Annotated in this window: 111 protein-coding genes and 5 pseudogenes (1 of these 116 cut by a window edge); 74 read left to right on the top strand and 42 right to left on the bottom strand. The window is 62.3% G+C overall.

The genetic code is table 11. The features are described 5' to 3' along the window. The 3 genes from CIT26_RS32370 to fae all read left to right on the top strand — a co-directional run. A protein-coding gene (locus tag CIT26_RS32370; protein WP_095496343.1) for an ATP-grasp domain-containing protein crosses the window boundary here: on the top strand, positions 1-928 show its 3' portion. Its footprint begins 17 nt before the window's first position; 928 of the gene's 945 nt are visible here — the last part of the coding sequence; the start codon falls outside the window, past its left edge; it ends in the stop codon at positions 926-928. A gap of 12 nt (positions 929-940) precedes the next feature. Beyond that, a complete protein-coding gene (locus tag CIT26_RS32365) occupies positions 941-1,783 on the top strand; it encodes a triphosphoribosyl-dephospho-CoA synthase (RefSeq protein ID WP_143747967.1) in 843 nt (280 codons plus the stop codon). A gap of 168 nt (positions 1,784-1,951) precedes the next feature. Beyond that, positions 1,952-2,458 carry a formaldehyde-activating enzyme gene (gene fae, locus CIT26_RS32360; RefSeq protein ID WP_077373969.1) on the top strand — a complete coding sequence of 169 codons (507 nt, stop codon included), beginning with the start codon at positions 1,952-1,954 and terminating at the stop codon, positions 2,456-2,458. A 254-nt stretch (positions 2,459-2,712) separates the two neighbouring features. On the opposite strand, the gene CIT26_RS32355 is transcribed toward fae, so the two are convergent. Further along, complete coding sequence (locus CIT26_RS32355; RefSeq protein WP_245319637.1) at positions 2,713-3,411, bottom strand: HisA/HisF-related TIM barrel protein; 699 nt, start codon at positions 3,409-3,411, stop codon at positions 2,713-2,715. A 45-nt stretch (positions 3,412-3,456) separates the two neighbouring features. Here CIT26_RS32355 and CIT26_RS32350 point away from each other — a divergent pair, with 45 nt between their 5' ends. Next, positions 3,457-4,491 carry a hydantoinase/oxoprolinase family protein gene (locus CIT26_RS32350; protein WP_095496342.1) on the top strand — a complete coding sequence of 345 codons (1,035 nt, stop codon included), beginning with the start codon at positions 3,457-3,459 and terminating at the stop codon, positions 4,489-4,491. Between the two features lie 14 nt (positions 4,492-4,505). On the opposite strand, the gene CIT26_RS32345 is transcribed toward CIT26_RS32350, so the two are convergent. From CIT26_RS32345 to CIT26_RS38085, 4 genes are read right to left on the bottom strand one after another with little or no spacing between them, the layout of a single operon-like run. Continuing rightward, positions 4,506-5,096, bottom strand: coding sequence for a DUF447 domain-containing protein (locus CIT26_RS32345; RefSeq protein WP_095496341.1), 591 nt, complete (start codon positions 5,094-5,096; stop codon positions 4,506-4,508). A gap of 3 nt (positions 5,097-5,099) precedes the next feature. Then, positions 5,100-6,494, bottom strand: a complete 1,395-nt coding sequence (locus CIT26_RS32340; RefSeq protein ID WP_095496340.1) for a DUF6513 domain-containing protein — start codon at positions 6,492-6,494, stop codon at positions 5,100-5,102. After that, the gene (locus CIT26_RS32335) at positions 6,487-7,038 is read right to left on the bottom strand and encodes a flavoprotein (RefSeq protein ID WP_095496339.1); all 552 of its coding nucleotides are present in this window, start codon (positions 7,036-7,038) and stop codon (positions 6,487-6,489) included. Before CIT26_RS32335 ends, CIT26_RS32340 begins: the two co-directional genes overlap by 8 nt. Positions 7,039-7,041: 3 nt before the next feature. Then, complete coding sequence (locus CIT26_RS38085; protein ID WP_095496338.1) at positions 7,042-8,883, bottom strand: (5-formylfuran-3-yl)methyl phosphate synthase; 1,842 nt, start codon at positions 8,881-8,883, stop codon at positions 7,042-7,044. Between the two features lie 225 nt (positions 8,884-9,108). On the opposite strand from CIT26_RS38085, the gene CIT26_RS32325 reads away from it, so the two are divergent. The 6 genes from CIT26_RS32325 to CIT26_RS32300 all read left to right on the top strand — a co-directional run bounded on the left by CIT26_RS32325 (position 9,109) and on the right by CIT26_RS32300 (position 14,319). Then, entirely contained in the window at positions 9,109-10,359 is a 1,251-nt protein-coding gene (locus CIT26_RS32325; protein ID WP_095496337.1) for an ABC transporter substrate-binding protein, read from the top strand. Positions 10,360-10,380: 21 nt separating this feature from the next. Continuing rightward, positions 10,381-11,352 carry a YVTN family beta-propeller repeat protein gene (locus CIT26_RS32320; RefSeq protein WP_095496336.1) on the top strand — a complete coding sequence of 324 codons (972 nt, stop codon included), beginning with the start codon at positions 10,381-10,383 and terminating at the stop codon, positions 11,350-11,352. A 73-nt stretch (positions 11,353-11,425) separates the two neighbouring features. Beyond that, the gene (locus CIT26_RS32315; RefSeq protein ID WP_095496335.1) at positions 11,426-11,929 is read left to right on the top strand and encodes a cupredoxin domain-containing protein; all 504 of its coding nucleotides are present in this window, start codon (positions 11,426-11,428) and stop codon (positions 11,927-11,929) included. A 100-nt stretch (positions 11,930-12,029) separates the two neighbouring features. Then, on the top strand, positions 12,030-12,818 hold the full coding sequence (locus tag CIT26_RS32310) for an ATP-binding cassette domain-containing protein (protein WP_095496540.1): 789 nt from the start codon (positions 12,030-12,032) through the stop codon (positions 12,816-12,818). An 11-nt stretch (positions 12,819-12,829) separates the two neighbouring features. Continuing rightward, positions 12,830-13,690: an ABC transporter permease gene (locus CIT26_RS32305; protein ID WP_167391628.1), complete on the top strand. Its 861-nt coding sequence runs from the start codon at positions 12,830-12,832 to the stop codon at positions 13,688-13,690. Further along, the gene (locus tag CIT26_RS32300) at positions 13,690-14,319 is read left to right on the top strand and encodes a hypothetical protein (protein ID WP_095496333.1); all 630 of its coding nucleotides are present in this window, start codon (positions 13,690-13,692) and stop codon (positions 14,317-14,319) included. The genes CIT26_RS32305 and CIT26_RS32300 overlap by 1 nt, the downstream gene beginning before the upstream one ends. 27 nt (positions 14,320-14,346) lie before the next feature. Here the strand turns inward: CIT26_RS32300 and CIT26_RS32295 are convergent, their stop codons facing one another. The 4 genes and pseudogenes from CIT26_RS32295 to CIT26_RS32280 form a co-directional block, all read right to left on the bottom strand. Next, a complete protein-coding gene (locus CIT26_RS32295; protein WP_095496332.1) occupies positions 14,347-14,547 on the bottom strand; it encodes a hypothetical protein in 201 nt (66 codons plus the stop codon). Positions 14,548-14,776: 229 nt separating this feature from the next. Continuing rightward, a pseudogene (locus tag CIT26_RS32290) lies at positions 14,777-14,992 on the bottom strand (LysR family transcriptional regulator); the annotation flags it as partial. A 62-nt stretch (positions 14,993-15,054) separates the two neighbouring features. Beyond that, positions 15,055-16,356, bottom strand: a complete 1,302-nt coding sequence (fabF, locus tag CIT26_RS32285) for a beta-ketoacyl-ACP synthase II (RefSeq protein ID WP_095496331.1) — start codon at positions 16,354-16,356, stop codon at positions 15,055-15,057. Between the two features lie 47 nt (positions 16,357-16,403). Beyond that, positions 16,404-16,982 carry a TetR/AcrR family transcriptional regulator gene (locus tag CIT26_RS32280; protein WP_095496330.1) on the bottom strand — a complete coding sequence of 193 codons (579 nt, stop codon included), beginning with the start codon at positions 16,980-16,982 and terminating at the stop codon, positions 16,404-16,406. Between the two features lie 180 nt (positions 16,983-17,162). Here CIT26_RS32280 and CIT26_RS32275 point away from each other — a divergent pair, with 180 nt between their 5' ends. Continuing rightward, positions 17,163-17,591, top strand: a complete 429-nt coding sequence (locus CIT26_RS32275; RefSeq protein ID WP_095496329.1) for a nuclear transport factor 2 family protein — start codon at positions 17,163-17,165, stop codon at positions 17,589-17,591. 293 nt (positions 17,592-17,884) lie between these two features. Here the strand turns inward: CIT26_RS32275 and CIT26_RS32270 are convergent. Continuing rightward, positions 17,885-17,983, bottom strand: a pseudogene (locus CIT26_RS32270) (TetR family transcriptional regulator); the annotation flags it as partial. A gap of 114 nt (positions 17,984-18,097) precedes the next feature. Between CIT26_RS32270 and CIT26_RS32265 the strand changes: the two are divergent. Beyond that, the gene (locus tag CIT26_RS32265) at positions 18,098-18,523 is read left to right on the top strand and encodes a hypothetical protein (RefSeq protein WP_167391613.1); all 426 of its coding nucleotides are present in this window, start codon (positions 18,098-18,100) and stop codon (positions 18,521-18,523) included. 78 nt (positions 18,524-18,601) lie between these two features. Here CIT26_RS32265 and CIT26_RS32260 read toward each other — a convergent pair whose 3' ends face one another. After that, positions 18,602-19,561, bottom strand: coding sequence for a LysR family transcriptional regulator (locus tag CIT26_RS32260; protein ID WP_095496328.1), 960 nt, complete (start codon positions 19,559-19,561; stop codon positions 18,602-18,604). 123 nt (positions 19,562-19,684) lie between these two features. Here CIT26_RS32260 and CIT26_RS32255 point away from each other — a divergent pair, with 123 nt between their 5' ends. The 10 genes from CIT26_RS32255 to gph all read left to right on the top strand — a co-directional run bounded on the left by CIT26_RS32255 (position 19,685) and on the right by gph (position 29,712). Beyond that, complete coding sequence (locus CIT26_RS32255; RefSeq protein WP_095496327.1) at positions 19,685-20,731, top strand: class 1 fructose-bisphosphatase; 1,047 nt, start codon at positions 19,685-19,687, stop codon at positions 20,729-20,731. A gap of 5 nt (positions 20,732-20,736) precedes the next feature. Next, a complete protein-coding gene (locus CIT26_RS32250) occupies positions 20,737-21,609 on the top strand; it encodes a phosphoribulokinase (protein WP_095496326.1) in 873 nt (290 codons plus the stop codon). 10 nt (positions 21,610-21,619) lie between these two features. After that, complete coding sequence (gene tkt / locus CIT26_RS32245; RefSeq protein ID WP_095496325.1) at positions 21,620-23,641, top strand: transketolase; 2,022 nt, start codon at positions 21,620-21,622, stop codon at positions 23,639-23,641. 30 nt (positions 23,642-23,671) lie between these two features. Beyond that, positions 23,672-24,751: a class II fructose-bisphosphate aldolase gene (gene fba, locus CIT26_RS32240; protein ID WP_095496324.1), complete on the top strand. Its 1,080-nt coding sequence runs from the start codon at positions 23,672-23,674 to the stop codon at positions 24,749-24,751. Positions 24,752-24,772: 21 nt separating this feature from the next. Continuing rightward, positions 24,773-26,266: a ribulose-bisphosphate carboxylase large subunit gene (locus tag CIT26_RS32235; protein WP_095496323.1), complete on the top strand. Its 1,494-nt coding sequence runs from the start codon at positions 24,773-24,775 to the stop codon at positions 26,264-26,266. Between the two features lie 18 nt (positions 26,267-26,284). Then, positions 26,285-26,719: a ribulose bisphosphate carboxylase small subunit gene (locus CIT26_RS32230; RefSeq protein WP_095496322.1), complete on the top strand. Its 435-nt coding sequence runs from the start codon at positions 26,285-26,287 to the stop codon at positions 26,717-26,719. Positions 26,720-26,727: 8 nt separating this feature from the next. Beyond that, positions 26,728-27,666, top strand: coding sequence for a CbbX protein (gene cbbX, locus CIT26_RS32225; protein ID WP_095496321.1), 939 nt, complete (start codon positions 26,728-26,730; stop codon positions 27,664-27,666). A 63-nt stretch (positions 27,667-27,729) separates the two neighbouring features. Further along, on the top strand, positions 27,730-28,416 hold the full coding sequence (gene rpe, locus CIT26_RS32220) for a ribulose-phosphate 3-epimerase (protein WP_095496320.1): 687 nt from the start codon (positions 27,730-27,732) through the stop codon (positions 28,414-28,416). A 40-nt stretch (positions 28,417-28,456) separates the two neighbouring features. Beyond that, entirely contained in the window at positions 28,457-29,014 is a 558-nt protein-coding gene (locus CIT26_RS32215) for a thioredoxin family protein (RefSeq protein ID WP_095496319.1), read from the top strand. Next, positions 29,011-29,712, top strand: a complete 702-nt coding sequence (gph, locus tag CIT26_RS32210) for a phosphoglycolate phosphatase (protein ID WP_095496318.1) — start codon at positions 29,011-29,013, stop codon at positions 29,710-29,712. The genes CIT26_RS32215 and gph overlap by 4 nt, the downstream gene beginning before the upstream one ends. A 160-nt stretch (positions 29,713-29,872) precedes the next feature. Here the strand turns inward: gph and CIT26_RS32205 are convergent, their stop codons facing one another. After that, positions 29,873-30,253: a c-type cytochrome gene (locus tag CIT26_RS32205; RefSeq protein ID WP_095496317.1), complete on the bottom strand. Its 381-nt coding sequence runs from the start codon at positions 30,251-30,253 to the stop codon at positions 29,873-29,875. A 620-nt stretch (positions 30,254-30,873) separates the two neighbouring features. On the opposite strand from CIT26_RS32205, the gene CIT26_RS32200 reads away from it, so the two are divergent. The 6 genes from CIT26_RS32200 (at position 30,874) to CIT26_RS32175 (ending at position 35,648) form a co-directional block, all read left to right on the top strand. Continuing rightward, complete coding sequence (locus CIT26_RS32200) at positions 30,874-31,083, top strand: hypothetical protein (RefSeq protein WP_095496316.1); 210 nt, start codon at positions 30,874-30,876, stop codon at positions 31,081-31,083. A 39-nt stretch (positions 31,084-31,122) separates the two neighbouring features. Continuing rightward, the gene (locus tag CIT26_RS32195) at positions 31,123-32,127 is read left to right on the top strand and encodes an ABC transporter substrate-binding protein (RefSeq protein ID WP_095496315.1); all 1,005 of its coding nucleotides are present in this window, start codon (positions 31,123-31,125) and stop codon (positions 32,125-32,127) included. Continuing rightward, a complete protein-coding gene (locus CIT26_RS32190) occupies positions 32,124-32,951 on the top strand; it encodes an ABC transporter permease (protein ID WP_095496314.1) in 828 nt (275 codons plus the stop codon). Before CIT26_RS32195 ends, CIT26_RS32190 begins: the two co-directional genes overlap by 4 nt. Continuing rightward, positions 32,920-33,660 carry an ABC transporter ATP-binding protein gene (locus CIT26_RS32185; protein WP_095496313.1) on the top strand — a complete coding sequence of 247 codons (741 nt, stop codon included), beginning with the start codon at positions 32,920-32,922 and terminating at the stop codon, positions 33,658-33,660. The genes CIT26_RS32190 and CIT26_RS32185 overlap by 32 nt, the downstream gene beginning before the upstream one ends. Positions 33,661-33,696: 36 nt before the next feature. Then, entirely contained in the window at positions 33,697-34,668 is a 972-nt protein-coding gene (locus CIT26_RS32180) for a quinoprotein relay system zinc metallohydrolase 2 (RefSeq protein WP_095496312.1), read from the top strand. Positions 34,669-34,784: 116 nt separating this feature from the next. Continuing rightward, positions 34,785-35,648 carry a quinoprotein dehydrogenase-associated SoxYZ-like carrier gene (locus CIT26_RS32175; protein WP_095496311.1) on the top strand — a complete coding sequence of 288 codons (864 nt, stop codon included), beginning with the start codon at positions 34,785-34,787 and terminating at the stop codon, positions 35,646-35,648. 60 nt (positions 35,649-35,708) lie between these two features. Here the strand turns inward: CIT26_RS32175 and CIT26_RS32170 are convergent, their stop codons facing one another. Further along, positions 35,709-36,062, bottom strand: a complete 354-nt coding sequence (locus CIT26_RS32170) for a hypothetical protein (RefSeq protein WP_095496310.1) — start codon at positions 36,060-36,062, stop codon at positions 35,709-35,711. A 673-nt stretch (positions 36,063-36,735) separates the two neighbouring features. On the opposite strand from CIT26_RS32170, the gene CIT26_RS32165 reads away from it, so the two are divergent. The 4 genes from CIT26_RS32165 (at position 36,736) to CIT26_RS32150 (ending at position 40,772) form a co-directional block, all read left to right on the top strand. Next, complete coding sequence (locus CIT26_RS32165; RefSeq protein WP_095496309.1) at positions 36,736-38,634, top strand: methanol/ethanol family PQQ-dependent dehydrogenase; 1,899 nt, start codon at positions 36,736-36,738, stop codon at positions 38,632-38,634. A 180-nt stretch (positions 38,635-38,814) separates the two neighbouring features. After that, positions 38,815-39,339 carry a c-type cytochrome, methanol metabolism-related gene (locus CIT26_RS32160; protein ID WP_095496308.1) on the top strand — a complete coding sequence of 175 codons (525 nt, stop codon included), beginning with the start codon at positions 38,815-38,817 and terminating at the stop codon, positions 39,337-39,339. A gap of 1 nt (position 39,340) precedes the next feature. After that, positions 39,341-40,204: a quinoprotein dehydrogenase-associated putative ABC transporter substrate-binding protein gene (locus CIT26_RS32155; protein WP_245319636.1), complete on the top strand. Its 864-nt coding sequence runs from the start codon at positions 39,341-39,343 to the stop codon at positions 40,202-40,204. 10 nt (positions 40,205-40,214) lie between these two features. After that, positions 40,215-40,772 (top strand): PQQ-dependent catabolism-associated CXXCW motif protein, encoded by a 558-nt coding sequence (locus CIT26_RS32150; RefSeq protein ID WP_095496306.1) that lies wholly within the window; start codon positions 40,215-40,217, stop codon positions 40,770-40,772. A gap of 58 nt (positions 40,773-40,830) precedes the next feature. Here CIT26_RS32150 and CIT26_RS36915 read toward each other — a convergent pair whose 3' ends face one another. Next, positions 40,831-40,968 (bottom strand): hypothetical protein, encoded by a 138-nt coding sequence (locus CIT26_RS36915; RefSeq protein ID WP_164547143.1) that lies wholly within the window; start codon positions 40,966-40,968, stop codon positions 40,831-40,833. Positions 40,969-41,188: 220 nt separating this feature from the next. Between CIT26_RS36915 and pqqB the strand changes: the two genes are divergently transcribed. The 4 genes from pqqB to pqqE are packed head-to-tail and all read left to right on the top strand — an operon-like array spanning position 41,189 to position 44,293. Next, entirely contained in the window at positions 41,189-42,127 is a 939-nt protein-coding gene (gene pqqB / locus CIT26_RS32145) for a pyrroloquinoline quinone biosynthesis protein PqqB (protein WP_095496305.1), read from the top strand. Beyond that, positions 42,124-42,882 carry a pyrroloquinoline-quinone synthase PqqC gene (pqqC, locus tag CIT26_RS32140; RefSeq protein WP_095496304.1) on the top strand — a complete coding sequence of 253 codons (759 nt, stop codon included), beginning with the start codon at positions 42,124-42,126 and terminating at the stop codon, positions 42,880-42,882. The genes pqqB and pqqC overlap by 4 nt, the downstream gene beginning before the upstream one ends. After that, on the top strand, positions 42,879-43,175 hold the full coding sequence (pqqD, locus tag CIT26_RS32135) for a pyrroloquinoline quinone biosynthesis peptide chaperone PqqD (RefSeq protein ID WP_095496303.1): 297 nt from the start codon (positions 42,879-42,881) through the stop codon (positions 43,173-43,175). The genes pqqC and pqqD overlap by 4 nt, the downstream gene beginning before the upstream one ends. Continuing rightward, positions 43,172-44,293: a pyrroloquinoline quinone biosynthesis protein PqqE gene (gene pqqE / locus CIT26_RS32130; RefSeq protein ID WP_095496302.1), complete on the top strand. Its 1,122-nt coding sequence runs from the start codon at positions 43,172-43,174 to the stop codon at positions 44,291-44,293. The genes pqqD and pqqE overlap by 4 nt, the downstream gene beginning before the upstream one ends. Here pqqE and folP read toward each other — a convergent pair. Beyond that, the gene (folP, locus tag CIT26_RS32125; protein ID WP_095496301.1) at positions 44,277-45,128 is read right to left on the bottom strand and encodes a dihydropteroate synthase; all 852 of its coding nucleotides are present in this window, start codon (positions 45,126-45,128) and stop codon (positions 44,277-44,279) included. The genes pqqE and folP overlap by 17 nt on opposite strands. Before the next feature lie 105 nt (positions 45,129-45,233). Here folP and CIT26_RS32120 point away from each other — a divergent pair, with 105 nt between their 5' ends. Together CIT26_RS32120 and CIT26_RS32115 are read left to right on the top strand one after the other, a co-directional pair. After that, complete coding sequence (locus CIT26_RS32120) at positions 45,234-45,710, top strand: SRPBCC family protein (protein ID WP_095496300.1); 477 nt, start codon at positions 45,234-45,236, stop codon at positions 45,708-45,710. Positions 45,711-45,732: 22 nt separating this feature from the next. Next, complete coding sequence (locus CIT26_RS32115; protein WP_095496299.1) at positions 45,733-46,149, top strand: GFA family protein; 417 nt, start codon at positions 45,733-45,735, stop codon at positions 46,147-46,149. A gap of 840 nt (positions 46,150-46,989) precedes the next feature. On the opposite strand, the gene CIT26_RS36265 is transcribed toward CIT26_RS32115, so the two are convergent. The 4 genes from CIT26_RS36265 to CIT26_RS32095 all read right to left on the bottom strand — a co-directional run bounded on the left by CIT26_RS36265 (position 46,990) and on the right by CIT26_RS32095 (position 51,349). After that, a complete protein-coding gene (locus tag CIT26_RS36265; protein WP_143747966.1) occupies positions 46,990-47,898 on the bottom strand; it encodes a hypothetical protein in 909 nt (302 codons plus the stop codon). A gap of 52 nt (positions 47,899-47,950) precedes the next feature. Then, positions 47,951-49,408 carry a hypothetical protein gene (locus tag CIT26_RS32105; RefSeq protein WP_095496297.1) on the bottom strand — a complete coding sequence of 486 codons (1,458 nt, stop codon included), beginning with the start codon at positions 49,406-49,408 and terminating at the stop codon, positions 47,951-47,953. Positions 49,409-49,549: 141 nt separating this feature from the next. Continuing rightward, entirely contained in the window at positions 49,550-49,840 is a 291-nt protein-coding gene (locus CIT26_RS36260) for a hypothetical protein (RefSeq protein ID WP_143747965.1), read from the bottom strand. A 789-nt stretch (positions 49,841-50,629) separates the two neighbouring features. After that, the gene (locus CIT26_RS32095; RefSeq protein WP_095496296.1) at positions 50,630-51,349 is read right to left on the bottom strand and encodes a DUF899 domain-containing protein; all 720 of its coding nucleotides are present in this window, start codon (positions 51,347-51,349) and stop codon (positions 50,630-50,632) included. A 214-nt stretch (positions 51,350-51,563) separates the two neighbouring features. Between CIT26_RS32095 and CIT26_RS32090 the strand changes: the two genes are divergently transcribed. Continuing rightward, positions 51,564-52,148, top strand: coding sequence for a GNAT family N-acetyltransferase (locus CIT26_RS32090; RefSeq protein ID WP_095496539.1), 585 nt, complete (start codon positions 51,564-51,566; stop codon positions 52,146-52,148). 616 nt (positions 52,149-52,764) lie between these two features. On the opposite strand, the gene CIT26_RS32085 is transcribed toward CIT26_RS32090, so the two are convergent. Further along, on the bottom strand, positions 52,765-53,799 hold the full coding sequence (locus CIT26_RS32085; RefSeq protein WP_095496295.1) for an S-adenosylmethionine:tRNA ribosyltransferase-isomerase: 1,035 nt from the start codon (positions 53,797-53,799) through the stop codon (positions 52,765-52,767). Further along, a complete protein-coding gene (locus CIT26_RS32080; protein ID WP_245319635.1) occupies positions 53,796-54,485 on the bottom strand; it encodes an SDR family NAD(P)-dependent oxidoreductase in 690 nt (229 codons plus the stop codon). The genes CIT26_RS32085 and CIT26_RS32080 overlap by 4 nt, the downstream gene beginning before the upstream one ends. 118 nt (positions 54,486-54,603) lie before the next feature. On the opposite strand from CIT26_RS32080, the gene soxR reads away from it, so the two are divergent. Next, complete coding sequence (soxR, locus tag CIT26_RS32075; RefSeq protein WP_095496293.1) at positions 54,604-55,038, top strand: redox-sensitive transcriptional activator SoxR; 435 nt, start codon at positions 54,604-54,606, stop codon at positions 55,036-55,038. A gap of 404 nt (positions 55,039-55,442) precedes the next feature. Here the strand turns inward: soxR and CIT26_RS32070 are convergent, their stop codons facing one another. The 6 genes from CIT26_RS32070 to CIT26_RS32045 form a co-directional block, all read right to left on the bottom strand. Further along, a complete protein-coding gene (locus tag CIT26_RS32070; RefSeq protein WP_095496292.1) occupies positions 55,443-56,279 on the bottom strand; it encodes a 3-oxoadipate:acetyl-CoA acetyltransferase in 837 nt (278 codons plus the stop codon). A 9-nt stretch (positions 56,280-56,288) separates the two neighbouring features. Next, complete coding sequence (locus tag CIT26_RS32065) at positions 56,289-56,723, bottom strand: type II 3-dehydroquinate dehydratase (protein ID WP_095496291.1); 435 nt, start codon at positions 56,721-56,723, stop codon at positions 56,289-56,291. A 4-nt stretch (positions 56,724-56,727) separates the two neighbouring features. Beyond that, positions 56,728-58,029, bottom strand: a complete 1,302-nt coding sequence (locus CIT26_RS32060) for a TRAP transporter large permease (protein WP_095496290.1) — start codon at positions 58,027-58,029, stop codon at positions 56,728-56,730. After that, entirely contained in the window at positions 58,026-58,544 is a 519-nt protein-coding gene (locus tag CIT26_RS32055; protein ID WP_095496289.1) for a TRAP transporter small permease, read from the bottom strand. Before CIT26_RS32055 ends, CIT26_RS32060 begins: the two co-directional genes overlap by 4 nt. A gap of 73 nt (positions 58,545-58,617) precedes the next feature. Next, positions 58,618-59,604 carry a TRAP transporter substrate-binding protein DctP gene (gene dctP / locus CIT26_RS32050; RefSeq protein WP_095496288.1) on the bottom strand — a complete coding sequence of 329 codons (987 nt, stop codon included), beginning with the start codon at positions 59,602-59,604 and terminating at the stop codon, positions 58,618-58,620. A gap of 48 nt (positions 59,605-59,652) precedes the next feature. Further along, on the bottom strand, positions 59,653-60,561 hold the full coding sequence (locus CIT26_RS32045; RefSeq protein WP_095496287.1) for a shikimate dehydrogenase: 909 nt from the start codon (positions 60,559-60,561) through the stop codon (positions 59,653-59,655). A 176-nt stretch (positions 60,562-60,737) separates the two neighbouring features. Here CIT26_RS32045 and CIT26_RS32040 point away from each other — a divergent pair, with 176 nt between their 5' ends. From CIT26_RS32040 to CIT26_RS32010, 7 genes are all read left to right on the top strand, one after another. Next, positions 60,738-61,424 (top strand): TetR/AcrR family transcriptional regulator, encoded by a 687-nt coding sequence (locus tag CIT26_RS32040; RefSeq protein WP_095496286.1) that lies wholly within the window; start codon positions 60,738-60,740, stop codon positions 61,422-61,424. Positions 61,425-61,509: 85 nt separating this feature from the next. Beyond that, the gene (locus CIT26_RS32035; protein WP_095496285.1) at positions 61,510-63,402 is read left to right on the top strand and encodes a bifunctional sugar phosphate isomerase/epimerase/4-hydroxyphenylpyruvate dioxygenase family protein; all 1,893 of its coding nucleotides are present in this window, start codon (positions 61,510-61,512) and stop codon (positions 63,400-63,402) included. Positions 63,403-63,407: 5 nt separating this feature from the next. Then, positions 63,408-64,208 carry a 3-oxoadipate enol-lactonase gene (gene pcaD, locus CIT26_RS32030; protein ID WP_095496538.1) on the top strand — a complete coding sequence of 267 codons (801 nt, stop codon included), beginning with the start codon at positions 63,408-63,410 and terminating at the stop codon, positions 64,206-64,208. Next, positions 64,205-64,609, top strand: coding sequence for a 4-carboxymuconolactone decarboxylase (pcaC, locus tag CIT26_RS32025; RefSeq protein WP_095496284.1), 405 nt, complete (start codon positions 64,205-64,207; stop codon positions 64,607-64,609). Before pcaD ends, pcaC begins: the two co-directional genes overlap by 4 nt. Next, the gene (gene pcaH, locus CIT26_RS32020; RefSeq protein WP_095496283.1) at positions 64,606-65,364 is read left to right on the top strand and encodes a protocatechuate 3,4-dioxygenase subunit beta; all 759 of its coding nucleotides are present in this window, start codon (positions 64,606-64,608) and stop codon (positions 65,362-65,364) included. Before pcaC ends, pcaH begins: the two co-directional genes overlap by 4 nt. Then, positions 65,364-65,978, top strand: a complete 615-nt coding sequence (gene pcaG, locus CIT26_RS32015) for a protocatechuate 3,4-dioxygenase subunit alpha (protein WP_095496282.1) — start codon at positions 65,364-65,366, stop codon at positions 65,976-65,978. The genes pcaH and pcaG overlap by 1 nt, the downstream gene beginning before the upstream one ends. After that, positions 65,975-67,033, top strand: a complete 1,059-nt coding sequence (locus CIT26_RS32010) for a 3-carboxy-cis,cis-muconate cycloisomerase (RefSeq protein ID WP_095496281.1) — start codon at positions 65,975-65,977, stop codon at positions 67,031-67,033. Before pcaG ends, CIT26_RS32010 begins: the two co-directional genes overlap by 4 nt. A 191-nt stretch (positions 67,034-67,224) precedes the next feature. Here CIT26_RS32010 and CIT26_RS32005 read toward each other — a convergent pair whose 3' ends face one another. Continuing rightward, positions 67,225-68,349, bottom strand: coding sequence for a Gfo/Idh/MocA family protein (locus tag CIT26_RS32005; protein WP_095496280.1), 1,125 nt, complete (start codon positions 68,347-68,349; stop codon positions 67,225-67,227). A gap of 9 nt (positions 68,350-68,358) precedes the next feature. After that, the gene (locus CIT26_RS32000; RefSeq protein ID WP_095496537.1) at positions 68,359-69,036 is read right to left on the bottom strand and encodes a GntR family transcriptional regulator; all 678 of its coding nucleotides are present in this window, start codon (positions 69,034-69,036) and stop codon (positions 68,359-68,361) included. Between the two features lie 131 nt (positions 69,037-69,167). On the opposite strand from CIT26_RS32000, the gene CIT26_RS31995 reads away from it, so the two are divergent. Continuing rightward, positions 69,168-70,325: an LLM class flavin-dependent oxidoreductase gene (locus CIT26_RS31995; RefSeq protein ID WP_095496279.1), complete on the top strand. Its 1,158-nt coding sequence runs from the start codon at positions 69,168-69,170 to the stop codon at positions 70,323-70,325. A 64-nt stretch (positions 70,326-70,389) separates the two neighbouring features. Then, positions 70,390-70,935, top strand: a complete 546-nt coding sequence (locus CIT26_RS31990) for a flavin reductase family protein (RefSeq protein ID WP_095496278.1) — start codon at positions 70,390-70,392, stop codon at positions 70,933-70,935. Between the two features lie 38 nt (positions 70,936-70,973). On the opposite strand, the gene CIT26_RS31985 is transcribed toward CIT26_RS31990, so the two are convergent. Next, positions 70,974-72,017, bottom strand: coding sequence for a LacI family DNA-binding transcriptional regulator (locus tag CIT26_RS31985; RefSeq protein ID WP_095496277.1), 1,044 nt, complete (start codon positions 72,015-72,017; stop codon positions 70,974-70,976). 119 nt (positions 72,018-72,136) lie between these two features. Here CIT26_RS31985 and bglB point away from each other — a divergent pair, with 119 nt between their 5' ends. The 7 genes from bglB to CIT26_RS31950 all read left to right on the top strand — a co-directional run bounded on the left by bglB (position 72,137) and on the right by CIT26_RS31950 (position 81,106). Beyond that, positions 72,137-73,225 carry a beta-galactosidase BglB gene (bglB, locus tag CIT26_RS31980; protein ID WP_095496276.1) on the top strand — a complete coding sequence of 363 codons (1,089 nt, stop codon included), beginning with the start codon at positions 72,137-72,139 and terminating at the stop codon, positions 73,223-73,225. After that, a complete protein-coding gene (gene kduI, locus CIT26_RS31975; protein ID WP_095496275.1) occupies positions 73,222-74,058 on the top strand; it encodes a 5-dehydro-4-deoxy-D-glucuronate isomerase in 837 nt (278 codons plus the stop codon). The genes bglB and kduI overlap by 4 nt, the downstream gene beginning before the upstream one ends. After that, a complete protein-coding gene (locus CIT26_RS31970) occupies positions 74,055-76,580 on the top strand; it encodes a hypothetical protein (RefSeq protein WP_245319634.1) in 2,526 nt (841 codons plus the stop codon). Before kduI ends, CIT26_RS31970 begins: the two co-directional genes overlap by 4 nt. Positions 76,581-76,662: 82 nt before the next feature. Further along, entirely contained in the window at positions 76,663-77,925 is a 1,263-nt protein-coding gene (locus tag CIT26_RS31965) for an ABC transporter substrate-binding protein (protein ID WP_095496274.1), read from the top strand. Positions 77,926-77,940: 15 nt separating this feature from the next. Then, on the top strand, positions 77,941-78,966 hold the full coding sequence (locus CIT26_RS31960; RefSeq protein WP_095496273.1) for a carbohydrate ABC transporter permease: 1,026 nt from the start codon (positions 77,941-77,943) through the stop codon (positions 78,964-78,966). Next, on the top strand, positions 78,963-80,015 hold the full coding sequence (locus CIT26_RS31955) for a carbohydrate ABC transporter permease (RefSeq protein ID WP_095496272.1): 1,053 nt from the start codon (positions 78,963-78,965) through the stop codon (positions 80,013-80,015). Before CIT26_RS31960 ends, CIT26_RS31955 begins: the two co-directional genes overlap by 4 nt. A gap of 8 nt (positions 80,016-80,023) precedes the next feature. Further along, positions 80,024-81,106, top strand: coding sequence for an ABC transporter ATP-binding protein (locus CIT26_RS31950; RefSeq protein WP_095496271.1), 1,083 nt, complete (start codon positions 80,024-80,026; stop codon positions 81,104-81,106). A 552-nt stretch (positions 81,107-81,658) separates the two neighbouring features. Here CIT26_RS31950 and CIT26_RS36255 read toward each other — a convergent pair. Next, complete coding sequence (locus CIT26_RS36255; protein WP_143747964.1) at positions 81,659-81,814, bottom strand: YjiS-like domain-containing protein; 156 nt, start codon at positions 81,812-81,814, stop codon at positions 81,659-81,661. Between the two features lie 235 nt (positions 81,815-82,049). Here CIT26_RS36255 and CIT26_RS31935 point away from each other — a divergent pair, with 235 nt between their 5' ends. Then, positions 82,050-82,919, top strand: coding sequence for a LysR family transcriptional regulator (locus CIT26_RS31935; RefSeq protein WP_165848571.1), 870 nt, complete (start codon positions 82,050-82,052; stop codon positions 82,917-82,919). 193 nt (positions 82,920-83,112) lie between these two features. Here the strand turns inward: CIT26_RS31935 and CIT26_RS31930 are convergent, their stop codons facing one another. Next, a complete protein-coding gene (locus tag CIT26_RS31930) occupies positions 83,113-84,618 on the bottom strand; it encodes a calcium-binding protein (protein ID WP_095496268.1) in 1,506 nt (501 codons plus the stop codon). Between the two features lie 243 nt (positions 84,619-84,861). Next, positions 84,862-85,083, bottom strand: a complete 222-nt coding sequence (locus tag CIT26_RS31925) for a hypothetical protein (protein ID WP_206072841.1) — start codon at positions 85,081-85,083, stop codon at positions 84,862-84,864. 61 nt (positions 85,084-85,144) lie between these two features. Between CIT26_RS31925 and scpB the strand changes: the two are divergent. The 3 genes and pseudogenes from scpB to CIT26_RS31910 all read left to right on the top strand — a co-directional run. Continuing rightward, positions 85,145-85,489 (top strand): annotated as a pseudogene (gene scpB, locus CIT26_RS31920) (SMC-Scp complex subunit ScpB); the annotation flags it as partial. Between the two features lie 366 nt (positions 85,490-85,855). After that, a complete protein-coding gene (locus CIT26_RS31915; RefSeq protein ID WP_245319633.1) occupies positions 85,856-87,067 on the top strand; it encodes an efflux RND transporter periplasmic adaptor subunit in 1,212 nt (403 codons plus the stop codon). Beyond that, the gene (locus CIT26_RS31910) at positions 87,064-90,246 is read left to right on the top strand and encodes an efflux RND transporter permease subunit (RefSeq protein ID WP_095496267.1); all 3,183 of its coding nucleotides are present in this window, start codon (positions 87,064-87,066) and stop codon (positions 90,244-90,246) included. Before CIT26_RS31915 ends, CIT26_RS31910 begins: the two co-directional genes overlap by 4 nt. A gap of 747 nt (positions 90,247-90,993) precedes the next feature. On the opposite strand, the gene CIT26_RS31905 is transcribed toward CIT26_RS31910, so the two are convergent. After that, on the bottom strand, positions 90,994-91,731 hold the full coding sequence (locus tag CIT26_RS31905; protein ID WP_095496266.1) for a FadR/GntR family transcriptional regulator: 738 nt from the start codon (positions 91,729-91,731) through the stop codon (positions 90,994-90,996). Between the two features lie 216 nt (positions 91,732-91,947). Continuing rightward, complete coding sequence (locus CIT26_RS31900; protein WP_167391612.1) at positions 91,948-92,727, bottom strand: creatininase family protein; 780 nt, start codon at positions 92,725-92,727, stop codon at positions 91,948-91,950. A 199-nt stretch (positions 92,728-92,926) separates the two neighbouring features. Between CIT26_RS31900 and CIT26_RS31895 the strand changes: the two genes are divergently transcribed. The 5 genes from CIT26_RS31895 (at position 92,927) to CIT26_RS31875 (ending at position 97,557) form a co-directional block, all read left to right on the top strand. Next, on the top strand, positions 92,927-94,207 hold the full coding sequence (locus CIT26_RS31895; RefSeq protein WP_095496264.1) for an ABC transporter substrate-binding protein: 1,281 nt from the start codon (positions 92,927-92,929) through the stop codon (positions 94,205-94,207). Positions 94,208-94,275: 68 nt separating this feature from the next. Beyond that, positions 94,276-95,154 (top strand): carbohydrate ABC transporter permease, encoded by an 879-nt coding sequence (locus tag CIT26_RS31890; RefSeq protein ID WP_095496263.1) that lies wholly within the window; start codon positions 94,276-94,278, stop codon positions 95,152-95,154. A gap of 1 nt (position 95,155) precedes the next feature. Beyond that, complete coding sequence (locus CIT26_RS31885; RefSeq protein ID WP_095496262.1) at positions 95,156-96,043, top strand: carbohydrate ABC transporter permease; 888 nt, start codon at positions 95,156-95,158, stop codon at positions 96,041-96,043. Between the two features lie 4 nt (positions 96,044-96,047). Continuing rightward, positions 96,048-96,473: a RidA family protein gene (locus CIT26_RS31880; RefSeq protein ID WP_167391611.1), complete on the top strand. Its 426-nt coding sequence runs from the start codon at positions 96,048-96,050 to the stop codon at positions 96,471-96,473. Between the two features lies 1 nt (position 96,474). Further along, positions 96,475-97,557, top strand: coding sequence for an ABC transporter ATP-binding protein (locus CIT26_RS31875; protein ID WP_095496260.1), 1,083 nt, complete (start codon positions 96,475-96,477; stop codon positions 97,555-97,557). Positions 97,558-97,818: 261 nt separating this feature from the next. Here CIT26_RS31875 and CIT26_RS31870 read toward each other — a convergent pair whose 3' ends face one another. The 4 genes from CIT26_RS31870 to CIT26_RS31855 are packed head-to-tail and all read right to left on the bottom strand — an operon-like array spanning position 97,819 to position 102,007. Then, a complete protein-coding gene (locus CIT26_RS31870) occupies positions 97,819-98,817 on the bottom strand; it encodes a substrate-binding domain-containing protein (protein WP_095496259.1) in 999 nt (332 codons plus the stop codon). Between the two features lie 42 nt (positions 98,818-98,859). Next, the gene (locus tag CIT26_RS31865; protein WP_095496258.1) at positions 98,860-99,846 is read right to left on the bottom strand and encodes an ABC transporter permease; all 987 of its coding nucleotides are present in this window, start codon (positions 99,844-99,846) and stop codon (positions 98,860-98,862) included. Further along, entirely contained in the window at positions 99,843-101,357 is a 1,515-nt protein-coding gene (locus tag CIT26_RS31860) for a sugar ABC transporter ATP-binding protein (RefSeq protein ID WP_095496257.1), read from the bottom strand. Before CIT26_RS31860 ends, CIT26_RS31865 begins: the two co-directional genes overlap by 4 nt. Next, positions 101,357-102,007 (bottom strand): GntR family transcriptional regulator, encoded by a 651-nt coding sequence (locus CIT26_RS31855; RefSeq protein ID WP_245319654.1) that lies wholly within the window; start codon positions 102,005-102,007, stop codon positions 101,357-101,359. Before CIT26_RS31855 ends, CIT26_RS31860 begins: the two co-directional genes overlap by 1 nt. Here CIT26_RS31855 and CIT26_RS38080 point away from each other — a divergent pair. From CIT26_RS38080 to CIT26_RS31820, 8 genes are all read left to right on the top strand, one after another. Then, on the top strand, positions 101,975-102,139 hold the full coding sequence (locus CIT26_RS38080) for a hypothetical protein (RefSeq protein WP_245319661.1): 165 nt from the start codon (positions 101,975-101,977) through the stop codon (positions 102,137-102,139). The two genes, CIT26_RS31855 and CIT26_RS38080, sit on opposite strands and share 33 nt — an antisense overlap. A gap of 42 nt (positions 102,140-102,181) precedes the next feature. Beyond that, complete coding sequence (locus tag CIT26_RS31850; RefSeq protein ID WP_095496255.1) at positions 102,182-103,054, top strand: SMP-30/gluconolactonase/LRE family protein; 873 nt, start codon at positions 102,182-102,184, stop codon at positions 103,052-103,054. Between the two features lie 30 nt (positions 103,055-103,084). Continuing rightward, positions 103,085-104,134: a sugar ABC transporter substrate-binding protein gene (locus tag CIT26_RS31845; RefSeq protein ID WP_095496254.1), complete on the top strand. Its 1,050-nt coding sequence runs from the start codon at positions 103,085-103,087 to the stop codon at positions 104,132-104,134. A gap of 120 nt (positions 104,135-104,254) precedes the next feature. Further along, positions 104,255-105,721, top strand: a complete 1,467-nt coding sequence (locus CIT26_RS31840) for a sugar ABC transporter ATP-binding protein (protein WP_206072840.1) — start codon at positions 104,255-104,257, stop codon at positions 105,719-105,721. Continuing rightward, on the top strand, positions 105,718-106,716 hold the full coding sequence (locus tag CIT26_RS31835; protein ID WP_095496252.1) for an ABC transporter permease: 999 nt from the start codon (positions 105,718-105,720) through the stop codon (positions 106,714-106,716). Before CIT26_RS31840 ends, CIT26_RS31835 begins: the two co-directional genes overlap by 4 nt. Continuing rightward, complete coding sequence (locus CIT26_RS31830) at positions 106,713-107,207, top strand: VOC family protein (RefSeq protein ID WP_095496251.1); 495 nt, start codon at positions 106,713-106,715, stop codon at positions 107,205-107,207. Before CIT26_RS31835 ends, CIT26_RS31830 begins: the two co-directional genes overlap by 4 nt. A 19-nt stretch (positions 107,208-107,226) precedes the next feature. After that, the gene (locus CIT26_RS31825; RefSeq protein WP_095496250.1) at positions 107,227-108,237 is read left to right on the top strand and encodes a C-terminal binding protein; all 1,011 of its coding nucleotides are present in this window, start codon (positions 107,227-107,229) and stop codon (positions 108,235-108,237) included. Positions 108,238-108,250: 13 nt separating this feature from the next. Beyond that, complete coding sequence (locus CIT26_RS31820; RefSeq protein ID WP_095496249.1) at positions 108,251-108,922, top strand: RraA family protein; 672 nt, start codon at positions 108,251-108,253, stop codon at positions 108,920-108,922. Positions 108,923-109,325: 403 nt separating this feature from the next. Here CIT26_RS31820 and CIT26_RS31815 read toward each other — a convergent pair. Then, a pseudogene (locus tag CIT26_RS31815) lies at positions 109,326-109,451 on the bottom strand (NADH-quinone oxidoreductase subunit D-related protein); the annotation flags it as partial. A 159-nt stretch (positions 109,452-109,610) separates the two neighbouring features. Between CIT26_RS31815 and CIT26_RS31810 the strand changes: the two are divergent. Then, positions 109,611-110,033: a CBS domain-containing protein gene (locus tag CIT26_RS31810; RefSeq protein ID WP_095496248.1), complete on the top strand. Its 423-nt coding sequence runs from the start codon at positions 109,611-109,613 to the stop codon at positions 110,031-110,033. Between the two features lie 264 nt (positions 110,034-110,297). Here CIT26_RS31810 and CIT26_RS31805 read toward each other — a convergent pair. Together CIT26_RS31805 and CIT26_RS31800 are read right to left on the bottom strand one after the other, a co-directional pair. Continuing rightward, a pseudogene (locus CIT26_RS31805) lies at positions 110,298-110,435 on the bottom strand (IS3 family transposase); the annotation flags it as partial. Between the two features lie 117 nt (positions 110,436-110,552). After that, the coding region (locus CIT26_RS31800) for a complex I NDUFA9 subunit family protein (RefSeq protein ID WP_342587043.1) at positions 110,553-111,469 on the bottom strand (917 nt) is incomplete at its 5' end.

The following is a 111,469-nucleotide window of genomic DNA, read 5'->3' as shown; positions in this document are numbered from 1 at the left end:
GATCGTCAGCGACAATTCGGACGCCCGTTCCAAGGGCCTGGCAGCAAGGCTGGACCGGCGCGGCGCCGTGGTCGCAACCGTGCCGCTGGCGGCGATCGCGTTCGACACCGGCAGCCCGAGCGGACTGTCGATCCCCGGCTTCGATGGCGCGCTGCCCGACGCTGTGCTGGTCCGTTCGATCGCCGCCGGATCGTTCGAAGCGGTCACCCGGCGCCTCGGCGTGCTGCACGCATTCGGCAAGCTTTCCATTCCGGTGTGGAATTCCGCACAGGCGATAGAACGCTGCGTCGACAAGTCGATGACGACCTTCCTGCTGAAGAATGCCGGTCTGCCGACGCCGCCGACATTCGCGGTGGAAGGACGTGCCATGGCCGAAGCGACTGCCGAACGCGAACTGCCGTTCACGCCGCTGGTGCTGAAGCCGCTTTTCGGCGCACAGGGCCGCGGCATCAGGCTGATCGAAACACTGTCCGATCTCCCCGCCGATGACGAGGTGAACGGCGTCTATTATCTCCAGCACTACGTGCCGCGTCCCGGCCCTCCTTTCCGCGACTTTCGCGTTTTCGTCTGCGCCGGCGAAGTCCTGGCGATGATGGGCCGCCGCGGCGACGACTGGATCACCAACGTCAATCGCGGGGCGGTGCCCGAGCTGGTTTCGGGACATGGCGAAACCGAATTAGCGGCGCTGGCAGGAGCCGCCGCCGCCGCTATCGGCACGGATTTCGCCGGTGTCGATATCGTGCCGGCGGCCGACGGCAAGCTGTTCGTGCTGGAGGTCAACAGCATGCCCGCCTGGTCCGGGCTTCAATCGGTCGTCGCGGTGAACATCGCCGATGCGATTGCAGACGCCCTGCTGAAATTCCTGGCTGATCGCACCGAGGCGGCGGCAGCGCGACCCTACCGCCTCACCGCGCCGGCGAATTCGTGACGAGCCGGTAGCATGGCGCTTTCGCGAGAACGCCTCCGGGCTGCCTATAAGGACGCCTGCCGGATGGAGATCGAAGCGCTGAAACCGGGCAATGTCCATCTGTTCGCCGACGGGCACGGCATGTCCGCCGCCCAGTTCATGGCGAGCGCAGAGGTCTCGTCCGGGCCGCTGACCGATCCTCGCCTGCCGGTCGGACAGCGCATGCTGGAAGCGGTCCGCGCGACACGTCTGGCAGTCGCGACCAATACCAATCTCGGTATCATTCTTCTGGCAGGGCCTCTGCTATGCGCCGCCGAAATGGCGGGCGGCAGCCTCCACGACAATCTCGACGCGGTGCTGCGCGAAATGAGCATGGACGATACCAGGGCGGTGTTCGAGGCGATCGTCGCAGCCGCGCCAGGCGGGCTCGGAGAGGCCGCGAACGATGTGCGGCAGGAGCCGAAGGTTCATCTGCTCGAAGCAATGCGGGAGGCGGCCGACCGCGACATGATCGCCCGCCAGTATGTTACCTGTTTCGGCGACGTATTCGGCGTCGGGCTTGCGGCTCTGAAAGCGGCGTTGGCACGCGGCGAAGGCGGCATGTGGCCGACGGTGTTCGCCTATATGGCGTTTCTCGCCAACTTCCCCGACAGTCATGTGGTGCGCAACCATGGAACTGACGTCGCAGATCAGACGCAGCAAGAAGCCCTTGCCGTTCAGGCGGCGCTGCATGCCAACGATGACGAGACGTCACGCATTCGTCTGCTCATGGAGCTCGACCGCCGGCTGAAGGCGGACAACGTCAACCCCGGCACTTCGGCCGACCTGACCGTGGCTACTCTTTTAGTCCACACCCTCGGCGTTCAGCTTGCATAATCGCAACGTTGGTGGTTGACTTTCAGGAGCGGAAGCTGGGCTTCCGCGGCTATCCAGCCAACCGGTCCGGATGTCCGGGCGCTGCCAACAAGGATAGCTGTCCATCGAGCGCTCGCTCGGTTTGCGGCGTCTTTGGACACCATAACTGTGTCTTGGAGGAAAATTGGCATGGCAAAGATCTCGAAAGTAATGGTCGGTGAATCGCTGGTAGGAGACGGCAACGAAGTGGCGCATGTCGACCTGCTCATCGGCCCGCGGGGGAGCGCGGTCGAAACGGCATTTTGCAACGCGCTTACCAACAACAAGGACGGCTTTACCTCCCTTTTGGCGGTGATCGCGCCCAATCTTCAGTGCAAGCCCAACACCGTGATGTTCAATAAGGTCACGATCAAGGGCGCCAAGCAGGCCGTGCAGATGTTCGGCCCGGCCCAGCATGCGGTTGCAAAGGCCGTGCAGGACAGCGTCGCCGAGGGGATCATTCCTGCCAACGAGGCGGACGATCTGTTCATCTGCGTCGGCGTTTTCATCCATTGGGACGCGGCGGACGACGCCAAGATCCAGAAGTACAATTACGAAGCGACAAAGGAAGCCATCCAACGCGCGGTCGCAGGAACGCCGACGGCCGCCGAAGCCACGGATAAGCGGGACCAGGTGAAGCATCCGTTCGCGGCTTAGACAAGAGACAGCCCCGCACAGGCAAAACCCTCCGCTGAGCCGGATGGTCTGTTGCGCCGCCTGAAAAAACTTCTGGGCCTTTAGAGCATCGGACCCCAAAACCTGCCTTCGGAATTGACCCGAGGGTTGGGAACCGGTTTTGGGAAATCCGATGCTCCAGCAAAGAGATAGAGCGGCGAGACGATCGACTTGAGAGTTCGCCGCTCTAGATCCAAGGCGCAGTTTCCGAGGCCGAAGTTCTAGGTACGCGAATGTCAGGCGCCAAGCGTTGCGAGGTGCTCGGGCGTGAGCGTGCCGTCATGCAGCGAAGTTGCGACCAGCACCGCGGCGATACCAAGTGACGAAAGGGCGCGAATGTCGGCCTCGTTGCGCACCCCGCCTGCCGCGATCACGGCGCGGCTTCCAGCCTTCGCCTTGATCGCCTCGAGCCGCGTGAAATCGGGACCGGAGGCGGAGCCGACCTTGGCCAGTGTCATGACGATCACCTTTTGCGGCCAAATCGTCGGCTCGTCGAGAAATGATGCCGGACCGCGAAACCCATCGTCGAAGAAATCCAGCGACAGGATAAGGTCCGGATGATCGCGAAAACGCCGGAACAGCGCGTCGTCTTGCTGCGATTCGGAACCCAGAACCGGGTAAAGCCAGGGTTCGGCAAGCGCTGCCGAAAGTGTTTTCTCGTCGGCAATGCCGGCATCGACCCAGAGCTCCGGCGGCTGCGCCATCGCCTTCAGCCGGGCAAGCGCTCTACTGTTTGGGGTTCCGCCTTCGATGGCATCCAGATCGGCGATATAGAAGGTCGGAAAAGGGTAAAGCCCGCGCAGGCCTTCGGCGACCGCGACGACATCGGAACTTTGGCTGAGCGGCGTAACGATCGGCCTGTAGCGATCGCGTTTTCCTTGCTGGGCGCGGACCACCTCGCCGCCTTTCAGGTCGAGAACCGGAATGATACGCAACGCTGTCCTCGCTGACCAACTGTCCCTGTCATGAAAGCTTGAAGAGTGGAAAAAAGAAAGAGCATCGTTGCCGGCTTCGATATTGGCGGCGCGCATCTGAAGGTGACGCGTGCGGAAGACGGCCGCATCGTTGAGGCTGTAACGGTCGCCACGCCGCTTTGGCTAGGGCTCGACAATCTGACCTCGGCATTCGAGGAAACGGCCCCGATTTATGCGGGCGCCGATCGCAACGCTTTCACCATGACCGGCGAACTGGCGGACATCTTTCCGTCTCGCGATGCCGGCGTCGCGACTCTGCTGGATGAGACTTCGACCCGTTTCCCAGGCGAAAAATTGATCTATGCCGGGCGGTCCGGCTTTGTCGGGGTCGAGCAGGCAGCGCGGCTGAGCGCCGATGTCGCCTCCGCCAACTGGCATGCGACAGCGTCGTTGGTGGCAAAACTCGCCGGCGATGCCCTGTTCGTCGACATGGGCTCCACCACCACCGACATTATCGCCATCACGAATGGCGCCGTCGCCCATGACGGCTACACCGATGCCGGACGGCTTCTGAGCGGCGAACTGGTCTATACCGGCTTCACCAGGACGTTCCTGTTCGGTGTGGCCTCGTCGGCCCCCGTCCGCGGCAGGCTGACACCACTGATGAACGAGTATTTCGCCTCGATCGCCGACGCGCACCGGATCCTGGGGGTGCTCGACGAGAAGGACGACAGGCACGCTTCGGCCGACGGCAAGGAAAAGACGATCGACGGTTCGATAGCGCGGCTGGCGCGCATGATCGGGCGCGACGCAGCCGAGCTGACGTTGCCGGAATGGCGTGAAGTCGCGCGCTGGTTCAGCGAACAGCAGTTGCGCAAGATCCACGACGCAGCGTCCCTGGTTGCCGGGCCTATGGCTCGGGATGTACCGATCGTCGGCGCCGGAACCGGTCGCTGGCAGATCAGGCGGCTGGCCGAACGCATGGAACGCCGCTTCGTCGATTTCGCCGAGATCATCCCCGCAGATGACGCCGTTCGCCGCGAAGCGAGTAGCGCGGCACCTGCGTCAGCGGTGGCGCTGCTGGCGGGATCTCAATTTTAGGCGCTCTATGTGGTTCAACTCCGCACCTCGTCGCCGTGGGACTCCTGAACCGACAGGTGATCGCCGACACGCTGCATCAGCCAGTCCCAGGCTTCCTTTTCGCCCTCGCCCGCGGTCTTTTCGATGGCAATCGAAAGATAGGCGATTTCCGCCTCGATCTTGTCGCGCGGCAGCATGCCGAGCCGGCTGACCAGGATGGCCAGTTCCAGCACCGCCGCCTTGGCGCGATTGAAGCCGGTGAACGGCGCATGCGTTTCCTCCTGCACCACGCGGCAGAAATGGCGGGGTCGCATAGCATCGTCATCGACACTTTCGACTTCGAGGACCGAATGCGCGAGCGCCGCCTCGAGCCGCGGCACTGGAAACCCGTCGACCGCAACGGTTGGCCAATGCTTGCGCCCGGTCAGGCAGCCGGCAAAAATACGCACGTCATCGGTGTAATTGGCGATGGCGAACGGCACTTCCGCGAGATTGTCGAGCGTCGCCGACGGGCGGAACGGCGCGATGACCCAGCCGTCCTTCTCGGCAATGATGCCGATCGGCGCGATGTGGACATCGCCGGCCTTGTCGACGGTGGTGATGATCGATTCGCGAATGTAAGGCATGGGTTAGCGCTCTTTCTTCGCGCGAAGCGTGTGACCCGCTTCCGCAAGGCGGGTGCGGTCGGTTTCGGGAGCCGGCGCGGCAACGCCCCATGCGAGCGGCTCGTCCTGCACATAGCGCTTGCCGAGGCGCCACGCGATCTCGGCCTTCATCAGTTCCGCGCCGAGATAGAACGCATGCGCGCCATCCGCCTCAACGCCAAGCCCGGCAAAGAGTTCGAATGCATCCGTGGCAACCGCGTGCCCTTTGCCGTTGAAAACATGGATGCCGTCCTCGGCGGTCATGATGCGGAAGTTGGTGTCGCGCACCTCGGCCGCGAGTGCTGCGATATCCTCGGTCGAGGCCGTAAACGGCTTGCGGTCGTGAACCTGCAGGAGCCCTGGATGGTAACTCCGCGGCAGCGCACCGTCATTCTTCGCGGCAAACAGGATCCGGCGGGCAATATCGTGCTCCTCGATCGTTCGCAGCGTGTGCGGGCTGACATGCACAGCAAGCACGTTTTTGATCTGAAGTTCCGAACAGAGCCCGGCCAGAACCGCGGTAACGCCGGAACTGTCGGCGTCGGTCAGTTCGGTGAGGTTGCCGGTGCCCATCAGCAGTTCGACCTCGGGCCAGCGGCGGCGCGCCTCGATGAAGCGGCCAAGTGACGCCGCAAAGCCGAAATGGATCGGGTCGAGCACGGGATCGGCGATGAAGGCCACACCGGCCTTTTGCGCCGCTTCGATGGCCCGTCCGAGCGAATCCAGGTCACCGGGGGTGGACGGGATCAAAACTGGTACAGCCTTGCAATCGAAGGCCAACAGCAGCGTGTTCTCATCGAGGCTGAGAAGATAGTCCGCACCGGCGCGTGCGCCGATCGACAGCTCGTCCGTGCTGGCCGAATCGACGCTGATCAGAAATCCCTGTGCCTTCAGTTCGCGCACCGCCTCTTCCAGCAACGGAAACGGCGTTTCCGGCAGGCAGCCGAGATCGATGACGTCGGCGCCGGCCGCGGCCAGCCTCCGTGCCTTCGCCACCAGCGCCTCGACCGACAGCATCGGCGCATCGACGATTTCGGCGAAGATGCGCATATCGTGACGGGAAAGGTCAAGCGGCTCACCCGCCCGGCCGAGAAAGGCCGGCAGATCGGCGATCTCGTCGGGGCCGCGTATGAAGGGCACGCCGAAATGATCCGACAGATGCTCGATGTCGCCGCGATAGCGGCCGGGCAGGATGACGCGGTCGGCGCCGCCTGTCAGGGTGAGCCGCCGCTTGATGATGTCTTCGCTCATCAGCGCCGCGACCTTGACGCCGATGTCGATGATCTCCCAGGCAAATTCGGCTTCGCCCAGTCCGGCCAGCAGCCTTTCCAGTCGGACTTTGGCCAGATGGCCGGTAAGAAAGACCAGCCGCTCAGCCATGGCTTGCGAGTTCGGCGTGGCGCCGTCTGACCGAGGCTTCGAGATCGGCAAGCGACTCGACCACCTGGGTCCGTTCGAAGCTCTTCAGCTGGTTGGTATTCTCCAGGTCGATCCTGCGCGGATAGACCTTTACCAGCCCATGCGGCGCCATGGTTTCGAGTTCTGGCGCTGTGTCGCAGGCAAAGACGATAGCCGGCACCCGGCATTTTCCCGCCTGGGCAAAGACATTGGTGGCGAGCGTGTCGGAAATGCCGTGTACACATTTGGCGACCGTGTTGGAACTGGCCGGCGCCACAACGACCGTATGATAGACACCGTGATAGAATTCGCCGACCGGGATCGCGCTCGCCGTCTTGTCGTACAGCACGCGCGTCGTCTCCGGGAAATCGAGTCTGAGCTTGTACATGCGCAGCACTTCGTTGGCGGCTTTCGACACAAAGACATCGCAATGCTCTAGCTGGTGAATGAGTGCGAAGCTCTCCGTAAAAAAATGACCGGAACCGGTCAAAACCCATGCCCAGCGCGGCGTATGCAGCGTCGCCATCGCCTACCCTGCTTTTCTTGCCGACCGGATCGGAGCCGCGATCCGGATGCCGGGCACATTGCCCGACGCGAGTAGCACGCCGGCTTCGGCTGCATTTTTCGGACCGGCGAGATGGAAATCGACACCGTCGGGCAGCATGGCGGCGAAGCCGGCGTCGACGATGCCTCTGACTGCCAGGCTGTCGATCGTGTCGCTGCCGAAGAAGGCGCCGGTCTGCTTGACCAGCAGCAGCGCATTCGCGCCGAGCTTGCCGGCAAGCCAGGCGGCAAGGGAATCGGAGGTAATGTCCCAGGACGCCGGAATGTCCGGCGCCGACAGGGCCATGGACGACGGCAGCCACACCGGCACCTTCCCCGCGTCCAACGCTCGCAGCATTTCGTCCAGCGACCGTGCCGGCGCCAGCCTTTCGTCACGGTCGAGGATGACTTGGGCGAACTGCTCCATGGCGAGGATCGCCATGGCGTGGGCAGCGGTGTCGGAGAAATCCATGCTGAACTGCGTCGCGCGCACCTGGTCGGCGAAAAGGCCGCCGCCGGGCACGATGACGATCGGCAGCTTGGAACCCGCCAGCGCCGCGATCCAGCTTTCCATTTCTGCCGCATGGCCCGTGCTGCCGCCAAGCTTGACGACGGCTCGCTTGACGGCGGCTCGCCTGATGACTTCAGGCCTTTCCTGTCGCGGCTGGGAAACAGCGCCTTGGTCTTTTCGGTTGGCAGGGCCGGCGGCAACGCCGCGGCTTGCCGCTTGGCGCTTGCGTTCGATCTCGACGCCGACCCCGCCTGGGCCGAGTTCAAGTTTTTCCACCCTTACCGTGACGCGCACGACACGCGGGTTCTCCAGAATGTACGTCGCCACCTGCTCGGCCAAGGCCTCGCTAAGCTGGATGTGGCCCCGCGCGACGATGGTGCGAATGCCGTCCATGATGATGTCGTAGGAGAACACATGGCGCATGTCTTCGGGATGGTCGGTGACTTGCAGCACGTCGGCGGTCACGTCGAAACGCACCTTCTGTGTATGGCCGTGCTCGAAGCTGTAAGCGCCGATCTGGACCGGCAGGACAAAGTCCCGCACGAATATCTTGTCAGTGCCCAGTGTCGGGTCCGTGCCCGGCGAATAGCCCCTCGCTGCCAGCAGGCGATAGTCGACGCTCGACGCGCCGCCCGCCCGGGATGCTTCCGGGACCAGCTCGCGGATCTGCGAAACCGCCTCGGCACTGATCGAACCCACGCGGCCGGAGTGGCCGCACAGCGCCCCGCGAAAGCCGAGAAAATCGGGAGCGAAGGGCAACAGGCGCGGAATGTCCGGGGCTTCCAGCGATCCGCTCAGGCCAGCTATGAGACCGAGCGATTTGGCTCGATCGATGAATTCCGGGATACGCTCGGGCGGCAGATGGTCGAGCAGCCGCCCGTTTGCCTTGTTCGCAGTGTCGACCATGGCGCCGTGGAAGCGATGTTTGGCAAACTTCGGCAGAAGCTCGAAATCCGGCGCCAGATCGGCGAAAAGCACGGCGATCAGCTTCGTTCGCGCGGCGACCGGTTCGAGCGCTGCCGCGCAGGCGGCGGCATTTGCCGACGGAAAAAAGCCTATCTTGACGTAATCGACACCGGTCGCAGCGATCTCTTCGGCCTTGGCGCGGATCGTCTCGGGTTCCATCGGCAAGTCGCCGCAGACCGCGCTGACCGGCGCCCGGCCGGCGATCAGCGAAATCGTCCGGCGGATGGTTTGCGTGGATACCGCGCCCAGCGCTCCCGCCTTCGGATCCTTCAGGTCGACGATGTCGACGCCGCCTGAAAGCGCGATCTCCGCCTCGTCGACGCCGGTGACACTGGCCAGCATTCTGGTCATTGAAGGACTTTCTCCGGCATGAGGGACAGGACGCTCTCGGGCCCGAATACCGAAATCCGCTCAGTTGCCGTTCCGGCGAGCAGGCATGGCACTAAAGCAGACGCGAGAAGTCCACTTTCAGGGTTTGATAAAATTTGCGGGTCAGCTAAGCTCATCACGGGCACCTTGACTTCGCGCCGGTCCGACAACAATCGGACTTTAGCGCAAGAACGGGTAATTTTATCGATGACGAGCGCGGTGCCGGGCACTCTCGCGGCCTTTTTGTGCTTTTTTTCCCTGACCGTCAACGTTCCGGGCGCGCTCGCCCAGGAGGCGACGGGCGGGCAACCGGCTGCAACGGCCAAGCCTGAAAAAAAGGTAACCGAAATCAAGATAGGCTATTTGCGCGCCTATGCGCCGCAGCTGGCCTTGTCGGTGCTCGACGTCCCGCCACGCGATGAAGGCGTTGCCGGCGGCAATGTGGCGATTGCCGACAACAACACGACCGGCAGCTTCCTCGGCCAGAAATTCAGCCTCGACGTGACGGAGGTAAAGCCGGACGCGGACGTCGTTGCGGCTTTCCAGGACATGATCGCCAGAGGCGACCGCTATGTGGTCGCAGACGTCTCGGCCAAGCAATTGCTGTCGATCGCCGATCTTGCCCGCGACAACGGCGTTTTGATCTTCAATGCCGGCGCCACCGACGACAGTCTTCGCGAGGAGCAATGCCGCGCCAACATCTTCCACACCATTCCGACGCGCAGCATGCTGGCCGACGGGCTGGCGCAATATCTCATCTGGAAGCAATGGCGGCGCTGGGTGCTGATCTACGGCTCGCACGAGCGCGACCAGCTTTTTGCCGAGGCGCTGCGCCGGGCGGCGATGCGCTTTGGTGGCGAGATCGTCGGCGAAAAGCTGTTCGAGGATGCCGGCACGGCACGGCGGACCGATTCCGGCGTCGTCCAGATCCAGCGGCAGATGCCTGTCTTCACCCAGGACCTGCCGGAGCACGATGTGTTGCTGGTCGCCGATGAAAGCGAGGTGTTCGGCACCTATGTTCCGTTCCGCACCTGGACTCCGCGGCCGGTCGCCGGCACCGCCGGCCTCACCCCGTCGGCCTGGCATCCGGCCAGCGAGCAATGGGGCGGCACCCAAATCCAGAACCGCTTCGCCAAGGCAAACGGCCGCCGCATGATGTCGAAGGACATGGCGGCATGGACCGCGGTGCGCATCCTCGGCGAGGCGGCGACCCGCACGCAGGGCGCCGACCCGCGCAAGATGGCCGACTTCATCCGCTCCGACGATTTTTCGATCGCCGCCTTCAAGGGGCAGAAACTGACCTTCCGCAAGTGGAACCAGCAGTTGAGGCAGCCGATCTTCCTCGGCGACGGCCGATCGGTCGTCTCGACATCGCCGCAGGAAGGTTTTTTGCACCAGGTGTCCGAGCTCGATACGCTCGGGGTCGATGAGCCGGAAACAAAATGCGTGCTTGAGTAGAACCAATTGGGAGGAATTTCAGTGCAGAGACGAGCTTGGGCACTCGCCATTCTCGCGACCGGCTTCATGGCCGGCCCAGCATCGGCCTACATGGCCTATGTTTCCAACGAGAAGGACAACACGATGTCCGTCGTCGACACCGCAACGATGCAGGTGGTGAAGACCGTCAATGTCGGGCAGCGTCCGCGCGGCATCACCATCTCGCACGACGGCAAACACATTTATCTCTGCGCGAGCGACGACGATTCGATCGAGGTGATCGACACGGCGTCGCTGGAGATCGTCGATACCTTGCCCTCCGGGCCTGACCCGGAGCTCTTCGTGCTCTCGCCTGACGGCAAGACGCTTTATGTCGCCAATGAGGACGACAATCTCGTCACCGTCATTGACATAGAGGATAAGAAGGTGCTGGCCGAAATCCCGGTCGGCGTCGAACCGGAAGGCATGGGCGTCAGCCCGGACGGAAAGACCATGGTCAATACGTCGGAAACGACAAACATGGCGCATTTCATCGACACGACGACCCACGAGATCACCGACAACGTGCTGGTGGATGCGCGTCCGCGCTTCATCGAGTTCACGCCCGACGGCAAGCAGGCCTGGGTGAGCGCCGAGATCGGTGGCACGGTTTCGGTGATCGACAATCAAACGCGCGAAGTCGTCCACAAGATCACCTTCGAGGTTGCCGGCCTGAGGGCCGAATCGATCCAGCCGGTCGGCGTGCGCATCACCGCCGACGGCAAGAAAGCCTATGTGGCGCTCGGGCCGGCCAACCGCGTCGCGGTGGTCAACACGCAGACATACGAGGTCGAGAAATATGTGCTGGTCGGCCAACGGGTCTGGCAGCTTGCTTTCACCCCGGACCAGAAGACCATCATCTCGACCAACGGCGTGTCGAACGACATCACCTTCATCGACGTGGAGACCGACGAGCCGGTGCAGTCGGTGACCGTCGGCGCCTTGCCGTGGGGGGTCGTCGTCTCTCCCAAATGACTCGCGCCAAATGAACCATTGAATAAACCAAGTGAATCAAACCGACAGAAAAACAGCAGAAGAGTAGGAAATCATGCGGAAATTTCGGGCAGTCGCTTTCGCTGCGCTGGTGGGCATGGCACTCACCCAGGGCCAGGTCTGGGCGCAGGACGACGACGGCGATGACGATGACGCCGCCGCCGGCGCGGCCGCCAGCACCGAGGCCAGTCCGCAAGCCGAGAAGGCGACCCGGGCCAGCAAGGACGTGCCGGAACTTATCCTCGGCAGCAAGGAAGACCAGTTCACCGCCAACCAGAAGGACTTCGAGCTGATCGCCGGCCAGGGCTATCGCTGGAAGATCACCGCGGCGGGCGGGCTGGAGTACAAATTCCACACCGACCTGTTCCGCAATGTGTGGAACAACCAGATCGTCATCAACGACCTCGAAGTGCACATGAACGGCGCACCCGCATGGCTCGAATTCGACGCCGACGGCACCATCCAGGTACAGTTCACCACCGTGAGGCCCGGCATCTACACATGGTCGGTGCCCGACCTCGCCAACAGGGGCATGAAGGGCACGATCACGATCAAGTAGGAGCACCGGAAAGCGGGACCTGCGCGATCGAGCCCGGTGCGCTAGACTCCTGGTGCGCTAGGTGCGCTACACTATTGTCGACGACAAGGAACCAGCCGGCGTGCAGCATGTGAGGACAAGCGGACCAGGAGATGAGGTGGCGGCGCTCGATGTCGCCGGCGTCAGCCATTCCTATGGTCCGAAGCGGGCGCTCAACGACGTCTCATTCTCGATCGCGCCGGCGACCTTCACCGTTCTTCTCGGCCTCAACGGCGCCGGCAAGACAACCCTGTTCTCGCTGATCAGCCATCTTTACGACACGCGCCGCGGATCGATCCGCATCTTCGGCCATGACGTCAGCCGCGCATCTGGCGAAGCACTCAGGCGTGTCGGCATCGTGTTCCAGGCACGCACGCTCGACCTCGACCTCAGCGTCCACCAGAACCTCTCCTACCACGCCGCGCTGCATGGCATCGGAGGACGCGAGGCCCGGCAGCGCATTGCCGCGCTGCTCGCTACGGTCGACATGCGGGGCCGGCAGCATGACAAGGCACGCAGTCTTTCCGGCGGTCAGATGCGGCGCATCGAGATCGCCAGGGCGCTGCTTCACCGCCCGTCCCTGCTGCTGCTCGACGAGGCGACGGTCGGTCTCGACATCCAGTCGCGCGCGGGCATTCTCGCCACCATCCGCAAGCTTGTCGAAACCGAGGGCATCGGCGTGCTGTGGGCGACGCATCTGATCGACGAGGTTGAAGACGGCGACCATGTCGTCGTGCTGCGGCAGGGCGAACTGGTCGCCAAGGGCAAGGTGACCGATGTTGTCAAGGCGAGCGGCGCCGGTTCGATCCGCGACGCCTTTTCGAGGCTCAGCCGCATCGAGGCAGCCGGCATCGCGGAGATATCGCCATGAGCGCTCCCACAATGCCCGAAAAAGTCGCCGGCATCGTGCCGGAGAAGTTCGAAAAATTCGGCCTCCGCCACTATCTCATTTGCCTCAAGGGCGTCGTCCTGCGGGAGTGCCTGCGCTTCCTGCACCAGCGCGAGCGCTTCATATCCTCGCTGGTTCGGCCGCTCATCTGGCTGTTCATTTTTGCCGCCGGATTCCGGCAGGTGCTCGGTGTATCGATCATCCCGCCCTACAAGACCTACGTGCTCTATGAGGTCTACATCACGCCGGGTTTGTGCGGCATGATCCTGCTGTTCTCGGGCATGCAGTCTTCGCTGTCGATGGTCTATGACCGCGAGATGGGCAACATGCGCACCCTGCTGGTCAGCCCCTTCCCGCGCTGGTTCCTGCTGGTGTCGAAGATGCTCGCCGGCGTCTCCGTATCGATCGCGCAGGTCTACGCGTTCCTGATCGTTGCCTGGTTCTGGGGCGTCAAGGCGCCGCCGATCGGCTATCTCATGGTGCTGCCGGCGCTGTTCCTGTCGGGCATGATGCTTTGCGCGCTCGGCATGCTTTTGTCCTCGATGATCAAGCAGCTCGAAAATTTCGCCGGCATCATGAACTTCGTCATCTTTCCCGGCTATTTCGCCTCTCCCGCGCTCTATCCCTTGTGGCGCATCCAGGAGGCGAGCCCGCTGCTTTACAAAATCTGCCTCGCCAATCCGTTCACCTATGCCGTCGAACTGATCCGCTTCGCCTTTTACGGCCAGATCAACTGGCTGTCGCTGGGCGTCGTTGCCGGCTGCACGCTGCTGTTCCTTGCCGCCGCCATCATCGCCTACGACCCTTCGCGCGGCATGATGACCCGCAAACAGGACACGGGAGGAAATGCCTGATGGCACGAATGAGGCTTGTTCGCAGCCTGGCTGTGGTTGCCATGCTCGCGCCGGGCGTGAACGCCATGGCGGCGAACACCGATCCTGACTGGCCTTGCATACAGCGCAAGGTGCCGCAACTCTCGCTCGGCCAGATCTGGAACGGGCCGGAGCTGCCGCCAGCGGCGAAGGACTTGTCGAAAGACCCCGGTATCTCCGCCCTGGTCGAGGAGGTGGCAGCCCGGCGGATACCGATTGCCGAAGCCCAAAAGAAGATCAAGGATTTCGCCGCCTCGCTGCCGGCCGAGCAGCTTGCGCCGAAGATGGCGATGCTGGTGCAAGGCATGTTCGATCACATGGACGCCGAGCGTTCTCACGTGATCTCAGGCATTTCCCGTTACGCCCACAAGCAGCTCGAAATGGCCGCCGCCTTGCGCAAGGAAGCGTCCGACGTCGATGCGTTGCGGGCAAAGCCCGATGCAGATCCAAACGAGATCGAACGGCGAACCGAACAGCTGAAATTCGCAACGCGAATTTTCAATGAACGCGTCCAATCACTGACTTACGTCTGTGAAGTGCCGACGATCATCGAGCAGCGGCTTTATCAATTGTCCAAGGCCGTTTCGGAAACGCTCGCCGCGAAGAAGTAGAACCTCATTCGATCTTCGCGGCGGATCTCACGATCCCCGGCCGGGCAGCACGCGCCAGCGCTGCACGAAATAACCGGGATGCGTCTCGATCCACTGGGCGACCAGCGGCTGCGCCTGCATGAAGGCGGTCCCGGGATTCATTGCCAGGCCGTCCACCATCTGTTCGCGTTGTTCACAGCTCTGCGGCACATCCGTCAGGCAGACCATCATAACCAGCGTGTAAAGCATTACCCCTTGTCCCCATCGAATCCCGAACCCCATGCCCGGGAGGTTTCAGTGATACCGACCAGTCTGCAGGGGTCGCACATACAGATCGCTTACGGGTGTGAAAGGACGTGGCCCCCGCTCTTTCGCACTGCAACATAACATATCGCTTATTTAACGCCAACGATCGCCGGGCGTTCTCCACCCCTTTCGCATCTATCACGCACGATCTTTGGCGTTCGCCCGTCCAATGTCATCCCGCTCTGGTGTGCGGATAGAGCTTGCCGAACAGGGGCAGATACATCGCGCCCTTGCGCATCAGGAAATCGTGGAATGTCGCCATGGCCGGCGAGATCGCGTGATCGCTGCGCATCACTGAAAACCATTGCCGGCGGATCGGCATGCCGACAACGTCGAGGATGACCAGCTGGCCGGCTTCGGTTTCGGCGGCGATGGTGTGGGCAGAGATGGGATCCAGACGGGGGCGCGATCGCAAGCCGGGCTGCCAGGCGGTCAGAGGCAGGGTTTTAATCACCGGCCCCATCCGGTGCTCGCACCGGCGAGCTCGTCCGTCCAGCGCCGGAATAGCGCGCTGGCATTGACGCCTCCGAAGCCGAAGCCGTTGCAGATCGCATAGTCCATTCCCATCGGGCGGGCTTGGTTTGCGACGAAGTCGATCCCGTCGCCGGCTGGATCCGGCGCGCTCAAATTGAGGGTTGGCGGCGCCACCTGATCCCTGAGCGCCAGGATTGCGAAGATGGCTCCAAGCCCGCCGGCGGCTCCGAGCAGGTGTCCCGTCGCGGATTTCGTTGCGCTGACAGCGATGGCGGAATCTGCGCCGAAGAGTGTTTTGATCGCCGCGATTTCCCCGAGATCACCGACCGGCGTGGAGGTCGCGTGCGCATTGAGGTGGCGAACTTCACGCGGCGAAATGCCGGCTTGGGCAATCGCGATCTCCATGGCCCGGCGCGCGCCGTCGCCGTCCTCGGGACCGGAGGTGACGTGATGAGCATCCGCCGTCGTGCCGTAGCCGACGAGCTCGGCGAGCGGTTTCGCACCGCGCGCAAGCGCGTGGCTCAGTTCCTCGATGATCAGGATGCCGGCCCCTTCGCCCATGACGAAGCCGTCCCGCGACATATCGAAGGGGCGCGAGGCTTGAGCCGGCGTTTCGTTGAAGCCGGTGGAAAGGGAGCGAGCCGCGGCAAAACCACCGAGACTGACGATATTCATGCATGCTTCCGTTCCGCCGCACACGGCGATATCGGCTTCATTGGCGCGGATAAGGCGAGCCGCGTCGCCGATCGCCTGAATGCCGGCCGCGCACGCCGTCACCGGTGCGCCGAGTGGCCCCTTGAAGCCATGGCGGATCGAGATGTGGCCTGCTGCGAGGTTCACCAGAAAGGACGGCACCGTAAAAGGCGATAGGCGGCGGACGCCGCGCCGGTCGACCGTGCGCACCGCCTCGGTTATGGCGGGGAACCCGCCGATGCCCGAAGCGATGATCGTGGCCGTGCGCAAGCGATCCGCTTCCGAGACGGGTGTCCATTTCGCTTGGGCGAGTGCCTCTTGTGCAGCGGCGAGCCCGAAGAGGATGAACCGGTCTACCTTGCGCTGGTCCTTCGGCGCGAAGGCGGTATTCGGATCGAAGCCGCCTTCGGGGTCTTCTTCCAGGGAGGGAACCGTCCCGCCAACCTTCGCCGGCAGGTCTCCCACGACATCGTCGGGAAGCCTACGGATACCTGAGCGACCGGCCAGGAGGCGCGACCAGGACGCTTCGACATCGGCAGCAAGGGGCGTGATCGCTCCCATGCCTGTAACGACAATCCGTCGCATCTATTCTCCTATCAATTTGGGTGCGCTGCCAGCGTTGCGCACGCCGTCTAGGCGGCGGCTGCTTCGCGAACCTGTTCGGTCGCCGCGTCCAGAAAGGCCTGGGCAAGGTCCGGGTCGTTGACGGCCCGCGAGAGGAGCACCGCACCGACCATTGTCGAGAGAATGGCCATGGCCTTGCCGTCGGCCTCCTCACCATTGGCCTCGGCAATGAAACGGCCGAGGATTTCGAGATGCTCCTTGATCCCGGCTTCGAACGATGCTTTCACGTCGCTGCCCTGTCTGGCGGCATCCGAACCGAGCGCGACAATCGGGCAGCCGTCCATCTTTTCTCCGCGATGGTCCATACTGAGGTAGAACGCGATCACCGCGCCAAGCGGATCCTCGGATTTTGCCGCAGTCGCGGCCGACCACCGGAGGGTGGCGCTCTCCATCGCCCGCCTGGACGCCTGCGCCGCCAGATCATCCTTGGATGCGAACTGCTTGTAAAACGCGCCCTGGGTCAGCCCGGCAGCCTCCATCAGGTCCTTAAGGCCGATGCCGTCAAAGCCGCGCTCCCGGAAAAGCCGGCTTGCCACATTGATCACGTTTTCGCGGTTTTCCGCAGCCTGAATGCGACTCACACGCATCGTCGACCTCCTTAATTAGCTTGCGTTCGACATCTATAGCAGATATAGAGTGCGAGCGCAATCCAATTTGGTCCCGCCAGTGGGCGCGAGGATCACGGGCATCACACACGGTGCCCTCGATCACGCCATCGAAGGTTTGGAGGAGAGGTCAAATGCTACAGTTATTTTGTCGAGAAATCGATCCGGCAGAGCTTCGACCACGTCAACAAACATCGCTGGGATGAGGCGGTGAAAGCACTCGTGCCGCATGTCCATCACCGCGTTTCCGGCGCCCACGCGCTTGGTGGTGAGCGCCACGACAAAGAAGCCGTGCGCCGCTGGCTTGAGCGCCTCGGCCGCGTCCTGCCCAATCTCCATCTCACGGTCAACCACATCTGGGTGAAGGGCTGGCCGTGGCATACCACCGTGTTTGCCCAGTGGGACGGCACCGCAACGCTGCTCAACGGCGACGCGTCGTACGTCAACCGTGGTCTCCACGTGTTCACCCTGCGGTGGGGCAGAGTCTATGCACTTGAGGAATTTTACGATTCACAAGCAGCGGCCCGCGGTCTTGCCGCCCAAGCGGCAACTGGCCTCGAAGAAGCTGTCGCCGAACCAATTGTGGGCTAGCAGAAGCGCAGTCAGAGGCCCTCTGCGTCACGTGACCGCGGGTGCGCTAGCCCGTGGCCTTCATCGCTTGGCTGGCGGTCGACTCGGCTCGGCAAATGCGTACTTCGCCACCAGCGATGCCTCCCGATCCTCGATTATCAGAATCGACCCGCTGAATTCGCATGGACGCACCTGTGTAGCCCGATATGTGCTCGACGGTGACGCCTCGGGCGCCTCCGTCATTGGCGCGGCCCGTCCATCGCCCGCCTGGACGCCTGCGCCGCCAGGTCGTCCTCGGATGCGAACTGCCTTTAGAAGGCGCCCTGGGTCAGCCCCGCACCCTCCATCAGGTCCCTAAGGCCGATGCCGTCAAAGCCGCGCTCCCGAAAAAGCCGGCTTGCCACATTGATCACGGTTTGACGGTTTTCTGCAGCGACTCACACGCACAATCAATCCATTTTTTAGATTGCATTCGTAATCTAACTTCTGTATAGAGTTCGAACGAAATCTAAAAAAGGAGATACGAGATGATCCGCAGAACCCTGAGCGCCTCAGTTTTGGCCGCGCTGTTTCTTGCCACCCCGGCGTTTGCCGAGGAAGCCACCATAGGACGCCCGATCGAAGGCGGCAGCCTGCACGAGGGACACCTCGACATGGTCGTCTATTACGTCCCTGTCGACGGCGACCGCCTCGAGGTCACTGCCACCTTCGCGCCGAAGATCGGGGGCGATCCGCAGCGCGTCGTCATGGGCCTCGCCGACGGCGACTCCGTGGCCTTTTCGATGCCGGGCCACCGGGGCTCGCTCTACGCGTTCTCGAGGTCCGGCGAGGAAGTGACGGTGTCGTCCGAGACCGACGTGCACCTGCGAGCCGATGCCAATGCACTGACCCGCCTTGCAGACGGCAGCCTGCGTGCTTCTGGCCGAGAGCTCGCGTCCGTGGGGCCGATGTAAAGGTCAAACGCAATTTATTTTGAGCGGCCGACGAGCGGGCATCATTGCCTGAAGCGTTTGCCCTTGGGGCCGCGCGGCCTAACTCGCGCGACCTCTAGTGTTCGGTTCTTCGTGCGGATAGAGCTTGCCGAACAGGGGCAGGTACATCGCGCCTTTGCGCATCAGGAAATCGTGGAACGTCGCCATGGCCGGCGAGATCGCGTGATCGCTGCGCATTACCGAAAACCATTGCCGGCGGATCGGCATACCGACGACGTCGAGGATGACCAGCCGGCCGGCTTCGGTTTCCGCAGCGATGGTGTGGGCAGAGATGAAGGCGATGCCGAGCCCGGCCATCACCGCCTGCTTGATCGTCTCGTTCGATCCCATCTCGACGCCGAGGTCGTCGATGCGGCCGGGCACGTCGCTCAGAAATATCTCCAGCGAGATGCGCGTGCCGGAGCCGGGCTCGCGGATGAGGAAATGCTCTTCGGCGATCCGCTCCTTGGATATCTCGCGCGCCGACGCCAGCGGGTGGTCGGGCGGCGCGATGATGACCAGCGGGTGATCCCCGAACACCGAGGCACGCACCGGGACTTCCTTCGCCGGGCGCCCCATCAGCGCGATGTCGATGTCGTGGTTCTTCAGACTGTCGATCGTTTCGGCGCGGTTGCCGATGGCGAGCCGCATATCGATGTCGGGATGTTCTTTCATGAAGCCGGCCATGAGCCGCGGCGCGAAATATTTGGCGGTGGAAACGACGCCGAGCCTCAAGCTGCCGATACGCACGCCCTTGATCGCATCCATCTTGTCTTCGAGCAGGCGAAGCCGCTCCTCGATGGCTTGCGCCGTCTCGACGAAGGCCAGCCCTGCGGCAGTGGGACGCATGCCGTCCGACGTCCGGTCGAACAAGGCCAGTTGAAACTCCTCCTCGACCTGCCGCAACTGGATCGTCACCGCTGGAGGAGACAGGCCTAACACTTTGGCGGCGCTGACGATTTTTCCGTGGCTGATGATTGCCTGAACGGTCTTGAATTGCTTGAGCGTGAGATTTCTCATATGGCATACTAAAATTTTTTTACTGTGAAAGTAAAGTTATTGAATTTTACTTATCCGGTGGCGTTTGTTCTCATTCCCCCTATCCGGCCGATCCGAGGAGAGGCGGCTGGACGGGAGGTTACGATGCCAGCGGCAACGCTCGACGCTTTTCTGAATTCCTATCTCGGCCCGCCAGACGAACTGCGCTCTGCGGTCGTAGCGACCGTCCGCCAGCTGACGCAGGCCGCCACCAAGATCCGCAACACCATCAATCAGGGGGTGCTCGGCACCGCCTTTGCCGGGACCCGCGGCGCCAATGCCGACGGCGACATCCAGAAGGATCTCGACATCTTCGCCGACGACATCTTCCTCGACGCCATGCGCCACGCTCCGGTCGCGCTCTACGCTTCCGAGGAACTGGAGCAGCCGGTCCTCCTCGACAGGCAAGCGCCTCTCGCCATCGCCATCGACCCGCTCGACGGCTCTTCCAACATCGATACCAACGTGTCGATCGGAACGATCTTCTCGCTCCTCCCTGCAACTGGCGCGCCGGACGGAAATCCGGCCGCCTCTTTTCTGCAGGCAGGCGTGAATCAGCTGGCCGCCGGTTTCTTCATCTATGGCCCGCAGCTGGCGCTGGTACTGTCGCTCGGCAGCGGCACGCATGTCTTCGTTCTCTCGACTAGGCTCGGCACCTTCGTCCAGGCCTATGAGAGCCGGATCATCCCGCAGCGCACCCAGGAGTTCGCCATCAACACCGCCAACTACCGGCATTGGGACGAGGCGGTGCGGCTCTACATCGACGACTGCCTCGAAGGCACGGAAGGCCCACGCGGAAAGGACTTCAACATGCGCTGGATCGCCTCCCTGGTCGCCGACTGCTATCGTATACTGATGCGCGGCGGTGTATTCCTGTATCCAGGCGACAAGCGCAAGGGTTACCGCCAGGGTCGGCTGCGCCTCGTCTATGAGGCCAACCCGATCGCCTTTCTCATCGAACAGGCCGCCGGCGCCGCTACCGACACGATCACCCGCATCCTCGAAATCGAACCCGAGAGCCTGCACCAGCGCGTGCCCATGGTGTTCGGATCGGCGCGGGAAGTCGCGCGCATCACCCGCTACCACATCGAGCCCAGCGCCATCGGCGAGCGTGCGCCGCTGTTCAGCCGCCGCGGCCTGTTCAGGGCCTGAGCACCATGTCGGCGAAGCACCCCATCATCACCATCACCGGGTCGTCGGGCGCAGGCACCACCTCCGTCAAGCGCATCTTCGAGCTGATCTTCCGGCGCGAGAACATCGAGGCCGCCTTTATCGAAGGCGATGCCTTTCACCGCTACGACCGCACCACGATGAAGACAAAGGTGGCCGAGCAGGAGAAGGCGGGCAATCCGAACTTCACCCACTTCAATGCCGAAGCCAACGAACTCGCAATCCTCGAAGAGGTGTTTGAGGAATATGGCCGCCGGGGAACCGGAAAGACCCGCACCTACATCCATGACGAGGACGAGGAGAAGCAGTACGGCACGCCGCCGGGACATTTTACCGAATGGCGCGAATTCCCGCCGAGCGACCTGCTCTTCTACGAAGGCCTGCATGGCTGCGTCGTCACAGACAAGATCAACCTGGCCCGGCACGCGGATCTCAAGATCGGCGTGGTGCCGGTCATCAATCTCGAATGGATCCAGAAGATCCACCGCGACCGCGCAACGCGCGGCTATTCAACCGAGGCGGTGATGGACGTGATCCTGCGCCGCATGCCGGACTATGTCCGCTACATCGTCCCGCAATTCTCGCAGACCGCCATCAACTTCCAGCGGGTGCCGATCGTCGACACGTCCAATCCATTCATCGCGCGCTGGATTCCGACGCCCGACGAATCAATGCTGGTCATCCGCTTCGCCAATCCCCGCGGCATCGATTTCCCCTACCTGCTTTCGATGATCCACGACTCGTTCATGTCGCGGCCGAATTCCATAGTGGTGCCAGGCAACAAGCTCGATCTTGCCATGCAGCTGATCCTGACGCCGCTGATCCTGCAATTGATCGAACGCAAGAACCGTGTGTCGTGAGGAGGACGCCATGAACAGCCAAGCAGCAGCCCTGAAGCCCGTCGCCGCCGTCTCGGAACGCGACATGGCGAACGCCATTCGCGCACTGGCGATGGACAGCGTCCAAAAGGCCAATTCCGGTCATCCCGGCATGCCGATGGGCATGGCCGATGTCGCGACGGTGCTGTTCAGCCGCTTCATCAATATCGATCCGTCGGCGCCCAACTGGCCCGATCGCGACCGCTTCGTGCTTTCGGCTGGGCACGGCTCAATGCTGCAATATGCGCTGCATTACCTGCTCGGCTTTGAAGACATGCCGATCGAGGAATTGCAGCGGTTTCGCCAGCTGGGCAGCCGCACCGCCGGACATCCCGAATATGGCCATGCGCTTGGCATCGAGACGACGACCGGCCCGCTTGGACAAGGCATCTCGACCGCCGTCGGCATGGCGCTGGCCGAGCGCATGCTTGCAACCCGCCACGGCGCCGATCTTGTCAACCATTACACCTATGTGATCGCCGGCGATGGCTGCCTGCAGGAAGGCATCAGCCATGAGGCGATCGACCTTGCCGGCCACCTGAAGCTCGCCCGGTTGATCGTCTTCTGGGACGACAATGCGATCTCGATCGACGGACCGACGTCGCTGTCGACATCGATGGACCAGCCGGCACGGTTCGAGGCCGCTGGATGGCATGTCCAGTCGGTGAACGGCCACGATACCGAAGCCGTCGCTGCGGCAATCGAAGCGGCGCAGCAGTCGGATCGGCCGTCCCTGATCGCCTGCCGCACGGTGATCGGCAAGGGCGCGCCCAGTCTGGGCGGTTCGGAAAAGACGCACGGCGCGCCGCTGGGCGATGCCGAGATCGCCGCGACGCGCGAAAACATCGGCTGGGCCTGCGCACCGTTCGAGGTGCCGGACGACATCCTTTTCGCCTGGCGCGAAATTGCCGAGCGCGGGCAAGCGGCGCGGCACGCCTGGGAGCAGCGGCTTGCCGCCTCGCCGCAGCGCCAGGCCTTCGAGCGCGCGGTCGCCGGCACCCTGCCCGACGCGGTCTTCGAAGCGCTCGGCGCTTTCCGCAAGGAGCATGTCGAAAAGGCGACCAAGGTCGCAACGCGAAAAGCCTCCGAAATGGCGCTCGGCGCCATCAACGCCGCAACCGAGCTGACCGTCGGCGGCTCTGCCGATCTGACGCATTCGAACCTGACGATCACCAAGGGCATGGCTCGCATAGCGCCTGACGACTATGCCGGCCGCTACATCCACTACGGCATCCGCGAGCATGGCATGGCCGCAGCCATGAACGGCATCGCGCTGCATGGCGGCTTCGTGCCTTATGGCGGCACGTTCCTGTGCTTCGCCGACTATGCGCGCGGCGCGATGCGGCTCTCGGCGCTCATGGGCCAGCGCGTGATCTATGTGATGACGCATGATTCCATCGGTCTCGGCGAGGACGGCCCGACCCACCAGCCGGTCGAGCACCTGGCGATGCTGCGGGCGACACCGAACCTCAACGTCTTCCGTCCGGCCGACATCATCGAAACGGCGGAGTGCTGGGAACTGGCGCTGAAAAGCGAGAGCCGGCCGAGCGTGCTGGTGCTCTCGCGGCAGAACCTGCCGATGCTGCGCCAGGTACACGGCGAGAAGGCACACAGCGACGAGAACCGGTCCAGCCAGGGCGCCTACATCCTGCGCGAGCCAGCCGAGCACCGCGCCGTGACGCTGATCGCCACCGGCTCGGAGGTCGAGATCGCCGTTGCCGCCGCCGAGCGGCTGGAGACCGAGCACGGCATCGCCGCCGCGGTCGTCTCGATGCCGTGCTGGGAGCTGTTTGAGGAACAGGATGCCGACACCCGCAAGGCCGTCCTCGGCTCAGCGCCGCGCATCGCCGTCGAAGCCGCAGCACGGCTCGGCTGGGACCGCTGGATCGGCGATACCGGCGTGTTCGTCGGCATGGCCGGTTTCGGCGCCAGCGCCCCTGCCCCGGATCTCTACCGGCATTTCGACATCACGCCCGAAGCCGTCGCGGCAGCGGCGCTGAAGCTCATCATCTAGCCCAACTTCCGCAGCTAAGAGGACCCGACAATGGCCCGCATCACCCTTCGCCAGCTTCTCGACCATGCCGCCGAGCATGGTTACGGCGTGCCTGCATTCAACATCAACAACATGGAACAGGGCCTTGCCATCATGGAGGCGGCCAAGGCCTGCGACGCGCCGGTCATCATCCAGGCCTCGCGCGGCGCCCGCTCCTATGCCAACGACATCATGCTGGCCAAGATGATGGAGGCGTTGACCGAAATGCATCCGGCCATTCCGCTCTGCATCCATCAGGACCACGGCAACAACGAAGCCACCTGCCTATCGGCGATCCGCCACGGCTTCACCTCGGTGATGATGGACGGGTCATTGATGGCGGACGCCAAGACGCCGGCGAGCTACGACTACAACGTCGCTATCACCGAACGTGTCGCACGCATGGCGCATTGGGTCGGCGCTTCCGTCGAAGGCGAGCTCGGCGTGCTCGGCTCGCTGGAAACCGGCCAGGGCGAGGCCGAGGACGGCCACGGCGCCGAAGGCGCGCTGTCCCACGACCAGCTTTTGACCGATCCCGATCAGGCGGTCGACTTCGTCACCGCCACCCGGGTCGACGCGCTGGCGATCGCCTGCGGCACCTCGCACGGCGCCTACAAATTCAGCCGCAAGCCGGACGGCGGCATCCTGGCCATGCAGGTAATCGAGGCGATCCACGAAAAGCTGCCCAACACGCATCTGGTCATGCATGGCTCTTCCTCGGTGCCGCAGGAGCTGCAGGACATCATCAACAAATATGGCGGCGAGATGCCCCAGACTTTTGGCGTACCGGTCGAGGAGATCGAGCGCGGCATCCGCTACGGCGTGCGCAAGGTCAACATCGACACCGATTGCCGCATGGCCATGGCCGGGCAGTTCCGCCGCGTCGCGACGGAGGACCCACGCGAATTCGATCCGCGCAAATTCCTGAAACCCGCCATGGACGCCCTGCGCGATCTTTGCCGCGATCGCTTTGAACGCTTCGGCACGGCGGGCAACGCCTCGAAGATCAGGGTCATCGCCATGGACGAGATGGCGAAACGTTACGCCGCGGGAAAACTCGACCCGCAAATCGCAACCGCGAAAGCCGCCTGAGCGGCAAACAGGAGACCTGTCATGAACAAGATCGACATGCCGTCAGCAGGCACGCTCAAGGAAGGCAAGGAACGCTACAAGTCGGGCGTCATCCCCTACAAGAAGATGGGCTATTGGGAGCCGGACTACCGGCCCAAGGAGACCGACCTGATCGCCATGTTTCGGATCACGCCGCAGCCCGGCGTCGACCACGAGGAGGCGGCCGCCGCCATCGCCGGTGAATCCTCTACAGCGACATGGACCGTGGTGTGGACCGACAGACTGACCGCCTGCGAGCTCTACCGCGCCAAGGCGTTCAAATCCGAGCCGGTGCCGAACACAGGTCCCGGCACCAAGACCGAGCAGCAGTACTTCGCCTATATCGCCTACGACCTCGACCTGTTCGAGCCGGGCTCAATCGCCAACCTGACTGCATCGATCATCGGCAACGTGTTCGGCTTCAAGGCAGTCAAGGCCTTGCGGCTCGAGGACATGCGCATCCCGGTGGCTTACCTCAAAACCTTCCAGGGCCCGGCGACCGGCATCGTGGTGGAACGCGAGCGGCTCGACAAGTTCGGCCGGCCGCTGCTCGGCGCGACGACGAAGCCGAAGCTTGGCCTGTCAGGCCGCAACTACGGCCGCGTCGTCTACGAGGCGTTGAAGGGTGGCCTCGACTTCGTCAAGGACGACGAGAACATCAACTCGCAGCCATTCATGCACTGGCGCGACCGGTTCCTCTACTGCATGGAGGCTGTGAACAAGGCGTCAGCCGCCACCGGCGAAGTCAAGGGCCATTATCTCAACGTCACCGCCGGCACGATGGAGGAGATGTATGAGCGCGCCGAATTCGCAAAACAGCTTGGCTCCTGCATCGTCATGATCGACCTCGTCATTGGCTACACGGCGATCCAGTCGATGGCCAAGTGGGCACGCCGCAACGACATGATCCTGCACCTGCACCGCGCCGGCAACTCGACCTATTCGCGCCAGAAGAACCACGGCATGAATTTTCGCGTCATCTGCAAATGGATGCGGATGGCCGGCGTCGATCACATCCATGCCGGCACGGTGGTCGGCAAGCTGGAAGGCGACCCGCTGATGATCAAGGGGTTTTATGACACGCTGCGCGAGGAGCGCACGCCGCAGAACCTCGAAACCGGGCTGTTCTTCGATCAGGACTGGGCCTCGCTCAACAAGGTGATGCCCGTCGCCTCGGGTGGCATCCATGCCGGCCAGATGCACCAGCTGATCCATTATCTCGGCGAGGACGTCGTCCTGCAGTTCGGCGGCGGCACGATCGGCCATCCGGACGGCATCCAGGCCGGCGCGACGGCCAATCGCGTCGCGTTGGAGGCGATGATCCTCGCCCGCAACGAGGGCCGCGACTATCTGCGCGAAGGGACCAAAATCCTCGAACAGGCGGCCAGATGGTGCACGCCGCTGAAAGCGGCCCTGGAGACCTGGAAGGACGTCACCTTCAACTACGAATCGACCGACACGGCCGACTTCGTGCCAACCGCAACGCCCAGCTTCTAGACGAAAGGAACCGTCGCCATGATGACCAATCCGGGAAACAAGGTCACGCAGGGACAGTTTTCGTTCCTCCCCGACCTGACCGATGAGCAGATTTCGGCGCAGATCAAATATGCGCTGAAAAACCACTGGGCGGTCAGCGTCGAATACACGGACGATCCGCATCCGCGAAACACCTATTGGGAAATGTACGGCAACCCGATGTTCGACCTGAAGGACCCGGCGGGCATCCTGCTTGAAGTCAACAGTTGCCGGAATGCCTTGCCCAACATGTATGTCCGGGTCACCGCCTTCGATTCGACCAAGGGCTGGGAAGCGCCGCGCATGTCGTTCATCGTCAACCGGCCGCCCAACGAACCCGGGTTCCGGCTGCTGCGCCAGGAGCGCGACGGCCGCAGCCAGGGCTATTCGATCGTGCCTTATGCGACCGACAGGCCCGAAGGAGAGCGGAGCTAGCCGAAACCATGCTGGACGCGATAGCAAAGGGCACTGCCGCGCAGGACGAATCGGTTGATCTGCAGGCCGAGTTCGAGGCGTCTAACATCGACGAGGTGATGGACAAGCTCGACCGCGAACTCGTTGGCCTGAAGCCCATCAAGAACCGCATCCGCGAGATCGCGGCTCTCCTCCTGGTCGACCGGCTTCGCCGCAAGTTCGGCCTGACCTCGGGCGCGCCGACGCTGCACATGAACTTTACGGGAAATCCTGGTACCGGAAAGACCACCGTGGCGCTGAGGATGGCCGAAATCCTGCATCGTCTCGGCTATGTCCGCGAAGGGCACATGGTCGCGGTGACGCGAGACGATCTCGTCGGCCAGTATGTCGGTCACACCGCGCCCAAAACTCGCGAAGTGATCAAGCGCGCCATGGGCGGGGTGCTTTTCATCGACGAGGCCTACTATCTCTACAAGCCCGAGAACGAACGCGACTACGGCCAGGAATCGATCGAAATCCTGCTGCAATGCATGGAAAACAACCGTGACGATCTGGTTGTGATTCTTGCCGGCTACAAGAACAAGATGGACCGCTTCTTCGACAGCAATCCCGGCATGCGCTCGCGCATCGCCCACCACCTCGATTTTCCCGACTACGGCGTCGGCGAACTCAAATCGATCGCCGAGATCATGCTGGCGGAACAGAATTACCGTCTCAGCGATGCGGCGGCCAAGGCGCTCGAAGAGTATCTCCCGATCCGCATGCGGCTGCCGCATTTCTCCAACGCTCGCTCGGTCCGCAATGGGCTCGACCGGGCGCGGCTTCGCCAGGCCAACCGGCTTTTCGCGTCGCGCGACCGGGCGTTGACGAAAACCGACCTTATCACCATTGAAGAATCCGATATTCGCGGCAGCCGCGTGTTCGCGGAAGGTAAGCTCGAAGGCGAACCGGAGACGAAGGCGCGCTGACAAGATCACGCCGGTTGGTGGTGCAACGACCGGAAACGGAAGACAGGATGGGAGCCGACGACCATGAGTACTAAGACAATCATTGCGCCCTCGGTGCTTTCTGCGGATTTCTCGCGGCTCGGCGACGAGGTCGAAGCGGTCGTCCGGGCGGGTGCCGACTGGATCCATCTCGACGTGATGGACGGCCATTTCGTGCCCAACATCACCTTCGGTCCGCCGGTGATCAAGGCGATCCGTGACCGAACGGACAAGATCTTCGATTGCCACCTGATGATCGCGCCGGCCGACGCCTATCTCGCCGGCTTCGCCGATGCCGGCTGCGACATCATCACCGTGCATGCCGAGGCCGGGCCGCATCTCGACCGTTCGCTGCAGGCGATCAGGAATCTCGGCAAGAAGGCCGGCGTGTCGCTGAACCCGTCGACGCCGGAAAGCGTCATCGAGTATGTGCTCGACCGGCTCGATCTGGTGCTTCTGATGACCGTCAATCCGGGTTTCGGCGGCCAGGTGTTCATTCCGGCTGTGGTCGACAAGGTCAGGCGGGTCAAGGCACTGATCGGCAACCGCCCGATCGACATCGAGATCGACGGCGGCGTCACGCCCGAGACCGCTCCGCTGGTCACCGCGGCCGGCGCCAATGTGCTGGTCGCCGGCTCGGCCATCTTCAAGGGCGGCACCGAGGCTGCCTATCGCGCCAATATCGGCGCCATCAGACAGGCAGCCGACGGGGCGATCCGGAAAGCCGCGTAAACCGTCTCATCGGAGATCAAACATTTCATCGGAGGAAATCTTGGCGGCAATCCCACCTGTCTGCGATTTCGGCTGGCAAGCCATCGATGCCGTTTTGCCCTGCGTCGACGGCAAATCGCATTCGATCTTCAGCCACGCCGGCCCGAACGGGCTGGTCGTAGCCTTCATCTGCAACCACTGCCCCTATGTGAAGGCGGTGATTTCACGCATAGTCCGCGATGCCAACGACCTCAAGCCCGAAGGCATCGGCTTTGTCGCGATCAATTCCAACGATGCCGACGCCTATCCCGATGATTCCTTCGACAACATGAAGCTCTTCGCCAGGACGAACGGCTTCACTTTCCCCTACCTCCACGACGAGCGCCAGACCGTGGCGCGTGCCTATGGAGCCGTTTGCACTCCGGATTTCTTCGGACTCAACAGCGAGCTGACGCTGCAATATCGCGGCCGGCTGGACGCGGCGCGACGCGACGCCGGACCGCCCGGGCTGAGGCGCGACCTGTTCGAGGCGATGAGGCAAATTGCCCGGACCGGCGACGGGCCGCTCGACCAGATCGCTTCGATCGGCTGCTCGATCAAGTGGAAGGACGCCGCATGAACGTCGGCATGAGTAGGCCGTTTCGATCGTCGAAAGCGATCCTGTTCGACCTCGACGGCACGCTGGTCGATTCGGCGCCTGATATAACGGCCGCAGTCAACGAGTTGCTGGCCAGCCGCGAGCTGCCGCCGCTGCGCCTGGATCAGGTCAAGGCGATGATCGGCGGCGGCGTCAGGAAACTGGTCGAGCGAGCCTTCGCGGCTTCCGGTGCGCCGCTCCTCGGCAGCGCGCTCGACGAGGCCAATCGCGCCATGGCGCCGATCTACCGCAGACATCTCACCGGCCTGACAAGGCTGATGCCTGGCGTCAGGGAGGTTCTCACCCACTTCCATTTGAGCGGAATAGCCATGGGCGTGGTGACCAACAAGCCGCAGCTGGCGGCTCGCGAAATCCTGCTGCATTTTGGGCTGACGGAACATCTCGGCGCGATCGTCGGCGGAGACGCGGTGACATCCTTGAAGCCGGCGCCCGACGCTCTGCTGCTGGCGCTCGACCAGCTTCAGGTCGAACCTCGCGACACGCTGATGGTCGGAGACAGCGGCGCCGACGTGGTCGCCGCCCGCGCCGCCGGAATGCCCGTCATTCTGCTGCGCGGCGGCTACACCCAAATTGCCGTTGAAGAGCTTGGCGCCGACCTCGTTTGCGACGGCTTGCTCGACCTGCCTTCCGCCATGCGGAGGCTGCAAGACGCCGCTTGACCGGCGGCGCCAACCACCAGGGTGGGGCGCCGGCCGAACGCAGTTTCGAACGGCCGGCGAAGTCGGGTTACTTCCCGCGGAAGAACCGGGCTACTTCCTGCGGAAGAACCGGGTTACTTCCTGTGGAAGAGCCAGGTTACTTCCTTGCGGAAGAACCGGGTCATTTGGAGAATTGCTTCAGATAGGCGATGACGTTGGCGAGATCCTCGTCCTTCTTGAGACCGGGAAACGCCATCTTCCCGCCTTTGATCATGGCTTTGGGATCGCGAAGGTAATTCGTCAGCGTGGCGTCGTCCCATTTGACGCCGGATTTACCGGCCTCGGTCATGGCTTTAGAATATTTGAACCCCGGATGCGTGCCGGCCGTTCGGCCGATGACGCCGCTCAATGACGGACCGACCTTGTTCTGGTCCTTGTCCACGACGTGACAGACCTTGCATTTGGCGAAGACCTTCTCACCCGCGGCGGCATCCTGTGCCTGCGATTGGTTTGTGATGAACGTCGCAACGGACACGACGGCGAAAAATGCGATTGCACGCATGGCATTTCCTCATTGATCGTCAAGGTGCCCTGGACGATTTGCGCACGCCGTTGTTTTGACCATCGGCATGCGTCGTTTTATGGCAGAGCGACAGCTTCTCCCCGGTGGAGTTGCGGCGCCTGCCTCCTGGAAGCTACCCGGCAGATGAGCGATGTCAACCATGCAGAGGTTCAGAGAGCTGCACGGCACACCTTAACATTCCTGAGTAGGCGCCATCGGCGAGGCTGCTGGTTTCGCCACTTGGAGGGAGATCGACTGTCGCTTTGGCTTTCGCCAACCGCCAACGCTGGGACGCAGGGCGATGAGGCGCGGTGCAAACCGAAGCGAATGCCCTGGTTTCGAGCTCGCGATTCGTTTGTGACGGCATTTATGCTATCGATTTCGGCATGGTGCTGATTTGCGCCAACGACCCGCCGCCGAGGCGGGTTTTTTGTTTCAGGTTCCGGCGCCCCCCTATCCATTCGCCTTTGTTGACGGCCATCGGGCGAACGCGTAGCCTCAAACCATTCCGGTTTTCCATGGGCACCTCGGGACTCCGGCAGCTGGCGATTTTGTCCAGGCTCGCAGATCGGGCCGGATTTCGCCGAAGCGGGCGTCTTCAAGCGCGCAAGAGGTGCTGAATGGATATGGTCGACCTCATATTGACGGTTTGCCTGATTGCCAATCCGAGCAATTGCCAAGACGAACATCTCTATTTCGAGAGCCGCGGCTCTCTGTTCCAATGTATGATGCTGGCACCCAGCGAAATCGCGAAATGGTCGCAGCAACACCCGACCCTCACGGTCAAGCGCTGGAAATGCGCTTTCCCGAACAAGGACCGTGCGATCTGATCGGCGCCCCGGCTTATTACCGCTCTGGGAGGAGACATCATGATGATTTCGCGTCGAGCAACGCTCCGGCTGGCGGCTCTTGGAACAGCCGCGGCTCTTGTCTCAAGGCCGTCCTTCGCCACGGCCCCCTCCTTCGCCACGACAAGGGTTCGCATTGGTGTGCTGAAGTTCGGCACCGTAAGCTGGGCGCTTGACACCATGAAACAACACAAGTTCGACGCAGCCAACGCTATCGATCTGGAGATCATCGATTTCGCCGGCGAGGATGCAACCAACGTCGCCATGCTGGCCGGCGCGATCGACATGATCGTCTCCGACTGGCTGTGGGTCTCGCGCCAGCGCTCGGAAGGCGTCGATCTCACACTGGTCCCCTATTCGACCGCCGTCGGGGCGATCATGGCGAAGGAGGGGGCGCCGATCCGGACGATCACCGATCTCAAGGGAAAAAAGATCGGCGTCGCCGGCGGGCCTCTCGATAAAAGCTGGCTGCTGATCCAGGCGCTGGCCAGACGCGATCACGGCCTCGACCTGCCCGCAATCAGCGACATCGTCTTTGGCGCGCCGCCGCTGATTTCGGAAAAGGCGATGCAAGGCGAACTCGATGCGGTGCTCAATTTCTGGCATTTTTGCGCCCGCCTCGAGGCCAACGGTTTTCGTCGGCTGATCGGCGCCGATGATGCGGCGAAAGCGCTCGGCGCCTCGGGCGCCGTGTCGGCGCTCGGCTATGTCTTTCATGACAAATGGGCGAACGAAAATCCGGACGCCGTCAGGGGCTTCATCAAGGCTTCGGCGCAGGCCAAGGACTTGCTGGCCAGATCCGATGACGAGTGGCTGCGCCTTGCGCCGATTATCCGCGCACAAGGCCAAGAATTGGCCAAACTGCGTGACCGCTATCGCGAGGGCATTCCCAGACGCCCCGTCGCCGAGGATGCGGCCGACGCGGGCAGGCTCTACCGCGTGCTCGCCGAGATCGGCGGCGACAAGCTGGTCGGCCGCGCGCCCGAGATGGCGCCCGGCACGTTCTGGCAGGAGCTGCCGAAATGACCGCACCTGACACCGGCGATCGCCCGCCTGGCGCTGCGGCCGACATCTCCAGCCAATCCGGCCTTGCAGCGGCGCTGACACCCGTGCTGACGGTCGCGGTCTCTCTGCTCGGGCTTTGCCTGCTGTGGGGCTTTGCGGCCAATGCCTGGCCGAGCCGTGCCTTTCCAGGGCCGGGACAGGTCGGGCAGGTGCTGCTCGCCGAGGCGGCGAACGGTGACCTTTTCTACCATCTCGGCGCGACACTCGGCCGGGTTGCCGCGGCATATGTCGTCGCGATGGTCGTTGGCTCGGTCATCGGCGTTCTCCTCGGCAGCCACCGCAGCGCAGACCGGTTCTTCAGTCCCTGGCTCGTCCTGTTTCTCAACATTCCCGCGCTGGTGGTCATCGTGCTCGCCTACATCTGGTTCGGCCTCAACGAGGCGGCGGCGATTGGCGCAGTTGCCGTCAACAAGATCCCCAATGTCGTGGTGACGATGCGCGAAGGCGCCAGGGCGCTTGATCCGAGTTACGCCGAAATGGCCGCCGTCTACCGCTTCGGTCCCCTCGAACGCATCCGCCACGTCCTGCTGCCGCAGTTGCAGCCCTATCTTGCCGCCGCCTCACGATCCGGCATCGCCCTCATCTGGAAGATCGTCCTGGTGGTCGAACTGCTCGGCCGCTCCTATGGTGTCGGCTTCCAGATCTATCTCTATTTCCAGCTCTTCGACGTCGCCGCCATTCTTGCCTACACGCTGGCTTTCGTGGCGGTGATGCTTGTCATTGAACTTCTTCTGGTGCAGCCCATTGAACGATATGCAACCCGTTGGCGCCGTCGTCCCGCTTAGGGTCGACATCGCCGAAAAGACCTTCAAGTCCGCGCAAGGCGTCTCGATCACGGCGCTCCAGGACCTTTCCTTCGAGGTCCGGCAAGGCGAATTCGCCTGCTTGCTGGGGCCGTCGGGCTGCGGCAAGACCACGACGCTGCGCATCCTGCTTGGATTGGACAAGGACTTTTCCGGCTCCTTCCAGCTGCCTGAGGGCGGCTCCAACCGGATCGCCGCCGTGTTCCAGGAGCCGACCTTGCTGCCATGGCGGACGGTGGAGCAGAATGTCAGGCTGGCGCTGCCGAAAAGCCTGAGAACGAAGAACCTCGACGGGCTGTTCGACACGCTCGGCCTCGCCAGCATGCGCTCGCTCTATCCGGCGGAGCTTTCGCTCGGCCTTGCGCGCAGGGCAGCACTTGCCAGGGCCTTCGCCACCGAACCGGCGGTGCTTTTCCTGGACGAACCCTTCGCCTCGCTCGACGAACGGACCGCCGAGCGGCTTCGGCACCTGCTTTTGACCGTGTGGTCGGCGCGGCCTACGACCGCCCTGATGGTAACCCACAATCTGCGCGAGGCGCTGATGCTGTCGGACCGCATCATCGTTCTCGCGCAGCGGCCAGCCCATGTGCTCGGCATGTTCGACGTAAGGCTGCCGCGGCACTATCGCAATCCACAGGTGATGAGCGACCTTCTGCGGTCGTTCCACCAAAAATTTCCGGGCGTGGCCTGATCGCCTTGCAATTCGGAATGCATATAGGGGGAAGCCGTGCCGATCGATAGGACAAGACGCAAGCTTGTGAATGGCTTCGCCTGCACCGCGGTCAGTGCCGCGATGCTGCCCTGTTGCCTCGGGCGGGCCGCTCTCGCCGCTGTCGGCGGCCTTGAATTCAAGCTCAGGAAAGTCGCCGACGGCGTCTTCGCCTTCCAGGGCGTCGATGAATTGATGAGCGTCGCTAACCAGGGCGCGATCTCGAACCTGGGCGTCGTCGTCGGCACCGACGCCGTTGCCGTCATCGACAGCGGCGGCAGCCTGATCGAGGCGAACGCCCTCATCGCCGCGATCGGCAAGATAAGCGCCAAGCCGGTTCGCTACCTGATCAACACCCATATGCACCCCGACCACATCTTCGGCAATGCGGCGTTCCGGGAGATCGGCGCCACCATTGTCGGCCATCGCAATCTGCCGCGCGCGCTCGAGGCACGCGGCGCGTTCTACCTGCAAAGTTTTCGCGAACAGATCGGCGATACGCTCATGAAAGGGATCGAGATCATCCCGCCGACGATGCTGGTCGATGATCGCCTGCAGCTCGATCTCGGCGGGCGCATGCTCGAACTGCAGGCAAGGAAGGCGGCTCACACCGACAACGACCTGACCGTCTTCGACAGCGCGACCCGCACCCTGTTTGCCGGCGATCTCGTTTTCATAGGCTCCTTGCCGACGCTCGACGGATCGCTGCTTGGCTGGCTCCGCCAGATGGATGCGCTCGCCGCGATCGGCGCCGCGCGCGTCGTGCCGGGTCATGGCCCGGTGCCGGCCGACTGGCCGGAGGCGCTGACGGCGGAGCGGCGCTATTTCGAGGTTCTGGCGCGCGATATTCGCAAGGCGATCGCCGACGGCATACCGCTCAGCGAAGCAGTCAAGACCGCCGGCGCAAGCGAACGGGGCAATTGGCATCTGTTCGACGACTACAATGAACGCAATGCAACGGCCGCCTTTGCCGAACTCGAATGGGAATAGATCACACCGATAAGCGCTGGGCGGGATGAAGTGGATCGATTTGCCAAACGCATCGTCAAAGGCTTATCCTCGACACGCCTGGGCACCACCTCTCTGACATTGGTGGAGGCATCGAAATGCAAAACCACGCTTACCGGAGCCGGCAGCTCGTCTTGCCGCTCGCAGCCATCTTCGCCGCGATCATCCTGGCCGTCGGCACGTTCTTTGGCTCCTCCGGAGCCGCCAACGCGCAGCAAACAGCCGCGTCTTCGGACAGGATCTGGCAGGATTTGAAAGGCGACGTGTTCGGCGATCGGGCAATTCTGATCGATACCGGCGTCGTCAGGGTCGAGGCCCCGAAGCGGGCGCAGGATGCCGCGATCGTGCCCGTCGACATCTATATCGACCCGGCCAAGGCGCCCGACGGCATCAAATCCGTCACCTTGATCATCGACGTCAATCCAGCACCGGTGGCGGCGACGTTCCAGATCGGCAAGGACGCCGGCGTGACGCATCTGTCGACGCGCGTGCGCGTCAACGACTATTCCTATTTGCGCGCCATAGCAGAGACGCAGGGCGGCGAACTCCACATGGCGCAGACCTTCGTCAAGGCGTCAGGCGGATGCTCCGCCCCGGCAGTCAAGAACCAGGACGAGGCGATGGCGACGATGGGGCAGATGAAGCTGCGCCAATTCCCGCCGCAAGAGACGATGACAAAGGCGCAGGAATTGCAGCTGATGATCCGGCACCCGAACAATTCGGGCCTGCAGCGGAATCCACTGACCCAGTATTTCATCCCCGCGCATTTTGTTCAGAAACTGTCGATCTCGCAGGCAGACCGGCCGATCCTCTCGATGGAAGGTGGAATATCGATTTCGGAAGACCCCAATTTCCGGTTCGATTTCACCGCGCACGGCACTGGCGATATCCAGGTCGAAGCGATCGATACCGACGGCAAGGTGTTTCGCAATCAATGGCCACTGGAGGCTACGGGGCTCTGAAGCCTCGAAACCGAATACGGCGGTTGTCTCCCGCCGTCGCCGCTCTTACCAAGGCACGGTCTAAAAGCAGCGCACGTCGGCTTCCGCCTGCGCGCGCTTCAGTTCCGTGCTTGCGGCTTTTGCCGGCGCGCTTTCGCGAAACAGTCCCGAACGCTCCCCTGTCGTCAGGGACATGCTCTTGAAGGTCTCGGCCCTTTCATAATCCTCGAACGGAAGGATCGAGGCGATGACGTCGATCGAGCAGGAACAGTTCTCCAGCGCCTGGCGTGTCTGGCCATTCGTCTGCATGCAGCCGAGCACATAGTCGACAATCGTCGTCGTCGGATAATCTCCGGCGGCGCCGGCCGGATTGGCGAAGGCCAGGGCCGATGTAAGCAACAGCGGCAAGGTCGAAAAGCCGACATATCTGAGCATGGGGAACCCTCCGATTGGCCCGGACGTGATAGATCGAGCCCGATGGATCGACACAGATCACCGCACCAGTTGGCCTCGTGCCACCACGCCAGTCAAGTTCTCATGCAGGCCGTATAGTACCAAAGGAGCAGGGCCGTACCGGCCGGCAAAAGGCCTCCCCGACAGCACGAATTTCCGCTCCTAATCCTGGTGCTGACCTTCATTTCATGTCTCCTCCACTATCGGCACCTCGAGCGACACGCGCATACTTAAACCCATATGCTCTGAGGAATATTCGCAAATAGAAATCAATACATTTTGCCAAAAAAATACGCAAAATTTGGCAACTTATATAAATCGCGCTTCATTCACAGTCGAACAATAGCTTTCTGTCTGGGTTTTTTCATATTTATTTCTCTATATTGCAGTGCAACATAGACGGAAGTGATTTTTCTTGCCTTCCGCCTGGGGATGACATAGCTTCATCCTGTTTCCGGCTTCAAGGGCGTCACCGTCATTAGGGAGCGGCGACAGTCTTTCGTAGGCCAAGTGGGATGGGCAGTAACGGTGCCCTCTGCTCATTCGGCTTAGGTCGTGACACGCTGCCGGAAATACTTCCCCCACATGAATCGCTTGGGCAAGCCCTCGTGGGCTCGACGGACGATTCGTCATTGTGAACCCTGGGAGGACTTTGATGCGTGTACTTGCGAAAACTGCCTACCTACTAACGACCGCGGCGCTCATGTCGTTCGGCGCGGTCCACATGACGTCGGCCAATGAAGAACTGATGAAAATGGCCGAAAATCCCAAGGACTGGGTGATGCAGACGGGTGACTACGCCAACACCCGCTTTTCCAAACTTAACCAGATCACCAAGGACAATGTGAAGAACCTGCAGGTCAAGTGGAGCTTCTCCACTGGCGTGCTGCGCGGCCATGAAGGCGGGCCGCTGATCATCGGCGATGTGATGTACGTTCACGCGCCGTTCCCGAACACCGTCTATGCTCTCGATCTCAACAATGATGGAAAGATCCTCTGGAAATACGAGCCCAAGCAAGACCCCAATGTCATTGGGATCATGTGCTGCGACACGGTCAATCGTGGCGTCGCCTATGGTGACGGCAAGATCATTCTAAACCAGGCCGACACCACCGTCGTGGCGCTCGATGCCAAGACCGGCAAGGTCGTCTGGTCAGTCAAGAACGGCGAGCAGACCGACGGCGGAAAGGGCGAATCCGGTACGTCAGCGCCTGTGGTCGTCAAGGACAAGGTGCTCGTCGGCGTCTCCGGCGCTGAATTCGGCGTTCGCGGCTGGCTGGCCGCCTACAATCTGGCAGACGGCAAGCTCGCCTGGAAGGCCTATTCGGAAGGTCCGGACGCAGACACCCTGATCGATCCCGAAAAGACCACCCATCTCGGCAAACCTGTCGGAAAGGATTCCGGCACGAACACCTGGGAAGGCGAACAGTGGAAGACAGGCGGCGGCACGACATGGGGATGGTATTCCTATGATCCCAAGCTGAACCTGGTTTACTATGGTACCGGCAATCCCTCGACATGGAACCCGGTGCAGCGCCCAGGCGACAATCGCTGGTCGATGACGATCATGGCTCGCGATGCGGATACTGGTGTTGCCAAATGGCTCTACCAGATGACCCCGCATGACGAGTGGGACTTTGACGGCGTCAACGAGATGATTCTCGTCGACGGCATGGAGGTCAACGGCGCCAAGCACGACGTGCTGGTGCATTTTGACCGCAATGGCTTTGCCTACACCATGGATCGCGCCAGTGGCGAACTTCTCGTCGCCAAGAAATACGATCCGGCAGTGAACTGGGCGACGGAAGTCAACATGGACCCCAGCAGCGACCAGTATGGCCGCCCGCAGGTCGTGGCCAAATATTCGACCCAGGCGAACGGCGAAGACACCAACTCGACGGGCATCTGCCCGGCGGCGCTTGGAACCAAGGACCAGCAACCGGCGGCCTATTCGCCGAAGACGGGGCTGTTCTACGTACCGACAAACCATGTCTGCATGGACTATGAGCCTTACAAGGTGAGCTACACTGCCGGCCAGCCTTACGTGGGCGCCACCGTGTCGATGTATCCTCCCCCTGGTGAGGACCACATGGGCAACTTCATTGCCTGGGATGCGGCCAAGGGCGAGATCGTCTGGTCGAAGCCCGAGAAGTTCTCGGTGTGGTCGGGCGCGCTGGCAACCGACGGCGACGTCGTCTTCTACGGCACGCTCGAAGGCTACATCAAGGCGGTCGATCATGACGGCAACGAACTTTACAAGTTCAAGACCCCGTCCGGCATCATCGGCAACATCACGGCCTACGAGCATGGCGGCAAGCAGTACATCGCCGTTCTGTCCGGCGTCGGTGGATGGGCCGGTATCGGTCTGGCAGGTGGACTGCTTTCGCCCGAAAACGCCGCTGCCTGGCATGGCGCCGTCGATCAGGGCCGTGAGCAAGGCGACGAGACCGCGGTCGTTGGAACTGCTGGTCTGGGCGCGGTCGGTGGCTACGCAGCACTTGCCGACTACACGACGCTGGGCGGCCAGCTCACCGTCTTCGGTCTCCCGGACTGATACACGGGAACCTTAGGCACGCCTCGGGTCTTGTGAAAAAGACCAAGGCTTGAAAAGCGAGAGCCCGGATCACCGGGAAGCCAGGACCGGGCTCTCGATTTCGTCGCGCACCCAAAACATCGATCAATGCCGCTTCACGACAGCAAACCCGTGTCCGTGGCAAATGAAGGAAGAGTCTGAATGTCCGTTCGCATTGTAATTTCCGCTCTCGTTCTGGCTCTGCTGCCTCTGGCAAGCTCAAGTCTCGCGCAGGCCTCGGACAGCGCGGAAAAAGCCAAGGCGGTGACGGAAGAGGACGGCAAGTATTTGGATGCGGAGGGTAATCCGACCTACAAGATCGAAAAAGGAACCGTCGATTGGTATACGTTCAGCGGTTACCGCCGGTATCACTCCGATTGCCATGTCTGTCACGGACCGGACGGCACAGGTTCGAGCTATGCGCCGGCCTTGGTCAACAGCTTGAAAACCATGGACTACGCCACGTTCCTCTCGATCGTCGCCGAAGGCCGCAAGAATGTCGGCGGCGGCAAGGAGAATGTCATGCCCGCTTTCGGCGACAACAAGAACGTCTATTGCTACATGGATGATCTCTACGTCTATCTGCGTGCCCGCGCCGACGGTGCGGCGCCCCGCGGCAGGCCGCCGAAGAAATCAGACAAGCCACAGGCAGCGAAGGATGCCGAAGCATCCTGTATGGGTGGATGATATGATTGGCCGTGATGCGTTGAAGCTGCGCTTTGTCCTGCCGATGCTCGGCGCACTCGCCTTGCTGCCTTCGAACTCCCAGGCGCAGGACGCCGGCCTTGGTGCCGCGGGAGAACTGGTCGACCCCGACACTCTGCGCGTCTGCGCCGATCCTTCAAACATGCCCTTCACCGACGAGAGCGGCGAAGGCCTCGAAAACAGGCTGGCCGAACTGGTTGCCGCGAAAACCGGCCGGAAGTCCGTCGCCTATACATGGTTTCCTGTTGTCGCCGGCTTCGTGCGCAACACGCTGGCGGCCAACCGATGCGACATCATCATGGGTTACGCCCAGGGCGATGAACTGGTGCAGAACACCAACGCCTATTATCGCTCCTCCTATGTGCTGGTGCACCCGAAGGGCAACGGCATGGAAGGCGTCGAGACGATCGAGGATCCGAAACTCACCGGCAAGAAGATCGGTGTCGTCGAAAGCACGCCGCCGACTGCCAACATGGCCGCCAACAAGCTCCTGCGAAAGGCAAAGATCTATCCGCTGGCGGTGGATACGCGCCTCACCGCTTCCATGGGGGAGGTCATGATCAAGGACATGCTCGCCGGCAAGATCGATGCGGCTGTCATGTGGGGACCGATGGCAGGCTACTATGCCAAGGAACTCGGCGCCGATCTCATGATCGTTCCGCTGGTGAAGGAAAAAACCGGCTCGCGCATGTCCTACCGCATCACCATGGGCGTGCGTCCATCCGACCAGGAATGGAAGCGGACGCTCAACCGGGTGATCAGGGAAAACCAGGCGGAGATCAACAGGATCCTGCTGGACTACAATGTGCCGCTGATCGACGAACACGATAATCCGATCACGCAATGACGAAACCGGTATGAGAGGAAAGGAGACGATTTTGCTGGTCGCTGCGGGCCTTCTGGGTCTGACCCAACCGATGTGGGCTGGCGATGTCGCCGAGCCCGGCGGCTACCGGATGGACGACTATCGGGCGCCGGTGCCGCAGACGCTGCGGGGCGCAAGCGTGGTGACGACGGCAGAGGCGGAGGCGCTGTGGCGGGAGAAGAAGGCGGTGTTCTTCGACGTCATGCCGAACACGCCGAAGCCGGCTAATTTGCCGGCAGGAACGATTTGGAGAGACACGATCAGAAAGGATATCCCAGGCAGCACCTGGCTCGCCAATGTCGGTTACGGCGCTATCTCCGAGGAGACCGCCAGTTATTTTCGCCAGGGCCTCGCGGCCGAAGCCGGTCCCGACAAGTCGCGCGCTATTCTGTTCTATTGCATGACGAATTGCTGGATGTCCTGGAATGCCGCGAAACGGGCCGTCGAATGGGGCTACAGATCGGTGATCTGGTATCCGCCCGGCGCCGATGGATGGGAAGGTGCAAACCTTCCGCTGGAGGAGAAGAAGCCTTACGCGATCAGCAATTGAAGCATGAGCATTGTTGTTTTCGACCGTCTTGTTTTTCGAGTTTTCAGAACCTACCGTTTCATTTGTCCATTTTGAGAGCTGATGGACGAGCCATTGCAATGGTGCCCAGCAATGGTTGACTGAGAAAAGGATCGGCCCCTTCGGGCTGGTAGAAGAGGAGAAATGCCATGAAGAAGAGCTGGACGAAACCGACCATGTGCCAGGTTGCTGCGGGCTTCGAAATTTCGCGGTATCTGCCTGCTGAAATTCCTCCCAAGAAGTAGGCCGCAGAGGTGCGTGTCCCTGGCAACGGGGGCACGCACTGCCTTGCCGGGCGAGGTCTTCGTGAAAGGCTTTGGCGCGTTCAATACGGGCGCGAAGCCATTCGCGGTCCAAAATTTGCTGTTGGTTGAATGAGCCGCAGAGCGGGCATTGCAATGCGCTTGAAAATCATCGGCTCGGCGGCAGGCGGCGGCTTTCCGCAATGGAATTGCAACTATCGCCTGAGCCGCGCGGCTCGCACCGGGATGGCTGGCGTGCATTCGCGAACCCAATCAAGCATCACCGCGTCAGTGGATGGGGCCGGCTGGGTGCTCTTCAACGCCTCGCCCGATATTCGCCAGCAGATTGCGCAAACGCCTGAATTGCAGCCCGCGCATGATGCGCCGCTGCGTTCGACGCCTATCCGTGCGGTGGTGCTGACCAATGCCGATGTCGATCATGTCGCCGGCCTGCTCAGCCTGCGTGAGCGGCAGCCCTTCGCCATCTATGCAACGACACAGGTTCTGGCGACGCTGGAGGCGAATTCGATTTTCAATGTTCTCGATCCGGCGCTCGTGCCGCGGCGCATCCTGCCGCCGGCGAAGGAATTGGCGATCTGCGATGCAGACGGCCACGACACCGGCGTGATTGTCGAGAGCTTTCCCGTGCCCGGAAAGATAGCGCTCTATCTCGAGGAAAGAAGCCGGCCGGATGCCAATTTCAGCTCCGAGTCCGGCGACACGGTCGGCGTCCGTGTCGCCGGTGCCGGCAGTCGCGGCTCCGTCTTCTACATCCCGGGCTGCGCGCGCATCGATGCGACCCTGCGCACGCGTCTAGCCGATGCCGCCTGCCTTCTGTTCGACGGCACGGTTTATACCGACGACGAGATGATTGCCGCCGGCGTCGGCCAAAAAACCGGGGCGCGCATGGGGCATCTGGCAATGTCGGGAGACACAGGTTCGATCGCCGGCCTGGCCGATGTGAGGATCGGCCGCCGTGTCTTCGTCCACATCAACAACACCAACCCTGTTCTGGACGAGAATTCCGCCGAACACGCAGCGGTGAAAGCCGCCGGCTGGGAAGTCGCCCGCGACGGCATGGAGATGGAATTTTGAGCGATTTCCACGACGCGGCCAGGAACCGCCTGTCCTCCAGCGAGCTCGAAGCCGTGCTGCGGCAGGTCGGCGCCGAGCGCTATCACAACCGCCATCCTTTCCATCACAGGATGACCAGCGGTGCGCTGTCGAGGACCGAGATGCAGGCCTGGGCGCTGAACCGCTATTGCTACCAGGCCGTCATCCCGCGCAAGGATGCCATGATCCTGGCACATGCGCAGGACCCGGCGTTTCGTGCCGCCTGGCGCAAACGCATCGAGGACCATGACGGCGAGGACGGCTGGAGCGGCGGCATCGCGCGCTGGCTGCATCTGGCGACCTCGCTCGGCCTCGATGCCGATGACGTGAAGAGCGAGAGGCTGGCGCTGCCGGCGACACGTTTCGCGGTCGGCGCTTACCTCGCCTTTTGTACGAACCGGACGCTGTTCGAGGCGGTCGCATCGTCGCTGACCGAGATGTTCTCGCCGCTCATCATCGGTGAGCGGGTCCCGGCGATGCTGGCCAGATACGATTACATCACCGAGGATACGCTGGCCTATTTCAGCCGACGGCCCGAACAGGCCTCGCGCGACGCCGACTTCGCCCTCGCCTACGTGCTCAGCCATGCCGACACGGCGGAACGCCAGCAGCAGGCGATCGATGCGCTGGTGTTCAAATGCGATATACTGTGGGCCATGCTCGACGCGCTTCAACACGCCTATGGCGAGCCGGGAAACATCCCGCCCGGCGCCTTCCGTCCGGAGCCAGCCCGATGATGGCGCTGCATGAAAGAGCTTTGGTTTCGCCGCGATCGGTGCCGTCGCTGCCGAAGCACGTGCGCATACAGTACGACCCCGTGCGGCAGGCGTTCGCCGTGCTCTCGCCGGAAAAGGTGTTTTGGCCGAACGACATCAGCCTCGATATATTGCGCCGCTGCGACGGGAGATCCACGGTCGGCCACATCATCGCCGAGCTTGCCGCGGATTATGACGCAGAACAGGAGGCGGTGGCGGCCGACGTCGTCGCCTTCCTGCAAGAATGGTCGGACAAGTTGCTGGTAAAACTATGAGCGAGCCCCTTCTCCCGCCGATCGGCATGCTGGCGGAACTGACGCATCGCTGCCCGCTGCAATGCCCGTATTGCTCCAATCCGCTCGAATTGCTGAAGGCCAATCGCGAACTCGATACACAGGCCTGGCTCGACCTGTTCTCTCAGGCCGCCGATCTCGGCGTTCTCCAGGTGCATCTGTCGGGCGGTGAACCGACGCTGCGCCGCGACCTCGAGCGATTGATCGCCGGGCTTTCGGCGCGCGGAGTCTACACCAACCTGATCACCGCCGGCGTCGGCATCGCCGAAGGCCGCATCGAGGCATTTGCCGAAGCCGGGCTCGACCATCTGCAGCTGAGCTTTCAAGGCGCACGGCCGGCGACCACCGACCGCATCGGCAATCACAAGGGCGGCCACGAAAAGAAGCTGGAGACGGCACGCCGCGCCCGCGCTGCCGGCCTGCCGCTTACCATCAACGCGCCGATCCATCGCCACAACATCGAGGAAGTGCCAGAATTCATCGAGCTGGCGCTCTCGCTCGGCGCGGAGCGGCTCGAGATCGCCAATGTGCAGTATGCCGGCTGGGCGCTGACCAATCGCGATCAACTGATGCCAGAGCGTGCTGCGGTCGACCGTCAGGCGGAGATCGTCGCGGCGGCGCGCGAACGGCTCACCGGCATCATGAACATCGATTTCGTCACGCCTGATTATTTCGCCATCTATCCCAAGCCGTGCATGGGCGGCTGGGCGCGCGACGCCTTCATGGTGGCGCCGGACGGCACCGTGCTGCCGTGCCATGCCGCACAGACCATCCCGTCGCTCAGCTTTGAGCGTTTCGGACCGCGCAGCCTGGCCGAAATCTGGACCGATTCGCCGGCATTCAACGCCTTTCGCGGCACCGACTGGATGCTTGAGCCCTGTCGCAGCTGCGAACGGCGTGAGATCGACTGGGGCGGCTGCCGCTGCCAGGCGATGGCGATCGCCGGCGACGCCGCCGCGACCGACCCGGCTTGCGCGAAATCGCCGATCCATGCGCGCATGGCCATGCTGATCGACGAAGCCCAGCGTGCTGCGGCAGTTCCTTCGAACGACGAACAATTCGTCTACCGGCGGATCGGCGTCGTCACCGAGCCCGCCTGATCTCTTCCCCGGTCTCGCGCTCGCGCACCGCGTCGGCGAATGCCAGTGCGTCGCGATTGACGGCGACGTTGTGGACGCGAAAGATCGAAGCGCCCTTCAGCCGCAGGATGACGCTGGTTGCCGCCGTGCCGACGTCTCGCCCCTCGTCGCTTTCGCCGACCAGGTGACGGGCAAGACGCTTGCGTGACGTGCCGACGAGCAATGGAAAACCGAGCGCGCGCAATTCACCGAAGCGAGCCATGAGCTCGAGGTTTTCTTCGCTGTCCTTGGCGAAGGCGAAGCCGGGGTCGAGCACGATCCGCTCGTCCGCGATGCCGGCGTCGCGCGCGATCTCCAGCGATCTGTTCAGGAACAGGAACTGGTCGGCGATCACATCCGCCAGCTTTTCGCGGCCGCGCCCGGTGTGCATGATGACGAGGCCGGCGCCGGTTTCCGCCGCGACCCGCGCGATGTCGGGTTCGCGCTGCAGGCCATGCACGTCGTTGACGATATGCGCGCCCGCGGCGACCGCCAGCCGCGCCGTCTCGGCCCTGTAGGTGTCGACTGAAACCAGGCTGCCGCCGTCGGACGACAGCGCCTCGATGACCGGCAGGATGCGCGCTTGTTCCTCGCGCGCCGAAACGGCGCCGGCGCCGGGCCGGGTGGATTCGCCGCCGACATCGATGATCGCCGCGCCCTCGCCGATCATGCGCCGCGCCTGCTGCAGCGCCCGCTCCGGCCGGTCGAATTCTCCGCCGTCGGAAAAACTGTCCGGCGTGACGTTCAAAATCCCCATCAGCAACGATGTCGCGCCAAGATCGAGATGCCGTCCATGAGCAAGCTGCCAGCGCGCCATGCGTCAACCTTTTTTCATAACAGATGCAATTCGCGACAAGATTGTCACTCACACGAACCCGGTTTCCCCATCTACCTGTACTCGTGAAACAAACGGAGCGTTGCAATGACCAGGGAAACGATCAGCTTTATCTACACGACCTATATTGTCTCGACACCGGGAAAGGTGTTCGAGGCGATAACCAAACCAGACCTCGCACGGCGCTACTGGGGCCACGAAAACGTCTCCGACTGGAAGCCCGGTTCGAGCTGGGAGCATATCCGTGCCAATGATGAACGGACCGTCGAGCTCGTCGGCAAGGTCGTCGAGGTGTCGCCGCCGACCCGTCTCGTCATCACCTGGGCAAACGCTTCGCAGGCGTCCGATCCGGCGAGCTACAGCCGGGTGACCTTCGAGCTCGAGGAGTACGAGGCCATGGTCCGGCTGACCGTCAGCCATGACGACCTCGAAGCCGGCAGCGGCATGGCGAACGGCATCAAGCGCGGTTGGCCGATCGTCCTCTCCAGCCTGAAATCCTTCCTCGAAACGGGTCAGGCGATCGATGTCTTCGCCAAGCCGCGCGCGTCCGAACTGGCGGCCTGACCCAGAACAAAGGACCGAGCAGATGAGCACTCTCTACACCGGCGGATGCGCGTGCGGCGCGGTCCGCTACGAGGCAAAGGCAGCCCCGATCTTCGAAAACCACTGCCAATGCCGCGATTGCCAGAAAAGAAGCGGCACCGGTCACCAATCCTATCTGACGTTTCCGTCGCGGGCAGATGTGAAGATCACCGGCACGGCGACGGACTGGCGCATTGCGGGTGACAGCGGCAACGATAACATCCATTCGTTCTGCCCGGTCTGCGGAACGCCGGTCTACCTGACATTCGCCGCCATGCCGGACCCGATCGCGGTCTATGCCGGAAGTCTCGACGATCCGGGCCGGTTCAATCCGACCGTAGTGACCTACGGCAGCCGCGCCCTCCCCTGGGACAAGATGGATACCGCGCTGAAGACGTTCGAGAAGATGCCGCCAGGCTAACCGGCCCGGCGGCAAGGCCGACGCGCTCCTACCTTCGGGAAACGGATCACCTGCGCCCACCGCGGGCGCGGGTCGGCCGGTGAGCTAGGCAGACTTCGATGACTGCTCCGCATTACGGTGCATTAAGGTGCATTAAGGTGACAGTGCACTTTTTGCCATGTTTGCTCGGCTGTCGCTGTGTGTAGCTCGACTGCATTGCCGCGCCGCCGAAGTCGGCATCGGGGCGGCTGGCGGGCAGCGAAGCACTTCTGGACCGGATTGCCGAGCAAACCGGAAAAGCGTGAAAACGCGGCAGGCGGGGAAAACAAAAAAGTGCACTGTCACTGTCATTTGCTCGGCCCTGATGAAAAAGTGCAGTGTCACCGTAATTTTCAGCATTTTGGTTGCGGGAACAGGATTTGAGCCTGTGACCTTCAGGTTATGAGCCTGAGGGCTGCGGCAAACGACATCTCAGGACATTTACTCACGCCACTAAAATCCGACACAGCGGCGACCAAGCGGCCGAGCGCCCGTCTTGGCAATTGTCACGACTTCGTAAGCTATTGTCATAAAAGCAGAAAACGGCGCGCTCGAAGAGATTCGAACTCCTGACCCCCAGATTCGTGGTAAGTGGCTGCGCCAGTAAATGTGATGGAGTGTCGTCTACCATCTTGCACCGTTCACTTTGAGGAATTCGGAACCGGCCGATTTCCCTTGGTGTTGCACGGCGCCAATCTTGATCCCCGCCACACGGAATCGACCCCTAGGGCGCTTGGCGGCTCACAGGTGATGCCTCTGCGGCGAACACTCCAGGAAAATGTCAACGGTTACGCCTCGCCAACGCCGGGGGCCTTGCTTACGCTAGAAGCCGTAGTCTCTGTATAGCGGGTCTTGAAAATTTCTGTAGTCGGTTAAGGGGCCAAGGACTTGTTCAAAGACCTTGTAAACCTCCTGAACTGGATGCACTTCATGGCTAATTTCAAACGCACCACTTCGAGCGGTCGCTAGAAAACCCTGGTGGAGCGCAACGCTGCCATGTAGGGCCTCCGTTATGTTTAGCGCGGTGAAATAGGCGATACTGCTCGACTTTCCCGACGCCTCCAAAAAAAAGCCAGCGAAATGTGTAGTCTCTTGGGCCATGTGTGAAATCGTATAGAACACTCCGACGACGCCGCCCGCACCGACAGTCTGAGACACACCTACTCCGTCGCGAGACACATCAACCATGCCGAGACTGAAAATATGAAGGGGTCCGGCCTTTAGATCGACCTCCCCTTCTTTGGCTGCTCCTACAGAGACTGTCACTCCCTCGGGCAGAACCTTCACCTGTTCCTTTAGCCACAGGACCTGTTTCTCTAGAGGAGCTTTCCCGTCCAACCCCAAGTTCCGATTGGGGTTATCCGCGAAGAAGTCGCCTGCAGCCACACTACGTTTATCTGGCGCTTTTGCATAACTGCCGGTAGCGACACGCTGATCACTGTCTAATTGCTGAAAGTCACATCGCGGCGCGCGAAACTCTGTTCCCAGCAAAGATAGCAGTGCAGCGCTCGGTCTATAAGGATTGTCTATGCCTTCAGATCGATACGAACTACTATTGTCCATACTACGATCGCGTTGCTGTGCGGAATATTCTTCTTCCCTTAATGATGATCCTGACGACCCGCCGCTTGCCCCAGTCTCTGATACAGACGCGTGCGCCACCCCAACAGCGCCAAGAGACGCCGTCGTGGAGATCCCTACAAGCACCTGCCGGCGACTGAATCCCGCCATCTTGTTTATTCCCAGGTTTGCCTAGTTAGAAAAAACGGTTACCTTCGACTTGTCATGTGATTGCCCACAAGTACATTATCAAGCTATCGATCCCGACGCTCGGCACCTTACCATTTATCTTCCATTCTCCGAACGGCGTTCCGTTCCAAAGCTGATCAGAGAATTGTGGCCGAATGTCTAGACCCGGGGCGACCAAGCAGACGCGCCCAAATCTCAGCGGATCGCTTCCTCCCAGCACCCTAGCCGCCGCCGGTGGGATGACGGCTAAAGACAGCGGCGTACCGCTGCTTCCCTGATATTCAAAATTTATGCCTCGCAGTAAGAGCCCTTGGCCGTGAAGTGTCGAAGCGTCAACAGTAACCGCTACATCCAACGACCCGCCCGCTGGTCCCGGAGGTTTGGGCACTTCCACCAGCACCTGGAGCACAGCAAGACTCTGGGTGCGTTTTACTTTTGCTAGGGCATCTCCCAACTTAACAAGCCAAACTGATAAATTGTCCAGAACCGAGCCAGCCGGAAGGTCCGGCAACGGCAGGTCGATACCATAACTTTCCTTCGCGCCGGTTGAGAGAACTCGCGCCCTCTCAACCAGAAGATCAAGAACGACCTCATACTGGGCCTTGATTGCCCTGAGACGTTCATCGTAGTTCAACGGCGATCCGGGGCGACAATGCTCGGCAATCTGCCGCCAAGCAAGATTTCTACTTATCGAGGCGCGCTGAAGCTTGAAGCCCTCATCCTTCCTTAGAAACTCCTCCCTTCTTCGCACGGTCGTTGACTTGGCTGTCAGTTGAGACAACGTTGAGTGCGCAAGAGCCTGCGCCTGAAGCCAAGTAGCCAATTCAATACTGCTGCGGTAATTCCATGAAAATAGCGCGGACGTTCCGACTTGCTCTTTACTTGAATTTGCAGTATTCTTGGTTATAAATGTATTCGCCTCGACGTTTTGGTTAACTATCGGATCTGTAAGTATCCCTCCGTATTTTTTTGCTCCCTTAGGCGCAGATAACATATCTCCGGGGATACTTGTTTGTATTTCTGTTTGCTGAATTGCTGCGTCAAGGCCAGCGCCCTCGTCCGCAGCCTCTTGCCAGGGCAACTTATACAATCCCGCGTCGATTTCCAGGGAATGCACCTCGTCAAGTCGAACGAACTCCTCTCCTTTATATCTCGTATCATTCCTTTGTTTCGCAAGTGCGCCGTACTGATCCCGCAACTGACCACACGTCTGGGCGTATTTGCTTGCCTCGTCTAAGTTCACTTCTACTAGGCGGGATGATAATCTGCTATCTATAGACACTTGCGTCGAGTTTGGACCTTCCAGGTTAGGCACATCCGCGCCGGACCCGGTATACGTGTAGCAAGATTCTGTTATTGCCTTTGAGTCAATTGACGGCGCAGCTACGAGAGCTTGAAGCGTCGACGTATCTTTCCGGATGGCCTGCAGATCTATATTGTATTGATTTGCGAATCGCGTGGCGATTTTTTCTATGTCTTTGCTTGTGGGCATCAGTTACCTCCTAGGACTAACAACCAGCCTTAGCAACTTTCGGTGACTCTTAGGTGTTTGACACATGAAGGCGATCTTTTTCATCAGACAGGGCACAAAGTCGCTACACTTTTCTGGAGCCACAAGGCAATCAAGCTGGTGTCAATTGCACGTAATTCTCGTGAAGCCATACCCGCATTTGTTGCCACCATAGGTATTCAATCGTACAGCGGTGAAGCTTCCCGACGCGCCAGCCTCCTCACACAGTTTCTTCGCCCTTTTTTTCGTCTCTCCGCAGTAGACATAGGAATCGTATGCACCGCGACAGCCCACCCGCTTGCCGCGCGGTACTTCATACTCCCCTTCGCAAATTGTGAATGTCTGTGCTGCCAATTCAGTTGTTCCAAGCACGGAGAGTACCAGAATTGCCCCGGCGAGACCTTTAATCATCATTGTGTTTACTCCGCTTAGTTAGGATACGATCAGTTCCCAATGCGAGCGCCCGCGAACGAGTTCGTGAGCGGCTCGTTAAACAGTTCGTAAGCATACGTCTTGGGGCGCGACAGCAACATTCGCCCAAGCGCCCTCGAAGGCGGATCAAGGTTCTCTCAAGATGATCTTAATGTATATTAGGTTTCACCCGCCGTCGATAGAGCGCGCGACGACGGATAGCGATGGAACCTGAAATCGGAAGCCCCGCAAGTGGTGCCTAGTCCCGGCATGTATTGAAATCATTCCGCTGTCGCTTCGTAGGAAAAGCTAGGATATTTCGGGGGTACGGACCAAAACGCCCCAGCGATTCGAATCCCCGACAATGCGATAGCGCATCAGGCAATTCCGGGATCGCAGCGAAAATCTCTGCTCCGATTGGTGGCGCCATACAGTGCCACCGTCCGTTTAATAGGCCGTGACCGCACATAACCGCACTGCGCGATTGCCTCTCTTCCTTCTGCTTTCATCACGCGCTAGGCGAGGATCGGCCTCGATGGCTGGCCTATGCTCTCCCCTGCCGACGCTTCGCCCCTGCCCTCACGGACAGCGACGCACGGCTCGGGGCCGATGTGGGGCGCTACTCCTTCACCGCAGTGGACTTTCACCACATACTCCTTGCCGGTCTCCCGGCGCTCTGACAGTGCACTTTTTGCCGTGCTTGGCTGTCGCTATGTGGGAATCGGGAAGGCACGGCAGGCAGAAAGGAAAATAGTGCACTGTCACCGTAATTCGCGGTTGTGCCCATGACACTCAGCGATTGCCGTACTCGTCATGGCGGCGCCACCACGCCTGGGGGAACTCGAGCCCGTTCTCGTTCCTTCCCCGCGGAGCCAGGTCGAGGAAACGGTAGACCCCCATAAACACCTCGGTGCCACGGGCATAGGTCGAGTAGGTGTGGTAGACGGCACCGTCCTGGAGCGCGAAGACGCTCATTCCCTCCTTCTGCGGCTCGGCCCTGTCGACATGCTGATAGTTGTAGTCGGCGCCGTCTCTCTGCTGCTCTTCGGTGAAGGCGGCGCCGAAGTCGTATTTGAAATCGCTCCCGAGCGACGAAACCCACGGGAAACGCCAGCCCATTTGCTGCTTGTAATCCTGGAGCTCCTGCAACGGGGCGATCGATTCGCAAACGAGGGTAATGTCGCGGCCGTTCAAGTGGGGGATGACGCAGTCGAAGTGATCGGCGATCAACGAGCATCCGGTGCATCCTTGGCGCTCATCGGTGAGCCGGTATCCGTAGCCGAACATGAAATGATAGACGAAGAGTTGCGAGCGCCCCTGGAAGAGGTCGGCGAGCGAGGCGCTGCCCTCCTCGGTCTCCAATAGATACTCCTTATCGATCCGAACCCACGGCAGCTCCTGTCGCTGTCGCGCCAGCTCGTCGCTCTGCCGCATGAGCCGTTTCTCCGCCTCGAGCAGTGCGAGCCGCGCTCCGAGCCATTCCTCGCGTGTTCCGGTCTTGTGTTTCGTCATCGCTCCTGTCTCCTTCCTCGGGGGTTTCCTTTCCGTTTCTCGAATCAACTTGTTGCGTCAGGAGATAAACTTAACGCCGGAGGCGAAACATGGTAGCCAGATGTGGGGCGGGTTTCCGATGGACTGCCTGATCACGGACTCCTGCCCGCTTGTTGCGGCGCCAGTTGAGGGCGCGGGCGCCTCGTCGAACCACCTGCGTCACCTGGAGGGCAGCATGAAATCGCCGACAGTGAGAGTTATGGGCGCGGCCGATGAAGATCCGGCGGTCGGAACCATCGTGCTGGCCTTTGCAGAGGATCCCATGGCGCGATGGACCTGGCCGCATGCACACCAGTACCTTGCCGCCATGCCGCGACTGGTCCGCGCGTTCGGGGCCAGGGCATTCTCAAACGGAAGCGCCTTTTGCACCGATGGCTACGCCGGGGCGGCGCTGTGGCTGTCGCCCGGTGTGCATCCCGACGAGGAAGGGCTTGGTGCGGTTGTCGAGAGCACGGTTGCGCCCTCTTTCGCCCCTGAAGTCGCCGCTATATTCGAGCAGATGGCCAAGTACCATCCGACCGAACCGCATTGGTACTTGCCCGTGATCGGCGTCGACCCGGCGCATCAGGGCGAAGGTCACGGCGACGCCTTGATGGCGTACGCGCTCGCGCGGTGCGATCGCGATCACGCGCCAGCCTATCTGGAATCCTCGAACCCGCGCAACATTCCGTTCTACCGGCGCCACGGCTTCGAACCGCTCGGCGCGATCCAGGTCGGTTCATCGCCGACGCAAGTCCCGATGCTGCGGCGACCGCGTTGAGCCTGTCATTACCGTGACAGTGCACTTTTTGCTATGTTTGCTCGGCTGTCGCTGTGTGTAGGTTGAACGCATAGCTCGATTTGCATTGCTGCGCCGCCGATGTCGGCATCTGCGGCCGGTGGGCAGCGAAGCACTCCGGACCGGATTGCCGAGCAAACCGGAAAACCGGTGAATCGAGAAAACGCGGCCAGGCGGGGAAAAGAAATGGTGCACTGTCACCGTAATGCGGTGGAGGCGCGGATGGCGCCGTGCCTCAACCTCTACGACGTCCGCCGGATCCGTAGTTACTGTCATCTGACCGGCTGCGCATAATCTGCAAATACGAAGCCGCTGATATCGCCAGCGTTCGGAGCGTCCAGCACGAGGCTGAAGCCAGGTTTGAGCGGCTGCCGATGTGCTGGGCGAGCCGTGAGATCCAGTCGTCAGGCTAGTGCGGGTGAAAGTTGCAAGCTGTCGTTGTGTGTCGGAACCTAGCCAGCAGGCAACCGCTCATCTCTAGATCGAAGTGCGCCTCGCCGAATGCAGCGTCCAGGCGTGCCACCGTAGAGGCGATGGGCCAATCTTCCATGACCGTGATCGACGCATGTGAGGGAGGAGGCGGCCGGTCCTGTTCGCGCTATAGATGCAGCGGTTGGCGATTGAGCAGCATGGAATCGCCGAATTCATGCGCGCGGTATCGGTACGCGGTGAAGGCTGCGGAGGCCTTGGCGAGCAGAGCATCGTCGGCAAAGGCACGCAGGAGCTCGAAATGGCTTTCGCCCGGCTGGTGGACGCCTGTGAGAATCGCATCGACCACGTGAAGCCGCATGTCCCGCGCGATGCGCCCTGTCGCAATGGCATTTTCGGCACGCACGCTGCCATCGGGGTTGGCGGCCGCCTCAAGCGCGCGCACTACACTCGTGCCGATCGCAATGATGCGGCCGCCGCGGAGCTTCGCCCGCGCAACCTGCGCCGCGGTGCGCTCAGGGATGCGGTACGGCTCGTCGAAAGGGAGGCGCAGGTCGAGCGCGGGATCGCCGGTGGAGGAAACGCCCGCGGCATGCGTGACTGTTGCGAAGCCGACGCCGCGCCGACGCCAGGCTTGGAGCGTGCGCCAGTCGAGTGCAAAGCCTGCCGATGGCGCTTCGAACGCGACCGGCCCGGCGGCAATCTTCGTCCAGACATCCCACAGGGCCAGCGGTTCGGGAACATGCGCGTATTGGATCGGCCGGCCGTGCCGCGCCAGGCCTGCAAGCACCACTGTGCGGTTGCCTGGGAAGTGTAGCTCGAGAAGGCGAGGATGGTCGAGAAGGCGCTCTACGACGGCTTCCAGTGGGCCGAGCCGGAGGCGGTCACCTGGTGAGAGCGGAGGCGGAGGCAGCCGGTCTTCCGTGCGCGTGCGGTGATCGCCCGCGCCGAAGGCAATAGCCACAAGGCGGGTTGGATCGAGAAGTGACAGCCAACCTGCCAGGCGAATCTCGATAGCCTCGTCGCTGGGGACATGCGTTCCGTGCAAGCTGGCAGGCAAGGTCGCGGCGTCGTTGCCGACGACCAGATCGCCGGGATCGAATAGCGTCGCGAGTACGGCGCGCGGCAGGTCGTGCATCGCGCCGTCTGCCTCGACGACGAACAGCCTTGCGGAGGGCCGATCGGGACGGTCGGCGGCAATCATGTATGTGCCCCGGCGAGAAGCGTAGAGCGGACCGGCAACGCGTCGAGCGTCTTTTCGATGATCTCGGCAGCAGCCACTTCAGGGCGCTTCAATGTCGACGGATCGGCGTCAGGAAGCGCCAGCGCGTGCAGCGGGGTGTTCATATCGCCGGGGTCGAGCGCGAGGAGCCGGATGCCGTCGGCTTTCGCCTCCTCGTCCCAAATCGCCGTCAGATGGGCAAGAGCAGCCTTGCTCGCGCCATACGCGCCCCAGCCGGGATAGGCGTTCACCGCCGCGTCGCTGGAGATGTTGATCACCAGCGCGCCACGGCTCCCGCGTGCGGACGCGGCAAGCGCACCGAACAGGGCTTTCGTCAGCCGGAACGCGCCGACGAGATTGACCGCGAGCGCTTTTTCCAGCTCTTCGCACTCGGTATCGGCAAGGAGCGCCAGAGGGACAGGGCCGAGGCTCGACGCATTGTTGATCAGGACGTCGAGCCCGCCGAGGCTGGCGGTGACCTGCAACGCGATCGGGTAGATGTCCTCCTTGTTGCCGATGTCGCCGACAATACCGTGCGCGCCCGTCTCGTCGGCGATGCGTTCGACGTTCGCGGTGGTGCGGGCGACGAAGGCGACGGACGCACCCTGCTCGGCAAGCTGCCGCACAAGCGCCAGTCCGAGGCCGGACGTGCCGCCCGTGACCGCCACGCGAAGTCCCTGAAGATCAATATTCGTCTGCATTGCCGGTGCTCCTTCAATCTGTACGCCCGTTGCTACAAGTTCAAGTTAACTTGAAGTCAAGCGGGAATCGTGCTTTCGTTGATGCATGGATTCCATGCTGACCATCACCGACGTGTCGCGGCGCAGCGGCGTCGCCTCTTCGGCCCTGCGTTTCTACGAGGAGCGCGGGCTGATCGCGTCCGAGCGGGCCGGCTCGGGACACAGACGCTATCCGCGCTCCGTGCTGCGCCGGATCGCCTTTGTCGTCTTTGCGCAGCGAATTGGGCTGACGCTTGAGGAGATCGGCGCCGAGCTCGCCAAGTTGCCAGCCGATCGCGTGCCGTCGCGTCGGGATTGGTCGCGTTTGTCGGGTCAGTGGACCAAGCGCATCGACCAGCGCATCGCCGAGTTGCAGCGCCTGAGGTCTGGGCTTACCGAGTGCATCGGTTGCGGCTGCCTGTCAATCGACCGGTGTAGCCTTGCGAACCCTGCCGATATGGCAGGTCGCAAGGGGCCGGGGCCGAGGTATTGGCTGGGATAAGTTGGCGGCGTGCCTGTCACTATTGCCAGGCTCGGCACCGCAAGACTTCGCCAAGTGCGAGACGCTGTGGTCCGGTAACGGCTCCCGCGAGCGGCGAACGCACTCGTCGCGGCGAGCACATCTCGGCGCGTGATGATCACGCTCGGGCAGGTTTGTTACTGACGCGCGGGTTCAGAGCAGCTTGTCCGGTGTGATGGGCAGTTCGCGGATGCGTTTGAATTACGAATTACGGTGACAGTGCACTTTTTGTCGTGCTCGGTGGCAAAAGCCGGCCTTATTGATGTCCGGGTGCGCCAGGATGTCGAGCTTCCTCCTTGTCGCGGATAGCGATGTCTGAAGGATCGACGAGGACGTTGCAAGGCGCAACAGGGTCCGACAGCGGGGCGCGAAGCTGCGACGGGGAACTACGATCCTGACGACAGACCAAGCGCTTGGCGCGCCTCGTTGACGGTGGCCACGCGCCGGCCAAACTTCTCGACCGAGGCCGCCGCGCGTTCGACGAGCTCGGCGTTGCTGCGCGCCAGGCGTTCCCTGGTGATCCTGATATTATCCTCAAGTCCGGTGCGCACTGCGTCTGCTCCGCGCGCCAACGCCCATTGCATTACGATCGTCTGGTTGCGGCCTATTCCGGCCGCTGTCCAGGTGGATTGTGGAAACAGGAGTTTCGCTTCCCCGAGGAGCACATCGAGCAATCTTTCCTCCGCAGGCAGTGCGTTTTGCACGCCCATGACAAACTGGATGTGCGGGCGCTCACCCAAAAGTCCCGCGTCGGCCAGCCGCCTGGCAGTGTGAAGGTGCGAGAGGTCGAAGATCTCGATCTCCGGCAGCACGCCATTTGCCTTGATCGCGGTTGCGAGATCACCGATCAGGGCGGGATGGTTCTCGTAGACCATGGATGGGAAGTTGACCGAACCGGTCGAAAGCGAGGCCATGTCCGGCTTCAGATAAAGTGCCGAGCCACGCGCGGCAGGATCACGACCGCGCCCGCCGGTCGAAAACTGGACGATCATGCCGGGGCAGTGCCTGCGCACCCCCGCCTGGACGGCAGCGAAGCGCGTTGGTTCAGACGATGAACTCTGATCGTCATTGCGCACGTGGATGTGCACCAGCGACGCACCTGCTTCAAAGGCTTCCTGGGTCGACTCGATCTGTTCGGCCACGCTGATCGGCACCGCAGGATTGTCTTCCTTGCGGGGCAGCGAGCCGGTGATCGCAACGGCGATGATACAGGGTTCAGGCATGGCGATACACTATCGGTCGACCTGGTCCATGAGCCAAAGGATCGCGAGCGGATAGCCCGCGGCGCCAAGTCCCGCGATCACGCCGGTGGCGACCTTCGATACCAGCGACCGATGATAGATCTCCTCGCGGCGATGGATGTTCGAGATATGCAGTTCGACGATCGGGCCCGGAAACATTTTGAGTGCATCGAGCACTGGGATCGAAATGAAGCTCAAACCCGCGGGATTGATCAGAATGCCCGCGCCTTCGTCAATCGCCTCATGCACCCAGTTGATGATTTCGCCCTCGATGTTCGACTGGTGAAAACGGATCGGATGGTCGCCGGCGGCGTCACGGCACATCCGCTCGATTTCTGCGAGTGTCGTCCGCCCATAGATCTCCGGCTCGCGCATGCCGAGCCGGTTGAGATTGGGGCCGTTGAGAACGAAGATTGGCTTGGTCATGGTCCTATCCTTGATAGCCCAGCAGGCGCGGCAGCCACAGCACCAGCGATGGGAAGAAGGTGATCAGCATCAGAGCGGCAATCATGGCGTAGAGAAACGGCATTACATCATGCACCAGGTCACGCAGCGGCACCTCCGCGATGCGGGTCATGATGAACAGCAGCAACCCGTAGGGCGGGGTGACCAGCCCGAGCATGATGTTGACGACGACCATCACGCCGAAATGCACCATGTCGATACCGAGCGCCTCCGCCGTCGGAATCAGCACCGGCACGATTACCAGCAGGATAGTCGTGCCCTCCAGCACGCAGCCCAGGATCAGCAGCAGGATGTTGACCAGGATCAGGAAACCCATCGGCGAAAGATCCCAGGACTTCAGGATCACCGACAGGGACTGCGGAATGTTCTCAACCGTAACAACGTAGTTGAACACCAGGGCGCCGGCGATGAGCATGCCGATCGAGGCGGTGGTGCGGGCGCTGTTGAGAAGCGCATGGTAGAGCTGGCCCGGCGTCACGCTGCGATAGATCGCAACCGAGATGAGCAGCGCGTAGCCGGCGGCGACCGCCGCGGCCTCGGTCGGGGTCATCACGCCGCCCCTTATGCCGACCAGCAGGACGACCGGCAGCATCAGCGCCGGAAATGCGCGCAAGGTGATCCCCGGTAATTCCCTGAGCGGCACCGGCTTCTCGACCGGAAAGTTCTTCCGGCGCGCGTCGATGGCAACGATGATCATCTGCGACAGGGCGAGAAGAAGGCCCGGCACGATACCGGCAATGAAGAGGTAGCCGATGGATGCATCCGAGATCAGCGCGTAGATGACCAGCGGAATCGACGGAGGAATGATCGGGCCGATGACGGAGGTGACGGCTGTCAGCGCAGCGGCATAGCTCGCCGGGTACTTGCCATCCCTGGTCATGAGTTGCTGCATCATCTTGCCGGTGCCCGCGGCGTCGGCGATGGCCGAGCCGGACATGCCGGCGAAGATGATCGACTGCAGCACGTTGACTTGCGCCAGGCCGCCGCGGAAACGGCCGACGACGGCGTTGCAGAATTGCAGCAGCCGGTCGGTCATCGTCCCGGCGTTCATCAACTCCGCGGCGAGAATGAACATCGGTACGGCAAGCAGAATGTAGCTTGTGTAGAGCCCGTTGAGGAGCTGCTCGGCGGAGGTGCCCATGTCGAGCCCTGCAAGCCAGAGATAGAGGATCGACCCGGCGATCATCGAGTGACCGATCGGCAGGCCAAGCAGCGCCAGCGCTGTGATCGCAACGACTGACAGCGAAAAGGGACTGGCGAGATTCATACGCCGGAGCTCGCTTTCGTGGGGTCAAATTCCGCCGGTGCTTCGCCGCGCAGCGCACGCCACGCCAGCCATAGGTAGCGGGCGATCACGGCGACCACGAAGACGAGATAGATCGAGAACAGCCAGTCGAAGCGTATCTTGAGGTAGGCGGTGCTCTCGACCTTCATGAAGGTCACGTAGCTGAAGACGGCCGGAAAGGACCAGCCATAGAGCGCGACGAGAGCGATTGCGAAGGCAAGCGTCATTACCCGCCTGATGTCCGGACCGACTGTGGAGTAGAGGAGATCAAAACGGATTTCCTCTTCTTCACGAACGACGAACGCTGCGCCGAACAGCACAACCCAGATCCAGAGTACGACGGTGAGCTCGTTGCTCCAGCCGGTCGGCCAGTTGAGAAGGTAGCGAAAAGCAACCTGCAGCAGAAACGCGGCGAACATGGCGCCGATTGCGATGGCGATTGCGTTCTCGGCGCGCCGGTAGAGCCAGCCGCCGACCTTTCTCAATCCCGGGTTCATGCTGCCTCCCTGACGGGCGTCTGGCCAAACCGGCCAGCCGGTCGCAAGCGGACCGGCCGGCGCGTTCGTCGCGTCAAAGCGCGTTGATCTTGTCGACCATCCCGGCAGGCCATTCCTTGGCCAGGTCGGAGGCAAGATATTGCTCCTGCACATGCTTGCGGAATGCTGCGACATCGGGCTCGTAGATCTTCAGGCCCTTGCCCTTGAATGTTTCAACGAGTTCCTTCTCGCGCGCCAGGTGTTTCTCTGTCGAGAAGTCGATCGCCTCGTCCGCCGCAGCCTGGACCTTTGCCTGCTTCTCGGCCCCCATCTCGTCCCACACCTTTTTCGAGATGCTGAGAAGGTCGAATCCGACAAGGTGCGAGGTAAGCACGATCTGCGACATGACCTCGTAGAACTTCATGTTCTCGACGTTGGGCAACGGGTTGTCCTGCCCGTCGATTGCGCCTGTCTGCAGGCCGGTATAGACCTCGGCGTAGGCCATTGGCGTAGGGTTGGCACCGAGCGCCTGGCCGAGGAATTGCCAGGCGTCGCCACCCGGCATACGCAGCTTGATGCCTGCCATGTCGGCGGGAGTCTTGATTTCCTTGTCCGGCTTCAGACCGACCTGGCGCAGTCCGAAATAGGTGGGGCCGAGCACCCTCACGCCGAGCTGGTCCTCGGTCATCCTCTTCAGCTCCGCCCCGGCATCGCTGGCAAAGAACGCCTTAACGTGCGCGGCGTCACGGAACAGGTAGCCGGCGGTGACGATAGACCACGCCGGAATCTGCTTGGAGATGTCCTGCGGGGCAACGTTGCCCATCTCGAGGTTGCCGCGCTGGATGGCGACAAGTTCGGTGCCCTGCTTGAACAAGTTGCCGCCGTAATAACCCTCGAAAGCAAAGTCGTCCTTGATGGCGTCGGCGAACATTTTCATCATCTCGGCCCGGATGTCCTGTTCCGAGAACACGGCCGAGAAACGCAGCTTCGGCTTGTCCTGCGCGAAGGCGGGAATGGCGGTCCCGGCGGTGAGTGCGCCGGCGGCGAGCATAAACAGGCGTCGGTTGATTTCAGCTTTCATGTCGATTTCCTCCCTATGGCCTTCATACAATTATAGGCGTCATTGCCTTCATGCGGCGGCCTCGAAATGATCTGCCATGGCGCGGCGGTCGGCCTTGCGCCCGGTGAAGAGTTCGAACGCGCGGACGGCCTGATAGATCGCCATGCCGATGCCTGGCAGCGTTCTGCAGCCGATCGTTCGGGCCGCGACCAACAACTCTGTTTCGGTCGGAAAGTAGATTATGTCGGCGACCCATTTTTCGGCTGTCAGAAGAGCCGTGTCGAACGGTGTTCCGGGGTATTTCGCCATGCCCACCGGGGTCGTGTTGACGATGCCGTCTGCCATGCGCACGGCTGCGGCCGGGTCCGGCCAGGTCTCGACGCGACCGCCGAACAAGGCGCCCATGCGCGACGCAAGATCCGAGGCGCGACCGGGTTGGCTGTCGAGGACGAACAGCCGGCCAACGCCCATTTCCATCAGCGCGTTTGCGACTGCGGCGCCCGCTCCGCCGGCGCCGAACATTGCGACACAGCCCATCGATGCACCTGTCATCGCCTCGCGAAAACTCTCGGCGAAACCCCAGCCATCGGTGTTGTGGCCTTCCTTGCGTCCGCCAGCAAAGACGACCGTATTCACCGCGCCTATCGCGCGCGCTTCCGGCGACAGCACATCCAGGACGGGAATGACAGCCTGTTTAAACGGATGAGTGACGTTGAGGCCGTGAAAGCCTGCAATTTCCGCCGCCGCGATCAAGTCGCCGATCGCCGCGTCCGGAAATCCGAGCCGGTCGAAATCGAGCAGAAGGTACGAATAGCCGATGCCGAGGCGCCGGGCTTCACGCTCGTGCATGCCGGGAGTGCGCGAGGACTGAATGCCGCGTCCGACGAGGCCAATCACGACGTTTTCGCTGTCGCCGCTGGCGGCGCCCTTGTGCTCGTCGGCAAGACGGCAAAGGAGGTCGACAAGGCTGTCGCCCATCTCCCGAAATTCCTCCCTGTGCGGGCCGCCTCCCAGCCCAAATGCGGCAATTCCTGGATCGCCCTTGTGTTCACGCCAAACGCGCCGGTAAATGAGCCGGTCGCGATTTGCGAATGATGTACTAACTGGTTAGTTTAGTCAAATGCCGGCTGCGCCGGGGCGGGAACTCAAACTGCATGGCCCTTATCAAGAAGGAACGAAAGCCGAAGCCGGACGCGAGCACGACGCGTATCCAGGACCCTGAGGGCACGCGCCGCAACATACTGGAGATCGCCTCCAAGGAGTTTGCCCTGAACGGTTTGTCGGGCGCGCGCATAGACGAGATCGCGGCGCGCACACGCTTCAGCAAGCGCATGATCTACTACTATTTCGGCGACAAGGAAGGCCTCTACCTGCGCGCGCTCGAGAACGCGTATCGCCAGGTGCGCGAGGGCGAGGCTCAACTTGATATCGAAGGTCTGCCCCCCGTGGCGGCACTGACACGCCTGGTGGAGTTCACGTTCGACCACCATCACCGACACGAGGAATTCATCCGCATGGTGATGATCGAGAACATCCATCACGGCCAATACCTCGAACAATCGGATGCGATCCGCGAACTGAACGTGACGGCGATCGACCACATCTCTCGCATCTATTCACGCGGTGTCGAAGAGGGCGTCTTCCGGCCGGGACTCGACGCGATCGAACTCCATTGGCAAGTAAGCGCGCTGTGCTTCTTCAACGTTTCCAATCGCACCACTTTTTCGATGATCTTCGGACGCGACTTCGGCGCGCCGGCACAACTCGAGCGGCTCAAACGCAACAGCGTCGAGATGCTGTTGCGTTTTGTCGCCAAGGACGAAGCTCCCGCAGAACGCTGAGCGCGCCGAAACTTGCGGTGCTGGCAGCGTTGCCTTAGTTATGTACGAACTGGTTCGTTCACTACAAACCAGGGAGGAGGCGCGTTTGAAGACGTCGATCGCGACGGTGTCGATCGCCGGTGACCTGGCGGAGAAATTCGCGGCAATTTCCGCCGCGGGCTTCGACGGTGTCGAAATCTTCGAGAACGATTTCCTCGCCTTTGACGGCTCACCGGGCGACGTCGGCCGAATGGCTGGTGACACAGGTCTGACCATAACGCTCTTTCAGCCGTTCAGGGATTTTGAGGGGTTGCCGGAGCCGCAGCGCAACCGCGCCTTTGATCGTGCCGAGCGCAAGTTCGACGTCATGCAGGAACTCGGCACCGACCTGATGCTGGTATGCTCGTCGGTGTCGCCGGTCTCGCTTGGCGGGATCGACCGGGCGGCCATGGACTTTCACGAGCTCGGCGAGCGCGCCGCCAGGCGCGGTCTGCGCGTCGGCTACGAGGCATTGGCCTGGGGGCGTCACGTCAACGATCATCGCGATGCGTGGGAAATCGTGCGCAGGACCGACCATCCGAACGTCGGGCTGGTTCTCGATTCCTTCCACACGCTGGCCCGCAGGATTGAACTCGGGTCCATCCGTTCGATACCCGCTGACAAGATCTTCATTGTCCAACTCGCCGACGCGCCGCTGATCGAAATGGATTTGCTCTATTGGAGCCGGCACTTTCGCAACATGCCAGGCGAAGGCGATCTGCCGGTGCGACAGTTCATGCAGGCGGTCGCGGCAACCGGTTATGACGGCTATCTGTCGCTCGAGATTTTCAACGACCAGTTCCGTGGCGGGTCGGCAAAGGCGATCTCCGTCGACGGACGGCGTTCGCTCGTATGGTTGATGGATCAGGTGCGGCGTGAAGAACCGGCACTTGACATGGCTGTCCCGCCAATGCCCGACCGCGTCGGGGTTGCAGGGGTCGAGTTCATCGAGTTCGCGGCCGATCGCCAGGACGCCGGACAGCTTGGATCGCTGTTGCGCATGCTCGGCTTTGTCGAGGCCGGTCGGCACGTCTCGAAGGAGGTCACGCTCTACCGCCAGGGCGAGATCAACATTGTCATCAATACCGAGCGGCAGGGCTTTGCCCATTCTTCCTTTGTTGTCCATGGCACGTCGGCATACGCGATGGGCCTGAAGGTCGAGGACGCCGCCGCCACGGTCGAGCGCGCCGAGGCGCTGGGCGCGGAGATGTTTCACCAGCGGGTCGGGCCTGGCGAGTTGTCAATCCCGGCGATCCGCGGCGTCGGCGGCGGACTGATCTACTTCCTCGATGCCAGGACCGACCTGGCAAAGGTCTGGGACATGGAGTTCACGCCGGTCACCTCGGCAAGTTCCGGCAATGGCGTCGGCCTCACCCGTATCGATCATGTCGGGCAGACGATGGCACAGGAGGAGATGCCGAGCTGGCTGCTGTTCTATGTCTCGATCTTCAGGACGACAAAGACCCCCATGGTTGACATCGTCGATCCGGCCGGCCTCGTGCGCAGCCAGGTCATCGAAGGTCTGGACAAGCGCTTCCGCCTCACGCTGAACGGCGCCGAGAGTCACCGCACCCTGGCCGGCCATTTCATCGCCGAAACCTTTGGTTCCGGCGTCCAGCATCTGGCACTCGCGACGGATGACATTTTTGCGACGGCGGCGAAGCTGCAGGTCAACGGCTTCGAACCGCTTCAGATATCGATGAACTACTACGACGACGTAGAAGCGCGCTTCGGTCTGGATCCGGAGGTCGCCGATCGGTTACGCTCAGCCAACATCCTTTATGACCGCGACGACAACGGCGAATTTTTCCAGCTCTATGCGCCGACATTCGGAGAGGGGTTCATTATCGAGTTCGTTGAACGGCGCGGCGCGTATGCAGGATATGGTGCGCCGAACGCACCCTTCCGCATCGCCGCGCAAAAACGGCAGATGCGGCCCAAAGGAATGCCAAAGCTATGACGGATATGAACTTTGCTCGCATTAATGGCGCGACGATCCACTACCGGCATCGTCCCAAAACTGGCAGGCCTACGGTCGTCTTCGCGAACTCGCTCGGCACGGATATGCGCATCTGGAACGAGGTCGAGCGAAGGCTGGCCGACGACTGTACATCTGTTGCGTTCGACAAGCGCGGACACGGCCTGAGCGAACTGGGTGACGCGCCGCAAACGATCGAGACCCATGCAACAGACCTTGCAGGGCTGCTCGACCATCTTGGCGTGAGGCGCGCGGTGATCTGCGGGCTTTCGATCGGCGGCGTCATTGCGCAATGCCTTTACAAGACGCGGCCGGATTTGATCGAGGGGTTGATCCTTTGCGATACGGCAGCGAAAATCGGTACGCCCGAGATGTGGAATGGGCGCATCAACGCGGCCCTGTCGGAGGGCATCGCGAGCTTTGCCGACGACGTGATGCGAAAATGGTTCACGCCGGATTTCCATAAGAATCGCGGCGAGGAACTGGCAGGTTATAAAACGATGCTGACGCGCCAGGATCCGGCCGGCTACGCTGCTGCCTGCGCTTCTATCCGCGACGCCGATTTCACCGCGACGACCGCCGCGATCAAAGTGCCGACACTCTGCATTGTCGGCGATCAGGACGGATCGACGCCGCCTGAACTGGTGGAATCGCTGGCCCGCTCAATCCCCGCCGCACGGTTCGAGGTCATCGCCGGTGCGGGCCACATCCCATGCGTCGAGCAGCCGGAAAGGCTCGCCGGGCTGATCCGTGGCTCCCTGAACGACATGCGAAGAGAGCACAAATGAGCAAACCACAAGATGGCGACCGATACATCGAAGGGATGGCGACGCGCCGTTCGGTGCTGGGTGACGCCCATGTCGACCGCGCAGAGGCGGCCAAGACCGAATTCGACATTCCTTTCCAGGAACTGATCACGGAGGCTGCATGGAGCCACGTCTGGTCGCGGCCTAACATCACCAAGCGTGAGCGCTCCATGATCACCATCGCGCTGCTCGCCGCGCTGAAGCAGGACGAAGAGGTTGCGATGCATATCCGCGCCAGCGTCAATACTGGGGCGACGCGCGACGACATACGCGAGGCGCTGCTGCATGTGGCAATCTATGCCGGGGTGCCGGCGGCAAATCATGCGATGAAGATCGCCAGGAAGACGTTCGACGAAATGGACGCTCAAGCCGGCAAATCATGACCAACTCGCGCTTTCCCGCCAACCGCACGCCGGAAATCGGCACCTTCTTTCCGCGCGACCGCAACTGGCATCCGCCGGCCTTCACGCCAGCCTACAAGACTTCCGTGCTGCGCTCGCCGCAACGGCCGCTTCTTTCCCTCGACAACACCCTGTCGGAGCTTACGGGGCCGGTCTTCGGCCACAATATTCTCGGTGAACTGGACAATGACCTCATACACAATTTTGCCGGGCCGGGCGAAAGCGCGATCGGGCCGCGCATCCTCGTCTATGGCCGCCTGCTCGACGAGCGCGGCATCGGCGTCGCCGGTGCGTTGCTGGAGGTATGGCAGGCCAACGCTGGCGGACGCTATCGACACAAGAAGGAGACTTATCTCGCGCCACTCGATCCGAACTTCGGCGGCTGCGGCCGCACCATCACCGGCGAGGATGGCTCCTATTGTTTCCGCACGATCCAGCCGGGGCCTTATCCCTGGCCCAACGGACCCAACGACTGGCGTCCAGCTCATATCCATTTCTCGATCTTCGGGCACGGCTTCGCGCAGCGCTTGATCACCCAGATGTATTTCGAGGGCGACCCGATGATCTGGAGGTGCCCGATCGTGCGGACCATCAACGACCGCCGCGCTATTGAAGGCCTCACCGCTGCGCTCGACATGGAGGCAACGATACCGATGGACGCGCGGGCATACAAATTCGACATTGTACTGCGCGGCCGCCGCTCGACGCTGTTCGAAAACCGCATCGAGGGCAACTGATGGTCCAGGCTCTCGGCCGGCTGAAGGAAAGCGCCTCGCAGACCGCGGGACCCTACGTCCATATCGGGCTGACGCCCAACTTCGCCGGTATCGCGGGCGTCTATGAACGCGACCTTGGCACCGCGATGGTCAACGACAAGACCAGGGGCGAACGCATCAGGGTCAACATCCGGGTGATCGACGGCGCCGGCTCGCCGCTGACGGACGCGCTTGTGGAGATCTGGCAGGCGGACGCCGCCGGCATCTACAATTCGCCCTCGGATCTGCGCGGCTCCGCCGACCCGAATTTTACCGGCTGGGGCCGACTGCCCACCGACATGACGACGGGCGAATGCCTGTTCGAAACCATCAAACCCGGTCTCGTGCCTTTTTTTGACGGCCGCAAGATGGCGCCGCATTTGACGGTCTGGATCGTCGCGCGTGGAATCAACATTGGCCTTCACACCCGCATGTATTTCGGCGACGAGGAAACGGCCAACGCCGAGGATCCCGTCCTGATGCGCATTGAGCAGAAAGAGCGCGTGTCAACGCTGGTCGCGCCGCGCGATGGCGACATCTATAAATTCGACATTCATCTCCAGGGCATCAACGAGACGGTGTTCTTCGACATATGATCGCGGCATTCGACAATCCCCTCCTTTCCGGGCTTCTCGGCGATGAGAAGATGGCGACGCTGCTCGGCGTCGAGGCCGAATTTGCGACGATGCTGCAATTCGAGAAAGCGCTCGCCCACGCAGAAGGTGCACTCGGCATCGTCCCGACGGCTGCAGCAAGCGCAATCGGACGCGTCCTCGACAACTTCCGGCCGGAAATCCAGGCCCTGAGGGACGCAACGGCGCGCGACGGCGTCATGGTGCCGGAGCTCGTGCGGCAGATCAGACATGCTGTGGGAGAGCCGCATTCGGAGCATGTGCATTTCGGTGCGACTAGCCAGGACGTGATCGACACGGCCATGATCCTGAGAATTCGCGCCTGTATCGACCTATTGGAAGAACGGCTTTCGGCTCTGGTGGTCGCCTTCGCCGATCTCGGGCATCGGTTTGGCGATCGCCCGCTGATGGCCCGAACCCGAATGCAGGCAGCGATTCCGATTTCCGTGACCGACCGCGTCACAAGCTGGCGCGAACCGCTCGTGCGTCACCACGAGCGGCTTCAATCGGTGCGAGGATCGGTTCTCGTCGTCCAGTTCGGCGGCGCCGTCGGGACACTCGAGAAGTTCGCAGACAAGGGCGCCGCCGTCCGTGCCGCGCTGGCCCGGCAGCTGAGCCTTGGCGACGCGCCGCAATGGCACAGCCAGCGCGACCGCATCGCTGACCTAGCCAGCTGGCTGTCGCTTGTGACGGGCGGCCTCGGCAAGTTCGGGCAGGACATTGCGCTGATGGCGCAGGCAGGCGACGAGCTGCAACGGGCGGGCGGCGGTTCATCGTCGGCCATGGCGCACAAGCGCAATCCGATCGACGCCGAGATGCTGGTGACGCTTGCCCGCTACAACGCAGTCCAATTGTCGGGAATGCATCATGCGCTGATCCATGAGCAAGAGCGCTCTGGTGCAGCCTGGACGCTGGAATGGTTGATCCTGCCGCAGATGCTCATGGCGGCTGGAGCATCGACCTGTGTCGCGGACAGGCTGGTCCGAACCATAGCGGCAATCGGAGGCAAGGTTGACTGATCTAATGCATGTCGCGCAAAAGCGTGCAGCGGTTTTGCGACAACGACATGCATAAAAACAACAACCTAAAGCGCGTTCGCATGAGGCCGGTCAAACGCGACGCGCTTTAGGCGGCTCACGCCGTGGATCTTGCGATTTAGCCGTCTCCGCTACCACTTGGTCAGAAGATCAAGCGGTCACCTGAGTTACCATCAGCCACACTGAGCGCTCTCGCAGGCATCGAGTGGGTTGGAAATGGCCGTGCCCTGGTTTGCCGACAATTGTGCGGCCATACCCATGGCGACAGCTTTCCAGCCATCATCCAGCGTCACCTCGACCGGCCCTTCGCCCCGCAGGGCGGCGCAAAACCGCTGATGCTGATAGAAAGTCGAGCCGTTGTGATCGCCGGCCGTCAACAATTGTGGGTCGACCGGGATCTCGACTGTGTACGGTCCCTGCGGAAAACGCGGGCTGACGATCAACTGCGGCGTCGGCGCCGCGCCGAGATGAGCTGGCCAGAAGCGGCCTGGACCCGGCACCAGGCATTCGACTTTACCTCGCGCACCAACGGCACTGATCTCCTCCTGATAGCGGCTGCCCTCTGCATACATGCATAGTTCCAGCATGGCGCGCGCGCCGCTGGCGAAATCGACCAGCACGTAGCCGCAATCCCAGATGTCGGGTGTTTCGCCATCATAGCGCTCGTCGAGATGGTTCACTTCCTGTCCGGCCGACGCCATGATCCTCACCGGTTCCGATTTCAGGATCAGCCGCATGAGATCGAAGAAATGGCAGCATTTTTCGACGAACGTGCCTCCCGATCGACGGTTGAAGCGGTTCCAGTGGGCCACCTTGTCCAGGAACGGGTAACGATGTTCGCGGATTGTCAGCATCCGGATGCCGCCGGTGGCGTTCTGCGCCTGCTCGATGAATCGAGCGACCGGCGGCATATAGCGGTATTCCATCGCGACCCAGACTGGTGCGGCATAGGTCGCGGCGAACGCCTTCACCGCGGCTGCGTCGACCGGATCGGTGAAAAGCGGCTTTTCGACCAGGATGGGCAGCGCACGGATAGCAGCGATTTCCTTGAGCTGCGCGAAATGCACATAGTTCGGACTGGCGATGAGCAAGCAGTCGACGCGCGGATCGGCGGCCACCTCCGCGACAGAGCCGGCGATCGACGCTTGCGGGGTGAGGCCTGCCGCGCTTGCGCGCATCATCGCGTCGGGCTCGAAGATCGCTGCGACGCCGACATCGGGCAGCAGCGCGATATTGCGAAGATGCTCCTGCCCCATCATGCCGCAGCCGATGATGCCGTAGGAAATGTGCTTCGCCATATCCGTTCCCTATCGCAGCCGCGCGACATAGCGCGCGACGCCATGATCAAACCAGGTCCTGGAAAACTCCGCGCTGGCGCCGTCCTGCATCCAGCCGGTACGCTCGATGAAGCCGGCGGCGGCGCCCGGCGCGAGGCCGAACTCAGGCGGCGCCCATCCCGGCACCTGCCCGACCCCGACGCGGTCCTCTGCACGCAAGATCCAGAAGCCGAGCGCCTTGCGGTAGTAAAGATAGAGCGAATCCGACAGTTCTTCGATAGCAACCGTCTCCGCACGGGAACCGTCGAGCCAGATCTCCTCCAGCGCCGCCGGCTTGCCGCCGAGGCTCCGCAGCCGTCTTATTCTATGGGCCTCGCTGCTCGACCCGAACACCGGCAGGTCCATCGGTTTCGCCAGCCGATCGACTGACAGAACGCGCGCCGTCGGCAGCCCGCCTCCCTCCAGGAGTTCCAGCCGGAACATCGAATAGACACTGGCCACGTCGGGTTGCGAACGTACGTAGTTGCCGGATCCCTGGATGCGACTGAGCAAGCCCTTGCGCTCGAGATCGCCGAGCGCCTTGCGCAAAGTACCGACCGCTATTCCGAGGTCCGCAGCCATGTCGCGCTCCGGCGGAAGCTTCTCGCCCTCGATCATCCGCCCAGCCGCGATCTCGCGAATGAGCATTTCGCTGACCTGCTGATGCATCGGAAGCGCGTAGGCGTTTCTGGACGTGGTCACATTGTCTCCAGCGCAAAATTGATACACTATTGATCTACAGAATCACGAATGATATGCAACAGGGAAATCCAGTCTCTGACAACGAGGGAGTGCCGACATTGACGGTCGTTCCGGTGACGTCCGCAGATCTCGATGCTGCTGAAGTGTCGTGGTTTTCCGCTTTGTGTTCCGATGATTTCCGCTATCTCGGCGTACCGGATGGCACGCTGCGGTCGAGTTGGGAGCACTGCTCCGATATCGTCAAGACAGCCGAAGGACTGGGCTTTCGCAATATCCTTTGTCCCTCGTCCTATCAGGTTGGCCAGGATACTCTGTCCTTCGTGGCGGGCTGCGCTCCGATAACCTCTTCGATCAACCTTCTCGCGGCGGTGCGTTGCGGCGAAATGCAACCGATCATGCTGGCGCGCACGCTCGCAACGCTCGACCACATGCTGAAGGGCAGATTGACTATAAACGTCATCTCTTCCGACTTTCCCGGCGAACTCGCCGACAGCCGCTTCCGCTATCAGCGTTCGCGCGAGGTCATCGAGATCCTGCGTCAGGCCTGGACGCGCGACGAAATCAACCATCAGGGCGAAGTCTACCAATTCAAGAAAGTAACCGCCGACCCGGCAAAGCCCTACCAACAGAATGGCGGGCCGCTACTGTATTTCGGCGGCTATTCGCCCGACGCGCTCGAACTCTGCGGCGCACAGTGCGACGTGTATCTGATGTGGCCGGAGACGAAGGACGTGTTGGCGCACCGCATGCGTGATGTTCACGAGCGTGCAGCCGCCCATGGTCGCACATTGGATTATGGCCTGCGCGTCCACGTGATTGTGCGCGACACCGAAGCCGAAGCCCGCGAATATGCCGAGGATTTGGTTTCAAAACTCGACGACGAGCAGGGCAGCGTCATCCGCGCCCGCGCACTGGACGCGACATCCCTGGGCGTCGCGCACCAGGCAAAGAACCGCGCCGGCGCCGACGCACAAGGCTATGTCGAGCGGCATCTGTGGACCGGCGTTGGCCGCGCACGCTCCGGTTGCGGCGCCGCGATCGTCGGCTCGACGGATCAAGTCATGTGCGAGATCGAGGAATACCGGAAAATGGGCATCCGCGCCTTCATCTTCTCCGGCTATCCGCATCTCGACGAGGCCTTGTCCTTCGGCAAGCGCGTGCTGCCGAATATCAACACCTGCTCGCTGCCGCATGCCTATGGCCGGGTGCCGGAAATCACCCCGCCGACTCCGCTCGGAACCGGGGAGCGGCGATGATGCTGCGAATGCGGCTCAACGAGATTGAAGTTTCCACCGCAGCCCTTGGCCAGGAGGGCGCCTGATGTACCACTTCCTCAACCCCGAGCAGCAACCGATGAAAAGCTTCGTGCCCGGTCCCGACTGCAAGCGTGAGTTCCGCGACGCGCTCGGCCGGTTTGCGACCGGTATCACCGTCGTCACCACGATGACGTCTGATGGCCCCGTCGGCATCACGGCGAACAGCTTTGCATCGGTGTCCCTCGACCCGCCGATCGTGCTCTGGTCGATCGGCCGGCATTCGAGGCGCTTTGCCGCCTTCGCAGGTTGCGAGCATTTCGCGGTTCATGTTTTGGGCGCGGAGCAGATCGAGCTGAGCCAGCGCTTCGCTCGCGTCGGTCAAGCCTTCGACGGCCTCCCGCACGACCTGAACGATGCCGGCGTGCCGCTGCTGGGTGGCTGCCTGTCGCGCTTCGAATGCGTGCGGATCTCCGGGCATGAGGGCGGCGACCATTTGATCGTCGTTGCCCGCGTCACCGCCGCGACCTTGCGAGACGGCGAACCTCTGCTTTTCTTCGGCGGAGGTTACGGACGCTTCGAAGACGGTTCGAACGTGACCCCATCGATGTAGCGATGGCCTGGCTCGGACAGCGGTGTGAACCATACGTCTCAGGCGCGAACCGGGCCGGTCGACTGGCGTTGCACGATATGGCAGGCGAATTCGATACGGCGCGGCGGCAGGTCCCCGCCGAGATCGGCGAGCAGGAGGTCGAGCGACGCCCCGCCGATCTCGCGCATCGGAATATGCATCGTCGTGAGGGGCGGGTTTTGGAAAGCCGCCTGCGGAAGGTCATCCATGCCCATGACGGACACGTCGGCAGGCACCTCGTAACCCGACTTCCGGATCGCCATCATCGCGCCGATAGCGAGGCTGTCGCCCGCGGCGAGCACAGCTGTGAAGTCGAGGCCACGCGCCTCGATGCGCCGCGTGATCGCTTCGGCCGCAAGGTCCGGCAGCCAATCCGTCACCTCCACAGCCAGGTCGCCGGCCGCCAGGCCGCGCTCTCGCAGTGCATCCTGCCAGCCCTCGAAGCGACGCTCGATCGTGCGCCGCCCGCGCCGCATCAGGAACAGGATGCGCCGGTGGCCGAGGTCGAGCAGGTGCTGCGTCGCGAGATGCGCGGCCGAGCGGTTGCATGGCGTCAGGCTCGAATGGTGCATCGCCGGGTCGTCGCCGTTTATGAGCACGATCGGCTTGCCGAAACCGCCGGTCAGCGTCAGCACCGCCTCGTCGTCAAGCGTCAGGAACAGGCAGCCGACGACGCTCTTGTCTTGCCTGGCCTCATTGAGCAGCGCGATCTGCTCGCCGGCGTCGGCGATCGAGCGCGGCACCAGCTCGACACCGAGAGTTTTTGCGCGCTCGTTCAGTCCGTCGAGCACATAGAAGGTGAACTGGTTGCGGCCATAGTCGATCCTCGCAGCGTTGCTTGCGGCGAGGATCACCTTGCGGCCGGCGATCGAAGTCGCGACCGTGTAGTTCAGCTTCCTGGCGGTTTCGATGATCGTCGACCGGAGGTCGCCGCGCACGCCCTTGCCGCCGGCAAGCGCCCGCGACGCCGTGCTGACGGAAACGCCACAGCGCGCGGCGACGTCTTCGAGCCGCACGCGCCGGCTGGGCGTGCCGCGCTTCCCGCTTTCGACCTTGACGACCATAGGCTGTTTCCTCACCCGACCTGCATGCTGCAAAAAAATTTCAGATTGCGCAATAAAAAAACCTGTGGCACCCATTTGCCCGACATCGCGCAAACCTGGGAGGAGTAGTGGCGTCGTCCATGAGAGATATGCGCTCAAAGCTCGACCTGCTCGTGCGCGGCATGACCGGCCTGCGCCATGACGGCCGTTTCGACGAGCCCAACCTCGACGGCACGGCGGGCGACTACATCAGCTTCGATTCCTGGGAATGGCCGCAGGGTGTGGGCCTCTACGGCCTCGTTTGCCTCTGGCGGCACAATCGCGACCCGAAACTCTTGAAGACGATCGAAGACTGGTACGAGCGCCATTTAAGGGCGGGCCTGCCGCCGATGAACATCAACACCACCGCTCCGATGATGGCGCTGGCATTGCTCTGGGGCGAGACACGCGATCCGCGCTGGGAAACGCCTCTCGGCCAATGGGCAGAAAAACTGCTTCGCGACATGCCTCGCACGCCCGAGGGCGGGTTCCAGCACAATGTCTCAGACAAGATCAACGACGACGAACTGTGGGACGACACGTTGTTCATGGCCGGCCTGTTCCTCGCTTTCCACGGCCGCGCGGCCGGTCGGCAATCTTGCATCGACGAGGCTGTTCGCCAGTTCCTCGTCCATGCGCGCTATCTCGCCGACCCGAAAACCGGCTTGTGGTTCCATGGCTGGACATTTGCCGGCCGACATAATTTTGCCCGCGCTCTCTGGGCCCGCGGCAACGCCTGGATCACGGTCGGCATCCTCGACCTGATCGAAAATGGCGGTGTCGGCAAGCCAGTCGAAGCCTATCTGCTCGGCGTGCTGGAAGCGCAGATCGAAGCGCTGCTGCGCCTGCAGGCACCATCGGGAGCGTGGCACACTTTGCTCGATGACCCGACCTCCTATGAGGAGATGTCGGCCACCGCCGGCATCGGCTATGGTCTCATGAAAGCTGCGCGCCTGAGCTTCGGGCCCAAGGCGTGCGGGCCAGCGGGCCGGCGCGCACTCGACGCGGTGCTGGCCAGCATCGACGAGAACGGCGTGCTCGGAAACGTTTCCTATGGCACCCGCATGGGCCATGATCTCCAGTTCTACCGCGACATCCCGATCCAGCCAACCGGCTACGGCCAGGCCCTGGCGATCCTCTGCCTCACCGAGGGGATGATCCATGCCGAAGCTGCCGAGGCGGCGGCATGACGATGCGCGTTCTCTTCGGCGCCGGTCCGGGCGAAATCGATGGCTACGGGACGGAGCGGCTACGCGCCGAGTTTCTGGTAGAGCGGCTGTTCGAGTCCGGCCGTATCGCCTTCGCTTACACCCATGTCGACCGCATGATCGTCGGCGGCGCGTGCCCAACCGGAGAGCCGCTGAGTTTCGGCGATGGCGCGGACGTCGGCACGCCTCATCTGTTCACCTCGCGCGAGATGGGCATCGCCAATCTCGGCGGCGCAGGAACGGTGAGCGTCGACCAGCAGCGCTTCGCGCTCGCCAACCGCGATGTGCTCTATGTCGGGCGCGGCGCGAAACAAGTGACGCTCGAAAGCGACAGCGCCGCGCACCCCGCCTGGTTCTATATGAACTCGGTTCCGGCCGGCGCAGACATCAAGCATCGGCTGATCCCGAAATCCGAGGCGAAGCCGCTCGAACTCGGCGAGGAGCGACGCGCCAACAAGCGCACACTGCGCATGTACATTCATCCGGAAGTCGCGCCTTCCTGTCTGCTGCTGATGGGCATCACCGATCTCGCTGCGGGCAGCGTCTGGAACACTATGCCCCCTCACCTGCATGAGCGGCGCATGGAAGCCTATCTCTATTTCGATCTCGCGGCGGAAGACCGGGTGATCCATCTGATGGGACGGCCGGACAATACCCGCCATCTGATCGTGGCCAATGGCGACTGTGTCATCTCGCCGGCCTGGTCGATCCATATGGGCAGCGGAACCGGCCCCTACGCCTTCGTCTGGGGCATGACCGGCGAGAACCAGGCCTATAACGACGTGTCGCCCGTGCCCGTTGAGACGCTGCGATGAACACCGTGGAACCGATCAAGCACGATCTTGCGCTGCGCCGGCCGCTCGCGCTCGGCGGCCCCGTCGTTTACTGGCTCGTCGGCACGACATCCGAGCAGCGCTACGATGTTGCAGATCAGCCGATGCAAGGGGAGATGGATCCCTTCTTCTTCCTGACCAAGCACAAGAATTTCATCCCGCACGAATATCCCTGCCGAACCGAGTTTGCCGCAGAACGCCGCGGGAAACGGCCCAAGCCGCAGGGCGTGTTCGAGCCGGACCGTGTTTGGCTTCCGTTCGGCTCCCCGCGCGTCGACCTGTCGGGCTTCTGGTTCCGCCCGACCGTGGTTGCCACCTGGGCAAGCACCGTGCTCGACGCAGGCTCGGGCGGCCGGGCGCGGCTGCGGCTGCGCACCTGCGGCGGCGCCGTGTTGTTCGTCAACGGAATAGAGGCAGGCTGGATGGCGCCCTACGGGCGCAATCTCGAAGCTACTCACGATTTCGAAGTCGATCTCGTCGCCGGCGCCAACGAGATCAGCATCTGGTTCGACGATCTCGCCGAGCGTGACGCACGCTATTTCTTCCAGCTCGACTATCTCTCGGGCCCAGCGGCCGAACAGGTCTTACCCACGACCATCAAAGGCGACGTCGCGGCGGCCATGGAAGCCGCTCTCGACGCGATGCATTTCGAGCGACCATTTTATTCCGGCGGCGAAGTGGCGCTGGTGACGGATGTCGCGCTGCCGGTTGCGGTGGATGTAGCGATCGTGATCGAGGGCGACTTCATGTCGATCGAGGCGCCTGTGATCTTCCGCCGCCGCATTGAAGCGGGGGCAAGACGCATCACGATCGCCGCCACGGAAGACCTTCCCGCCGACTTCCGGCATTTTGCCGTCTCGCTCTCATCTTCAGGCTTTGTTGCCCGGCGGGTCTTCGGCGTGGAGATCTGTCATGCGGCGCGTCAGGGCCGCGCCCCTGCCATCCTTGCCGACAGGATCGTGGAAGCCCTGGAACAGGTCTCCAACTTCGCGGAGGCCGATACCGTGCGGGCGCTGGCGCGGCTGGCGACCGGCCGCGGCGGCGCCGAAACCGACGCCATCATTGCTGCTGCACTGCCGGCGATAGAGGATTGCCACGACTGCGCCGACTTCATCCTGGTTCCACTGGTCTGGTGCCGTCGTGCCTATGGCGAGGGGATCGCGGTCGATCTGCGTCACCGCATTGACGAGGCGATCCTCAACTACCGCTATTGGATGGATGAGCCCGGCAACGACGTGCAGTGGTACTTCTCCGAAAACCACGCGCTTCTGTTTCACACCGCGGCCTATCTCGGCGGCCATCTCCTGCCCGATGCCCGCTTTGTCCGCTCGGGGCGCACCGGCGCGGAGCAGTCGACAGTGGGCCTTGCGCGCGTGCGCGCCTGGCTCGATCATTTCGAGGCATGGGAAATGGCGGAATTCAACTCCGCCCCTTATTTCCCGATCGATCTCAAGGGATTGACGATCCTTTACGCGCTTGCGCCAGATGCCGACGTCCGCCGGCGCGCCGGGGCTGCGATCAACCGCCTGCTCGAGATCGTCGCCCGTTCGGCTCAGCAGGGCATGCTTACCGGAGCACAGGGCCGCTCCTACGAGCACACGCTGCGCGCCGCCCGTTCGCTGGAACTTTCCGGCATTGCACGCATGCTGTGGGGCAAAGGTTTCTACGGCATGCGCTTCCATGCCCTGCCGCAGCTTGCGCTCTGCCTGCGCGACCATGGGCTCGACGTCCCGCAAGAACTGACCGGCATCGCTTGCATGTCGGGCGACGACGCGCAGGAATGGTGCTTCGCGCAGGGCCAGGACCGGATCGCCAAGCTCTACCACTACAAGACCCGCGATTTCGCCATGGGCAGCGCAGCAGCCTATCGCTGGAACGAATGGGGTTATCAGGAAACGGTGCTGCACCTGCGCCTCGGCGGCAATCCCGACGCGCAGATATGGATCAACCATCCGGGCGAGACGATTCATTCGGGCTATGGCCGGCCGTCCTACTGGGGCGGCTCCGGATCTCTGCCGCGCGTGCATCAATACCGCGACCTGGCAGTTGTGCTGTTCAGTTGCGCTGCCGAGCAACCCGACTTTACCCATGCCTGGTTCCCACAGAGCGCGTTCGACGAAGCGAGGATCAAGGAACATATCGCTTCGGCGCGCGGCGGCGATGGGTTCGCGATGCTGAAGGCCGACACTGCCTTCGAGCTGGTCGGCCGCGGGCCGACCGCTGGAAACGAGTTGCGCGTGCCGGGCCATCAAGCCGCATGGATCATCCGCTTGGGCCGGCGCCGGCAATACGGCTCGCTGGAGGAATTCGAGGCGCAGTTTTCTCAGCTGGCGCTCGGCCACGGAAAAAACGACCTTCTGCATGTCAATGACCCGGAATACGGCGACGTGCTGTTCCATCCGGATGGCCGCATAGAGGCTGAGGACCGTGTCGTCGATCCGGCCGACTGGCAGGTCGCGGGCGAAGCCACGTTGTTCACAGCCGACGCCATCGCAACCAGGTGAGGATCGGATCAAGAGGAGCAGGACAAGCAGCTCGGACAGCGACAATCAAGCGGTGAAGACCGCAAAAGCGGAGGAGTGAACCATGAGAATGAATTCGATAATCCTGGGCCTTTCGGCGGGCCTTCTGTCGTCGACCGCGTTCGCAGGCGACGTTCGCGTGATGTGGTACTCGGATGGCGTCGAGGGCGAGGTCATACAGGACCTGCTCAACCGCTTCATGAAAGACAATCCGGACATCAACGTCATTCTCGACAATGTCGCCTACAAGGTTGTCCAGGAGCAGCTTCCGGTCGAACTCGAGGCAGGACGGGGTCCAGATATCGCCCGCGTCACCAATATCAAGGAACTCGCCGATCATTGGCTCGACCTGACCCCTGTGGTTGCCGATCCAGCATACTGGCAGACGAATTTCGGCGACCAGTTCGACTGGATGCGCCCTGACGGTTCCAAGGTCATTCCGGGTTTCATGACCCAGCTCACGCTGACCGGCGGCTTCGTCAACAAGACGCTTTTCGAACAGGCCGGCGTGCCGATCCCGGCCGACACCGCAACCTGGGACGAATGGGTCGATGCGGCCGGCAAGGTGCAGCAGAGCCAGCAGCTCAACGCAGCCTTTGCCATCGACCGCAGCGGCCATCGTATCTCGGCGGCGAACATTTCTTATGGCGCCAATTACATCGGCGGTGATCGACTGCCGGCGCCGATCGACGCCGGCACGAAAGCCTTCGCCGAAAAGCTGGTCAATTGGGTTGCCGACGGCCGCATGAACAAGGAGATCTGGGTGTCGGCGTCGGGCACCACCTATCGCGCCGGGGCCGACGACTTCATCAATGGGCAGATTGCCTACTATTATTCGGGCAGCTGGCAGGTTGCCAACCTGGCCAGCAAGATCGGCAAGAACTTCGACTGGGTGGCGACGGGCTCGCCGTGCGGCACCGCCGCCTGCACCGGCATGCCGGGGGGCGCCGCGCTGGTCGCCGTCAAATACACCAAGAACGCCGCCGAAGTCGGCAAGGTGATGGACTTCCTGGGCCGCGAGGACATCATGCGCGAATTCACCGAGCGCACCCTGTTCCTGCCCGCACACAAGGGCGTTCTCGCCGGCAAGATCGATTACAAGACCGATGACGAGAACGTCAAGGCGTCGCTCGAAGCCTTCCTGAAGGCGTCGGGCAAGATCGCGCCGAATGCCGCCGCCCTGCCGGCATGGAAATGGGGAACTCCGGTTTATGGCGCGCTGGTGACCCGCATCAGTCAGGTCATGGCCGGCGAGCTGAAGCTCGACGAGGCTTTCGTCCGCATCGACGAGGACATCAAGGCACAGGTGGCCGAGGCATCGAAGTAGCGTCGCGGCAGTGTCATGGGAGACGTCCGAAACGGCATAGCAACCCGCGCCGGCGCCATGATCCTGGCGCCGGTCGGCTGGCTTGCGAATGTTTTCGATGCGCCACTGCGCATGTTGCAACGGCGCACGGGCAGCAATGGCATGGCCGTGTTCTTCCTGGCGCCGAACATGCTGGTGTTCGGCATTTTCGTGCTGTTTCCGCTGGTCATCAACATCCTCTATTCGATGACCGGTGGCGGGGCGCTGTTCCTCGGCGACCGCACCTTCGTCGGCGCCGATCAGTATGGGCGGCTGTTCAGTTGCGGCAGCTATCTCGATCCGAAGAGCTGCACCGAGGACCTGTTCTGGATCGCGGTTTGGAACACCCTGGCCTTCGTCGTGCTGCAAGTGGCGATGATGGTCGCCGTGGCGCTTGTCACCGCGCTCGTGCTCAACCGTGAGTTGCGTGCGCGCAGTTTCTGGCGCGCCGTGTTCTTCTTCCCTGTGCTTTTGTCGCCAGTCGTGGTCGGTCTCATCTGGCGCTGGATCCTGCAGCGGCAGGGATTGCTCAACCTGATGGTGTTCGAGGCGGGCGGAACCCCGGTCAACTGGCTGGTGGAGCGCAACTGGGCCTTCACGGCGACGATCATGGTATCGGTCTGGGCCCATGTCGGCTTCTATGCGCTGATCCTTCTCGCCGGCCTTCAGGCCATTCCGAAAGACCTCTATGAGGCCGCCGAGATGGACGGAACCCGGCCCTTGCGCGTCTTCTGGCGCATAACGCTGCCTTTGCTGGCGCCCAACCTCCTGGTCGTGCTGGTGCTGACACTCATCCGCGCCGTGCAGATATTCGACGAGGTCTATGTGCTGACCGGCGGCGGTCCCGGGACCAGCACGCTGTTCCTCACGCAGTACATCTACGAGGTCGGCTTCGCCTCGATGCTGCGCAATCCGGGGCTCGCCTCCGCGGCCTCGATCCTCATGGGAGCGGTGCTGGTCGTGCTGACCTTGATCCAGCTGGGCATCGCAAGGCGCAACGAGCAGCGGGGCAAAATGCGATGAGCAGGGTTGCGGAATTTCTGTTCCGCCGGCGCGGCGGCGCCGGCTGGCACTGGACCGACGTTTTCACCTGGTTCTGGCTGATCGGCGGACTGATTGTCATGTTCGGCCCGGCGCTCTGGCTGGTCAACTCGTCGTTCAAGACGCCTGCCGCGCTGGCGGAGTTCCCCCCGACTGTTTTGCCCTATGTCACCGCCGAAGCTATCGTGGAGGGGTACGAGGAGCCGCTGCAGCTATTCGAAGTGCGCAATGACGACGGCAGCGTGCGCGTGCTCGCCGAAGTGCGCCGCCTCGGCACCGTCGCGCAGATGGTCGATCCCGCCAACCCGGGCGAGATCATACGCGTCAACATCCAGAACCGTACGCCCAAGCGCAGCATCGCCTTCGCGCTCGACAATTATGTCCAGCCTTTCCTCGCCTTTGACTTCTTCCTCTACCTGCGCAACTCGGTCTTCGTCACCGTGGTCGCCACCCTGATTACGCTCCTGACCAATTCGATGGCTGCGTTCGCACTGTCGAAGTACAATTTTCGGGGACGCTCGGCCGTGATGATGCTCATCGTCGCGACGCTGATGGTGCCGCTCTCCGTCATTCTGGTGCCGCTCTATTCGGTCATCTCGGCAATGGGACTGTTCAATTCGTTATGGGGCGTGATCCTGCCCACAGTGGCGACGCCCACGGGCGTCTTCATGCTACGCCAGTACATGCTGACGATTCCCGACGAGCTGATCGAGGCAGCGCGCATGGACAAAGCGTCCGAATGGCAGATCTACTGGCGCATCATCCTGCCGCTGACCGCCCCCGCGCTGGCGGTACTCGCGATCTTTTCCGTCGTCTGGCGCTGGAACGACTTCCTCTGGCCACTGATCGTTTTGTCGCGCAAGGAGGTCTATACGCTGCAGGTTGGGCTCAACACCTATGCCGGCGAACTCAACGTGCAGTGGCATTACATCCTGGCCATGACCGTCGTCACCATGATCCCGGTCGTGCTGGTGTTCATTTTCCTTCAGCGCTTCATCACCACCGGCATTGCCGGCTCCGGTCTGAAATAGAGGCTACCATGAGCCAGATCACACTCACCGACGTATCGAGGGCATTCGGCAAGATCGGCGTGCTGCACGACATAAATCTCGATATTCTTGACGGTGAGCTGATCGTCTTCGTCGGCCCCTCCGGCTGCGGCAAGTCCACGCTGCTGCGGCTCATCGCCGGGCTTGATCGGCCGACAGGCGGCGCCATCGCGATCGACGGCAAGGACGTGACCACCGTTCCGGCCGCCGACAGGGGATTGGCGATGGTGTTCCAATCCTACGCGCTGTACCCGCACATGAGCGTGCGCCAGAACCTGGCCTTCGGACTGGAGAACGCCCGTATGGCGCGCGCCGAAATCGATGCGCGCATCGCCGAAGCCGCGCGGATGCTGGAAATCGCGCCGTATCTCGACCGACGCCCCGGCCAGCTCTCCGGCGGCCAGCGCCAGCGCGTCGCGATCGGCCGCGCCATCGTGCGCAATCCAACCGCTTTCCTGCTTGACGAGCCGCTGTCCAATCTCGACGCCGAACTGCGCATCTCGACACGCGCCGAACTGGCCGCGCTGCACGAGCGGCTGTCGGCGACGATGGTCTATGTCACGCACGACCAGATCGAGGCGATGACGCTTGCCGACCGCATCGTCGTGCTGCGCGCCGGCCGCATCGAGCAGATTGGCACGCCGCTCGAGCTCTACAATCATCCGGCCAATCTGTTCGTCGCCGGTTTCATCGGCGCACCGCGTATGAACCTCCTGCCGGTAAAGGTGGCAGCCGGGGGCACTGGCCGGTCAAGCCTCACGCTGGACGGATCAGCTGGATTCGAGATCGACGGGATTGTCAGCGCGACCAATGGCGACGTGACGCTCGGGCTGCGGCCGCATCACATCAGCCTCGCCGATGCCGGCAAGGGAGACATTGCGGCGCGCGTCGCGCTGGTGGAAGCCCTCGGCTCCGAGACAATCGTCCACACCAGGACAAGCGGCGGCCAGACCATGCTAGCGGTTGTCGCCGGACAATATCCGGTGGCTTCCGGCGACACGGTGGATCTGAAGTTCGATACCAGCCATCTGCATCTTTTCGATGATACCGGCGTGCGCATCGCTGTGAGTTAGAAGTCGGCTAACCCCGTCCGGGATGGCCCTGGACGATGACTGGGCGTCCCGGCATGGCCCTGGATCGCGCTCGTGCTGGGCGCTGCGGGGATAGCGAAGCTCGATTGGCCCACTTCAGCGAAGTTGGCCACAAGCCGTTGATGTTGAAAGATTTTGGTGGGGCTCGGAGGTGTGCCGGGAACGTTGATTTCATTGACTTTCTCGTGGGCCAAAATCAGAACTCTTCCCGTAACGTTCCGTATAGTTCCGCGACAGCCAAATAGTCGAACATAGCGACCCTATTCCTCCCTCGCGCCAACAGCCGCCGATCTTGCCCTTCTGGTGCAACAGGCCGGAGCGTACCGAACACCTCGCCGGCGCGCTCGATCGGATACTCGTTGATATTCAGCAGCGTGACGTCCATACAATTGCGCTGCGGGCGCTGCCTCGCCATAGATGGTCGCGGTGTCACGCCAGCGCGCGGCGCCACCCGCCGCCCAGGTGCCGATCCCGATGCGCGGTACCGAGCGGCCATCCCAAAGCTCCATCATCTGCATCCCCGCCTCCATTATCTCAACGACGCAGGCTGGCGTGGCGGGCATGCTCGCGGATCTCTTCGCGAGAAATGCCAGCATCCGCCAGTGTGCTGTCTGGGGCCTGCCTCAAGCTCGCAAGCGTCTGGCGATAGGCAAGCCAGCGGGCGAAACGGTGTCGAAGTTTATACAACATGATCGTCTCCTTTGGCGCGCAGAAAGCCCGCGCGCTTGGGTTGGTCGAAAGCGCAAAGCATCTGCGCGAAGCGCATGCGCGATCGAAAGGATTGCGCTGGCTTCTTGGCCAGCCGAGGCACTTGTCACTGTCGCTCCAAGCAGAATTGTCCAACGCCTCCAATGCCTGCATACTTGCGCGTGATGCCCGCTTCGCGCTACAGCCACGGTCGCAAGGAGTTTTTCATTTCTGCAAAATGGATATCGACTGGGACGATCTGAGGTTGTTTCTCGACGTTGCGCGGCTGGGTGGCTTGAGCGCGGCGACGGGAACTACGCGCCTCAGCGCAGCCACCCTTGGACGACGCGTCACCGCGCTCGAAAAGCAGATCGGCGAACCGCTGTTCGTGCGTCAGCAGACAGGCTACCGGCTGACCCCGGTCGGTGAAGAACTGCTGCGGCGCGCCGAAGACGTCGAGGCAGCAATGCAGTCGCTGACCCGCTGGCGCGAGGGAAACCTGCCCGACCGCATTGTCCGCGTCTCGGCCGGGCCATGGACCTCAGCCTTCGTTTCCGCCCATATCGGCGAGATCTGGACGGTCGATGACGGAATAAGGGTGGAGCTCGTCACCACCACCGACCGCGTCGACATTGGCCGCCGTGCCGCCGACATCGGCATCCGCAGCGAGCGCCCGACCGAGCAGTGGCTGGCCGGCCGTCAGAGCGGCAAGGTCGCCCACGCCATTTATTCCGGACGCCACCTGATCAACGGCATCGCCGCCGGGTTGTTCGTCGGCGTCACCGGCGAAGGGGCAAACATTGCCTCGGCGCGCTGGCTGCGAGCCCATCACGGCGACCGCATCGCCGTGCGCGGCAACAACACCCATTCGGTGCGCGAACTGGTGGCCGCCGGCGCCGGCCTTTCGATCTTTCCGTGCTTCGTGGGTGACAGCGATCCGCGGCTGGTTCGCGTCGCTCAGCCTATCCCCGAACTCGAAACCGACCAATGGATCGTCACCCATCACGAGGAACGTCACTCCCCGCCGGTACGAAAAGTCGCCGACCGGATTACCGCCTTGATGCGGGCGCACCAGCCGCTGTTTCGCGGCGAGACGCCAATCCGATAAGCATTCTGCTCAAGGTTTCTCAATGCGGATGAAAAGATAGCCGCGTTCGTCGAAATCATGCCTCACCGTTGCATATACCAGCCAGTCGGTCATGAAGGCTCGCCCTGACGCCCCTTACTGCGCAATGGGGAGGAAATCCTGCGCATGGGCGCGATTACGCCCGGTCTATTTAGCTGCGCCCCACCATGCGCGCCTATAACACGAAGAAGTCGTCCACTGTGAGGAATGTGCTCGGGTCCAGGGCGGCAAACTTGACAGTCGCCGCTCCTCCTGCCCCGTCCACATCGAACAGCAGATCGCCGGTCTCCTTGTCGTAAATGATGTGGTCGCTGTCATCCATGGCGTGCTTGCCGACGACGAAAACCGCAGCGGAAAGCGAGCCGGCCGACAGCCCGACGAATGCGGAGCTGTCCAGCCAGAACACATCGTCGAGCGCATTGAAGTCTTCTATCCTGTCGTAGTTCGCCGGCCCAAGTGTGTCGAACACGAAGACATCCCTGCCCGCGTCGCCGGCCAGCCGGTCGCGGCCGGCGCCGCCATTGAGGATGTCGTCGCCAGCACCACCTCGCATGTCGTCGGAGCCGGCGCCGCCGTCGAGGACGTCGTCGCCAGTGTCACCGCGGATGCCGTCTGCGCCCTCACCACCGCTGATCTCGTCATCGCCAGCGCCGCCCTTCAGCCAATCGGTGCCCGCGCCTCCAATGATGTCGTCGGCGCCCGCGCCGCCGAACAGCTGGTCGTGGCCGGCACCGCCGTCGAGCGTATCGTTGAACGGGGTGCCGCTGATGCGGTCGCCGCCGCCCACCGCGGCGACGAGCACGGCATGATCATAGCCTGCGTAGCTCACGATGTTTTTGGCGTCGGTCAGGGTGATGGATTCAGCTGGCGGAGTGACCGTGATCGTAATCGTCGCCACATTGCTGTTGCCCTGGCCGTCCGTAGCGTAAACCGTAAAGCTGTCGGTGCCGATGAAGCCGGCCTCCGGCGTGTAGTCGAACAGGTTTCCGCTCAGAAAATCCGCATGATAGTGCAGGGTAGTGCCATAATGACCCTGATGAAACGGGTAGTAGTTACCGTCGAAACTCGTCTCCTGCTCCAGGGTGCCGCTGTCCGGCCCGTCTACGACGATAAAGTTCAAGAGATCGTAGTCGGCATCTGCCGCACTGAACTTGACGTCGTCGAGAGATTGCGCCTGCGAAATCGACAAGTCCAGGTCGGCAACGGTGGGCGCGTGATTAACGAAGGTGTCGGACTGAAGCACGCCCCCTTTCAAGATGATCTGGTGCTGACCGTATTGGGTGTTTTCGCCGCCGAAATATTCGTTCGCCCCGATCCATGTCACCGTGAGGTCGTCGGGGCTGTCGGCGCTGATCGAGACGATCTGGACCGACTGGAAGGCCGCCTGGTCGGACACGGTGCGCAGTAAATTGCCTTCGTTGTCGAAGACCTGCGTTTCCACTGTCGTCCAGGTTTCGGTCCTGCCCTCGTGGGTGAAGCTGGTGATGGTGAAGAAGCCGTCGAAGACATCGACCGAAGCTAGTTCGATCCCACCGAAAGGGAAATCCGGCTTTGCGCCTATCGGTCCGATTACCTCGCCGTCTGTTTCCGTAATGCTGAAAAGGACCGCGTCAGGGGTCGGATTGGGATTCTCGGGTTCGTTCCATACGATGAGTTCACGGCCATTGCTTAAGGTCGGCATCTTCCTTGCCTTTGCGCCTGGACGTGCTGCGGATGCCCCCAATTCCAACAGTAACATGTTACGCGAGACGGATCGGTGACAAACCCAACCGCCCTTCGCCTTCTTCGAATGTGGTTAATTCTGTTTCTCGGGCGCGGAGTGATCATGCCCAACTGTCTGATTGGATGGAGGAGCGGGGGCTTTTCGCCGACAAAACTCGGGTGGCCTTCACCATTCTCTGGGACTTCGTCCCGCTACACTTTCTCATTGAATGACGGCGACGCTGCGCAAAAACTGCTCGCCTCCCAGCACGACGAAAGACACGACCGTCATCATCAGGCCGCGTTGGAAGCGTGCCTGCTTTATGATCCTGACGCGTGACGTTTTCAGCAACTCGGTGGCCAAAACCGAGGTCCAGTCCGACCTCAAGGCTTGGTGCATCAGGTCACGGACATCGGCAAAGTAGCTGGGGTCGACATAGTACACCGGTGGGGCCTTGGAACCATGAGACGTCTTGCCATTGAATTCGCATCACGCCGCTTGTGGGGACGTGCTGGTGCTGATGTGCATCGCTTACTTTCAGCCGATTACGCGCGCCGAACTGTCGTCCTTCTTCGGGAAGGAGATTTCTCGCGATCTGATCGGCCATCTGCGCGGGGCGAAGCTGATCGCTTCGGGCCCGCGCAGCCCGACGCCAGGCGCGCCATACACCTACGTTACGACAAAAGAATTCCTGCTGGAGTTCGGCCTCGACACGCTGCGGGATTTGCCGGATTTCGAGGCGCTTGAAGATGCCGGGCTGCTGTCGAAGGAGAAGCTGCTGGCTGGTGACATCATGCCGGGATTTGAAGATATCGACGATAGTGGTGCGAGCATCGCGCTCGACGAATAGATGATCCCCATTTAGGACCGGAGAACCCAGGCGACCTCGCCGCTCGTCAGAATGAGAAGCAGGTCGGACCTCTATGCGAGAGCGGCCCTGTTCCTCCCGACAGAACCGCCGCACGTCGGGATGCGCAATGGCTTGTCAGATCCGCTTTAGCTCGAGCGCATGGCGATGCCTACGCAGCGGATAAACGCGAGATGTGCGTTCGCGCTCCCCGATTAGCCGCTTCCTTGTCAAGGTTGATGATGTTCGATGTTTGTTCTATAGCAAGCTGTCGCTTGTGGTGGTCAGTTCAAAAAATTGATTTGTGCGGCACGCCCGCTGCCTAGATGTTACGGACTTCGCATGAAGGGCCGATTACGAGGGGTAACCATGGTTCACACTGCACGCCTCCGCCACGATTCTCTGGCCGCCCCCTCCAGCAGAAACGTCCCTGCAAAATGGCTCGCCGCCGCGGCCTTCGCGGCGATCGGCTTGCTCGCGGCCCCGGCCGCACAGGCGCAGGAAGCGCCTCCCGCGCCCGTCGTCACGGTAGCCAAGCCGCTGGTGCGCGATATCGTCGAGGACGATGAGTTCGTCGGCCGTTTCGAAGCCGTCGACCAGGTTTCGCTGCGCTCCCGCGTCGGCGGCTATCTCGACCAGGTCCATTTCCAGGACGGTACGCTGGTCAAGCAGGGCGACCTCCTGTTCACCATCGACCAGCGGCCGTTCAAGGCGGCGCTGAACCAGGCGCAGGCGCAGGTCGACTCGGCCAAGACCCTGGTCGAATTCAGCAAGATGCAGTTCGAGCGCGCCGAGACCCTGTCGCGCGAAGGCAACATACCGGTTTCGACACTGGACGACCGCCGCCGCGAATATCTCGCCGCCCAAGCGCAACTGGACGGCGCGGAGGCGGCACTTGAAAACGCAAGTCTCGATCTCGAATTCACCGAGATCAAGGCGCCGTTTTCCGGCCGGGTCGACCGCCGGCTCATCTCGCCGGGCAATCTGGTGCAGGCCGACCAGACCGTGCTGACCACCATCGTCTCGATCGACCCGATCGACTTCTATTTCGACATCGATGAGCGGACCTACTTCGCTTATGCGCGCGACGCCCGCGAGCGCGGCGGCGTCATGCAGGAGGGCGCCGGCGGCGTCGATGTTGTCGTCCGTGTCGCCGACCGTGATGAAGCGACGTTCAAGGGCAAGCTCGACTTCGCCGAGAACCGTCTGGACGAAGCTACCGGCACGATGCGGGCCAGGGCGCGCTTCGACAACAAGGACGGCGTGCTGCAGCCGGGCATGTTCGGCCGCATCAACGTGCCCGGCTCGCTGCCGCATCCGGGCGTGCTTCTGCCTGACGAGGCGATCGGCGCCGACCAGAACCGCCGCATCGTCTTCGTTGTCGACGAGGCAGGCCTGATCTCGGCCAAGCCGGTCCGCACCGGCCCGCGCATCGACGGCTATCGCGTTATCCGCGAGGGCCTCACCGGCGAAGAGACCGTGGTAATCAACGGGCTGGTGCGAGTGCGGCCGGGCGTCACCGTCAAGTCCGAGATGACCACGTTGCCGCCCAAGGTTGAAGCCGAAGGGCAGACGCAATGAACTTCGCCCATTTCTTCGTCAACCGCCCGATCTTCGCGGCGGTGCTGTCGATCGTGCTCGTGCTCGTCGGCGGCATCGCCTATACGCAGCTTCCGGTCGCGCAATATCCCGAAATCGCGCCACCGACCATCGTGGTGCGCGCCTCCTATCCGGGCGCCGACGCCGAGACGGTCGCCGCGACCGTGGCGACGCCGATCGAACAGGAAATCAACGGCGTCGAGCACATGCTCTACATGTCGTCCTATTCCTCCGGCGAAGGCTCGATGTCGCTCACCATCACCTTCCGCCCCGGCACCGATCTCGACGCGGCGCAGGTGCTGGTCCAGAACCGCGTCTCGATCGCCGAAGCGCGCCTGCCGGAAGAGGTGCGCCGGCTCGGCATCACCACGGCGAAAAGTTCGCCCGACCTGATGATGGTCATCCATATGCTGTCGCCCGACGACACATATGATCAGCTCTACGTCTCGAATTATGCGCGTTCGCGCGTGCGCGACGTCCTGCTGAGACTGGACGGCGTCGGCGACGTGCAGATCTTCGGCGAGCGCGAATATTCGCTGCGCGTCTGGCTCGACCCGGAAAAGCTGTCCGCCTACGGCATGACCGCAGGCGACGTAGTCCAGGCGCTGCGCGACCAGAACGTCCAGGTGTCGGGCGGCTCGATCGGCGCGCCGCCGATTGGCGACGGCTCGGCCTTCCAGTATACGGTCACCACGCAAGGGCGCTTCGAAGACGCGCGCGACTTCCGCTATGTCATAGTCAAGTCGACCGAGGACGGCCGCTTGATCTCCCTGCAGGACGTGGCGCGCATAGAGCTCGGCGCCAGGGACTACGTCACCAATTCCTATCTCAACAACAAGGCGGCGGTGGCGCTCGGCATCTTCCAGCGGCCGGGCACCAATGCCTTGGCCTCGGCGGAAGAAATCCAGGAGACCATCGCGGAGCTTTCGGAGGATTTCCCGGAGGGGCTAGCCTACGAGATCATCTACAATCCGACCGAGTTCATCGCCGAATCTATCAACGAGGTCTATGTCACCATCGCCGAGGCGATCCTGCTGGTGGTGATCGTCATCATCGTGTTCCTGCAGTCGTGGCGCATGGCGATCGTGCCGATCGTGGCGATACCGGTCTCGCTGATCGGCACGCTTGCCGTGCTGCTCGCCTTCGGCTTCTCGCTCAACATGCTCACTCTGTTCGGGCTGGTGCTGGCGGTCGGCATCGTTGTCGACGACGCCATCGTGGTTGTGGAAAATATCGAGCGGAACATCCGGCTGGGGCTCGCTCCGCGCGCCGCTGCGCACAAGACCATGGATGAAGTGGGAAACGCGGTCCTCGCGATCTCGCTGGTGCTGATCTCCGTCTTCGTTCCGGCGGCTTTCATTCCCGGGATTTCCGGCCAGTTCTACCTGCAGTTCGCCATCACCATCGCGGTCTCCACCGCGATCTCCGCATTCAACTCGCTGACGCTTTCGCCGGCTCTCGCTGGCGTGCTTTTCAAGCCGCACATCGAGGAACATTCGAACTTCTTCCTGGCAAGGTTCGGCCGCGCTCTGGCGAACGGGTTCAACAACGGGTTCGACAGGATGGCGGACGGCTATGCGTGGCTGGTGCACAGACTGGTCGGCACGACTCTGGCGCTTGCCGCCATGCTGCTCGTCTTCGCAGGCCTGCTCTACGCGACCTATCACATGCTGCAGGCGGTGCCGCGCGGCTTCATCCCGAACATGGACCAGGGTTATGCGATCGTCGTCGTGCAATTGCCGGAGGGCTCTTCGCTCGCCCGAACGGACGCAGTCATCCAGAAGGCGTCGGATATCATCCGCGAGACGCCGGGTGTCGCCAACGCCGTCGCCTTCGCAGGATTCAACGGCGCGACATTCACCAACGCCAGCAATTCCGGCGTGATCTTCGCGCCATTCAAGAGCTTCGAGGAACGGCTCGAGAGCGGCGATACTTCCGACAAGATCATCGGCACGCTGTTTGGCAGCCTGCAAAGCATCCAGGAGGCCTTCATCATCGCGCTGCCGCCGCCGCCAGTGCGGGGCATCGGCAACTCCGGCGGCTTCAAGATGATGCTCCAGGAGCGCAACAGCGCCGACATGCGGCCGATTCTGGCGCTGGCCAACGAAATCGCCGGCAAGGCCAACCAGACGCCCGGGTTGATGGGCGTCTTCACCACCTTCTCGGCCTCCAGCCCGCAATTCTTCCTGGCGATCGACCGCGACAAGGCGCGCATGCTGAACGTGCCGATCCCCAACATCTTCGAGACGCTGTCGATCAATCTAGGCACCGCCTATGTCAACGATTTCAATGCCTTCGGTCGCGTCTACCAGGTGCGGGCGCAAGCCGACCAGGCTTTCCGCATCGATCGCGACGACATATTGAAGCTGAAGGTGCGCTCGGCGGCCGGCGACCTGGTGCCGCTCGGCACACTGGTCGAGATCCGCGACGTCACCGGTCCCTCGCTCGTGCAACGCTACAACATGTATGTCTCCGTGCCGCTTCAGGGCAATGCAGCGCCGGGTGTCGCCACGGGCACGGCGCTCGACCTGATGGAGGGGATCGCAGCCGAATCGCTGCCGCAGGGCACTTCCTTCGAATGGACTGAACTCGCCTTCCAGGAGCGGCAGACCGGCAACACGGCGGTCTTCATCTTCGGCCTATCGGTTCTGTTCGTCTTTCTGGCGCTCGCCGCGCTATACGAAAGCTGGATTACGCCCTTCGCCATCGTGCTTATCGTCCCGCTCAGCGTGCTGGCCGCCCTCTTGGGCGTCGCCTTCCGCGGTCTCGACAACAACATCCTCGTGCAGATCGGGCTGATCGTGCTCATCGGCCTGGCGGCGAAGAACGCAATCCTGATCGTCGAGTTCGCGCGCCAAGGTGAGGAGCGCGGCCTTGACGCCGTCGAGGCGGCTGTCGAGGCCTGCCGGCTGCGGCTGCGGCCGATCCTGATGACGGCATTCGCCTTCATCCTGGGCGTGGTGCCGCTAGTGATCGCCAGCGGGCCTGGCGCGGAAATGCGCCAATCGCTCGGCACGGCCGTGTTCTCCGGCATGCTGGGCGTGACGTTGTTCGGCCTCTTCCTGACGCCGGTCTTCTACGTTGCTCTGCGCAGGACATTCCGGCGCAGACGGCCTGAAGCCGGCCCGACCCTGGCTTCCAAGAGCGGCGCAGCCGAGTAGACGCCGAGCCGATGAGGCGCCGGGTCCAGGCTGAAGCCGGACCGGCGGGTTCCTGGATCTCGCGGAGGGATGGATCGGCGATCCATCCCTCGAGCGGATCGAGATGTTCCGGCGCGCCGTATCGCTCGCTTCGCATCGTCCACGCCCAGGCCGTCTGGATCGCGCAGAAAAGCGCATCGAGCCGATCGCCGCTGGGGTCGTCGGCCGACCGACGAACAGGAGCAAAAATAGAGGATAGAAACAGGCACAAGATCGCTTCTCCTGCCCTTGGATCGTGGGGCGGGTATAGCGGAGCTCAAGTGGCCCACTTTAGATAGACGTCGGCCATAAATTATTGATATTGAGCGACAATGGTGGGCCCGGAGGACATGCCTTGAACCTTGATTTCATTGGCTTTTTCGTGGGCCAGAATCGTCAACCTTCCCGCATTGTTCCGCACGGTCCCGCGCCCGATGACGGCCGCGTAGCTGTCACCACAGCTCTGCAGCACTTCGGATTAAATCGCCGGCCGCATCGCCTTCAACCGCCTTGGAGAAGCCCTCTCTCCGACAACCGGAAGGCCGGAGATGCTCTGGCGGTACTGCAAAAAGCACAGCAAGCAACTGAAAGCTACTCGCTGACACCTGAAATCCCTGGCTTTCGCCCTGAGCGGGTCCCATCTGATGCTGGACCCATCAATTCCGGCTGGTCGAGGGCAGCGGCTTCAACAGGAACGGGACCGATCGATCCCATCGGCTCTGTAACGGCTTACTGCCAGATGTTGATCGTGGCGAGCGAGCGCGTTAGATGGTCGGAGACCAGCTGCTCGGCGCGCGCCGCATCGCGGGCGGCGATCGCGTCGACGATGAGCTGCAAGTCCTTGTGGGTCTGCTTCCGCACGGGCTCCGGCGCCGGCTTATCGGTGTTGCGGCCGTCGAAATGAACCGCCCGCCGCTCGTTCAAAATGCTGTTCATGATCTGCACCAGAAACTTGTTCTTCGTGCTGGCGAACATCTGCCGATGCAGCGCGTAGATGCTCTCCTTGAAATCCTCCCAACTGGGCGCGGAGACGATCTCGGCTAGGGTTCGCCGCATCTCAGAAATCTCGTCGTCGGCGACACGCGTCACGACGAGGTGCATCATCGCCGGCTCGAACAGCAGCCGACCTTCGACGATTTCGGCAAAAGAAGGGACCGCCTCATGGCTCGCGGCTTTGGTCTGGTCCATTCGGCTGAAAACATCGTGCGCATCGTCGGCCAGAAAAGTGCCGCTGCCGACCCGCCGGTGCACAAGCCCCTGCCGTTCCATCATGGCTAGAGCGCTGCGGACGGCGGTGCGGCTGGTCCCGAGCTGTTGGGCGAGCTCGCGCTCGTTGGGCAGTTTTGCACCGGGGACCATGAGGCCATCTTTGATGCCGCGCAGCAGCGAACGGTAGACGAGCGACGGCGTCGCCCGGTCGTTGGTGGTTATCGCCGTCAGTTCCGGCGGTGCTGCGGAGTACGCCATCGAAGGTCAGGTCCCGTGAAACACTTGGCAAGAAGCAGAATCAGTCAACTCAAGTCAACCATTCGTGCGCAATCTGGAGCAATCAGCACTCGACATCAACGCGCAGGCCCACTTCAACCGATCCAGCAAGCGCGTCGGACAGATGCTCGGCATAGATCAACGCATGGCGCAGGCCGAAAGAACCAAGCCCGATCACACCGGCCTCGAGGCGCTGGATTATTTGGGCGATTCCGGAATCCGCCAGCCACGAAAGTCCTCGATGAAGGCGCAGAGCGCGCCGACGACGGCTTCGAAGAAGGCCGAACCCGCCTCCGGGCTGGCGAGGAGAGGGTCGCCGAGCGTGCCCTTTGACGAGAGGTCCGCAAAATCATGATAGGTGCGGATCGCCGATGACCCCAAGAGATCGGTCGTCAGATACGCCGATCCAGGATCCGGATAGGTCGCGTCGGCCTTTTCGATCCTCACCAGATCGGGGCGCAGATGCTGAACCATCGCGGTCTCGAATTCGCAGGCATGGCCCATGCCGCCGGGCTCCGATCGCCTCAGTTCCGCGATCGCCTGACGTGCCAGATGGAAATAAGTGAGTGCGGCGATCCTGGCGGCCCCGTAGTGCCGATATCCGAGCGTGGACGCCAACAGATCGATGACCCCGGCATTTCCGCCGTGGCCGTTGACGATCAGGATGCGGCGGAAACCGTGCTGCACCAGCGAGGCGACGACGTCCTCCGCCACCGCGATCAGCGTTTCGGCCCTCAACGTGACACTGCCGGGGAAACGCATGTGGTGGACCGAGAAGCCGAACCAGGGTGGCGGCAGCACCACGGCGTCGCGGGCTCGTTCCGCCGCCGCCAAGGAAACGGCATGGGCGAGCATGGTGTCGGTACCGAGTGGCATATGATTGCCGTGCTGCTCGACCGAGCCCAACGGCAGCATGACCACGGTGCGCTCCCGATCAAGCGATGCGACATCCGGAGAGCTCAGTTCTTCCCACCGCATTTGATCCATCTCCTAAAGTCGGGCGGCGCATCATCGAAAATCCTGGCGCGCTTACGTCTCCAAAGCCATTCAAAAAAGTTGCAATTGATCATGATCGGTTCATATTGTCCAACCGCAGAGCCCTGAGTCAACGACCATTTGATGGTTGCGCCGGCGGATCAAGGCTCGAAGGTGCGCCGAGGCGAAGGGAGGAGTCTCGATGAAACTCTGTAAGCTGTTGACCGCTGCAGTGCTGGTTTCCGGCGCTTTCTTGACGAATCCGACCATGGCCGAGGACATCACGCTGGAGTTCGCGGTCTGGAACTATTCCCTTGAAACCATTCAGGACAACGTCAAGAAGTTCGAGGCAGCCAATCCGGGTATCAAGGTAAAGGTCACCGACTACACCTGGCCGGACTATCAGGACAGCCTCGTCCTGCGCTTTCGTGGCGGTACACCCACCGACGTAATCTATGGCGGTCAGGATTGGTTGCCAGCCTGGGCCGCAGGCGGATTCGTGGCGCCGCTGGACGACATCGCGCCGGCAGGCGCGGTGGACGACCTGAAGAAGGACATTGCCGGCTTTGCGTTGAGCGACATGACCTACAAGGGCAAGCTCTACGGCCTTCCCTATTACGCCGATACGATCTCTTTCATCTATAACAAGAAGATCCTTGAGGATAAGGGCATCGCCGTGCCCAAGACCTGGGAGGAGGTAACCGCGGCTGCCGAAGAGCTCAAGGCTGGCGGCATGGAGCATCCGATTTCCTATGAATACAATCAGGAGCTCCCGAACTTCTTCGACGCCTTCGTGGCGCAGGCCTATGGCCGCGGCGCGCAACTCTTCGATGCCGAGCAGAAGGCCGCTTTCGACAATCCAGAGAACGGCGCCTACAAGCAACTGCAGTGGCTTGCCGACGCCTTCTCCAAGGGGCTGGTACAGCCGGAAACGCATGAGTCGAAGATCATCCTGGCGATGAACACCGGCCAGCACGCCTTCACCGTCGTCTTCAACTATGTGCTGGCGGCGATGAACAACGCCGCCGACCAGCCGCTCGCCGGCCAGTTCGCTCTGGCGCCTATGCCGGGCGAGGCGCACACCACGCTCGGCTTCTCGAAATTCTATGCGGTGACGGCGAAGACGGCGGCCGATCCGGCACGCGCCGAAGCCGCCTGGAAGTTCATCAACTTCATGGCCGGCAAGCCCTATACGGTCGCAAAGCGCTGGGCCGCAGAGAAGGGCCTCGGCTTCGGGCAGCTTCCGCTGTTCGAGGACCAGTCGGTCATTGAAGCCTGGGGCAAATGGATCGACATGCCGACGCTGAAGCAGCAGGTCGCGACGGCGCGGGCGGGGACCTGGACGGAGTGGGGCTCGCAATGGTCGGCCTATTTCCGCCCGCTGCTCGCCAAGGCCATGGTCGGCGAAGCTCCCGTCGAGCAGGTCATGAAGGACGGCGCGGAGCGCTGGAACCAGATGCGGGAACAGTTCGCCAGCCGCTAGGTCCGCGATAAAAGCGGCGAGTTGCCGATACCGGCCGCTCGCCGTCCAACTGAAAAGCGGACCTGCCGATGTGGACCACGCAACGCTTTCCGGCCATCTGGCTCCTGCCGGCGCTGCTGCCGGTCGCGCTGATGACGATCTATCCGATCGCCTATGCGCTGTGGACCAGCATGCATTCGGTGCTGCTGCTTTTCCCCGACACGCCGTTTACGGGCATCGACAACTATGTCCGCGTGGTCAAGAGCGGTTATTTCCTCGATGCGCTCTACAATTCCCTGCTCTTCACCGCGATTGCCGCCCCCCTGGTGGTGGTGCTCGGCACCTTGACCGCGCTGTTCCTCCAGCGCCGGTTCCTCGGCTCGAAGATCGTCCGCTCGATCGTGCTCCTGCCCTGGGTGCTGCCCGGGGCAATCAGCGCGGTGCTGTGGATCTGGGTGTTCCATCCCAGTTTCGGCGTGCTCAACGGCACGCTGCGCGCGCTGGGGGCGATCGACGGCTCCATTCCCTGGCTTACCTCGCCGAAGCTCGCGCTGATCTCAGTCGTGGTGGCGCATGTCTGGACTCAGATCCCCTTCGCCGTGGTGCTCATCATGGCGGCGCTTTCGGCGATCAATTCGGAGACGCTGGAGGCCGCGGCGATCGATTGCCGCAGTCCGGCCCGGCGCTTCCGCCATGTGATCCTTCCCGAGATCAAGCCGATGATCGTGGTGCTCCTGATCTACAATGCCCTGGCGGCCTTCACGACCTACGACCTCGTCTACGCCATGACCGGCGGCGGGCCCGGCACGGCCACCACGCTGCTCTCCTTCCAGATCTGGAAGGAAAGCTTCTCGATGTACGACTTCGGCACGGGCTCGGCGGTCGCCTTCATCGTCGTGGCGATCTCCGCAGTGATGATCCTGGCGATCACCCGCGCCTTGCCGTCCGACCTGTTCGAGGGCGACTGAGATGCCAGGCCGCCGCAATCCGCTGCTCACCTTCCTCTTCGCTGCACTGATCCTGCTCTTCACCGGTGGGCCGGTGGCGCTTGCGCTCTATGGCAGCCTGGTACCGGACCGCATTCTGCTTGACCCCAACCGCAGCGTTCTTTCCGAGGGACCGAGCCTCGAAAGCTATCGCTATGTCTTCACCGGCGAGTTGCCGGCATCCTACCGGCAGGCAAGCGCCAACCGCGCGATGATCTCGGACGCCGCGCGCCAGGTGCCGCAGAGCCTTGTCAATTCTTCCATCATTGCGTTGAGCGCAATGCTGCTCAACATGCTCCTCGGCGCACCTGCAGCCTTCATCTACGCGCGCCATGCATTTCCCGGAAAGAAGCTCAGCTTCATGTTCCTGATCCTGTCGCCGCTGGTTCCGGCGATAGCGCTGGTGACCCCGATCTACATGATGCTCGAGGGCCTGGGGCTGACCGGAACCCGGATCGGGATCATCCTCGTCCACACGGCCAAGGCCCTGCCCTTCACCGTGCTGATCCTCTCCGTCTTCTTCCGCAAGATGCCGCAGGAGCTGTTCGAGGCTGCAGTCCTCGACCATTGCAGTCGTCTGCAGGCCTTCCTGCGCGTCGCGTTGCCGCTCGCCTTGCCGTCGATCGGCGCGACCGGCCTGTTCGCCTTCATGCTCTCCTATTCCGAATTCATGTTCTCCATGGTCTTGTCCGGCGACGCCGCCACCCGGCCGGTATCAGTGGTGATGGCTGCCCTGGCGCGCAACACCGATGTCTCGTGGAGCCTGCTCAACACGGCAATCTTCATCGCAATCGTTCCGACCCTGGTGCTGGTCGTCCTCGTATGGCGCTTTGTCGTCGAAGGCCTGCTCAACGGCTCGGTCAAGGGATAGCATCATGGACGAGACAATCGGCAACGAAGCGCTGCATCCGCTGAAGAGCCGTCCGCGCGGCGCGACCCAGCATGTAACCGCCGGGCCCTATTCGCCGGTGCTGCAGGTGGACGCCCGTCATCTCGTCGTCAACTCCGGCCAGGTCGCCGTCGACATGGACGGCAATGTCGTGGGCGATACGATCGAGGAGCAGGCCGCCGCGACGCTGCAGAACTGCGAAAGGCAGCTGGCCACCGCTGATTGCGGGCTGCGCGACGTCTTCAAGGTCAACGTCTACCTCGCCGACCTTCGCCATTGGGCGCGCTTCAACGCCGTCTACGAGAAGGTGATGGTAGAGCCGCTGCCCGTGTGCACTGCCGTGCAGTCCGCTCTTCTCCCAGGCTTCCTGGTGGAGATCGAAATGTGGGCCGTCGCTGCGAAGGGGTCGTGACTTGGCGTCCGTCGAACTGAAGAACGTCTCGAAGACTTTTGGCCGTGTCGAGGCCGTGCGCGACGTGTCGCTGACCGTGAACGACCGCGAGTTCGTCGTCTTCGTCGGCCCCTCGGGCTGCGGCAAGTCGACTTTGCTCCGGATGATCGCCGGGCTGGAATCCGTCAGTTCGGGCGAAGTCTGCATCGGCGGCAGGCCTATGAACGACGTGGCGGCGGCCGACCGCGGCATTGCGATGGTGTTCCAGTCCTATGCACTCTACCCGCATATGAGCGTGGCCGAGAATATGGGCTTCGCCCTGAAGATGCTCGGCACGGCCAGGGCCGAGATCGACCGGAAGGTCGTCGAGGCGGCGGCCATATTGCGCCTGGAGGAGCTCCTGTCGCGCAAGCCGCGCGAGCTTTCCGGAGGCCAGCGCCAGCGCGTGGCGATCGGCCGGGCGATCGTGCGCAAACCCGATGTCTTCCTGTTCGACGAGCCGCTCTCCAATCTCGATGCCGACCTGCGCGCGCAGATGCGGGTCGAGATCGCGCGGCTCCACAGGCAGCTCGAAACAACCATGATCTATGTCACGCATGACCAGGTCGAGGCGATGACGCTGGCGGACCGCATCGTCATCCTGGACAAGGGCCGGGTCGTGCAACAAGGCCGGCCGCTCGATCTCCACGAGCGGCCGGCCAACCGCTTCGTCGCCGGCTTTCTCGGCCAGCCGAAGATGAACTTTCTTCCGGCCGTCGCGGAGCGCGTGGGCGATGCCATCGCCTTCCGTCTCGCGGCGGACCGCCAGCCGCTCTTCTCCACGCGCGAAGGCCTGCGCCTCGCGCCCGGCGGCACCGCGGAGATCGGCGTGCGTCCCAACGCCATTTCGCTTGTCGAGGACAAGGGCATTGCGGCCGAGATCGTCCTCGTCGAGCGGCTCGGCGGCACGAGTCTGCTCTACCTGAAGGTCGACGGCCTGCCCCAGCTCGTGACAGTGGAACTGCAAGGCAAACCGGCCGCAACGATCGGTTCGTCTGTCCGCTTCCGCTTCGACCCGGCCGACGCTCATGTTTTCGACGGTCAGGGGCGCAGTTGCAGGCTCTAGGTAAATCATCGGCCAGATAGCCACGAGCCGGCCTTAGCGGAACCGCCGGCTGCGGAATTCAGGCTAGATACGGACTTGCCGGAGCAGGAAGGCCGGCCCCAACGAAGCCCTCCGCGAGGGCACGGCCGATTCCCCCCACCGCCGCTGAAACAACAGCCAGCGCTCGATCTTCATCTTCCGACGATGATAAGGACATGCAATCAGCCGCACCCGGCCCGCGCGCCCGCCGGACCGCGGAAGGTCCGCGGCCCGGCCTGTCGCTCAGTGTTTGAATTGGGCGACGTTATCCTTGGTAAGGCGCATCACGCCAGTCTCGACTTTTTCCGGCAAAGGATTGACGCCAGCCGCTTTGTAGTCCGGCACGACCTTCATGCCATCGGTATTCAGCCAATGAAGGAGATGCACGGCGAGAAAAGCTTCGACATAGGATTTTTGAACCACGGCGCCGACGATCGTTCCGTCCTCTATGTAGGGAAGCATGTCGTCGTTCCGGTCCATCGCGACGATCTTGACCTGGCCTTGGCGACCGGTCTCATGCACCGCGATGGCAGCACCTTTGCCGCTGTCGCCGTCGGTGCCGCCGATACCGACCACGTCAGGATGAGCGAGGAGTGACTGGCTGTAGGCCGTGGGGGCATAAGACGGGTCCGCTTTGTCGTTGACCACGTCGACTACTTCGATTTCGGACGCAGATTCCTTGAAGTAGGCCTTGTAGCCTTCGACCCGCTCCAGAACCGAAGGCGCGGGGAACGAACCGAGGATCACCTTGCCTTTGCCGCCGATCGCCTCGGCAAGCATCTTGCCCCCGACCTTGCCGGCTTCGAGGTTCGAGATGCCGAGATACACGGCGCGTTTGGTGCCCGGCGCGTCGCCGATGATCATAGCGACCGGAATTCCGGCATCGACGGCGCGGTCGATGCCGGCCGCAAGCGAGGCGGCGTCGCCAGGAAAGATCAGGAGGCCGGCCGGCTTCCGCGCGATCAGCTCATCGAGTTGCCGCGCCTGGGCGACGGTGTCGAAGTCGAGCGGGCCGGTGAAGCTCGTCTTGATGTTCAGCGATCTAGCGGCGTCTTCGAGAGCTTTGCGGTGGTCGACCCAGAACGGCACCTGCGTGACGATGGAGAGAAACACGTATTCCATGCCCTCGCCCTGGGCGAGCGCTTCATCGCTGAATTGGGGTACGAGGCCGAGTCCCGTCCCGGCAAGGCCAATGCCGCCGAACTTCATCAGGCTGCGGCGGTCGAGATCGAGTGTCGTCATCAGTTTCCTCCCTTCTTCGGTTGGGGCCTAGTGGGCCCTGGCTTACTCGTCGCCGCGGCGCACCAGCATGTCGAGCGCAACGGCCACGACAAGAACGGCGCCGGTGACGATCATCTGCCAGTAGATCGACACGGCGAGCATGGTCATGGCGTTGTTGATCAAGGCGACGAAGACGACGCCGAGAAACGCACCCAGGACGGTGCCCTCCCCGCCGCGCAGGCTTGCGCCGCCGATCACGGCGGCTGCGAGCACCTGCAATTCGAGCGCGTTGCCGGCCGTAGGCGTACCGCTCATCAGCCGCGAGGCGAGGAGGACGCCGGCAAGCGCGGCGAGCAGACCGCTCAGCATGTAGGCGAGCGTGCGGACGCGATCGACGGCCAAACCGGACAGACGCGCCGCCTTCTCGTTCGAGCCGATATAGTAAAGTTGCCGGAAGAAGCTTCCATGCCGCATGGCGAGGTCGAAGACGACAACTAGTGCGAGCGCGACCCAAAGAAGAAACGGCAGGCCGAGAATCTCGGCGCGGCCGGCCCACCCGAAGGCCGGCGGTAGATTGATCAGCGAGAATCCTTCCGTCAACACCAAGGCGATCCCGCGGGCGATCGACATCGAGCCGAGAGTGGCGACCAGGGGATTGACACCGATCCTGGTGACGACGATGCCGTTGGCAAGGCCGATGATGACGCCAAGAGCAAGCGCACCAAGAATCGCCAGCGGGATGGAGGCGCCGCTTAACAGAAGAAGCGCCGTCACGGTGCTCGCTAGCGCCAGCACGGAGCCGACCGAGAGATCGAATCCACCAGAGACCAGGAGCACCGTCATGCCCACAGCGATGATCACGGTCGGCGCCATGCCGATGGCTATCGCACGGAAGTTCGCCAGCGACAGGAAGACCGGCGAAGCCAGCGACATTCCGACGATGATCGCAACGATAAGAACCAGGAGCGTCAACTCGCGCGTCTCGACGAAGCGCCGAAGGACACGGCTGCCGACACGCGAAGGCCACCGACCGACCTCGTCGACGCTCATGCCGCCTCCCCTTCGCGCTTGTGACCGATGCCGGAGGCAAGAGCCATTACGCTCTCTTCCGTTGCCAAACGTGTCGGGAGATCGCCGACGATCTGTCCCTCTCGCATGACGACGATCCGATCGGAGATGGTGAAGAGCTCCGGGAGGTCGGAGGAGATCAAGAGAATCGCCTTACCGGCAGCAGCGAGGCGGCGGATTTCCTTGTGGATCTCCCTTTTTGCTTCGACGTCGACGCCCTTGGTCGGCTCGTCAATCACGACGATCGCCGGGTCGCTCGCAAGCCACTTCGACAGCATCAGTTTCTGCTGGTTGCCGCCGCTGAGTTTTCCAGCCGCCGCCGCAAGGCTCGGCACTCGTATCCGGAAGCGTTCGACCGCCCTACCTGCCGCCGCCGTCGCCGCCGCCCTCTCAATCCAACCGAGCCGCGCGAACCGACGAAGCGCAGTCACGACGAAATTATCGGTGACCGACATCGACAGGAACAGGCCTTCGGCTTTGCGATCATCCGGCACATAGGCGATGCCGCGGGCCATCGCGTCGCGGAGACCACGCAGGCGCGTCGGACGGCCCTTGATCTCGATCGCAGTTCCTCCAGACGGCTGCCGCAGGCCGACGAGGCTGCGTGCAAGCTCGCTGCGGCGCGATCCCATCAGGCCCGCGAGACCGACGACCTCACCGAACCGTATTTCAAGCTCCAGATGTCGAGATTTGCCCTTGGCTCCGTTGCCACGGACTGCAAGCGCCACCGGACCCGGCACGAGCGCCGTCTCGGCTGCGAAGATTTCGAGGTTCCGGCCGACCATGGCGCGCACGACGTCGTCGATCGACGTCTCCGTCACCGCGCGCGTGGTCATCCTTCGGCCATCGCGCAGCACGGTGACGCGGTCGGCAATCCGGAAGACCTCGGCCATGTGATGGCTCACATAGACGATGCCGATGCCCCGGGTCTTAAGCCGAGTGATGATGTCAAACAGCGCTGCGACCTCATCGGAGGTGAGCGCCGAGGTGGGCTCGTCGAGGAGAAGGATGCGAGCGTCGAGCGACAGCGCCTTGGCAATCTCGACGAGCTGGCGCGTGCCCGCGGGCAAGCGGTCAACCGGGCGACCGACATCGATTTCGATGCCGAAGGGGGAGAGGATCTGCTGGGTCCGCCGCCGGAGCTCGCTCCAGCGTATGACCCCGCAGGCCGTCGGAGCTCGGCCGACAAAGACGTTCTCGGCGACCGTTAGGGCCCCGGCGAGGCTAAGCTCCTGGAAGACTGTGCTGATGCCGAGCGCTTGCGCTCTGGAGGGGTCGTCAATGGTGACCGCCCGCCCGTCTATGTTGATCGTACCCTTGTCGGGCGCGACCACACCGGAGAGGATGGCGAGGAGTGTCGATTTCCCGGCGCCATTTTCGCCGACAAGCGCATGCACCTCGCCCTGCCTCAGATCGAAATCGACGTCGCCAAGGGCCCGCGTCGTGCCGTACCACTTCGTGATGCCGCTGAGGTCGAGGAGCGGTGCCGCCATCAGCTCGCCTCCGGAATTCCTTTATCCGCGGCGGCAATGTCCTCGATTCCGTTGGAATAGGTCTCGCGCGTCCGTCCGATATGGATATCCAGAACCGCTATCGTTGCGTCTGCGTCGCCACGCCGGATGGTGTCGAGCATCTGTCGATGCTCCTGGAACGACAGCTTCGTGTGAAGCGGCTTGCCGGCAAGGTGGGTCCGGAGCGCTGCGATCTTGCCGACATAGCGCGCATAGCTGTCGCGGAGATAGCTATTGCCGCAGTGCTCGAAGAAGGCCGCGTGATAGCGGGTGTCCAGGGACAGATAGAGCCGCTGGTCGCCCTGCCGCTGCGCGGCTGCCATGCCGCGCACGATGTCTTCAAGCTCCGCCGCGAAGCCATCTGGGCCGCGCGCGATGGCGAGCCTCAGCGCCGCCGTTTCTACCGCACTCCGGAATTCACAGATCTGATGAACCTCGCGAGCGCTCAGCGTGAAGACGAAGGCGCCGCGCTGCGGATAGATCAGCACCAGACCCTCGGCGCGGAGCTGGGCGAGCGCCTCTCTGACGGGAGTCTTCGACACGCCGAGATCGTCGGCGAGCTGACGTTCAGAGAGAGGCTGACCCAACGCGAGGTCGCCGTGGACGATCGACTCGCGGAGCTGGTGGAGCACGGTTTCCGCAAGCGATTTGGGTCGCTTGATCCTGGCGACGGGAAGCCGGCTGCTGATTTTGGTATTGCCTGCCATCTGCAAGGTGATATACCAGACACCAGAAAGTTCGGCAACAAGAAGCGGCTTCGCTGACGGCTCGTTACGAAGCCAAGGTACGTGCTCCGGGGAGGAGACATGGACAGAGCCGAGCTCGCGCTCGACTGCCGTAACCTGCACGGCGAGGGAATTCTGTGGAACCACCATGACCGCCGGGTCTGGTGGACGGACATCCACGGGAAGCGTCTGTGGTGGCTCGACCCCTCATCAGGTGCTTCGGGTTCAATCGCCATGGCGGACCGCGTCTGCTGCTTCGCGCCCCGCGAGAAAGGCGGTTTCATTCTCGCCCTCGCAAGGGAGGTGGCGTTCTTCGACCCCGGTACCGGCGAACTCGCGACGATCCATCGCTTCGAGCCCGACAAACTGGCGACGCGCCTCAATGACGGCCGCACGGATCGCCAGGGCCGATTCATCGCTGGCGGAATGAACGAGGGTTCCGGACCGGAAAAGTCGACCGTGTTGCGGATCGATCCCGACGAATCGGTAACGACGATCATTACCGGCGTTGGCTGCGCCAACTCGACCTGTTTCTCGCCCGACGGGCGCCGCATGTATTTCGCCGACACCTCCGTCGGAACCATCTGGGTCTATGACTACGATCCGGGCACCGGGGTTCCAGGCAACCGACAAGTCCTCAACGATTTCAAGGGAGAGCCGGGCATTCCGGACGGCTCGTGCGTCGACGCTGAAGGCGCCGTGTGGAATGCCGAATGGGAAGGCCGGCGAGTCGTCCGCATCCTGCCCGACGGGAGCATCGACCGGGTGGTCGAGGTGCCGGTGTTGAAGCCGACCTGCTGCGCTTTCGGCGGGCCTGAACTCGAGACTCTGTACATCACCACATCGCGACTGGAGGCGACGCGGGAGCAGATCGCCGCCGAGCCGACGGCCGGCTCTCTCTTCGCTTTCACACCCGGCGTGCGCGGCGTCGTGGACGCGCCGTTCGCCGGATAGAACCCGTCAAGCGTCCAAGGGAGGAAAGACATGAGCTTCAGCTTTCGATCGTTGATCGCGATAGCAGCGACAAGCGCGGTCGTAGTACTCACGGCAACCGGTATTGCCCTCGCCATCGACTACGCCGCACCGCAACCGCTTCAACCGGGCGCACAGGCGCCGATCACCAAGGGCGCCGGCAAGGACAAGATCCGCATCGCCTACATGCCGCCGGCGACCGAGTTCAACTACTACATCGCCATCGGCGAGGGCCTCAAAGCCGCAGCGGCCGAGAAGGGCAATGTTGAGACCTTCATGCTCGCCCCGCAAAGCGGCGCCGACATCAACGGCCAGATGGGCATGATCCAGGACGTGATCACCCAGGGCGTCGACGCCATCGTCCTGTCGACCCATGACGAGGCGGCCGCCGCTCCGCTCGTCAAGCAGGCCGTCGACAAAGGCATCTCCGTCGTCATCGTCAACTCCGACATCGCCAACTTTCCGACCCCGGTCCATGCCGTGGTCGGCTATTCGCAACGCAAAGGCACGCATAAGATCGGCGAATACCTCCTTGAGAGGCTCGGCGATAAATCGGTCAAAGCCGCGGTCATCGAAGGCCAGCCCGGCTATCATTCGACAGAGCGCGTCGGCGGCTTCCTCGACGCCGTTAAGGGCAAGCCGAATGTGGATATTGTTGCGAGCATTCCCGGCGGCTGGAATGTTGAGGGTGGCAACACCGCCGGCATGGACCTGCTCCAGGGTCATCCGGACGTCGACGTCATCTTTGCCGCGAACGACTACATGATCATGGGTGCCCAACTCGCCGCTAAGTCGCTCGGTCGAAACGACCTGATGCTGCTTGGCAATGATGGCGACACCGCCGCTCTCGAGGAGATCAACAAAGGCACGGTCACCGCGACTGTCAACACGACACCATTCGTCATGGGCCAGATTGCGTTGCAGGTCGCGATCGACGTGCTCGACGGCAAATTTGCAGGAGGCTTTGTCGAAACGCCGACAACGATTGTCGACAAGGCCAATGTGCTGCCGGTTCTGCAGGCGGCCGACAAGCTCTATCCGAAGCCGTCGATACAGTATTGAGAGGAACTCACGTTCCTTAAGCAGCACCTTCCCTCGCTCGGCCGGACCACCCGGTCGGGCAAAGCAAGGATCGCGTGGAGAGCTATGGAAGAGAGCGTTCCCGTCTGGGAGCTGAGGAACGTGACCAAGCGTTTCCCCGGCGTTGTGGCGAACGATTCCGTATCGCTCAGCCTCGTTGCCGGGCGGATTCACGGCCTGCTCGGCGAGAATGGCTGCGGCAAGTCCACGCTTGTCAAGGTGCTGTGCGGGGTGCATCAGCCCGATTCGGGCGAGATCCTGTGTGCGCGCCGGCCGGTCGTGCTTTCCGACCCGATCGCCGCGCGGCGCGCAGGGATCGCCACGGTCTTTCAGGAGTTCTCGCTCGTCCAAACGCTATCGGTCGCGGAGAACATCTATCTCGGCCGGCTTCCGCGAAACCGATGGCGGATAGACTGGCCGGCAATGCGCGAGGGAGCCCGGCGCGTGCTTGGCCGCATCCACGTCGCGATCGACCCGGACGCGATCGTGGGCGAACTCTCAACCGCCGGCCAGCAACTCGTGGAGATCGCCAAAGCGATCGCGGCCAACGCCTCGATGATCATTCTCGACGAGCCGACCACCGCCCTCGGCCCCGACGAGATCGCCGAGCTTCATCGCCTTCTCCTGCGCCTCAGGGACGATGGCAGGATCATCCTATACATCTCGCATCGCCTAGACGAGGTCGTCGAACTCGTCGACGAAGCAACGATCCTCAAGGATGGGCGCGTGGTATCGAACGCAGCGGAAACGCCGGTCGAGATCAGGGCCATTGTCCGTAAGATGGTCGGCCGCGTCGACGAACACTTTCCCAAGGCGGCGAATGCCACGGGTGACGCCCTCCTCGACGTGCGCTCCATCCACACGAGCAACCGCGTCGCCGGCGCCAGCTTTACGGTTGGCCGCGGCGAGGTCTTCGGCCTTGGCGGCGTGCTCGGCTCCGGCCGCACCGAAATCGCCCGCGCCCTGTTCGGGGTCGATGTGCTTCGGCAAGGCGAAATCCGGCTCCGCGGCAAATCGCTCAAGCTTCTGTCCTCGCGCGACGCGATCGCCGCCGGGATCGCGCTTGTGCCGGAGAATCGAAAATCCGACGGGCTCTTCTTCAATTTCAGCGGGCACGAGAACATCTCGATCGCCGGGCTCGGCCGGATCACGCACGGAGCCATGCTCGACCACGCCCGCGAACGACGCCTTGCCCACGGCCTGATCCAGAGCCTCAGAATCACGCCGACTGCCGGGACGGCGCTGGTCGGCGAGCTTTCCGGCGGCAACCAGCAGAAGATCGTGATTGCCCGGTGGCTGTTCGCGGAGGCCGAGCTTTTCGTTCTCGACGAGCCGACCCAAGGTATCGATGTCGGGGCCAAGATCGCCGTGTATCAGCTCATCAACGAGCTTACCGCCGCCGGCAAGGGCGTCATCCTGATCAGCTCCGACTATGACGAGCTGCTCGCGATGAGCGACCGGATCGGCATTGTAAGCCGCGGAAGGATCGTCGCAATCCGCGATGCCCGGAGCCTCGACAAGGCCGACCTGATCAAGGCCTCCGCCGACCGGGAGGAGCTTGCCGCATGAAGCGTTTGGTGAGCAACCAGATCGTCGGTCCGCTTGCTGCCCTTCTCCTGGTGGCTGTCGTCGTCGCGCTCACCACCAACCGCTTTCTCGATGTCGGCAATCTGTCCAACCTAATTCTGCAGGTGAGCATCGTCGCAATCGTTGCGATCGGCTCGACCATCGTGATCTTCACCGGCGGCATCGACCTTTCCCCCGGCTCGGCCATCGCATTGATGACTATGGTTTTCGCCATGGCGATCAAATTCGGGGACGTGCCGCTGCCGTTCGCGATTCTGCTCGTCCTCCTGATCGGCGTGCTCCTTGGCGCCGTGAACGGCGTCCTCACCGCCTACCTTCGTATCCCGTCGTTCATCACCACGCTCGCGGCGCTCTCGGCGTTCCGCGGCATCGCCTTCATGTTCAACAACGGCTCGCCGGTATTCTCCGTGCACCCGAAGCTCGAGCCGATCTTCTACGGCTCTCTTCTCGGGGTGCCGCTGCCGCTCTTCTACGTCGTCGGCCTTTACGCACTCGCCTTCTTCGTCATGCGCTACACCGCCTTCGGCCGCACGATCTACGCGGTCGGCGGCAACCCGCAGGCCGCGGCGCTCTCCGGGCTCAATGTCGCCCGCACGCGCTTCCTTGCCTTCGTCATTGCCGGTGCGATGGCGGCGGTCGGAGCCGTGCTCATGACCGCACGGCTCAATTCCGGCTCGCCCAATTATGGCGTTGGGATGGAGCTCTCGGCGATCGCCGCCGCAGTGATCGGCGGCGCAAGTCTCGCCGGCGGTCGCGGCCAGATCGTGAGCACCGTGATCGGCGCGCTTACCATCGTCATCGTCCAGAACGCGCTCAATCTCAACGCCGTGCCGACGTCGGCCCAGAACGTCATCATCGGCGCCATCATCGTGACCGCGGTCGGCGTCGACATGTGGCGCGGCGAGATCGGTCGCGCACTCGCCTTCATCGTCGGCCCGCTCACCTTGCCAGGACAAAAAGGAAAGGTAGATCAATGACCGCCATAACCTTTTCCCACATCGGCATCACCGTGCCCGACCTCGAAAGAGCAGTCGAGTTCTACTCGATGGCCTTCGACTGTTATGTGATCATGGGGCCGACCAAGGTCAGCCAGGACGACAGCGCTATCGGCCAGATGTGCGACGACGTCTTCGGAGCCGGCTGGGGAAGTTTCCGGATCGCTCACCTCTCGACCGGCGACGGCATCGGCATCGAGCTCTTCGAGTTCCCCAAAACTCGCCCTGAGAAGCGGCCCTTCGAATACTGGCGTCCAGGCATCTTCCACATCTGCCTGCAGGACCAGCATCTCGAAGAGCGCGTCAAGCGCATCGAGGCCCTCGGCGGCCGCCAGCGGATGAGCCAGGTCCGCTACTACTATCCGGACGAAAAACCTTATCGCATGGTCTACTGCGAGGATCCCTTCGGCAATATCATCGAGCTCTACAGTCACTCCTATGAGCTCACTTATTCGGCCGGCGCCTACGTCTGAAGCGCAGGAGAGACGCGGCATGGCGGAACACCCCAAGGTCGTCATCACCGACTACGACTACGGCAATCTGGATATCGAACGGGCCGTGCTGGAGGCAGTCGGGGCGCGCGTCGTAGGGCTCCAGGCCAAGTCGGAGGAGGAACTGGCTGCCGAGGCGATCGACTGCGACGCGATGATGAACCAGTATGCCAGCATCGGCGCGAAGACCATCGAACGCATGCAGCGCTGCCGGGTGATCGCCCGCTACGGCATCGGTGTCGACATCGTCGATGTCGACGCGGCGACCGCCAAGGGCATTCTTGTCACCAATGTCCGCGACTATTGCACCGACGAAGTCGCCGACCATGCGATCGGGCTGTGGCTCGCGCTCGCCCGCAAGCTTTTCCAATACAACGCCGCGACCCATGAAGGGATCTGGCGTTGGCAGACCGGGCAACCGATCCATCGGTTGAAGGGACGCACGATGGGCATTGTCTCCTTCGGCAAGATCGGCCAGGCGATTGCCGAGCGCGCCATAGGCTTCGGCGTCGATATCCTTGCATACGATCCTTACATCAAGAAGGGCGTCGCCGAGGCGAAAGGCGCGCGCCGCGTCGGCAAGGCAGAGATTCTCCAAAACTCCGACTATCTGATGATGCAGGTGCCGATAACCCCCGAGACCCGGCATTTCCTGGGCGCGACGGAATTCCGCCAGGTGAAGAAGGGGGCAATTATAGTGAATACCGGCCGCGGTCCAACTATCGACAACCGCGCGCTTTATCGGGCGCTGACCGAAGGCCGCATCGCCGGCGCCGGCCTGGATGATCCTGAAGAGGAGCCGGCCAAGCTCGCCAAGTGGAACCCAAGCGGCAATCCGCTGTTCTCGCTTGCCAACGTCATCGTGACGCCCCACACGGCGTACTATTCGGAAGAGTCGATCCGGGTTGCCCGCGAAACCGCCGCGTCTGAAGTCGCGCGCGTGCTGACCGGCGGCATGCCGCTCAACCCGGTTAACGCAGTAGAGCTGACGCGAACGCCGGCTCGAAGATAAGGGAGGTCATGCGATGCTCAAGGTTTTCAACGATTTCGAGCGGCAGCCGGCGCTGCTTGCAAAATTCGATGAGGTCGCTAAATGCTACAGCGCCTCATGCGTGTTTGCCGATGCTCAATACCGTCAAGGCGTGATGGATTCGGAGATCAAGCCGGCGTTTCCGGCGAGAATCGTCGGCCAGGCCCTCACGGTCCAGCTCTCTTCCGGAGACCTCGTTGACCCGCTCAGGGCAATCGAGATGGGCAGGGATGGTGACATCATCGTCGTCGACGCGGGGGGCGACCGGCAGACCTCGGTGTGCGGCGGGCTGATGGGCGGGCTCGCAAGGAACCGCGGCATTCGCGGCATGATCATCGATGGCTCCGGCCGCGATATCGACGAGCTTGAGGCGATCGGCTGGCCGATCTGGACCCGCGCCATCACGGCGCGAGGCACGCACACAATGTATTCAGGCCGAAAGGATGAACTCTCGATCAACGTGCCAATTCAATGCGGCGGCGTACCTATCAATCCCGGCGATTTCGTGGTCGCCGACACGATCGGCGTGACCGTCGTGCCGGTATCCAGCGCCGAAACGGTCGTGGAGCTCGCGCGCGAACAGGCAGCGCGCGAACAGAAGACCCGCGAATGGGTCGCCCAAGGGAAAACACTTGAAGAGTTGCTTAACGAGTTCGGTCGTCTTTGAGACCGAGGACTTTTTCGCGCCCGGCCGGCCCTATATGCTTGTCCTCTGGCGACGCCGTTCGCCCGTGCTTGTTACTGCGAGAGACGCATTGCTATCGGCACGCAAATCGATCACCAGCGGTATCATCAATTATCATGAAAATTTACTCGTGATCATTCGGGATTGTCACGAGCCGTCACAATGGATGCACCCCAAACGCATACCCCTGTTGAATTTGAAAAATCGACAACTCTTTGCTCTTAAATCAGATTTATGCCTTGAGTATATTGATCCACTAGCGAGTGCCCCACTGGGGCGACACGATCCGCTATCAGGAACTGATCAGGAGCTGCTTGACCTCACAACCCCAAATCAGAGAGGACTCTCATCGTTAGTGACTGACAAACGCTGCGGAACATGCGGCTCAGCGGTCGATCTCTCCGAACACGATGTCGAGGGAGCCTATGATCGCCGAGACATCGGCGATCATATGACCGCGGGAGAGGAAGTCCATCGCTTGCAGATGGGCGAAGGAGAGTGCTCGGATCCTGCGCCCCTCAGCGTACCCGTCGATGCTCAGCACCAGTTCAGTGTCGGCGCGCTTCCTCATGCTTCCAGAAAGTGGGTCTGGACGACGACCTCTGGCAGCCAAACCCCGTCCGCGGTAAGATGAAACACAGCGGCGGGGCAACTAGCAAGGGAGTCCGCGATGAAAGTCAAAGACGCAATGCACAAGGGTGTCGACTGGGTCAGCCCCGAAACCCCTGTCACCGAACTAGCGAAGATGATGCGAGCCCGGGATATTGGCTCGATTCCTATCGGAGAGAACGACCGGTTGATCGGAATGGTGACCGACCGCGACATCGTCTGCAAAGGACTGGCGGAGGATGGTTTCGACAGCCGTACCGCGACGGCGCGCGATGTCATGACTGCCGGCATTCACTGCTGTCGCGAAGACGACGATCTGGCCAAGGCCATGCAGCACATGGAGGAACTAAAAATCCGCAGGTTGCCGGTGATCAACGAGAATATGCGGATGGTCGGCATCCTCAGCGTGGGCGACCTCGGTCAGTCGGCGCCGATGGAACTGGTGTCCGAATACGTCAAGAGCGTTTCCGCCCATCACCACTGAAAGGGTGGCTCGCCCGGCGGATAGTCGATACCCGTCGGGCTTCGGCTCCGACGATTGCGGAACCCAACCGCAACTGTCGGCTGCATCCTTGGAAATGCCGCGTGTGCAGGACGAACTTATACTGCACCTGTACGCAGCTCTGGCGGAGAAGGAGCAGCGGCAAATATCGGAGCGCACTCGGTCCGCCCTCGCCTCGCGCAAAATTGCACCCTCTCCTTGCAGTGGCTGCATGCGGTTGCCTTTAATGCGATCCAGCCAGCTTTCGGTGAAGTCGGTCTGCCATAGCTGGTTGGGGGCCGTCGTCTTGTCCTTGAACTCGCTGGCAGCCTTCATGACGATGAAGGCCGGACTGTTGATCAGGTCGTGCGCCTTGAGCAGACGATAAACCGAAGCCTCATCGACGCTCGCCGCCGCCGGTATCGGCGTCATGAAGTTCGAGCGGGAATACTTCACCATGCCCTCGACCTTGCCCTTGTCGTTCCCCTTGGCGGGAGCGCACTAGCCGAAGAAGCTCTTTAATCAGTGATCCCACAATATCTCCTGGAGCATTTCCTCGACCGAGTACGGCGAAATTCCAAGTTCTCCAAATCCCGGCATCTGCGGCGATGACACGTTGTCGACCTGCATCAGTTCCACTTGATTCCGAGTGACGGGCGGGCTCGGGAGCATTTCGGCGAACCAAGCCAGCGCGTGCCAAGCGGCAAATGGGATTGGAATCAGTTTGGGCTTAAGACCGGCTTCGTGCGCAACGGCTCTGAGAAATTCCTCGTAAGTGTAGACGCGGGGGCCGCCGCACTCGAATGTGATCGCATGCGTTTCCGTACCCTGCAGCGCCGTTGCGATCGCCTCCGCCACATCTTCCACATAGGCCGGCTGCAATCTCGTCAGGCCGCGGCCGAACATCGGATAGATTGGAAGCCGGCCGAGCAGCTTGAGGATGGTGGTGAGGAACGCGTCGTCCGGTCCGAACATCACTGCGGGGCGGATGAGTGTGGCGTCTGCAAACGCGGCCCGGACCGCCAGTTCGCCTTCGCCACGCTTGCGGATATAGAGCGAGGGCGAGGCAGCGTCGGAGCCGATTCCTGAAACGTGAACGAGCCGTTCGGTTCCGGCTAGGTGTGCTTGAGCTGCTACCCGTTGGGCAGACTTGACGTGCACGGAATGAAACGTCTCCTGTCCGTGCTCGACGTAAAGACTGACCGCATTTACCACACCAAAAGCGCCGGCAAGGGCATCGGCGACCGACCGCTCGTCGTGAATGTTGGCCGCGACCGATTGAAGTTGCGGATCGTCAAGAACGAACAGCCTGTGCCCCCGATCCGGATGCCTTGATGCAATCCGAACGGAAAACCCGCGCTTGCAGAGATGCCGAACGACCCGGCGGCCGAGAAAGCCGGATCCGCCGAAAACGGTTACAATGCGATCGTTCATGGCCG

It is taken from the genome of Mesorhizobium temperatum (genome assembly GCF_002284575.1).
Lineage (GTDB): Bacteria > Pseudomonadota > Alphaproteobacteria > Rhizobiales > Rhizobiaceae > Mesorhizobium > Mesorhizobium temperatum.
The sequence above is the reverse complement of the archived record's forward strand: the minus strand, read 5'-3'. Positions and strand labels throughout refer to the sequence as shown.

Excerpts from the sequence above, each read along its gene's own strand:
- CIT26_RS32115 (WP_095496299.1), top strand. The coding sequence starts at position 45,733 with ATGAGCACTCTCTACACCGGCGGATGCGCGTGCGGCGCGGTCCGCTAC.
- CIT26_RS32170 (WP_095496310.1), bottom strand. The coding sequence starts at position 36,062 with ATGCTCAGATATGTCGGCTTTTCGACCTTGCCGCTGTTGCTTACATCG.
- CIT26_RS31820 (WP_095496249.1), top strand. The coding sequence starts at position 108,251 with ATGCTCAAGGTTTTCAACGATTTCGAGCGGCAGCCGGCGCTGCTTGCA.
- CIT26_RS32000 (WP_095496537.1), bottom strand. The coding sequence starts at position 69,036 with ATGCATCAGCAGGTCAGCGAAATGCTCATTCGCGAGATCGCGGCTGGG.
- pcaH (WP_095496283.1), top strand. The coding sequence starts at position 64,606 with ATGACCAACTCGCGCTTTCCCGCCAACCGCACGCCGGAAATCGGCACC.
- CIT26_RS31965 (WP_095496274.1), top strand. The coding sequence starts at position 76,663 with ATGAGAATGAATTCGATAATCCTGGGCCTTTCGGCGGGCCTTCTGTCG.
- CIT26_RS32340 (WP_095496340.1), bottom strand. The coding sequence starts at position 6,494 with ATGGCTGAGCGGCTGGTCTTTCTTACCGGCCATCTGGCCAAAGTCCGA.
- CIT26_RS36260 (WP_143747965.1), bottom strand. The coding sequence starts at position 49,840 with ATGATGATTAAAGGTCTCGCCGGGGCAATTCTGGTACTCTCCGTGCTT.
- CIT26_RS32305 (WP_167391628.1), top strand. The coding sequence starts at position 12,830 with ATGCCCGAAAAAGTCGCCGGCATCGTGCCGGAGAAGTTCGAAAAATTC.
- CIT26_RS32120 (WP_095496300.1), top strand. The coding sequence starts at position 45,234 with ATGACCAGGGAAACGATCAGCTTTATCTACACGACCTATATTGTCTCG.
- CIT26_RS32335 (WP_095496339.1), bottom strand. The coding sequence starts at position 7,038 with ATGGCGACGCTGCATACGCCGCGCTGGGCATGGGTTTTGACCGGTTCC.
- CIT26_RS32325 (WP_095496337.1), top strand. The coding sequence starts at position 9,109 with ATGACGAGCGCGGTGCCGGGCACTCTCGCGGCCTTTTTGTGCTTTTTT.
- CIT26_RS32165 (WP_095496309.1), top strand. The coding sequence starts at position 36,736 with ATGCGTGTACTTGCGAAAACTGCCTACCTACTAACGACCGCGGCGCTC.
- CIT26_RS31895 (WP_095496264.1), top strand. The coding sequence starts at position 92,927 with ATGAAACTCTGTAAGCTGTTGACCGCTGCAGTGCTGGTTTCCGGCGCT.
- CIT26_RS32265 (WP_167391613.1), top strand. The coding sequence starts at position 18,098 with ATGATCCGCAGAACCCTGAGCGCCTCAGTTTTGGCCGCGCTGTTTCTT.
- CIT26_RS31970 (WP_245319634.1), top strand. The coding sequence starts at position 74,055 with ATGAACACCGTGGAACCGATCAAGCACGATCTTGCGCTGCGCCGGCCG.
- CIT26_RS31865 (WP_095496258.1), bottom strand. The coding sequence starts at position 99,846 with ATGAGCGTCGACGAGGTCGGTCGGTGGCCTTCGCGTGTCGGCAGCCGT.
- CIT26_RS32230 (WP_095496322.1), top strand. The coding sequence starts at position 26,285 with ATGATGACCAATCCGGGAAACAAGGTCACGCAGGGACAGTTTTCGTTC.
- CIT26_RS32365 (WP_143747967.1), top strand. The coding sequence starts at position 941 with ATGGCGCTTTCGCGAGAACGCCTCCGGGCTGCCTATAAGGACGCCTGC.
- CIT26_RS32070 (WP_095496292.1), bottom strand. The coding sequence starts at position 56,279 with ATGCCTGAACCCTGTATCATCGCCGTTGCGATCACCGGCTCGCTGCCC.
- CIT26_RS32300 (WP_095496333.1), top strand. The coding sequence starts at position 13,690 with ATGGCACGAATGAGGCTTGTTCGCAGCCTGGCTGTGGTTGCCATGCTC.
- pqqE (WP_095496302.1), top strand. The coding sequence starts at position 43,172 with ATGAGCGAGCCCCTTCTCCCGCCGATCGGCATGCTGGCGGAACTGACG.
- soxR (WP_095496293.1), top strand. The coding sequence starts at position 54,604 with ATGGATTCCATGCTGACCATCACCGACGTGTCGCGGCGCAGCGGCGTC.
- CIT26_RS32345 (WP_095496341.1), bottom strand. The coding sequence starts at position 5,096 with ATGCCTTACATTCGCGAATCGATCATCACCACCGTCGACAAGGCCGGC.
- tkt (WP_095496325.1), top strand. The coding sequence starts at position 21,620 with ATGAACAGCCAAGCAGCAGCCCTGAAGCCCGTCGCCGCCGTCTCGGAA.
- CIT26_RS32085 (WP_095496295.1), bottom strand. The coding sequence starts at position 53,799 with ATGATTGCCGCCGACCGTCCCGATCGGCCCTCCGCAAGGCTGTTCGTC.
- CIT26_RS31890 (WP_095496263.1), top strand. The coding sequence starts at position 94,276 with ATGTGGACCACGCAACGCTTTCCGGCCATCTGGCTCCTGCCGGCGCTG.
- CIT26_RS32150 (WP_095496306.1), top strand. The coding sequence starts at position 40,215 with ATGAGAGGAAAGGAGACGATTTTGCTGGTCGCTGCGGGCCTTCTGGGT.
- gph (WP_095496318.1), top strand. The coding sequence starts at position 29,011 with ATGAACGTCGGCATGAGTAGGCCGTTTCGATCGTCGAAAGCGATCCTG.
- fba (WP_095496324.1), top strand. The coding sequence starts at position 23,672 with ATGGCCCGCATCACCCTTCGCCAGCTTCTCGACCATGCCGCCGAGCAT.
- CIT26_RS32205 (WP_095496317.1), bottom strand. The coding sequence starts at position 30,253 with ATGCGTGCAATCGCATTTTTCGCCGTCGTGTCCGTTGCGACGTTCATC.
- CIT26_RS31990 (WP_095496278.1), top strand. The coding sequence starts at position 70,390 with ATGTACCACTTCCTCAACCCCGAGCAGCAACCGATGAAAAGCTTCGTG.
- rpe (WP_095496320.1), top strand. The coding sequence starts at position 27,730 with ATGAGTACTAAGACAATCATTGCGCCCTCGGTGCTTTCTGCGGATTTC.
- CIT26_RS32185 (WP_095496313.1), top strand. The coding sequence starts at position 32,920 with ATGCAACCCGTTGGCGCCGTCGTCCCGCTTAGGGTCGACATCGCCGAA.
- CIT26_RS31905 (WP_095496266.1), bottom strand. The coding sequence starts at position 91,731 with ATGGCGTACTCCGCAGCACCGCCGGAACTGACGGCGATAACCACCAAC.
- folP (WP_095496301.1), bottom strand. The coding sequence starts at position 45,128 with ATGGCGCGCTGGCAGCTTGCTCATGGACGGCATCTCGATCTTGGCGCG.
- CIT26_RS31935 (WP_165848571.1), top strand. The coding sequence starts at position 82,050 with ATGGATATCGACTGGGACGATCTGAGGTTGTTTCTCGACGTTGCGCGG.
- CIT26_RS32040 (WP_095496286.1), top strand. The coding sequence starts at position 60,738 with ATGGCCCTTATCAAGAAGGAACGAAAGCCGAAGCCGGACGCGAGCACG.
- CIT26_RS31885 (WP_095496262.1), top strand. The coding sequence starts at position 95,156 with ATGCCAGGCCGCCGCAATCCGCTGCTCACCTTCCTCTTCGCTGCACTG.
- CIT26_RS36255 (WP_143747964.1), bottom strand. The coding sequence starts at position 81,814 with ATGTTGTATAAACTTCGACACCGTTTCGCCCGCTGGCTTGCCTATCGC.
- CIT26_RS31825 (WP_095496250.1), top strand. The coding sequence starts at position 107,227 with ATGGCGGAACACCCCAAGGTCGTCATCACCGACTACGACTACGGCAAT.
- CIT26_RS31810 (WP_095496248.1), top strand. The coding sequence starts at position 109,611 with ATGAAAGTCAAAGACGCAATGCACAAGGGTGTCGACTGGGTCAGCCCC.
- CIT26_RS32055 (WP_095496289.1), bottom strand. The coding sequence starts at position 58,544 with ATGAACCCGGGATTGAGAAAGGTCGGCGGCTGGCTCTACCGGCGCGCC.
- CIT26_RS32295 (WP_095496332.1), bottom strand. The coding sequence starts at position 14,547 with ATGCTTTACACGCTGGTTATGATGGTCTGCCTGACGGATGTGCCGCAG.
- CIT26_RS31860 (WP_095496257.1), bottom strand. The coding sequence starts at position 101,357 with ATGGCGGCACCGCTCCTCGACCTCAGCGGCATCACGAAGTGGTACGGC.
- dctP (WP_095496288.1), bottom strand. The coding sequence starts at position 59,604 with ATGAAAGCTGAAATCAACCGACGCCTGTTTATGCTCGCCGCCGGCGCA.
- fae (WP_077373969.1), top strand. The coding sequence starts at position 1,952 with ATGGCAAAGATCTCGAAAGTAATGGTCGGTGAATCGCTGGTAGGAGAC.
- CIT26_RS32160 (WP_095496308.1), top strand. The coding sequence starts at position 38,815 with ATGTCCGTTCGCATTGTAATTTCCGCTCTCGTTCTGGCTCTGCTGCCT.
- pcaG (WP_095496282.1), top strand. The coding sequence starts at position 65,364 with ATGGTCCAGGCTCTCGGCCGGCTGAAGGAAAGCGCCTCGCAGACCGCG.
- CIT26_RS32155 (WP_245319636.1), top strand. The coding sequence starts at position 39,341 with ATGATTGGCCGTGATGCGTTGAAGCTGCGCTTTGTCCTGCCGATGCTC.
- CIT26_RS32045 (WP_095496287.1), bottom strand. The coding sequence starts at position 60,561 with ATGGGCGACAGCCTTGTCGACCTCCTTTGCCGTCTTGCCGACGAGCAC.
- CIT26_RS31850 (WP_095496255.1), top strand. The coding sequence starts at position 102,182 with ATGGACAGAGCCGAGCTCGCGCTCGACTGCCGTAACCTGCACGGCGAG.
- CIT26_RS32195 (WP_095496315.1), top strand. The coding sequence starts at position 31,123 with ATGATGATTTCGCGTCGAGCAACGCTCCGGCTGGCGGCTCTTGGAACA.
- kduI (WP_095496275.1), top strand. The coding sequence starts at position 73,222 with ATGACGATGCGCGTTCTCTTCGGCGCCGGTCCGGGCGAAATCGATGGC.
- CIT26_RS31845 (WP_095496254.1), top strand. The coding sequence starts at position 103,085 with ATGAGCTTCAGCTTTCGATCGTTGATCGCGATAGCAGCGACAAGCGCG.
- CIT26_RS31985 (WP_095496277.1), bottom strand. The coding sequence starts at position 72,017 with ATGGTCGTCAAGGTCGAAAGCGGGAAGCGCGGCACGCCCAGCCGGCGC.
- CIT26_RS32315 (WP_095496335.1), top strand. The coding sequence starts at position 11,426 with ATGCGGAAATTTCGGGCAGTCGCTTTCGCTGCGCTGGTGGGCATGGCA.
- CIT26_RS32250 (WP_095496326.1), top strand. The coding sequence starts at position 20,737 with ATGTCGGCGAAGCACCCCATCATCACCATCACCGGGTCGTCGGGCGCA.
- pqqB (WP_095496305.1), top strand. The coding sequence starts at position 41,189 with ATGCGCTTGAAAATCATCGGCTCGGCGGCAGGCGGCGGCTTTCCGCAA.
- CIT26_RS32200 (WP_095496316.1), top strand. The coding sequence starts at position 30,874 with ATGGATATGGTCGACCTCATATTGACGGTTTGCCTGATTGCCAATCCG.
- CIT26_RS31910 (WP_095496267.1), top strand. The coding sequence starts at position 87,064 with ATGAACTTCGCCCATTTCTTCGTCAACCGCCCGATCTTCGCGGCGGTG.
- CIT26_RS32095 (WP_095496296.1), bottom strand. The coding sequence starts at position 51,349 with ATGACGAAACACAAGACCGGAACACGCGAGGAATGGCTCGGAGCGCGG.
- CIT26_RS31915 (WP_245319633.1), top strand. The coding sequence starts at position 85,856 with ATGGTTCACACTGCACGCCTCCGCCACGATTCTCTGGCCGCCCCCTCC.
- CIT26_RS32060 (WP_095496290.1), bottom strand. The coding sequence starts at position 58,029 with ATGAATCTCGCCAGTCCCTTTTCGCTGTCAGTCGTTGCGATCACAGCG.
- cbbX (WP_095496321.1), top strand. The coding sequence starts at position 26,728 with ATGCTGGACGCGATAGCAAAGGGCACTGCCGCGCAGGACGAATCGGTT.
- CIT26_RS32105 (WP_095496297.1), bottom strand. The coding sequence starts at position 49,408 with ATGCCCACAAGCAAAGACATAGAAAAAATCGCCACGCGATTCGCAAAT.
- CIT26_RS36265 (WP_143747966.1), bottom strand. The coding sequence starts at position 47,898 with ATGGCGGGATTCAGTCGCCGGCAGGTGCTTGTAGGGATCTCCACGACG.
- pqqD (WP_095496303.1), top strand. The coding sequence starts at position 42,879 with ATGATGGCGCTGCATGAAAGAGCTTTGGTTTCGCCGCGATCGGTGCCG.
- CIT26_RS38085 (WP_095496338.1), bottom strand. The coding sequence starts at position 8,883 with ATGACCAGAATGCTGGCCAGTGTCACCGGCGTCGACGAGGCGGAGATC.
- CIT26_RS32235 (WP_095496323.1), top strand. The coding sequence starts at position 24,773 with ATGAACAAGATCGACATGCCGTCAGCAGGCACGCTCAAGGAAGGCAAG.
- CIT26_RS31930 (WP_095496268.1), bottom strand. The coding sequence starts at position 84,618 with ATGCCGACCTTAAGCAATGGCCGTGAACTCATCGTATGGAACGAACCC.
- CIT26_RS31900 (WP_167391612.1), bottom strand. The coding sequence starts at position 92,727 with ATGCGGTGGGAAGAACTGAGCTCTCCGGATGTCGCATCGCTTGATCGG.
- CIT26_RS32280 (WP_095496330.1), bottom strand. The coding sequence starts at position 16,982 with ATGCGTGTGAGTCGCATTCAGGCTGCGGAAAACCGCGAAAACGTGATC.
- CIT26_RS32175 (WP_095496311.1), top strand. The coding sequence starts at position 34,785 with ATGCAAAACCACGCTTACCGGAGCCGGCAGCTCGTCTTGCCGCTCGCA.
- pcaC (WP_095496284.1), top strand. The coding sequence starts at position 64,205 with ATGAGCAAACCACAAGATGGCGACCGATACATCGAAGGGATGGCGACG.
- CIT26_RS31830 (WP_095496251.1), top strand. The coding sequence starts at position 106,713 with ATGACCGCCATAACCTTTTCCCACATCGGCATCACCGTGCCCGACCTC.
- CIT26_RS31870 (WP_095496259.1), bottom strand. The coding sequence starts at position 98,817 with ATGACGACACTCGATCTCGACCGCCGCAGCCTGATGAAGTTCGGCGGC.
- bglB (WP_095496276.1), top strand. The coding sequence starts at position 72,137 with ATGAGAGATATGCGCTCAAAGCTCGACCTGCTCGTGCGCGGCATGACC.
- CIT26_RS31955 (WP_095496272.1), top strand. The coding sequence starts at position 78,963 with ATGAGCAGGGTTGCGGAATTTCTGTTCCGCCGGCGCGGCGGCGCCGGC.
- CIT26_RS31960 (WP_095496273.1), top strand. The coding sequence starts at position 77,941 with ATGGGAGACGTCCGAAACGGCATAGCAACCCGCGCCGGCGCCATGATC.
- pcaD (WP_095496538.1), top strand. The coding sequence starts at position 63,408 with ATGAACTTTGCTCGCATTAATGGCGCGACGATCCACTACCGGCATCGT.
- CIT26_RS32005 (WP_095496280.1), bottom strand. The coding sequence starts at position 68,349 with ATGGCGAAGCACATTTCCTACGGCATCATCGGCTGCGGCATGATGGGG.
- CIT26_RS32065 (WP_095496291.1), bottom strand. The coding sequence starts at position 56,723 with ATGACCAAGCCAATCTTCGTTCTCAACGGCCCCAATCTCAACCGGCTC.
- CIT26_RS31950 (WP_095496271.1), top strand. The coding sequence starts at position 80,024 with ATGAGCCAGATCACACTCACCGACGTATCGAGGGCATTCGGCAAGATC.
- CIT26_RS32010 (WP_095496281.1), top strand. The coding sequence starts at position 65,975 with ATGATCGCGGCATTCGACAATCCCCTCCTTTCCGGGCTTCTCGGCGAT.
- CIT26_RS32255 (WP_095496327.1), top strand. The coding sequence starts at position 19,685 with ATGCCAGCGGCAACGCTCGACGCTTTTCTGAATTCCTATCTCGGCCCG.
- CIT26_RS32260 (WP_095496328.1), bottom strand. The coding sequence starts at position 19,561 with ATGAGAAATCTCACGCTCAAGCAATTCAAGACCGTTCAGGCAATCATC.
- CIT26_RS32090 (WP_095496539.1), top strand. The coding sequence starts at position 51,564 with ATGAAATCGCCGACAGTGAGAGTTATGGGCGCGGCCGATGAAGATCCG.
- CIT26_RS31880 (WP_167391611.1), top strand. The coding sequence starts at position 96,048 with ATGGACGAGACAATCGGCAACGAAGCGCTGCATCCGCTGAAGAGCCGT.
- CIT26_RS31835 (WP_095496252.1), top strand. The coding sequence starts at position 105,718 with ATGAAGCGTTTGGTGAGCAACCAGATCGTCGGTCCGCTTGCTGCCCTT.
- CIT26_RS32190 (WP_095496314.1), top strand. The coding sequence starts at position 32,124 with ATGACCGCACCTGACACCGGCGATCGCCCGCCTGGCGCTGCGGCCGAC.
- fabF (WP_095496331.1), bottom strand. The coding sequence starts at position 16,356 with ATGCGACGGATTGTCGTTACAGGCATGGGAGCGATCACGCCCCTTGCT.
- CIT26_RS36915 (WP_164547143.1), bottom strand. The coding sequence starts at position 40,968 with ATGGTCGGTTTCGTCCAGCTCTTCTTCATGGCATTTCTCCTCTTCTAC.